This window comes from Luteimonas sp. FCS-9 (assembly GCF_001014645.1).
Lineage (GTDB): Bacteria > Pseudomonadota > Gammaproteobacteria > Xanthomonadales > Xanthomonadaceae > Luteimonas.
This window is the reverse complement of sequence record NZ_LASZ01000002.1, coordinates 1-115,343: the sequence shown is the minus strand read 5'-3', so window position 1 is coordinate 115,343 and position 115,343 is coordinate 1. Positions and strand designations below refer to the sequence as shown.

The 115,343-nt window shown below is 70.0% G+C and carries 99 protein-coding genes, 2 other RNA genes and 1 riboswitch; of the genes, 65 read left to right on the top strand and 36 right to left on the bottom strand.

The features are described from left to right. The first annotated feature begins 287 nt into the window (after positions 1–287). From WQ56_RS02160 to WQ56_RS02140, 5 genes are all read left to right on the top strand, one after another. Entirely contained in the window at positions 288–3,287 is a 3,000-nt protein-coding gene (locus WQ56_RS02160) for a TonB-dependent receptor (protein ID WP_047135432.1), read from the top strand. Positions 3,288–3,362: 75 nt separating this feature from the next. Next, positions 3,363–5,396, top strand: a complete 2,034-nt coding sequence (locus tag WQ56_RS02155; protein ID WP_052772776.1) for an amidohydrolase family protein — start codon at positions 3,363–3,365, stop codon at positions 5,394–5,396. After that, a complete protein-coding gene (locus WQ56_RS02150; protein ID WP_047135431.1) occupies positions 5,396–6,622 on the top strand; it encodes an amidohydrolase family protein in 1,227 nt (408 codons plus the stop codon). The genes WQ56_RS02155 and WQ56_RS02150 overlap by 1 nt, the downstream gene beginning before the upstream one ends. Then, positions 6,619–7,905 carry an amidohydrolase family protein gene (locus WQ56_RS02145; protein WP_047135430.1) on the top strand — a complete coding sequence of 429 codons (1,287 nt, stop codon included), beginning with the start codon at positions 6,619–6,621 and terminating at the stop codon, positions 7,903–7,905. The genes WQ56_RS02150 and WQ56_RS02145 overlap by 4 nt, the downstream gene beginning before the upstream one ends. Continuing rightward, complete coding sequence (locus tag WQ56_RS02140; protein WP_047135429.1) at positions 7,902–9,386, top strand: hypothetical protein; 1,485 nt, start codon at positions 7,902–7,904, stop codon at positions 9,384–9,386. The genes WQ56_RS02145 and WQ56_RS02140 overlap by 4 nt, the downstream gene beginning before the upstream one ends. 20 nt (positions 9,387–9,406) lie before the next feature. On the opposite strand, the gene WQ56_RS02135 is transcribed toward WQ56_RS02140, so the two are convergent. Then, complete coding sequence (locus WQ56_RS02135) at positions 9,407–9,895, bottom strand: Lrp/AsnC family transcriptional regulator (protein WP_047135428.1); 489 nt, start codon at positions 9,893–9,895, stop codon at positions 9,407–9,409. Between the two features lie 146 nt (positions 9,896–10,041). On the opposite strand from WQ56_RS02135, the gene WQ56_RS02130 reads away from it, so the two are divergent. From WQ56_RS02130 to pncB, 7 genes are all read left to right on the top strand, one after another. Continuing rightward, positions 10,042–11,094, top strand: coding sequence for a pyridoxal phosphate-dependent aminotransferase (locus tag WQ56_RS02130; protein WP_197076406.1), 1,053 nt, complete (start codon positions 10,042–10,044; stop codon positions 11,092–11,094). Further along, a complete protein-coding gene (locus WQ56_RS02125; RefSeq protein ID WP_047135426.1) occupies positions 11,091–12,467 on the top strand; it encodes a glycoside-pentoside-hexuronide (GPH):cation symporter in 1,377 nt (458 codons plus the stop codon). The genes WQ56_RS02130 and WQ56_RS02125 overlap by 4 nt, the downstream gene beginning before the upstream one ends. After that, the gene (locus tag WQ56_RS02120; protein WP_052772774.1) at positions 12,464–13,921 is read left to right on the top strand and encodes a hypothetical protein; all 1,458 of its coding nucleotides are present in this window, start codon (positions 12,464–12,466) and stop codon (positions 13,919–13,921) included. The genes WQ56_RS02125 and WQ56_RS02120 overlap by 4 nt, the downstream gene beginning before the upstream one ends. After that, the gene (locus tag WQ56_RS02115; RefSeq protein WP_052772773.1) at positions 13,921–15,507 is read left to right on the top strand and encodes a hypothetical protein; all 1,587 of its coding nucleotides are present in this window, start codon (positions 13,921–13,923) and stop codon (positions 15,505–15,507) included. Before WQ56_RS02120 ends, WQ56_RS02115 begins: the two co-directional genes overlap by 1 nt. A gap of 24 nt (positions 15,508–15,531) precedes the next feature. After that, positions 15,532–16,026 (top strand): RidA family protein, encoded by a 495-nt coding sequence (locus WQ56_RS02110; RefSeq protein ID WP_047135425.1) that lies wholly within the window; start codon positions 15,532–15,534, stop codon positions 16,024–16,026. After that, positions 16,023–17,840, top strand: a complete 1,818-nt coding sequence (locus WQ56_RS02105) for a hypothetical protein (RefSeq protein WP_052772772.1) — start codon at positions 16,023–16,025, stop codon at positions 17,838–17,840. Before WQ56_RS02110 ends, WQ56_RS02105 begins: the two co-directional genes overlap by 4 nt. 73 nt (positions 17,841–17,913) lie before the next feature. Beyond that, complete coding sequence (gene pncB, locus WQ56_RS02100) at positions 17,914–19,101, top strand: nicotinate phosphoribosyltransferase (protein ID WP_047135424.1); 1,188 nt, start codon at positions 17,914–17,916, stop codon at positions 19,099–19,101. 41 nt (positions 19,102–19,142) lie between these two features. Here pncB and pyrF read toward each other — a convergent pair whose 3' ends face one another. The 3 genes from pyrF to ettA all read right to left on the bottom strand — a co-directional run bounded on the left by pyrF (position 19,143) and on the right by ettA (position 22,485). Further along, entirely contained in the window at positions 19,143–19,973 is an 831-nt protein-coding gene (gene pyrF, locus WQ56_RS02095; protein ID WP_047135423.1) for an orotidine-5'-phosphate decarboxylase, read from the bottom strand. 8 nt (positions 19,974–19,981) lie between these two features. After that, the gene (gene map / locus WQ56_RS02090; RefSeq protein ID WP_047135422.1) at positions 19,982–20,719 is read right to left on the bottom strand and encodes a type I methionyl aminopeptidase; all 738 of its coding nucleotides are present in this window, start codon (positions 20,717–20,719) and stop codon (positions 19,982–19,984) included. A 101-nt stretch (positions 20,720–20,820) separates the two neighbouring features. Further along, entirely contained in the window at positions 20,821–22,485 is a 1,665-nt protein-coding gene (gene ettA / locus WQ56_RS02085; RefSeq protein WP_047135421.1) for an energy-dependent translational throttle protein EttA, read from the bottom strand. Between the two features lie 293 nt (positions 22,486–22,778). On the opposite strand from ettA, the gene glyA reads away from it, so the two are divergent. From glyA to thiL, 8 genes are all read left to right on the top strand, one after another. Then, on the top strand, positions 22,779–24,047 hold the full coding sequence (gene glyA / locus WQ56_RS02080; RefSeq protein WP_047135420.1) for a serine hydroxymethyltransferase: 1,269 nt from the start codon (positions 22,779–22,781) through the stop codon (positions 24,045–24,047). A gap of 105 nt (positions 24,048–24,152) precedes the next feature. Further along, positions 24,153–24,677: a transcriptional regulator NrdR gene (nrdR, locus tag WQ56_RS02075; protein WP_047135419.1), complete on the top strand. Its 525-nt coding sequence runs from the start codon at positions 24,153–24,155 to the stop codon at positions 24,675–24,677. A gap of 274 nt (positions 24,678–24,951) precedes the next feature. After that, positions 24,952–26,046, top strand: coding sequence for a bifunctional diaminohydroxyphosphoribosylaminopyrimidine deaminase/5-amino-6-(5-phosphoribosylamino)uracil reductase RibD (gene ribD / locus WQ56_RS02070; RefSeq protein ID WP_047135626.1), 1,095 nt, complete (start codon positions 24,952–24,954; stop codon positions 26,044–26,046). A gap of 249 nt (positions 26,047–26,295) precedes the next feature. Then, a riboswitch (FMN riboswitch) is annotated at positions 26,296–26,464 on the top strand. A 95-nt stretch (positions 26,465–26,559) separates the two neighbouring features. Beyond that, entirely contained in the window at positions 26,560–27,177 is a 618-nt protein-coding gene (locus WQ56_RS02065; protein ID WP_047135418.1) for a riboflavin synthase, read from the top strand. Continuing rightward, positions 27,174–28,274 (top strand): 3,4-dihydroxy-2-butanone-4-phosphate synthase, encoded by a 1,101-nt coding sequence (gene ribB, locus WQ56_RS02060; RefSeq protein ID WP_047135417.1) that lies wholly within the window; start codon positions 27,174–27,176, stop codon positions 28,272–28,274. The genes WQ56_RS02065 and ribB overlap by 4 nt, the downstream gene beginning before the upstream one ends. Positions 28,275–28,314: 40 nt before the next feature. Next, on the top strand, positions 28,315–28,782 hold the full coding sequence (gene ribH, locus WQ56_RS02055) for a 6,7-dimethyl-8-ribityllumazine synthase (protein WP_047135416.1): 468 nt from the start codon (positions 28,315–28,317) through the stop codon (positions 28,780–28,782). Continuing rightward, positions 28,779–29,243 carry a transcription antitermination factor NusB gene (gene nusB, locus WQ56_RS02050; RefSeq protein ID WP_047135415.1) on the top strand — a complete coding sequence of 155 codons (465 nt, stop codon included), beginning with the start codon at positions 28,779–28,781 and terminating at the stop codon, positions 29,241–29,243. Before ribH ends, nusB begins: the two co-directional genes overlap by 4 nt. Before the next feature lie 14 nt (positions 29,244–29,257). After that, positions 29,258–30,214: a thiamine-phosphate kinase gene (thiL, locus tag WQ56_RS02045; protein ID WP_047135414.1), complete on the top strand. Its 957-nt coding sequence runs from the start codon at positions 29,258–29,260 to the stop codon at positions 30,212–30,214. A 1-nt stretch (position 30,215) separates the two neighbouring features. Here the strand turns inward: thiL and WQ56_RS02040 are convergent, their stop codons facing one another. The 3 genes from WQ56_RS02040 to WQ56_RS02030 form a co-directional block, all read right to left on the bottom strand. Continuing rightward, complete coding sequence (locus tag WQ56_RS02040) at positions 30,216–30,773, bottom strand: TlpA disulfide reductase family protein (protein ID WP_052772771.1); 558 nt, start codon at positions 30,771–30,773, stop codon at positions 30,216–30,218. A gap of 215 nt (positions 30,774–30,988) precedes the next feature. Continuing rightward, entirely contained in the window at positions 30,989–31,369 is a 381-nt protein-coding gene (locus tag WQ56_RS02035) for a YraN family protein (RefSeq protein ID WP_047135624.1), read from the bottom strand. Next, complete coding sequence (locus WQ56_RS02030) at positions 31,366–32,598, bottom strand: penicillin-binding protein activator (protein ID WP_052772770.1); 1,233 nt, start codon at positions 32,596–32,598, stop codon at positions 31,366–31,368. The genes WQ56_RS02035 and WQ56_RS02030 overlap by 4 nt, the downstream gene beginning before the upstream one ends. 55 nt (positions 32,599–32,653) lie before the next feature. Between WQ56_RS02030 and rsmI the strand changes: the two genes are divergently transcribed. The 17 genes from rsmI (at position 32,654) to lpxC (ending at position 51,924) form a co-directional block, all read left to right on the top strand. Beyond that, positions 32,654–33,511 carry a 16S rRNA (cytidine(1402)-2'-O)-methyltransferase gene (gene rsmI, locus WQ56_RS02025; protein ID WP_047135413.1) on the top strand — a complete coding sequence of 286 codons (858 nt, stop codon included), beginning with the start codon at positions 32,654–32,656 and terminating at the stop codon, positions 33,509–33,511. A 38-nt stretch (positions 33,512–33,549) separates the two neighbouring features. Then, on the top strand, positions 33,550–34,419 hold the full coding sequence (locus WQ56_RS02020; protein WP_156170204.1) for an alpha/beta hydrolase: 870 nt from the start codon (positions 33,550–33,552) through the stop codon (positions 34,417–34,419). A gap of 119 nt (positions 34,420–34,538) precedes the next feature. Then, an RNA gene (gene rnpB, locus WQ56_RS17565) (RNase P RNA component class A) lies at positions 34,539–34,917 on the top strand. 802 nt (positions 34,918–35,719) lie between these two features. Further along, a complete protein-coding gene (locus WQ56_RS02015) occupies positions 35,720–36,169 on the top strand; it encodes a division/cell wall cluster transcriptional repressor MraZ (protein ID WP_047135412.1) in 450 nt (149 codons plus the stop codon). Next, complete coding sequence (rsmH, locus tag WQ56_RS02010; RefSeq protein WP_047135411.1) at positions 36,166–37,143, top strand: 16S rRNA (cytosine(1402)-N(4))-methyltransferase RsmH; 978 nt, start codon at positions 36,166–36,168, stop codon at positions 37,141–37,143. Before WQ56_RS02015 ends, rsmH begins: the two co-directional genes overlap by 4 nt. 2 nt (positions 37,144–37,145) lie before the next feature. Beyond that, complete coding sequence (gene ftsL / locus WQ56_RS02005; protein WP_156170270.1) at positions 37,146–37,409, top strand: cell division protein FtsL; 264 nt, start codon at positions 37,146–37,148, stop codon at positions 37,407–37,409. Then, on the top strand, positions 37,406–39,247 hold the full coding sequence (locus WQ56_RS02000; protein ID WP_052772768.1) for a penicillin-binding protein 2: 1,842 nt from the start codon (positions 37,406–37,408) through the stop codon (positions 39,245–39,247). Before ftsL ends, WQ56_RS02000 begins: the two co-directional genes overlap by 4 nt. After that, positions 39,244–40,758, top strand: coding sequence for a UDP-N-acetylmuramoyl-L-alanyl-D-glutamate--2,6-diaminopimelate ligase (locus tag WQ56_RS01995; RefSeq protein WP_047135409.1), 1,515 nt, complete (start codon positions 39,244–39,246; stop codon positions 40,756–40,758). The genes WQ56_RS02000 and WQ56_RS01995 overlap by 4 nt, the downstream gene beginning before the upstream one ends. After that, the gene (gene murF / locus WQ56_RS01990; RefSeq protein WP_047135408.1) at positions 40,755–42,164 is read left to right on the top strand and encodes a UDP-N-acetylmuramoyl-tripeptide--D-alanyl-D-alanine ligase; all 1,410 of its coding nucleotides are present in this window, start codon (positions 40,755–40,757) and stop codon (positions 42,162–42,164) included. Before WQ56_RS01995 ends, murF begins: the two co-directional genes overlap by 4 nt. Continuing rightward, entirely contained in the window at positions 42,154–43,239 is a 1,086-nt protein-coding gene (gene mraY, locus WQ56_RS01985; protein ID WP_047135407.1) for a phospho-N-acetylmuramoyl-pentapeptide-transferase, read from the top strand. Before murF ends, mraY begins: the two co-directional genes overlap by 11 nt. Next, the gene (gene ftsW, locus WQ56_RS01980) at positions 43,239–44,585 is read left to right on the top strand and encodes a putative lipid II flippase FtsW (protein WP_047135406.1); all 1,347 of its coding nucleotides are present in this window, start codon (positions 43,239–43,241) and stop codon (positions 44,583–44,585) included. The genes mraY and ftsW overlap by 1 nt, the downstream gene beginning before the upstream one ends. Further along, positions 44,582–46,030: a UDP-N-acetylmuramate--L-alanine ligase gene (gene murC, locus WQ56_RS01975; protein WP_047135405.1), complete on the top strand. Its 1,449-nt coding sequence runs from the start codon at positions 44,582–44,584 to the stop codon at positions 46,028–46,030. The genes ftsW and murC overlap by 4 nt, the downstream gene beginning before the upstream one ends. After that, positions 46,027–46,986, top strand: a complete 960-nt coding sequence (locus WQ56_RS01970) for a D-alanine--D-alanine ligase (RefSeq protein ID WP_047135404.1) — start codon at positions 46,027–46,029, stop codon at positions 46,984–46,986. Before murC ends, WQ56_RS01970 begins: the two co-directional genes overlap by 4 nt. Further along, a complete protein-coding gene (locus tag WQ56_RS01965) occupies positions 46,983–47,798 on the top strand; it encodes a cell division protein FtsQ/DivIB (protein WP_047135403.1) in 816 nt (271 codons plus the stop codon). The genes WQ56_RS01970 and WQ56_RS01965 overlap by 4 nt, the downstream gene beginning before the upstream one ends. Then, complete coding sequence (gene ftsA, locus WQ56_RS01960; RefSeq protein ID WP_047135402.1) at positions 47,795–49,030, top strand: cell division protein FtsA; 1,236 nt, start codon at positions 47,795–47,797, stop codon at positions 49,028–49,030. The genes WQ56_RS01965 and ftsA overlap by 4 nt, the downstream gene beginning before the upstream one ends. Before the next feature lie 194 nt (positions 49,031–49,224). Then, positions 49,225–50,511: a cell division protein FtsZ gene (gene ftsZ / locus WQ56_RS01955; RefSeq protein ID WP_047135401.1), complete on the top strand. Its 1,287-nt coding sequence runs from the start codon at positions 49,225–49,227 to the stop codon at positions 50,509–50,511. 504 nt (positions 50,512–51,015) lie between these two features. Further along, on the top strand, positions 51,016–51,924 hold the full coding sequence (lpxC, locus tag WQ56_RS01950) for a UDP-3-O-acyl-N-acetylglucosamine deacetylase (protein ID WP_047135400.1): 909 nt from the start codon (positions 51,016–51,018) through the stop codon (positions 51,922–51,924). A 316-nt stretch (positions 51,925–52,240) separates the two neighbouring features. On the opposite strand, the gene WQ56_RS01945 is transcribed toward lpxC, so the two are convergent. Further along, positions 52,241–52,825 carry a DUF721 domain-containing protein gene (locus WQ56_RS01945; protein ID WP_231583322.1) on the bottom strand — a complete coding sequence of 195 codons (585 nt, stop codon included), beginning with the start codon at positions 52,823–52,825 and terminating at the stop codon, positions 52,241–52,243. Here WQ56_RS01945 and WQ56_RS01940 point away from each other — a divergent pair. From WQ56_RS01940 to WQ56_RS01930, 3 genes are all read left to right on the top strand, one after another. Beyond that, the gene (locus WQ56_RS01940; RefSeq protein ID WP_231583321.1) at positions 52,797–53,615 is read left to right on the top strand and encodes a M23 family metallopeptidase; all 819 of its coding nucleotides are present in this window, start codon (positions 52,797–52,799) and stop codon (positions 53,613–53,615) included. The two genes, WQ56_RS01945 and WQ56_RS01940, sit on opposite strands and share 29 nt — an antisense overlap. A gap of 258 nt (positions 53,616–53,873) precedes the next feature. Continuing rightward, a complete protein-coding gene (secA, locus tag WQ56_RS01935) occupies positions 53,874–56,630 on the top strand; it encodes a preprotein translocase subunit SecA (RefSeq protein ID WP_047135397.1) in 2,757 nt (918 codons plus the stop codon). A 188-nt stretch (positions 56,631–56,818) separates the two neighbouring features. Then, positions 56,819–57,769 (top strand): Nudix family hydrolase, encoded by a 951-nt coding sequence (locus WQ56_RS01930; protein ID WP_047135396.1) that lies wholly within the window; start codon positions 56,819–56,821, stop codon positions 57,767–57,769. A gap of 126 nt (positions 57,770–57,895) precedes the next feature. Here the strand turns inward: WQ56_RS01930 and coaE are convergent, their stop codons facing one another. From coaE to WQ56_RS01870, 15 genes are all read right to left on the bottom strand, one after another. Beyond that, positions 57,896–58,528, bottom strand: coding sequence for a dephospho-CoA kinase (coaE, locus tag WQ56_RS01925; RefSeq protein ID WP_047135395.1), 633 nt, complete (start codon positions 58,526–58,528; stop codon positions 57,896–57,898). A 13-nt stretch (positions 58,529–58,541) separates the two neighbouring features. Next, entirely contained in the window at positions 58,542–59,405 is an 864-nt protein-coding gene (locus WQ56_RS01920) for an A24 family peptidase (RefSeq protein ID WP_047135394.1), read from the bottom strand. 26 nt (positions 59,406–59,431) lie between these two features. After that, positions 59,432–60,586, bottom strand: a complete 1,155-nt coding sequence (locus WQ56_RS01915; protein WP_231583337.1) for a type II secretion system F family protein — start codon at positions 60,584–60,586, stop codon at positions 59,432–59,434. A gap of 216 nt (positions 60,587–60,802) precedes the next feature. Continuing rightward, positions 60,803–62,527, bottom strand: coding sequence for a type IV-A pilus assembly ATPase PilB (gene pilB / locus WQ56_RS01910; RefSeq protein WP_047135392.1), 1,725 nt, complete (start codon positions 62,525–62,527; stop codon positions 60,803–60,805). A 118-nt stretch (positions 62,528–62,645) separates the two neighbouring features. Next, positions 62,646–63,080, bottom strand: a complete 435-nt coding sequence (locus tag WQ56_RS01905) for a hypothetical protein (protein WP_047135620.1) — start codon at positions 63,078–63,080, stop codon at positions 62,646–62,648. A 73-nt stretch (positions 63,081–63,153) separates the two neighbouring features. Continuing rightward, positions 63,154–63,531 carry a hypothetical protein gene (locus WQ56_RS01900; protein WP_052772766.1) on the bottom strand — a complete coding sequence of 126 codons (378 nt, stop codon included), beginning with the start codon at positions 63,529–63,531 and terminating at the stop codon, positions 63,154–63,156. 325 nt (positions 63,532–63,856) lie between these two features. Then, positions 63,857–64,237: a SymE family type I addiction module toxin gene (locus tag WQ56_RS01895; RefSeq protein ID WP_052772765.1), complete on the bottom strand. Its 381-nt coding sequence runs from the start codon at positions 64,235–64,237 to the stop codon at positions 63,857–63,859. 122 nt (positions 64,238–64,359) lie between these two features. Continuing rightward, positions 64,360–65,082, bottom strand: a complete 723-nt coding sequence (locus tag WQ56_RS18395) for a hypothetical protein (RefSeq protein ID WP_156170202.1) — start codon at positions 65,080–65,082, stop codon at positions 64,360–64,362. A gap of 501 nt (positions 65,083–65,583) precedes the next feature. After that, a complete protein-coding gene (locus tag WQ56_RS18390) occupies positions 65,584–65,805 on the bottom strand; it encodes a hypothetical protein (RefSeq protein WP_156170200.1) in 222 nt (73 codons plus the stop codon). Between the two features lie 183 nt (positions 65,806–65,988). Next, a complete protein-coding gene (locus tag WQ56_RS01885; RefSeq protein WP_231583320.1) occupies positions 65,989–67,164 on the bottom strand; it encodes an HNH endonuclease family protein in 1,176 nt (391 codons plus the stop codon). Positions 67,165–67,453: 289 nt separating this feature from the next. Then, positions 67,454–67,687 (bottom strand): DUF262 domain-containing protein, encoded by a 234-nt coding sequence (locus tag WQ56_RS19195; RefSeq protein ID WP_231583319.1) that lies wholly within the window; start codon positions 67,685–67,687, stop codon positions 67,454–67,456. Positions 67,688–67,835: 148 nt separating this feature from the next. After that, entirely contained in the window at positions 67,836–68,306 is a 471-nt protein-coding gene (locus tag WQ56_RS01880; protein ID WP_047135391.1) for a pilin, read from the bottom strand. A gap of 133 nt (positions 68,307–68,439) precedes the next feature. Next, complete coding sequence (locus WQ56_RS18385; protein WP_156170198.1) at positions 68,440–68,661, bottom strand: hypothetical protein; 222 nt, start codon at positions 68,659–68,661, stop codon at positions 68,440–68,442. A gap of 32 nt (positions 68,662–68,693) precedes the next feature. Continuing rightward, positions 68,694–69,716, bottom strand: coding sequence for a hypothetical protein (locus tag WQ56_RS01875; RefSeq protein WP_156170196.1), 1,023 nt, complete (start codon positions 69,714–69,716; stop codon positions 68,694–68,696). Positions 69,717–69,971: 255 nt separating this feature from the next. Continuing rightward, positions 69,972–71,330: an ATP-binding protein gene (locus WQ56_RS01870; protein ID WP_047135389.1), complete on the bottom strand. Its 1,359-nt coding sequence runs from the start codon at positions 71,328–71,330 to the stop codon at positions 69,972–69,974. A 227-nt stretch (positions 71,331–71,557) separates the two neighbouring features. On the opposite strand from WQ56_RS01870, the gene WQ56_RS17515 reads away from it, so the two are divergent. Continuing rightward, a complete protein-coding gene (locus WQ56_RS17515) occupies positions 71,558–73,441 on the top strand; it encodes a GGDEF domain-containing protein (RefSeq protein ID WP_231583336.1) in 1,884 nt (627 codons plus the stop codon). Between the two features lie 155 nt (positions 73,442–73,596). On the opposite strand, the gene WQ56_RS01860 is transcribed toward WQ56_RS17515, so the two are convergent. Continuing rightward, positions 73,597–74,994: a sigma-54 dependent transcriptional regulator gene (locus WQ56_RS01860; protein WP_047135388.1), complete on the bottom strand. Its 1,398-nt coding sequence runs from the start codon at positions 74,992–74,994 to the stop codon at positions 73,597–73,599. 175 nt (positions 74,995–75,169) lie between these two features. Further along, the gene (locus tag WQ56_RS01855) at positions 75,170–76,750 is read right to left on the bottom strand and encodes an ATP-binding protein (protein WP_047135387.1); all 1,581 of its coding nucleotides are present in this window, start codon (positions 76,748–76,750) and stop codon (positions 75,170–75,172) included. 194 nt (positions 76,751–76,944) lie between these two features. On the opposite strand from WQ56_RS01855, the gene sucC reads away from it, so the two are divergent. The 8 genes from sucC to WQ56_RS01815 all read left to right on the top strand — a co-directional run bounded on the left by sucC (position 76,945) and on the right by WQ56_RS01815 (position 84,849). Further along, on the top strand, positions 76,945–78,108 hold the full coding sequence (sucC, locus tag WQ56_RS01850; protein WP_047135386.1) for an ADP-forming succinate--CoA ligase subunit beta: 1,164 nt from the start codon (positions 76,945–76,947) through the stop codon (positions 78,106–78,108). 119 nt (positions 78,109–78,227) lie between these two features. Further along, positions 78,228–79,100 (top strand): succinate--CoA ligase subunit alpha, encoded by an 873-nt coding sequence (sucD, locus tag WQ56_RS01845; RefSeq protein WP_047135385.1) that lies wholly within the window; start codon positions 78,228–78,230, stop codon positions 79,098–79,100. Positions 79,101–79,354: 254 nt separating this feature from the next. Continuing rightward, complete coding sequence (locus tag WQ56_RS01840) at positions 79,355–79,633, top strand: type II toxin-antitoxin system CcdA family antitoxin (RefSeq protein WP_047135384.1); 279 nt, start codon at positions 79,355–79,357, stop codon at positions 79,631–79,633. Next, positions 79,630–79,944, top strand: a complete 315-nt coding sequence (locus WQ56_RS01835; RefSeq protein ID WP_047135383.1) for a CcdB family protein — start codon at positions 79,630–79,632, stop codon at positions 79,942–79,944. The genes WQ56_RS01840 and WQ56_RS01835 overlap by 4 nt, the downstream gene beginning before the upstream one ends. Beyond that, a complete protein-coding gene (locus tag WQ56_RS01830) occupies positions 79,934–81,583 on the top strand; it encodes an NAD+ synthase (protein WP_047135382.1) in 1,650 nt (549 codons plus the stop codon). Before WQ56_RS01835 ends, WQ56_RS01830 begins: the two co-directional genes overlap by 11 nt. Positions 81,584–81,758: 175 nt before the next feature. Further along, complete coding sequence (gene dtd, locus WQ56_RS01825) at positions 81,759–82,196, top strand: D-aminoacyl-tRNA deacylase (RefSeq protein ID WP_047135615.1); 438 nt, start codon at positions 81,759–81,761, stop codon at positions 82,194–82,196. A gap of 54 nt (positions 82,197–82,250) precedes the next feature. After that, positions 82,251–84,137 carry an RNA polymerase sigma factor RpoD gene (rpoD, locus tag WQ56_RS01820; protein WP_047135381.1) on the top strand — a complete coding sequence of 629 codons (1,887 nt, stop codon included), beginning with the start codon at positions 82,251–82,253 and terminating at the stop codon, positions 84,135–84,137. Between the two features lie 244 nt (positions 84,138–84,381). Then, on the top strand, positions 84,382–84,849 hold the full coding sequence (locus WQ56_RS01815) for a hypothetical protein (RefSeq protein ID WP_047135380.1): 468 nt from the start codon (positions 84,382–84,384) through the stop codon (positions 84,847–84,849). A 65-nt stretch (positions 84,850–84,914) separates the two neighbouring features. Here the strand turns inward: WQ56_RS01815 and rpiA are convergent, their stop codons facing one another. The 7 genes from rpiA to WQ56_RS01785 all read right to left on the bottom strand — a co-directional run bounded on the left by rpiA (position 84,915) and on the right by WQ56_RS01785 (position 89,775). Then, a complete protein-coding gene (gene rpiA / locus WQ56_RS01810; RefSeq protein ID WP_047135379.1) occupies positions 84,915–85,565 on the bottom strand; it encodes a ribose-5-phosphate isomerase RpiA in 651 nt (216 codons plus the stop codon). Continuing rightward, positions 85,562–86,041 carry an EVE domain-containing protein gene (locus tag WQ56_RS01805; RefSeq protein ID WP_047135378.1) on the bottom strand — a complete coding sequence of 160 codons (480 nt, stop codon included), beginning with the start codon at positions 86,039–86,041 and terminating at the stop codon, positions 85,562–85,564. Before WQ56_RS01805 ends, rpiA begins: the two co-directional genes overlap by 4 nt. Next, positions 86,038–86,619, bottom strand: coding sequence for a 5-formyltetrahydrofolate cyclo-ligase (locus tag WQ56_RS01800; protein WP_047135377.1), 582 nt, complete (start codon positions 86,617–86,619; stop codon positions 86,038–86,040). Before WQ56_RS01800 ends, WQ56_RS01805 begins: the two co-directional genes overlap by 4 nt. A 54-nt stretch (positions 86,620–86,673) precedes the next feature. Beyond that, a non-coding RNA gene (ssrS, locus tag WQ56_RS17840) (6S RNA) lies at positions 86,674–86,858 on the bottom strand. 154 nt (positions 86,859–87,012) lie between these two features. After that, positions 87,013–87,315: a cell division protein ZapA gene (locus WQ56_RS01795; protein ID WP_047135376.1), complete on the bottom strand. Its 303-nt coding sequence runs from the start codon at positions 87,313–87,315 to the stop codon at positions 87,013–87,015. Continuing rightward, on the bottom strand, positions 87,312–87,533 hold the full coding sequence (locus WQ56_RS01790) for a TIGR02449 family protein (RefSeq protein WP_047135375.1): 222 nt from the start codon (positions 87,531–87,533) through the stop codon (positions 87,312–87,314). Before WQ56_RS01790 ends, WQ56_RS01795 begins: the two co-directional genes overlap by 4 nt. 31 nt (positions 87,534–87,564) lie before the next feature. Beyond that, positions 87,565–89,775 (bottom strand): GGDEF domain-containing phosphodiesterase, encoded by a 2,211-nt coding sequence (locus tag WQ56_RS01785; RefSeq protein ID WP_197076404.1) that lies wholly within the window; start codon positions 89,773–89,775, stop codon positions 87,565–87,567. A gap of 139 nt (positions 89,776–89,914) precedes the next feature. Between WQ56_RS01785 and WQ56_RS01780 the strand changes: the two genes are divergently transcribed. Together WQ56_RS01780 and WQ56_RS01775 are read left to right on the top strand one after the other, a co-directional pair. After that, positions 89,915–90,454 (top strand): UPF0149 family protein, encoded by a 540-nt coding sequence (locus WQ56_RS01780; protein ID WP_156170263.1) that lies wholly within the window; start codon positions 89,915–89,917, stop codon positions 90,452–90,454. A gap of 1 nt (position 90,455) precedes the next feature. Then, positions 90,456–91,772 (top strand): aminopeptidase P N-terminal domain-containing protein, encoded by a 1,317-nt coding sequence (locus tag WQ56_RS01775; RefSeq protein WP_047135372.1) that lies wholly within the window; start codon positions 90,456–90,458, stop codon positions 91,770–91,772. Between the two features lie 273 nt (positions 91,773–92,045). Here WQ56_RS01775 and pepQ read toward each other — a convergent pair whose 3' ends face one another. The 4 genes from pepQ to rph all read right to left on the bottom strand — a co-directional run bounded on the left by pepQ (position 92,046) and on the right by rph (position 96,041). Next, a complete protein-coding gene (pepQ, locus tag WQ56_RS01770; RefSeq protein WP_047135371.1) occupies positions 92,046–93,398 on the bottom strand; it encodes a Xaa-Pro dipeptidase in 1,353 nt (450 codons plus the stop codon). Positions 93,399–93,468: 70 nt separating this feature from the next. Then, entirely contained in the window at positions 93,469–94,638 is a 1,170-nt protein-coding gene (hemW, locus tag WQ56_RS01765; RefSeq protein WP_047135370.1) for a radical SAM family heme chaperone HemW, read from the bottom strand. A gap of 58 nt (positions 94,639–94,696) precedes the next feature. After that, positions 94,697–95,311 (bottom strand): RdgB/HAM1 family non-canonical purine NTP pyrophosphatase, encoded by a 615-nt coding sequence (gene rdgB / locus WQ56_RS01760; protein WP_255350555.1) that lies wholly within the window; start codon positions 95,309–95,311, stop codon positions 94,697–94,699. A 1-nt stretch (position 95,312) separates the two neighbouring features. Next, a complete protein-coding gene (gene rph, locus WQ56_RS01755) occupies positions 95,313–96,041 on the bottom strand; it encodes a ribonuclease PH (protein WP_047135369.1) in 729 nt (242 codons plus the stop codon). A 129-nt stretch (positions 96,042–96,170) separates the two neighbouring features. Here rph and WQ56_RS01750 point away from each other — a divergent pair, with 129 nt between their 5' ends. The 14 genes from WQ56_RS01750 to WQ56_RS01685 all read left to right on the top strand — a co-directional run. Next, positions 96,171–97,031 (top strand): YicC/YloC family endoribonuclease, encoded by an 861-nt coding sequence (locus WQ56_RS01750; protein WP_047135368.1) that lies wholly within the window; start codon positions 96,171–96,173, stop codon positions 97,029–97,031. A 271-nt stretch (positions 97,032–97,302) separates the two neighbouring features. Beyond that, positions 97,303–98,514, top strand: coding sequence for a zinc metallochaperone GTPase ZigA (gene zigA, locus WQ56_RS01745; RefSeq protein ID WP_047135367.1), 1,212 nt, complete (start codon positions 97,303–97,305; stop codon positions 98,512–98,514). A 73-nt stretch (positions 98,515–98,587) separates the two neighbouring features. Next, a complete protein-coding gene (folE2, locus tag WQ56_RS01740; protein WP_047135366.1) occupies positions 98,588–99,499 on the top strand; it encodes a GTP cyclohydrolase FolE2 in 912 nt (303 codons plus the stop codon). Further along, positions 99,496–100,593: a GTP-binding protein gene (locus WQ56_RS01735; RefSeq protein ID WP_047135365.1), complete on the top strand. Its 1,098-nt coding sequence runs from the start codon at positions 99,496–99,498 to the stop codon at positions 100,591–100,593. The genes folE2 and WQ56_RS01735 overlap by 4 nt, the downstream gene beginning before the upstream one ends. Then, positions 100,590–100,799 (top strand): hypothetical protein, encoded by a 210-nt coding sequence (locus WQ56_RS01730; RefSeq protein WP_156170194.1) that lies wholly within the window; start codon positions 100,590–100,592, stop codon positions 100,797–100,799. Before WQ56_RS01735 ends, WQ56_RS01730 begins: the two co-directional genes overlap by 4 nt. A gap of 108 nt (positions 100,800–100,907) precedes the next feature. After that, positions 100,908–103,034: a M3 family metallopeptidase gene (locus WQ56_RS01725; RefSeq protein WP_082132124.1), complete on the top strand. Its 2,127-nt coding sequence runs from the start codon at positions 100,908–100,910 to the stop codon at positions 103,032–103,034. Positions 103,035–103,377: 343 nt separating this feature from the next. After that, complete coding sequence (locus WQ56_RS01720; protein WP_156170192.1) at positions 103,378–105,468, top strand: S9 family peptidase; 2,091 nt, start codon at positions 103,378–103,380, stop codon at positions 105,466–105,468. Positions 105,469–105,907: 439 nt separating this feature from the next. Beyond that, on the top strand, positions 105,908–108,370 hold the full coding sequence (locus WQ56_RS01715; protein WP_197076403.1) for a DUF305 domain-containing protein: 2,463 nt from the start codon (positions 105,908–105,910) through the stop codon (positions 108,368–108,370). Positions 108,371–108,569: 199 nt separating this feature from the next. Then, a complete protein-coding gene (gene gmk / locus WQ56_RS01710; protein ID WP_047135362.1) occupies positions 108,570–109,187 on the top strand; it encodes a guanylate kinase in 618 nt (205 codons plus the stop codon). A gap of 132 nt (positions 109,188–109,319) precedes the next feature. Next, on the top strand, positions 109,320–109,622 hold the full coding sequence (gene rpoZ, locus WQ56_RS01705; protein WP_047135361.1) for a DNA-directed RNA polymerase subunit omega: 303 nt from the start codon (positions 109,320–109,322) through the stop codon (positions 109,620–109,622). A 164-nt stretch (positions 109,623–109,786) separates the two neighbouring features. Next, the gene (locus WQ56_RS01700; protein ID WP_047135360.1) at positions 109,787–111,958 is read left to right on the top strand and encodes a bifunctional (p)ppGpp synthetase/guanosine-3',5'-bis(diphosphate) 3'-pyrophosphohydrolase; all 2,172 of its coding nucleotides are present in this window, start codon (positions 109,787–109,789) and stop codon (positions 111,956–111,958) included. A gap of 84 nt (positions 111,959–112,042) precedes the next feature. After that, positions 112,043–112,426: a RidA family protein gene (locus WQ56_RS01695; RefSeq protein ID WP_047135359.1), complete on the top strand. Its 384-nt coding sequence runs from the start codon at positions 112,043–112,045 to the stop codon at positions 112,424–112,426. Between the two features lie 19 nt (positions 112,427–112,445). Continuing rightward, on the top strand, positions 112,446–114,539 hold the full coding sequence (gene recG, locus WQ56_RS01690) for an ATP-dependent DNA helicase RecG (protein WP_047135358.1): 2,094 nt from the start codon (positions 112,446–112,448) through the stop codon (positions 114,537–114,539). 182 nt (positions 114,540–114,721) lie between these two features. Further along, a partial coding sequence (locus WQ56_RS01685; RefSeq protein ID WP_047135357.1) for a response regulator occupies positions 114,722–115,343 on the top strand: 622 nt, incomplete at its 3' end.

Genomic DNA, 115,343 nt, shown 5'->3' with positions numbered 1-115,343 from the left:
GCGCGAGCGGCGCTGCCGCGTCCACCAACCACGTTACGCCGGCGGAAAAACGCCGCGCTTGGCGCATCCGCGCCGGGCCCTGTGCTTCGGATCGTGTGCCGCCGGGCCAAGTCTGCAACCGTGCTGGATGCGGGCGTTCGTGAAAAATTCATCCGCATGACAGGGGGATGCAAAAAAACCGGCATCTGAAGGGCCAAGGTGATCGTTTTTTGCAACCAATTGCTTCGATCCGCTCAATACCATGCATGGGTAGCCCGCTTGCCGTATCCAGCAAGGAGTTCGCCCCAATGCCTGCGTCCGCCACGCCCGTCCCGTGCCGCACCGCCGACCGGCTGTCCCGCTCGATCTGCGCCGCTCTTGCACTCGGCACCGTGCCTTGGGTCCCGGCCCTGGCGCAGGCGCCCACCACCGCCGCCGCGCCCCATACGCTCGATTCGGTACAGGTCACCGGCTCGCGCATCCAGCGTCAGAGCAACAACACCGACACCGCGCAGCCGATCGGCGTGATCTCGGGCGAGGTGTTCGTCGAACGCGGTTTCACCAATGCCGCCGAGGCGGTGAACCAGTTGCCCGAGGTGATCGGCTCGCTCAGCGATGCCGGCGACCAGGAGGGCGGGCAGACCGGCAAGCAGTTCGTCAACCTGTTCAACCTCGGCTCGGAGCGGACGCTGACGCTGGTCAACGGGCGTCGCTTCGTCGGCTCGAACGCCGCCGGTGGCGGGCAGGGCGGCAACCAGGTCGATCTCAATAACATCCCGGCCAGCCTGATCGACCGGATCGAGGTGGTGCAGGCCACCGGCTCGGCGGTCTATGGCTCGGACGCGGTCGCCGGCGTGGTCAACATCATCCTCAAGAGCAAGTTCGAGGGCGCCGAGCTCGACGCCCAGACCGGCCTGTCGGACCGCGGCGACTACGAGCGTCACGCCTTCAGCCTGACCGGCGGCACCGGCTTCGCCGACGGCCGCGGCAGCGTCGTCGTCAACCTCGACTGGTCCAAGTCGGGTGCACTGGTCGCCGCCGATCGGCGCTGGACCTCGCGCGGCTTCACGTTCGCGCCCAATCCGGCGAACACCTCCGACAGCGACGGCATTCCGGCCTCGGTCGGTCGCGAGGATCACCGCATGTCCGAGCATCCGCTGGGCGGCACGCTCTACACCGCGCCGGCCCCGCTGGCGCAGTTCCGGCTCAACGTCGGCGGCGGCCCGGTCCGCTTCGACCATACCGGCAGTCTGGTGCCCTACGACGTCGGCGACTACGTGCAACCGGCCTATGCGTTCGGTGGCGACGGACTGAAGATCTCCGAGTTCACGTCGGTGCGCACGCCGGTCGAGCGCCACGTGCTGACCGCGCTGGGGCACTTCGACCTGACCGATCGCGTGCGCCTGAGCGCCGAGGTGATGGGCGCGGAGATGAGCGCCTACGAGCCGATCAACCAGGGGGCGTACAACTCGGCGCTGCTGACCACCCAGCCCAACGGCGCGCTGCGCTTCGGCACCGACAATCCGTTTCTGAGCGACCAGGCACGCGACCTGCTGACCGCGAACGGCGTTGGCAGCTTCTGGCTGTCGCGCTTCCACACCGACATCCTGCCCGCCTCGGGCGTCAGCAGCCGCAGCCGGACCCAGCGCGGCGTGCTGGCCCTGGACGGCAACTTCGAGGCGGCGGGGCGCTACTTCCACTGGAATGCCTCGGCCAACTTCGGTCGCAACGAAGGTGGCTTCAGCAGCTACGGGATCCTGCAGCAGAACTGGCTCCAGGCGATCGACGCGGTGCGCGATGGCAGCGGCAACATCGTGTGCCGCGTGGCGCTGACCGACCCGGGCAGCGCGTGCGCGCCGCTGAACCTGTTCGGTATCGGCCAGTCCAGCCAGGCGGCGCGCGACTACGTCACCGGCGTGTTCGGCGCGCAGTACGAGACCCGGCAGAACAATTACCAGGTCAACTTCGGCGGCGAGCTGGCCGAGCTGCCGGCCGGCTCATTGAACTTCGTCACCGGCTGGGAGTATCGCAAGGAGTTCTCCGACTACCGGCCCTTCGAAACCTCGGCACTGGGCCTGGGCCGCAGCGCACCGGTCGCCGCGATGCGCGGCGAGTACGACACCAATGAGCTCTACGCCGAACTGCTGGTGCCGGTGCTGGGCAACGGCGTCGCGCTGGGCCCGGTCACCGGGCTGGAGTTCGACGGCGCCTACCGCACGGTCGACAACTCGCTGGCCGGCGACAACGAGGCGGTATCGGCGGGCATGCGCCTGACGCTGTTCGAGGACCTGACCCTGCGCGGCACCTGGAACAAGACCTTCCGCGCGCCGAGCCTGTACGAACTGTTCCTGCCGCGTTCGATGATGACCGGCACCGGCGTCGACCCCTGCGATGCGCGTTACATCGACACAGGGGCGAACGCTTCGCTGCGCGGGTCCAACTGCCGCGCCGAGCTTGCCGCGCTGGGCGTCGATCCGAACGCGCCGCTGAATTCGCTGATCACCAACGTGCCGACCGAGATGTACACCGGCGGCAACGCCGCGCTGAAGAACGAGCTGGCCGAATCGTGGACCGCCGGCATCGTCTACGCGCCGCGCCAGATGCCGGGCCTGTCGCTGGTGGTCGACCACGTCGAGATGAAGATCAAGGACGCGATCTCCTACTTCGACGCGGCCTCGACGATGCAGGCCTGCTACGACCAGCCGATGCCCAACCCGTACTGCGGGAACTTCGAGCGCGGTCCGGACGGCCAGATCGTGCAGGGCTCGATGCAGGTCGGCTACACCAACGCCGGCTACGTCGACTTCGGCGCGACCAGCTTCGCGGCCAACTACCGGCTGCCGATCGGCGATCGTTTCGGCAGCCTGGACCTGGGGCTGAACGTGATGAAGATGCGCAAGCTGCTGGTGTCGGTGTCCGGCCTGGGCTTCGACGAGTACGACGCCGTCGGCACCGGCCTGCTGTCGAGTTCGCTGCTCGGGCCGACGCCCGAGTACCAGGCGCGCTTCAACGCGCGCTGGGAGAACGGCCCGGTGACGGTCAACTGGAACACGCAGTGGTACGACGCGGTGGTCTACGACCACAGCTACACGATCGAGACCCGCGACATCCTCGGCGTGCCGAGCACGATCAAGCACGATGCGTCGGTGCAATACGCGCTGACCGACCGGCTGTCGCTGCGGTTCATCGTCAACAACGTGTTCGACCGCGAGCCGCCGGTCAACATCGCGGTCGGCGCGGGCGCCTACAACGACCTGTCGGACGTGATCGGCCGCTACTACTTCGCCGGCGTGAACTACCGCTTCTGATCCGTGCGCCTTCGTGCCTCACGCCCGGGTAGGCGCACCGCCGCCCGGGCCGCCCCGACCGTCCTGGAGACATCGATGCGCCTGTTCGCCACCGCCGGCCGGCTGGCCGGCCTCGGCCTGATGTTGACGCTGTTCGCCGCGTCCGCGACCGCGCACGCCGCCGCAGTCGACCCCGCGCGCTACACGATGGTCGCCAACGGCGAGACGGTCGGCCATCTGCGCGGCGAGGCCGACGGCGACACGCTGCGGATCGACTTCCACGTCGACAACAACGGCCGCGGTCCGAAGCACCGCGAGACGCTGACCCTGTCGGAGAACGGCGTCCCGCTGGTCTGGCGGATCGAAGGGACCTCGCTGATGGGCGGGCCGGTGGAGGAGCAGTACGGCTTTGCTGACGGCGTCGCGCGCTGGCGCAGCCAGGCCGACAGCGGCGAGACCCCGGCGCCGGCCGCGCCGCTGTACGTCGTCAACGACGCCAGTCCCTGGGCGCTGATCGTCTACGAACGCCTGCTACGCGCGCAGCCCGACCAGCGCATCGACGTGGTGCCCGGCGGCCGGCTGCGGCGCGAGACGGTGACCGCGCTGCCGGACATCGGCGGCGGACTGTCGCTGGTGCGCATCGTCGGGCTCGACCTGGCCCCCGAATACCTTGCGCTCGACCGCGACGGCGAGGTCTTCGCGTTGCTCGGCAGTGCCGGCACCGCGATCCGCGAAGGCGAGGAAGCCGCCGCCCAGGCTCTGGCCGCCGCGGTGGCCGAGGCCGAGACCGCGCGCAACGTGGACCTGCAGCATCGCCTGGCCGGCGTCCACGCCGAAGGTTTCGCGGTGCGCGACGTACGCGTGTTCGATCCGGTCGCCGCGGCGATGTCCGCGCCGTCCACGGTCGTGGTGCGCGATGGCCGCATCGACCGCGTGGTCGCGGTCGACGCGCCGCTCGACGCAGCGCTCGCTGTATACGACGGCGGTGGCGGCGTGCTGCTGCCGGGCCTGCACGACATGCACGCACACACCTCGATCGAGACCGGCTGGTGGTACCTGGCCGCGGGCGTCACGACGATCCGCGACATGGGCAACGACAACCAGCGGCTGGCGGACCTGATGCGGCGTATCGAGGCCGGCGAACTGGCCGGACCGCGGATCGTGCGCAACGGCTTCCTCGAAGGCCGCAGTCCCTACTCGGCGCGCAACGGCGTCGTCGCCGACACGCTCGAGGAGGCGTTGCAGGCGGTGCGCGACTACGCGCGCGACGGCTTCTGGCAGATCAAGCTCTACAACTCCATGCCTCCCGACTGGGTGCCGGCCATTGCCGCCGAAGCGCACCGGCTGGGGCTGGGCGTGACCGGTCACGTGCCGGCGTTCACGACGCCCGATGCGATGATCGAGGCCGGGTACGACGAGATCGCCCATTTCAACCAGCTCGCTTTGGGCTGGGTGCTGGAAGAGGGCGAGGACACGCGCACGCCGCTGCGCCTGACCGCGATGGCCCGCCTGGCCGGTCTCGACCTGCAGGCCTCGCCGCGGGTGGCGCGTTCGCTGGCGCTGATGCGCGAACGTGGCACCGCGCTCGACACCACGGCGGTGATCCTGGAACGGTTGATGCTCAGCCGCGCCGGCGGCATCTCGCCGGGCGGCGAGCACTTCCTGGACCACATGCCGGTCAGCTATCGCCGGTTCCGCTATCGCACCTACGTGCCGGACCTCACGCCCGAACTCGACCGCGACTACCACGTCGGGGTCGAGAAGATGCTCGAGGCGATGAAGCTGCTGCACGACAACGGCGTGCCGCTGCTGCCGGGCACCGACGACGGCACCGGCTTCACCGTGCATCGCGAGATCGAGCTGTACGCCCGCGCGCTGGGCAATGCCGACGCGCTGCGTGCCGGCACCGTCGGCGCGGCGACCTACCTGGGGCTGGCCGACAACTACGGCACGCTGGCGCCGGGGCAGGCTGCGGACTTCTTCCTGGTGCCGGGCGATCCGCTGCAGGACATCGACGCGATCCGCAAGGTGCGCCTGGTGTCGCGTGCCGGGCACGTGTACCAGCCGGCGGCGATCTACGAGGCGCTTGGCGTGCGGCCGTTCGTCGACGCGGCGGAGCGGGTGCGGTGATGCGCGCAGGATGGGCGGTGGCGGTCCTGTGCCTGGCCGCCGGCATCGCGCCGGTCGGGGCGCAGGACCTGGTGGTCCGCGACGCGACCGTCATGACCGCGTCCGATGCCGGCACGCTCAATGGCGCGGATGTCTGGGTGCGCGACGGCCGCATCGCGGCGGTCGGGCCCGATCTCGCGGTGCCGGCCGGCACGCCGGAGGTGGACGGCCGCGGCCTGCACCTGACGCCGGGCATCGTCGATCCGCATTCGCATCTGGCGACCGGCGGCCACAACAACGAAACGAGCGCGCCGTTCACGCCCGAAGTGCGGATCGTCGATGTCATCGATCCGCGCGACCGCGAGTTCACGCTCGCGATCGCCGGCGGTACGACCACGCAGCTGATCCTGCCCGGCTCGGCCAACCTGATCGGCGGGCAGGGCGTGGTGGTCAAGAACCGCATCGGCGAACCGCTGGAGCGCATGGTCGTGGCCGACGCGCCGATGGCGGTCAAGTTCGCGATCGGCGAGAACCCGATCCGCACCTACGGCGCGAAGGGGCGCTCGCCCGCCTCGCGCATGGGCTCGGCTGCGGCCCTGCGCGAGCGCTTCGCCGCGGTGCGTGCGTCCGGTGCGCGCACCGCGGCGGCGGGCAAGGACGGCGACGCGGCGGGCAAGGAATCGGACCGCATCCTGCGTGAGCTGATCGCCGGTCGTGCGTATGCGCACATCCACGCCTACCGCGCCGGCGAGATGGAGACGCTGATCGCGATCGCGCGCGAGGCCGGTTTCACGATCCGCGCCTTCCACCATGCGACCGAGGCCTACAAGATCGGCCCGCAACTGGCGCAGGCCGGCATCGCGGCGGTGGTGTGGAGCGACTGGTTCGGAGTCAAGGCCGAAGCCTGGGACGCGATCCCGTGGAACGGCCCGATGCTGCTGGAGCAGGGCGTGCACGTGGCGCTGCACAGCGATTCGGTCGACATCACCCGGCGCATGCACCAGGAGGCGGCGAAGGTCGTGCGCTACGGCGCGACCCGCGAGCAGGCACTGCGCATGATCACGCGCGATGCCGCGTGGGTGCTCGGGCTCGAGGACCGGATCGGCTCGATCGAGGCCGGCAAGGATGCGGACCTGGTGCTGTGGGATGCCGACCCGTTCAGCGCCGCGGCGCGGGTGCAGCAGGTCTACATCGACGGACGGCGCTACTTCGACCGGGCGACCGCCGATGCGGAGGTGCCGCGATGAGCCGCCCGGGCACGGCGCTGTCGTGGCTGGTGCTCGCGGCCGCCGCGACGGTGGCGGGCGCCGTCGCCGCGGCACCGACCGCGATCGTCGGCGCGCGACTCCTGCCGGTCGCCTCGGTGCCGATCGACGTGGGCACGCTGGTGATCGACGACGACGGCCGCATCGCCGCGCTCGGCCCGGTCGATGCGGTCGCCGTGCCCGCGGGGGCGCGGACGATCGACGCGCACGGCATGACCGTCTATCCGGGCCTGATCGATTCGGAGACCAGCCTCGGCCTGGCCGAGCGCGACATGGAGTTCGCCGCGCACGACGTCCTCGAAGCGTCTGCGCCGATGTTCCCGCAGGGGCGCGTCGCCGACGCGTTCAATCCCGATTCCGCGCATCTGGAAGTCGTGCGCGCCAATGGCATCACCCATGCCGTCGTCGCGCCCGGCGACAGCCTGCCGGCGACGGGACAGGGCGCGCTGGTGCAGCTGGCCGCCGGGCCCGGTGGCCATGTCGTGCGCTCGCCGCTGGCGCTGTATCTCAACGTCGGCGAGCGCGTCGGCGGCGACGGCGCGCCGGAGACGCGCATGGGCGTGGCCGCGCAGCTGCGGCAACTGCTGGCCGATGCCCGCGCACGGCTCGCCGATGCGTCCGCGCGCACCAAATCTGATCCGCGGCTCGATGCGCTGGCGCCGGCGTTGCGCCGCGAGCAGCCGGTGGTGATCTCGGCGACCTCGTCGCAGGACGTGCGGCTGGCACTGGCGCTGGCGCGTGAGTTCGACCTGGACCTCATCCTGTCGGATGTCATTGACGCGCAGGACCAGTTCGATGCGATCGCCGCGGCGGACGTGCCGGTGATCCTGGGCCCGATCCAGTTGCTCCCGCGCGATACGCAGCGCTACGACGCCCATTACCGCGTGCCGGCGCAATTGGCCGCACGCGGCATCCGCTTCGCGTTCTCGTCCGGGGGCGTGGCGCAGATCCGGCGCTTCGGCTATCCGCGCATGGCGCAGATGCGCAACCTGCCGTACCTGGCCGGCTTGGCCACCGGCTACGGGCTCGATGCGGACGTCGCGCTCGAAGCGCTGACCCTTGCGCCCGCGCGCATCTGGGGCGTCGACGACGCGCTCGGCAGCCTGGCGGTGGGCCGGCGCGCGAACGTCGTCGTCGCGACGGGCAGTCCGCTTGAACCGACGAGCGACGTGCGCCATGTGTTCATCGATGGCGACGAGGTGTCGCTCGACAGCTACCAGAGCCGGCTCCGCGATCGTTACCGCGCCCCGGGGAGCGGTCGTTGAGCGTCGGCAGGCCGGCGCGTCGCTTCACAGCTGCCTGGCGCGCGATCGCGTGGCTGGCACTGGCGGCCGCGTGCGTGCCGGCCGGTGCGCGTGCCGATGCCGGGAGGGCCGCGGCCGCCTGGACGCAGTGGACGTGGCCAGGCAGCACGCGCGCGGCGCCGCGCGAGGTCGCCGTCGTCGCCGAGGCGCTGCCGCTGCCGGGTGCCGACGGCGGGATCGACGCGACCGTGTTCTCGACCGGCTATCTCGCCGGAACGCCTGGCGACGCATTGCGGCCGGTGGTGTTCTTCTGGAACGGCGGGCCGGGCAGCGCCGCGGTCGGCCTGCACGCGACGTTCGCGCCACGCACGCCCGGCGCGGCGCCCGCCGACGCCGGCGCACGCGGCAGCCGCGACAATCCCGACAGCCCGATCGACATCGCCGACCTGGTGTTCGTCGATCCGGTCGGCACCGGCTACAGCCGCGTGCTGCGCGAGGGCGCCGGCGCTCAGCACTGGGGCGTCGCGCAGGATGCCGACTCGGCCGCCCGCTTCGTCGCCGCTTGGCTGCGGCGGCACGGCCGCGAGGACGCACCGGTGGTGCTGGTCGGACAGAGCTACGCCGGCATCCGCGTGCCGTTGGCGGCGCAGGCGCTGCTCGACGCGATGCCGGGGCTGGACCTGCGCGGGTTGCTGCTGGTGTCGCCGTCGACCGGCGGGCCGCGCGGCGATGCGGCCGATCCTGACGCGCAGGCGCGGCGCGCACGCACGCGCTGCCACGGCCAGCTCGCGGTCTACGTCCAGACCGCGGCATTCCACGGGATCGGTGCGCAGGCCGGGCGCGCGCCCGCCGACATCGCTGCCGACGTGGAGGCCTTCCTGCACGCGCGCGATGTGTTCGCCGCCGACGACCACGCGCGCATCGCTGCGGACATCGGTCTGCCCCGGTCCGAGGTCGCCGCCGCGGACGGCTGCGTGGCACCGCTGGCGTTCCAGACCGGCCTGCTGGCCGCGCGCGGCGACCGCATCGGCACCGCCGACACCCGGCTGCATGCACCACTGGCGCTGACCCGCACGCGCCAACCGCCGTACGACGATCCGTCCACGTCGCCCTACACGCTCGACTACGACCTCGATGCCGCGTGGCGGCATTACCTGCGGCACGAGATCGGCTATCGCAGCGAAGAGGACTACGTCCGGCTGTCGCTGGCCGCGCACGGCGCCTGGGACTGGACGTGGCCGGCGCACGCTGGCGCGTCCACCACGACGGTGCTCGCCGGGCTGCTGGCGCGCGTGCCGGCGCTGCGCGTGCTGGTCGCGGTCGGGTACTACGACCTGTCGGTCCCGTACCTGGAGCCGGTGCGCGCATTCGAGGCGGCCGGGCTGCCCGGCCCGCGCTTCTCCATCGAACGCTACCGCGCCGGCCATGCCGTGCACGGCGATCGGGACGGGCGCGCGCGTGCGTTTGCCGACCTGCGTGCGCTGATCGGAGGCGCGCGATGAGCGCGCCGGTCCCCGGCGGCTCAGCCGGCGCGATAGGCCGACAGCGGCAGCGCGGTGCTGGCCTTCAGGTCCTCGACGACGATCGAGCTGCGCATGTCGGAGACCTCGCCGCAGCCGGCCACCCGGCCCAGGATCTCGCGGAAATGGTCGAGATCGCGGGTGACGGTCTTGATCAGGAAATCGCCATCCCCGGTGACCATCGCGCAGTCGAGGATCTCCGGGCACTCCTCCACCAGTTCGCGGAAGGCCGACGCCGGATCCGCGTTGTGACGCAGACGGACATGCACGTAGCACTTCAATCCAAGACCGAGCCGCACCGGCTCGAGCAGCGCGGCGTAGCCGCGGATCAGGCCCGCGGCGCGCAGCGTCTTGATGCGGCGCGAGCATTGCGAGTGCGACAGATGCACCACCTCGGCCAGTTCCATCATCGTGATGTCGCCCTGGCGCTGCAGGGTGTCGAGGATGCGCAGGTCGTGCTGGTCGAGACGGACGTCGGCGGACGGGGACATCGCGGCGTGGCTCCTGGCTGCGTCGACGGAATGGTCCGATCATACGAGAGCGGAGTGCGCGCATGACCATGCCATCGGTCGCTTCGTACGCCGCATGGGTCCGGGATATGGTGGCGGCCTGCCACGCGCGTTCCGGAAGCAACCAGTTGTTCGACAGCGCCATCGAGGAACCCACCGCGCTGCTGGCGCACCTGACCGCCTCGCTGGACTTCTCCGCGTCCGGCCACTACCGCAGCACGTTCCCCAGCGGCAATCCGCTGATGCTGGACGCGCTGTCCAGGCGCTACGGCGCGGAGGCTGACCGCATCCTCGCCACCGCGGGCGCGTCGGCGGGCGTGCAGATCGTCTGCGCCGCGCTGCTCGGGCCGGGTGCGCGGGTGCTGGTCGAGCGTCCGTACTTCGAGATGCTGGTCGACCTCGCGCGCAGCGTGGGCGCGGAGGTGGACCATCTCGACCGAGATCCGTCGACCGGCGCGATCACGCCCGACGCCCTCGATGCCGCGATCGGCCCCGAAACCCGGTTGGTGCTGCTGACCAACCCGAACAACCCGACCGGCTTCGTGCTCGACCGCGAGGCACGCCGCGCGCTGGCGGCGGTGGCGCAGGCACGTCGCGTGCCGGTGCTCTTCGATGAGGTGTATGCCGGGTTCACCGAGGCCGCGCCGCCGCACACGCTCGCCGCGCACGACTCGCCGTGGTTCGTCAGCGTCGGCAGCCTGAGCAAGCTGTACGGACTGCACGCGCTCAAGTGCGGCTGGATCGTTGCCGGGACCGCGGTGCACGACCGCGTCGCACAGGCCTACCGGCGGCTGGAGAACGGCGCCTCGCGGCTGACCCATGCGATCGGCGCGCGCGTGCTCGAAGCGCCCGAGCCGTTCGACGCCCACTGGCGCGGCGTGCTGGCGACCTCGCGGCCGCTGGTCGAGACCCGGCTCGCGGCGCTCGAGGACGCGGGCCTGATCCGCGCGCAGCTGCCGGCAAGTGGCTGCATCGCGTTCCCGCGGCTGCCCGACGGCTGGTGCGATGCGGCCTTCAGCGCGTTCGTCTGGTCGACGCAGGCGCTGGCGGCCGCACCCGGTAACCTGTTCGGCCGGCCGGGCCACCTGCGGATCGGGTTCGGACGCGAGGCCGCGGACGTGGCCGAGGGCCTCGACCGGCTCGAGGCGGGGTTGCGGGCCTTCGGGACACAGCCGCGATGAGCGGCGCCTCCTCGCTCGGCGCGGTGCCGAAGTTCGGCTGGGCGTTCGGCCAGTTCGCGCTGGCCTCGCACATGGCCATCATCAGCATCTACCTGATGTACTACCTGACCGAGGGCCACGGCATCTCGGCTGGGATGGCCGGCATGGTCCTGCTGCTGCCGCGGATCTGGAACGTGGTCACCGACCCGCTGATGGGCGCGGTGTCGGACCGCACGCGATCGCGCTGGGGGCGTCGCCGGCCGTACCTGGTCGCCGGCGCGCTGGTCTGGGGCGCCGGGTTTGCGGCGATGTTCGCGCTGCCCTCGCATGCCGATCCTGCCGTCACCGCGCTGTGGTTCGTCGCGGTCTACCTGGTGGTCAACACCGGCGTCACGCTGTACCACGTGCCGTACTCGGCGATGGCGCCCGAGATGACGCGCGACTACGACGAGCGGCTGAAGCTGATCGGCTACAAGGAGATGGCCGCCCGCATCGCCGTGCTGCTGGCGATCGCCGGCGCGCCGCTGCTGCTGGAAGCCGCGGCGACGCCGGCGCAGGGCTACCGCTGGATCGGCCTGGCGTTCGGCGGGCTGATCGTGGTGTCCGGGCTGGTCGCGTTCTTCACCACGGCCAGTGCACCGGCGGTGGAGTTCCAGCCGCAGACGATGTCGCTGCGCGCGCAGTGGCACACGCTCAGGCGGAACCGGCCGCTGGGCATCCTGTCGCTGGCCTACCTGTTCGGCAACATCGCCAGCGTCGCCTTCAGCGCGCTGTTGATCTACTTCATCACCGTCGTCCACGGGCAGTCGCCGGCGTTGATGGGCGTGCTGTATCCGGTCGGGGCGCTGACCAGCGTGCTCCTGACGCCGGTCTGGGCGCGCATCGGTGCGCGCATCGGCAAGCGCGAGGCCTGCCGGATCGCCTACCTCGGCCTGATCGTGTGCTGGCTGTGCCCGGGCCTGGTGCCGCAGGGGGCGGTCTGGGCGTTGTACCTGCTGATGTTCGTGCACGGCGCCTTCAACGCCGCGGCCGAACTGCTGCCCAATGCGATGGTGCCCGATACCGTCGAGTACGACGAGCTCAACAGCGGCAGCCGCCGCGAAGGCACGATCTACGGCGCGTGGATCTTCGTGCAGCAGACGGGCATGGCGCTGGGCGGTTTCGCCGCCAGCGTGGCGCTGGTGTTGCTGGGCTACCAGGCCGGTGTGGAGCAACACCCGGGGTCGGTCGTCGCCGGCCTGCGCTGGGGCTTCGCCGTGGTGCCGGCGGCTGCGCTGGCGGTGGCCTGGTGGCTGGTCGGCCGCTACGACCTCGACGCCTGGCGTTTCGCCGAGATCCAGCACGCACTGGCGGCGCGCCGCGCCGCCGCGAACACGGAGACCGCTGCCCGATGAAGACGTTCGCCTCGACCTGCCTGCTGATCCTGTCGACATGGTGGCCGGGCGCTGCGCTGCAGGCCTCGCCCGTCGCCGACGCGCGGCTCGAACACGTCGGCACCTTCGGCGGGACACAGGTGCGCTACACCTCGCAGATCGAGACGTTCCGCGTCCGCGACGGCGAGGGGGCCGCCGACATCGTCGTGATGAGCCACGTCGCCGCCAACGGGGACGCCGCGCGTCCGGTGCTGTTCGCGTTCAACGGCGGGCCGATCTCGGCCTCGTTCTACCTGCATGCCGGTGCGCTCGGTCCGCTGCGGGTGGCGTTCCCCGATGCGCTCGACGCCGATCCGGCGATGTTCCAGACCGTGCCTAACGCGTACGCGATCCTCGATGTCGCCGACATCGTGCTGTTCGACCCGGCGGGGACCGGTTTCAGCCGTGTCGTCGACGGCACGCCTGCGGGGCACTTCCACTCGGTGGAGGCCGACGCACGCCAGCTGGTGGCGATGATCGAGGCGTGGTCGCAGCGTCATGGGCGTCTCGATTCGCCCAAGTACCTGCTGGGCGAGAGCTACGGCACCCTGCGCGCCGCGGCCGCCGCGCACCAGATGCAGTTCCGCGACACGCCGATGCGCATCGACGGCGTGTTCCTGCTGGGGCAGGCGCTGAACATCATCGAGTACGCGCAGCGCGAGCAGAACATCGTCAGCTACGTGGTGTCGTTGCCGACCGTCGCGGCGACCGCCTGGCACCATGGGCGCGTGGCGCGCGACGGACGCGCGTTCGAGGACTGGCTCGACGAGGTGCGGCTGTGGGCGCGCACCGAGTACCTGACCGCGTTGTTCCAGGGCCAGTTCCTGCCCGAACCCGAACGGCTGCGGATTGCGCGTCAGCTGCAGGCCTATACCGGCGTCGATGCGCAGGTGCTGCTGCGCGAGGACCTCAAGCTGACCAAGGACGAGCACCGGGTCGAACTGCTGCGGGACCAGGGTCAGGTGCTGGGCGTCTACGACACGCGCTACGCCGGCCCGCCGGATCCGGCGCGGGCCTCGCCCGCGGCGACCGATCCTTCCGGGATCACCGGGCCGGCCTTCCGGCGCGGCCTGGAAGACCTGTTGCGCGTGCAGTTCGGCATCGAGGACGCCGCCGGGTATCGCAGCTCGGCCGATATCGGCGGCATCGACGCCTGGACCTGGGGGCGCAGCACCTCGCCGTTCGGCGACTGGCCGTACATGGAATGGATCCGCGAGGTCATGGCGGCCAATCCTGATTTCCGCGTGGTGATGGGCCACGGCCACCACGACACGGCGACGACCACCGGCGCGTCCGACTACGCAGTCGCACATTCGGGCTGGCCGCTCGACAGGGTGCGTTCGGTCTACTACGTGGGCGGGCACATGCCCTACACGATCGAGAGCAGCCTGGCGCAGTTCGCCGACGACCTGCGCACGTTCGTGGGCGGTCGGTGATGCGCGCGCGCCGCCGCGGCGACGGCATGCGTGGCGCGGTCGCGCTGATCGTGCTGGTCCTCGTGGGCACCGGGACGGTGGCGGCCGCGCCCACCGATGCCCCGGCCGCTGCGTCGCCTGTCCCGGCCGACGCGGTGGTCGTCCCCGTCGACACTCCGCTGCTGCCGCGCGTCGAGCGCCATCATCGCGGCCGCTTCAATGGCCGCGCGCTGCGCTACCGCAGCGTTGTGGAGGAATGGCCGCTGCGCGACGCGGACGGTACGACGATCGCGTCGATCGTCTCGACCAGCTATCTCGCCGAGGGTGCCGATACGGCGCGTCCGGTGATCTTCGCGTTCAACGGCGGGCCCGGTTCGGCGTCGATCTGGCTGCACATGGGGTTCCTTGGGCCGAAGCGTCCCGATTACGGGACACGGGCAGGCGACGACGAGACCGGGCCGCCGACCGCACCGCCGTTCGCAGTGGTCGACAACTCCGAATCACCGCTCGACGTGGCCGACATCGTGCTGATCGACCCGCCCGGCACGGGTTTCTCGCGCGTGTTCGGCGAGACGAATGCCGACCGCGTATTCGGCGTGCGCGAGGACGCCGAGGCGGTCGCCCGCTTCCTCGGCGACTGGCTGCGCCTTCACCGCCGCGAAGGCAGTCCGCGCTATCTGATGGGCGAGAGCTACGGCACGGTGCGCGCGGCCGAGGTGGCCCGCCTGCTGGCCGGCGGACCGACCGGCAGCGGTCGCATGGACGGCATCACGCTCAACGGCGTGATGCTGCTGGGCCAGTCGATGGACGGCAGCCGCCGCACGCCGGAACTCGCGTCGGCGACCGGGCTGCCGAGCTACGCAGCCACCGCGTGGTACCACCGCGCGGTGCCGCGCGACGCCACGCTCGAGGGGCACGTCGCCCGCGCCCGCGCGTTCGCCGAAGGCCCGTACCTGCAGGCGCTGTTCGCCGGCTCGCGGCTGCCTGCCGAGGCGCGGGCGGCCGTCGCCGCCGAACTGGCCGCGCTGACCGGCATCGCCGCCGCGCGCTGGACCGCAGTCGAGCTGCGCATGGACGCGGCGACGTTCGGCCGCGAGGTGCTGCGCGACATCGGGCGCCAGGTCGGGGCCTACGACAGCCGGTTCACCTTGCCGCTGGCGGCATCGGGCGGCGATCCGGTGGCCGACGATCCGGCGATGGGGCAGTACGTGCCCCTGTACGTGGCGACGCTGCAGGCGCACCTGCGCGAGGCCCTGGGCGTACGGACCGACCGCGCGTACAACGCGATCGAGTTCCGCCGCATCAACGCGCGCTTCTGGAAGGGCCAGCCCCCGCTGCAGGACGACCATGCGCGGTCGCTGGCGGTCGCGATGCGCCGCAATCCCGCGCTGCGCGTGCTGGTGGCGACCGGCCACTACGACCTGGTAACCACTGTCGGCGCGGCCGACCAGGCGGTCGCACTGTCCGGCATGGATCCGGCGCGCGTGACGATGCGCACCTACGCCTCCGGCCACATGCCCTACATCGGCGCGGGCAGCCGCGCACAACTCGCGGCCGACGTCCGCGCATTCGTCACTGGAGGATCGTCCAATGGCACCACGCCCTGAACGCACGTCCCCGAGGCCGGGCCGATGAGCCGGGTCCTCGCGCGCCTGGCCGAACTGGACCTGCAGTTGCCGCCGCCGCTGGTCGCGCCGCCGGGCGTCGTGCTGCCGTTCGCGTTCGCGCAATGTGTCGGCCGGCGCGTGCTGATCGCCGGCCACGGTCCGCAGGGGCCGGACGGCCGGCTGTCCGGTCCGTTCGGCAAGGTCGGCGCCGAAGTCGACGTGGCAGCCGCCCGGCACGCCGCGATGCTGACCGGGCTGTCGATGCTCGCGAGCGTGCAGGCCTGCATCGGGGACCTGGACCGTGTCAGCGGCTGGGGGCGGGTGTTCGGCATGGTCGCCTCCGCGCCCGGGTTCCAGGACCAGCCGGCGGTGATCAACGGGTTTTCCGACCTGGTCCTGGCGGTGTTCGGGCCGACCGTCGGGCGCCATGTGCGCAGCGCGGTCGGCATGGCGGAGTTGCCGTGGAACATCCCGGTGGAGATCGAAGGCGAACTGGAGATCGACGGGGGCGTCGCATGAGCCGCGCGCTCGCGACGGGCCGCGCCGGGATCGCATGCCGGGGTGCGCGCGCGATGGCGAGGATCCATCGCGTCGTCGCTGCGCTCGCACTGTCGCTGGTCGCATGGCCGGTCGCGGCGCAGTCGCCGGCGCTGGAGTACGTGCTCACGCCCGTCCCGTCGGCCGACGGGACGCGCATCGAGGCGGTCGACGTCCGGCTGACGATTTACGGCGTGCGGCCCGAGGCGGGCGCGCCGCTGCTGCAGATGCCGTTGGTGTCGAGCAACGTGCCGACCGTCGCGGCGGGCCTGTCGGCGCTCGGGGCACACGATGCCCGGGGGCCGCTGGCGCTGCGGGTCGAGGATGTCGGCGAGGATCCGTCGGTGCAGCGCCGCTGGTTCGCCACGCGCGCGCCCGAGGGCGCGATCGAACTGCGCTACCAGGCGCCGACGGTCGAGGCGCTGGCCGCGCGCGGCGCCGCCCCGCCGATCGAGCTGCGTGGCGAAAGCGGGGCGGTGTCGGGCGGCGGCGCGGCCTTCCTGGTGCGCCCGCCGGAGGGCGAATTCCGCCTACGCGCGGACTGGCGCCTGGACGCGCTGCCGTCGGGCGCGGTCGGCCTGAGCAGCCTCGACACATTGGCCGATGGCGAAACCGCGCCGGCCAGCCTGGTCGACAGCGCGTACTTCATGGCCGGCACGATCCAGCGCTATCCCACGACCGGCGCGACCGATCGGTTCTTCTCGGCCTGGCAGGGCGAGACGCCGTTCGATGCGCGTGCGCTCATGACCTGGGGCGAGACGCTGTACGCGCACTACCTGCGCCTGTTCGATGCGCCGCCGACACCCTACGGCGTGTTCCTGCGCCGCAACCAGGTGAACCCGGGGGGTGGCATCGGCATGCACCGCTCGTTCGTGCTGACCTACGACACCGATCGCGGCAGCGATCCCGAATCGCTGCGCTTCACCCTCGCGCATGAGATGTTCCATACCTTCCAGCCGCTGATGGCGCGCGGCCGCGGCATGGACGAGAGCCTGGGCGCGGCGTGGTTCAACGAGGGCCTGGCGGTGTTCTACCAGGGCGCGCTGCCGTTCCGTTTCGGCATGGTGTCGCCCGACGCGTATCTGCGCGATCTCAACTTCACGATGGCGCGCTTGTACACCAACCTGTTCGCCGAAACGCCCAACCGCGAGGTCGCCGCGCGCTTCTGGGAGGACACGCGCATCCGCACGCTGCCCTACGACCGCGGCTACGTGTACTTCGTCAACGTCGACGCCGCGATCCGCAAGGCGTCGAATGGCGCGCGATCGCTCGACGACCTGATGCTGGCGCTGCAGCGGCGCCGGGCCCAGGGCCTGTCGGTCGAGCAGGGCGACTGGGAGGCGCTGGTCGAGGCCGAACTCGGGCAGCCAGGCGTGGATGCGTTCCACGCGATGCTCGAAGGCCGGGTGCAGGTCCCGGACGCCGACGTGTTCGGCCCGTGCTTCACGCGCGTGCAGCAGCCGTTGCGGCGCTATGAGCTGGGCTTCGAGCCCAAGGTGCTGGTCGAGCCCACACGGGTCGTGCGCGGGCTGGTGGCCGGGTCGGCCGCCGCGGCCGCCGGCGTGCGCGACGGCGACGAGATCCTCCAGCCGGTGGGCCAGGACGCGATCCAGGGCGACCAGGACGGCGTGCTCGAACTCCGGGTCCGGCGCGACGGACACGACCGGACGATCCGCTACCGCCCGCGCGGCGAGGTGGTCCCGACCTGGCAGTGGGTACGGGCGCCGGCGGTCTCCGACGCCGCGTGCCATGGGCACGCGAGCGGCGCGCGGGAGACGAACGACGGCGTGCGGTGACGTCAGGCGCCTACGCACGGCGCGCATGCGTCCGACGCGTTAGCCTATGGCCCCCTCATGGACGGCGTCCCCCATGCCGATCATCCAGTCCCTGCTCGACACCGACCTGTACAAGTTCACGATGATGCAGGCGGTGCTGCACCAGCACCCCGGTGCGCACGTCGAGTACCGGTTCAAGTGCAGGACGCCGAGCATCGACCTGGCGCGCTATCTCGACCAGATCGACGAAGAAATCGACGCCTTGTGCGCGCTGCGCTTCACCGACGACGAACTGGCGTACGTCCGCGGCCTGCGCTTCATCAAGCCCGACTTCGCCGATTTCCTCGGCCTGTTCCGGCTCGATCGCAAGTACATCGAGCTGCGGCCGTCGGCCTCGGTCCCGGGCGAGATCGAGCTCGATATCCGCGGTCCGTGGCTGCACACGATCCTGTTCGAGGTGCCGCTGCTGGCGATCGTCAACGAGGTCTGGTTCCGCAACACCTCGGCGCCGGATTTCGCCGAGGGCGAGCGCCGGCTGCAGGCCAAGGCCGCGTTGCTGCGCGACACGCCGGACTTCGGCGACTGCAAGGTCGCCGACTACGGCACCCGGCGCCGCTATTCGCGCCAGTGGCACGGGCACATGCTGCCGCTGCTGCGCGAGGCGCTGGGCGTGCAGTTCGTGGGCACCAGCAACGTGGCGTTCGCCCGGCGCTACGGCATGACGCCGCTGGGCACGATGGCGCACGAGTACCTGCAGGCGTTCCAGGCGCTGGGTCCGCGGCTGCGCGATTCGCAGGTCGCGGCGCTGGAGGCCTGGGCGCACGAGTACCGCGGCGATCTGGGCATCGCGCTGTCGGATGTGGTCGGCCTGGACGCGTTCCTGCGCGACTTCGACATGTACTTCTGCAAGCTGTTCGACGGCGTGCGCCACGATTCGGGCGACCCGTTCGTCTGGGGCGACCGGATGCTCGCGCACTTCCAGCACAACCGCGTTGATCCGACGAGCAAGACACTGGTGTTCAGCGACGGCCTGGACTTCGCCAAGGTCATGCGGCTCCACGACCATTTCCGCGGCCGCTGCCAGGTCGCGTTCGGGGTCGGCACGCACCTGACCAACGATCTCGGTCCGACGCCGCTCAACATCGTCATCAAGATGGTCCGCTGCAACGGCCAGCCGGTGGCCAAGCTCAGCGATTCGCCCGGCAAGAGCATGTGCGACGACCCGGGCTACCTGGCCTATCTGCGCCAGGTGTTCGGCGTTCCGCCGGAACAGGCTGCGTGACGGGGCGCCGCGCCGGATGCGGGCGCGCCCCCCGTCCGGTGTCAGCGGTGGCGGTTGATCGCGTCGCGCAATTCGCGCGCGGCGCGCGCTGCGGCCTCGGCATGGTCGTCGCCGCGCGAGGCGTAGAGGATCGCGCGCGAAGAACTGACCATCAGCCCGGTGCCATCGGCAGTCCGGGCGTGGGTCACGACCGCCTCGACGTCGCCGCCCTGCGCGCCGACGCCGGGCACCAGCAACGGCAGGTCGCCGACGATCGCGCGGACCTCGCGCAACTGCGCCGGCCAGGTCGCGCCGACGACCAGGGCGCAGTTGCCGTACGCGTTCCAGTCCCGCGCGACGGTCTCGGCGACGTGCTGGTACAGCGGACGCGTCGCGCCGCCGTGCGCGACCGGCAGGTCCTGCAGGTCCGCGGCGCCGGGGTTGGACGTGCGGCACAGGATCACCACGCCCTTGTCGCCGCAGTCGAGGAACGGCTGCACCGAATCGCGGCCGAGATACGGGTTCACCGTGACCGCGTCGGCGGCGTAGCGCCCGAAGGCCTCGCCCACGTACTGCTGCGCGGTGCTGCCGATGTCGCCGCGCTTGGCATCGAGGATCACGGGCACGTCGGGATGCTCGGCGTGCAGGTGCGCGATCAGCCGCTGCAGCGCGTCCTCGGCACCGAGTGCGGCGAAGTGGGCGATCTGCGGCTTGAACGCGCAGGCGTATTCGGCGGTCGCGTCGGCGATGTCGCGGCAGAAGGCGTACACCGCGTCCGGGTCGCCGGAAAACTGCGCGGGAAACTTCGCGGGCTCCGGATCGAGCCCGACGCAGACCAGCGTGTCGGCGGCCTGCCAGCGCGTACGCAGCGCCTGGATGAAGGAGCGGGACATGGCGGTCCTCAGGTGACGATGATCGGGGCGTCGCGCGTGACCACGACGGTGTGCTCGAACTGCGCGCCGACGCCCTTGGGGCAGACCAGCGACCAGCCGTCGTCGAGCGCGTCGGTGCGCGTGCTGTGCGTCGCCAGGAACGGTTCGACCGTGATCACCATGCCCTCGTGCAGCCGGCGGGTGTCGCGCCGGTCGTAGTAGCCCGGAATCGAGCCCGGTTCCTCGTGCAGTGCGCGTCCGACGCCATGGCTCTGCAGGTCGCGGATCACCCGGAAGCCGCGGCGCGCGGCGACCGTCTCGATGGTCCGGCCGATGCTGTTGATCAGCGCGCCGGCGCGCAACTGGGCGATCGCCGCATCGCGCGCTTCGCGGGTCGCATCGAGCAGGCGCTGCTGCGCCGCGCTGGCGGTGCCGACGACGAAGCTCGCCCCGGTATCGGCGAAGAAATCGTCGAGCTCGGCCGAGACATCGATGTTGACCAGGTCGCCCTCGCACAGCGGCGTCTCGTTCGGGATGCCATGTGCGACCACCCGATTGACGCTGATACAGGTCGCAGCCGGAAAGCCGTAGGTCAGCACCGGCGCCGACTGCGCACCGGCCTCGCGCAGCATCTCGGCGCCGATCGCATCGAGCTCACGCGGCGTGACGCCCGCAATCGCCCGGGCCCGCATCGTAGACAGGATGCCGGCCACCAGCGCACCTGCGCGCCGAAGGCCTTCGAGCTCATCAGGCGTCTGGATCGTCATCGATACACCGGGGTCAGCGTGGGATTTTGGTCGCGGCGCGCGTCCCGTGGCGGGGTCAGAGATATTCGACTCTGACCCCGGTTTCGGAGCGTGGCGGTCGGTTACTTCAGGGCCTTGAACCGCAGACGCTTGGGACCGGCGTCGTCGCCGAGGCGGCGCTTCTTGTCCTCCTCGTACTCGCGGTAGTTGCCCTGGAAGAACTCGACGTGGCTGTCGCCCTCGAACGCGAGGATGTGCGTGGCGATGCGGTCGAGGAACCAGCGGTCGTGCGAGATCACGAACGTGTTACCCGGGAACTCCAGCAGAGCGTCTTCCAGCGCGCGCAGCGTTTCGATGTCCAGGTCGTTCGACGGTTCGTCGAGCAGCAGCACGTTGCCGCCCTGCAGCAGCGTCTTGGCCATGTGCAGGCGACCGCGCTCACCGCCCGACAGCGAGCCCACCAGCTTCTGCTGGTCCTGGCCCTTGAAGTTGAAGCGGCCGATGTAGGCGCGCGACTGGATCTCGATGCCGTTGATGTTGAGGATGTCCAGGCCGCCGGCGATCTCCTGGAAGACGTTGTGGTTGCCTTCGAGCTTGTCGCGGCTCTGGTCGACGTACGACAGCTGCACGGTCGGCCCGACGACGATCTCGCCCGAGTCCGGCTTCTCCTGTCCGGTGATCATCTTGAAAAGCGTGGACTTGCCGGCGCCGTTGGGGCCAATGATCCCGACGATCGCGCCCGGCGGCACGATCATCGACAGGTTGTCGATCAGCAGGCGGTCGCCGAACTTCTTGCTGACGTTCTTGAACTCCATCACCGAGTTGCCCAGACGCTCGCCCGGCGGGATGAAGATCTCGTTGGTCTCGTTGCGCTTCTGGTAGTCCTGCGACTGCAGTTCTTCCAGGCGGGCCAGACGCGCCTTGCCCTTGGAGCGGCCGCCCTTGGCGTTCTGCCGCGACCACTCGAGCTCCTTCTGGATCGCCTTCTGGCGCGCCTTCTCTTGGTTCTCTTCCTGCTTCAGGCGCTCGTCCTTCTGCGTCAGCCACTCGGTGTAGTTGCCCTTCCACGGAATGCCGCGGCCGCGGTCGAGCTCGAGGATCCACTCGGCGGCGTTGTCGAGGAAGTAGCGGTCGTGGGTGACGGCCACGACGGTGCCGGTGTAGCGGGCGAGGAACTGCTCCAGCCACTCGACCGACTCGGCGTCGAGGTGGTTGGTCGGTTCGTCGAGCAGCAGCATGTCCGGCTTCTGCAGCAGCAGGCGGCACAGCGCGACGCGGCGCTTCTCGCCACCCGAGAGATTGCCGATCTTCGCGTCCCACGGCGGCAGGCGCAGCGCGTCGGCTGCGACGTCGAGCTGGTTCTCCAGCGTGTGCGCGTCGCCGGCGGCCAGGATCGCCTCCAGGCGCTCCTGCTCCTTGGCGAGCGCGTCGAAGTCGGCGCCTTCCTCGGCGTAGGCGGCGTAGACCGCCTCGAGCGCGGCCTGGGCCTGCAGCACCTCGCCCACGCCTTCCTCGACCGCCTCGCGCACGGTCTGCTCGGGGTTCAGGCGCGGCTCCTGCTCCAGGTAGCCGACCTTGATGCCCGGCTGCGGGCGGGCCTCGCCCTCGAAGTCCTGATCGACGCCTGCCATGATCTTGAGCACCGTCGACTTGCCGGCGCCGTTGAGGCCCAGCAGGCCGATCTTGGCGCCGGGATAGAACGACAGCGAGATGTCCTTGATGATCTGCCGCTTCGGCGGGACCACCTTGGACACGCGGTTCATGGTGTAGATGTATTGCGAGGACATGGGGGCTCCGGTTGCGCCTGCCCGCGCCGGGGCCCGGTCGGGCGGCGTCAGGCGGGAGAAGAATGCCCGCGATTATAGCCCGCATCCCAAGACGCGCGTCCGAGGCGGCGTGCGCCCGGACCGCGCTCGTGCCGGTGCGGGGAACGCCTCCGAGCTGAGGCGGCGGCGCGCGTCCAGCGCCGCCGCGCGCAGCCGGCGACGGCGCGCTGGACCGCCCCAGGCCGGGCGTCCGGCACGGCTGCGGCCCGCGGGCGGCTACAATGGCCGGCCACGCCCGATCCCTGGAGTCCTCGATGTTCCCGCGCGACGCCCGTCTCGACAGCTTCGACCCCGAACTCGCCCAGGCCATTGCCGCGGAGGTCCGCCGCCAGGAGGACCACGTCGAGCTGATCGCGTCGGAGAACTACTGCAGCGCGCTGGTCATGGCCGCGCAGGGCAGCCAGCTGACCAACAAGTACGCCGAGGGCTATCCGGGCAAGCGCTACTACGGCGGCTGCGAGCACGTCGACGTCGCCGAGCAGCTGGCGATCGACCGGCTCAAGCAGCTGTTCGATGCCGACTACGCCAACGTGCAGCCGCATTCGGGCTCGCAGGCCAACCAGGCGGTCTACTTCGCCCTGCTGCAGGCCGGGGACAAGATCCTCGGCATGAGCCTGGCGCACGGTGGCCACTTGACCCACGGTGCCAAGGTCAACGCCTCGGGCAAGCTGTTCGACGCCGTGCAGTACGGTGTGGACGATGCCGGGTTGATCGACTACGACGAGGTCGAGCGGCTGGCGCTCGAGCACAAGCCGAAGATGATCGTCGCCGGCTTCTCGGCGTATTCGCAGAAGATCGACTGGGCGCGTTTCCGCGCGATTGCCGACAAGGTCGGCGCGCTGCTGTTCGTCGACATGGCCCATGTCGCGGGCCTGGTCGCGGCCGGCGTCTACCCGAGCCCGCTGCCGCACGCGCACGTCGTGACCTCGACCACGCACAAGACCCTGCGCGGCCCGCGCGGCGGCATCATCGTCGCCAGCCGCGAAGGCGCGGGCGAGGCGTTCGACGACATGACCAAGAAGCTGCAGTCGATCGTGTTCCCCGGCATCCAGGGCGGCCCGCTGATGCACGTGATCGCCGCCAAGGCGGTCGCGTTCAAGGAGGCGCTGGACCCGGCGTTCACGGCCTACCAGCAGCAGGTGGTGAAGAACGCGCAGGCGATGGCGAAGGTGATCGTCGAGCGCGGCTACAAGATCGTCTCCGGCGGCACCGAGAACCACCTGATGCTCGTCGACCTGATCGGCAAGGACGTCAGCGGCAAGGAGGCCGAGGAGGCCCTGGGCCGCGCCCACATCACCGTCAACAAGAACGCCGTGCCCAACGACCCGCGCAAGCCCTTCGTGACCTCGGGCCTGCGCCTGGGGACGCCCGCGGTGACGACGCGTGGCTACACCGAGGCCGACTGCACCGAACTGGCCCACTGGATCTGCGACGTGCTCGACGCGCCGGCCGACGACGCCGTCGTCGCCGCCGTGCGCGAGAAGGTCGCCCAGCAGTGCGCCAAGTACCCGGTGTATGGTTGACGCGCCGGGATTGGGGGCTGGGGATTCGGGATTCGGAGTGCCTCCGTTTGCCGGCCCTGCCGCTTTTCCCAGTCCCGAATCCCCCATCCCGAATCCCCTCGCCTGATGCACTGCCCCTTCTGCCAGCACATCGATACCCGGGTGATCGATTCGCGCGCGTCCGAGGACGGCGCGACGATCCGGCGTCGTCGTGAGTGCGAGGCCTGCGGCGAGCGATTCAGCACGCTGGAGACGATCGAGCTCAAGCTGCCGGCGATCATCAAGGGCGACGGCCGGCGCGAGCCTTTCGATGCGCGCAAGCTGCGCCTGAGCATGGACCGCGCGCTGCACAAGCGGCCCGTGTCGGAGGAGCAGATCGAGGCGACGGTGCGTGCGGTGGTGCACCAGTTGCGCATGACCGCCGAGCGCGAGGTGTCGTCGCGCCGGGTCGGGGAGTTCGTCATCGCCGAGCTGCGCAAGCTCGACCATGTCGGCTTCGTGCGCTTCGCCTCGGTCTACCGGGCGTTCGAGGACGTCGCCGACTTCCGCGAGGAGCTTGACCGGCTCGAACGCGACCTGCCCGGCGACGGCCAACTGCCGCTGCTGGAAGGCGAGGCCGCGCGGGCAGGCAAGGGCCCGCGTCGGCGCTGAACGCGCGACCGGCCATGGAGATCGTGGCCGATCGATGTGGATCGAAAGCTGACGCGATCTGCGCTCGCAGCCGTAGGAGCGCGCTTGCGCGCGAAGGGGCCCGTGTCGGCCATGGGCCAGCGCCAACCGACAACGCCTTTCCGAGCCGGGTCAGACGCGACGGTCCGCGGCCAAACCGATACAACCCGTCGCGCGCGAGCGCGCTCCTACGAGAGCGTGATTCCGTGTGTCGCGGGGCGATGCATGGCAACAATACGTCTTCGAGGTACTGCGCATGACCGACTTCACCGCCGACGACCACGCCCACATGGCGCAGGCGCTGCGCCTGGCCGAACGTGGCGCATGGACCACGCGCCCCAATCCGATGGTCGGCTGCGTGCTGGTGTCGGCGGGCGAGGTCGTCGGCGAAGGCTTCCACGTGCAGCAGGGCGGCCCGCACGCCGAGATCGTCGCGCTGCAGGCCGCCGGCGAGCGGGCGCGGGGCGCGACCGCCTACGTCACCCTCGAGCCCTGCGCGCATGTCGGCCGCACCGGGCCCTGTGCCGACGCACTGGTCGCCGCCGGGGTCGCGCGGGTGGTGGCGGCGATGCGCGATCCGTTCCCGCAGGTCGACGGCGCGGGCTTCGACCGGCTGCGTGCGGCGGGCGTCGCGGTCGCGTCCGGGCTGATGGAGACGCAGGCCCGGGCGCTGAACGCGGGCTTCCTGTCGCGGGTCGAGCGCGGCCGCCCGTGGGTCCGGGTCAAGCTCGCCTGCAGCCTCGACGGCCGCACCGCGATGGCCGACGGCGAGTCGAAATGGATCAGCGGCCCGCAGTCGCGGGCCGACGTCATGCGCTGGCGTGCGCGCAGTGCGGCGATCCTGACCGGCAGCGGCACCGTGCTCGCCGACGACCCGGCGCTGACCGTGCGGCTCGAGGACCCGGCGCCGTTCGTGCCGCCCCTGCGCGTGGTGCTCGACGCCGGGCTCGTCTCGCTGTCGCGCCGGCAGGTCCGCGACGGGGCCGCGCCCACGCTCTATCTGCACGCAGACGACGTCTCGGTGCCGGCCGAGATCGGCTGCGAGCACGCCGCGTTGCCGCGTCGCGATGGTCGGCTGGACCTGGAGGCGGCGCTGGCGCTGCTGGCCGGGCGCGGGATCAACGAGGTCCAGGTCGAGGCCGGCGCCATGCTGTCGGGCGCGCTGCTGCGGGCGGGCCTTGTCGACGATCTGCTGCTCTACGTCGCGCCGGTGCTGCTTGGGGAGCGCGCCCGGCCGCTGTTCGCCGGGCTCGGCATCGACGCGATGGCGCAGCGGTTGCACCTGGACACGGTCGAGGTCAGCCGGATCGGGGACGACCTGCGGTGGCGGCTGCGGCCGAAGGCGCTCTGATTCGGGTGGCGTGGGGGGGCGGGAGCCGGGTCGAGCGGTGCGTCTGCTTCCTTTTTCGCCGGGAGGCGGGTGGTCGGGAAAGCGCGATCGCGCGCGAGCGCGCTCCTACAGGGGGTGTCGCGCGCGAGCGCGGAAGGGCGTGGCCTTGGGACGTTCGCCGTGGCCGCAATGAAGCGTCCCGCCGCCGGGGCCGAAGGCATGGGGGCGGCGCTGCTAGAATGCCCGTGCCGGCCCGTCCGGCAACCAATCGAATGTCTTCAGGGCGGGGTGGAAGTCCCCACCGGCGGTAGGCGCGGCGACGCGCGAGCCCGCGAGCGCTGCCGGCGGCGTGCGAGATCCTCGCATCGGCCCTGGCAGGTCAGCAGACCCGGTCGAAGTCCGGGGCCGACGGTCACAGTCCGGATGCGAGAAGACGACGCCATGCGCGGCCTTGTGGCCGTGCACGCTGTCGCGTCCCGGACCGTTCCCATTCGGCACACCGTGCGGGCGATCCGCGCGGACGGAGGCAGCGACATGTTCACCGGATTGATCGAGGGCGTCGGACGCCTGGTTTCCAACGAGGCGCGCGGTGGCGACGCGCGGCTGCGCATCGCGGTCGGTACGCTGCCGTTCGCCGATGTCGTGCAGGGCGAGAGCATCGCGGTCAACGGCGTCTGCCTGACCGTGGTGGCGTTCGACGACGCGCATTTCGAAGCCGACGCCTCCACCGAAACCCTGGCGTTGACCACGCTCGGCGCGCTGGCCACGGACCGCCCGCTGAACCTCGAACGCGCGATGCGCCCGACCGACCGGCTCGGCGGGCACCTGGTCAGCGGCCACGTCGACGGCGTCGGCCGGGTGGCCTCGGTGCACGACGACGCCCGTGCGCAGCGCTGGCGCTTCGAGGCGCCGGCGGCGCTGCTGCGCTACATCGCGCACAAGGGCTCGATCTGCGTCGACGGCGTCAGCTTGACGGTCAACGCGGTCGATGCCGACGGCTTCGAGGTCGCGCTGGTGCCGCACACCGTCGCGCACACCGCGTTCGGCGCGACCGCGGTCGGCGATGCGGTCAATCTCGAGGTGGACCTGGTCGCGCGCTACGTCGAGCGCCTGCTCGCCAGCGGCGTTGTGCCGGCGGGGGTGCGCGCATGAACTTCGCCCCGATTCCCGAACTGCTGGAGGAGATCCGCGCCGGGCGGATGGTCGTGGTCGTCGACGACGAGGACCGCGAGAACGAGGGCGACCTGATCATGGCGGCCGAGCTGGTCCGGCCGGCCGACATCAACTTCATGGTCACCCACGGCCGCGGCTTGGTCTGCCTGCCGCTGACCGCCGACCGCGCCGCCCAGCTGGGCCTGGCGCCGATGGTGCGGGCCAATACCGCGCAGTTCCAGACCAACTTCACGGTCAGCATCGAAGCGGCCGAAGGCGTGACCACCGGCATCTCCGCACACGACCGCGCCCACACGATCCGCACCGCGGTGCGGCCCGACGCCCGGCCCGACGACCTGCACCAGCCCGGCCACATCTTTCCGCTGATCGCCCAGCCCGGCGGCGTGCTGACCCGCGCCGGCCACACCGAGGCCGGCGTGGACCTGGCGATGCTGGCCGGACTGGCGCCGGCCGGCGTGCTGGTCGAGATCCTCAACCCCGACGGCAGCATGGCGCGCCGCCCCGAACTGGAGGCGTTCGCGCGCGAGCACGGGCTGAAGATGGGCTCGATCGCCGACCTGATCGCGTACCGCCTCAGCACCGAGCGCACCGTCGAGCGCATCGACGAGCGCGACATCGAGACCGAGTTCGGTCCGTTCCGGCTGGTGACCTACCGCGACCGGATCGCGCACGAACTGCACTTCGCGCTGGTGTGCGGCACGCCCGACGCGGCGACCCCGACGCTGGTCCGCGTGCAGGTCGAGAACCCGCTGGCCGACCTGCTGCACTGGCGCCGCGACGATTTCGGCGTCGCCGCGACCGACGCACTCCGCGCGATCGCGGCCGAGGGGCAGGGCGTGATGGTGGTGCTGTCGGCGCCGCGCGATGCCGACGGCCTGCTGGCGCGGCTGCGGCAGGAGCCGGTCGTGCGCCCGCCGGGCAAGGACAAGGACGTCGGGCAATGGCGGCGCAACGGCGCCGGCGCGCAGATCCTCGCCGATCTCGGCCTGGGCCGGCTGCGCGTGCTGGGCACGCCGCGCCGCCAGATCGGCCTGGCCGGCTACGGGCTGGAAGTCGTGGAGTCCGTTCCGGCATGACGCGCGGTAAACTGGCCGGCCTGAGCGAGGCCCCATGCCCATGAGCCACATCGAAGGCGACCTGCGCGCCCCCGCCGGCGCGCGCTACGCGATCGTCGCCAGCCGCTGGAACCCCAGGATCACCGATGCGCTGGTCGCCGGCGCGCGCAAGGCGTTCGCCGACCACGGCGTCGCCGAGGACGCGGTCGACGTCGTGCGCGTGCCCGGTGCCTGGGAGATCCCGCTGGCGTGCGCGCGCATCGCCGCGGCCGGCGGCCATGCCGCGCTGCTGGCGCTGGGCTGCGTGGTGCGCGGCGACACCCGGCACTACGAGCAGGTCGCCGACGGCTGCAGCGATGCGCTGATGCGCGTCGCGCTCGATGCCGGCGTGCCCGTGGCCAACGGCGTGCTCGCGGTCGAGGATTACGGCGACGCCGAGAAGCGGGCCGGCGGCAGCCACGGCAACAAGGGCGAGGAGGCGGCGCTGGTCGCCATCGAGATGAGCAACCTGCTGGACAAGATCGGATGACCCAGACCCGCAAACCCCAAGGCGTCGACCCGGTGCTGCGCTCGCGCGCGCGCCGCCGCGCGCTGCAGGCCGTCTACGCGATGCAGATGTCGGGCGCGCAGGCACGCGAGATCGTCGCGCAGTTCGCGCACGAGCAGGCCAAGGAGGTCGCCGACCTGGCGTACTTCGAGGACCTGGTGCACGGCGTGGGCAGTCGTTACCGCGAGCTCGACGCCGCGCTGGCGCCGTTCCTGGACCGCGAGATCGACGAGGTCGACCCGATCGAGCGCGCGATGCTGCGCATCGCCGCCTACGAGCTGCAGCATCGCGTCGACGTGCCCTACCGCGTGGTGATCGACGAGGCGCTGCGCACCGTCAAGCGCTTCGGCTCCGAGCACGGCCACACCTACGTCAACGGCGTGCTCGACCGGGCCGCCGCGCAGTGGCGCGCGCCCGAGGTCGGGGCGCTGCGCGGCCGCTGACCGCACCTGTCGCGGTGGCCGGCGAGTTCGCGCTGATCGACCGCATCCGCGCCCGCGTGGTGCGGCGCGACGACGTGGTGCTGGGCATCGGCGACGATGCCGCGTTGCTGCAGCCCGCAGCGGGCGAGCAGCTCGTCGTGGCGATGGACACGCTCAACGTCGACGTGCACTTTCCCGGCGATACCGCGCCTGCCGACATCGGCTGGAAGGCACTGGCGGTCAATCTGTCGGATCTGGCGGCGATGGGCGCCAGGCCCGCGTGGTGCACGTTGTCGCTGTCGCTGCCGGCCCCCGACGCCGGCTGGGTCGACGCCTTTCTCGACGGCTTCGACGCGCTGGCGCGCCCGCATGCGGTCGCGCTGGTCGGCGGCGACACCACGCGCGGGCCGTTGTCGGTCTGCGTCGCGGTGCACGGCTTCGTCGCGCCCGGGCGTGCGTTGCGGCGCGACCGCGCGCAGGTCGGCGACGATGTCTGGGTCAGCGGCACGCTGGGCGATGCGGCCGCAGCGCTCGCGCAATGGACCGCGGGGGGCGCACGCGACGCCGCGTTGCGACGCCGCCTCGATCGCCCCGAGCCCCGACTCGCGCTCGGCCAGGCACTGGCGGCGCACGCGCATGCCGCGATCGACGTTTCCGACGGCCTGCTGGCCGACCTCGGCCATGTCTGCCGGGCGAGTGGCGTGGGCGCGCAGATCGATGTCGATGCGCTGCCGGCCTCCGAGGCGCTGCGCCGCGCGGCCGCCGACGCTGGACAGCGTCGAGTGCTGCAGGCCGCGGGCGGCGACGACTACGAACTGTGCTTCACCGCGCCCCAGCATGCGCGCGCCGCGATCGACGAGATCGCGCGGGCCAGCGGCACCCCGGCAATCCGGATCGGGCGGATCGTGGCCGGCGACGGCGTCGTCGCGACCACCGGCGATGGCACCGCCTGGACGCCGGCGCGGGCCGGCTGGGACCACTTTGCCGGCTGAGTCAGCGCGACGCGTTATTCGATGCCGGACGCGTTCGTACGTCCTCGGGCAGCAGGCTGAGCACTTCGTCGATGATGCCGGGCAGGGACTGTTCGCTGTAGCCGCGATGCGTGAAGGCCACGCGTCCGTCGCGGTCGAGCATGAACATGTGCGGCAACGTGCGCACGCCGTAGAGATCGCTGATGTCGCCGCGCGCATCGTGCACCCAGGTCAGGTCGATATCGCGGTTCCTGCGAACCACGTCGGTGAACTCGCGGCGGGGCTCCTTGTAGTTGATCGCGACGACCTCGAGCGCGTCGCGACCGACCACGCGCTGGAACTGGCCCAGCACCGGCAGCTCCTTGCGGCAGGGCGGGCACCAGGAGGCCCAGAAGGTCACGATCACGACTTTTCCGCGCAGCGCGGCGAGGTCGACCTCGCGGCCCGCGCGGTCCTTGCCGAGCAGTGGCGGCGGCAGGCTGCCTACCGCGGGCGGTGTCGCGTCCTGCGCGGACGCGGTGCCCATCGATGCAGTGAGCAGCAGGCAGGCCAGCACGCAGCTGGCGATCGATCGCGTCATCCCTGAATCCCCTGTGGTTCCCCGCGCCAATCTTCGCATGCACCCGCCTGGCGCGCATCGACAGCAGACGCAGTAGCAAACCGCAGCCGTAGGAGTGCGCTCGCGCGCGAAGGGCTTTCTCGGTAAAGCGCTTTCGCGCGCGAGCGCGCTCCTACGGATCTGGGCTTGTGTGCTCGCGCGCCTGTGGATGGCATCCGCGTGCCGCGGGCAGATGCTCAGTCGTCGGCGCGGAATGCGTCCTCGATCCAGCGCAGCGTCGGCGCCGCCGCGTCGCCGCTGGTCTCGACCACGTCGAAGCGGCAGGGCAGGTCGCGCAGTCGCGGCTGGCGGGACAGGAACAGCTGCGCCGCCAGCACGATCCGGCGCCGCTTGCCGGCATCGACCGAGGCCGCGCCGCCGCCGAAGCGCTGGCTGCGCCGATGACGCACCTCGACGAACACGATCGTGGGCGCAGGCCCGCGCGCGTCGCGCATGACCAGGTCGAGTTCGCCGCCGCGGTAGCCGACGTTGGCGGCCAGCAGCGTCAGGCCTGCCGCCTGCAGGTGGGCCAGCGCCGCGCGCTCGGCGGCCTGGCCGTCGCTGCGGCGATCGCTCAACCGCCGGCGTCCGCCTGCGCGACGATCCGGCCGCCGCGCCAGGTCGCCCACGCCGGCTGGCGCACGACCTGGCCGCCGGGGCCGATGCGCAACATGCCGGTCGCACCGCCGACGGCGGCCTCGGCGTTGCGGCTCAGGTGCTCGAGATAGCCGCTCAGCAGCCAGGCGTCGAAGCCGAACGCGAACAGCCGCGCGGCGCCGCCGCGGGCGGTCGGCAGGTCGCGGGCGATCGTCGCCTGCGGCGGCAGCGAACGCGCGCTGGCGCCGGTGGACCAGCCTTCGGTCGGGAACACGATGCCGTCGAGGATCTGGTCCTCCTCCGGCTTGCCGGTCCCGGCGGTCAGCTGCGAGGTGCCCAGGCGCGGCCGACTGCCGAGCCCGGCGACCGACAGCTGCGGGGCGATCGCGCGCGCCTGGTTGCCGCGGATCGCGAGGAACACCGCGTCCACGCCGGCCTCGGCGGTCACCGCGTTTCGCAGCGCTGGGGTCTGGTCGACCGGCGTGTCGCCGACCACGGCGATCGTGCCGACGATGCTGCCGCCGGCCTGGGTCAGCCGCGCGCGCAGCGCGTCGACGCTGCGCCGCGCATTGTCGTCGCCGCTGCTGAGCACCAGCACGTTGCGCGCGTTGCGCGCCAGAAGGTACTGCGCGGCCGCGTCGCCTTCGTCCTCGGGCGCCAGCGAGAACGCCGCCGAGTTCTCGGGCGGCGTCGCCACGCCGCGGTTCAGGGCCAGCAGCGGCACCGCCGGCGCGGCCTGCAGGACCGCGTCGACCTCGTCGCGGCCCAGCGGCCCGACGATCTGGTCGGCGCCCTCGGCGATCGCCCGCGCGTACGCGCCCGCGGCGCCGGCCGGCGTGCCGGCGGTGTCGTAGAACGCCAGCTCGGGCCGCGTGCGGCGCTCGCCGTAGTAGCCGGCCAGCAGGCCGTCGCGGACCGGCGCGGCAGCGGTTGCCAGCGCGCCGCTCATCGGCAGCAGCACCGCCAGCTTGCGTGGCGGGCGGTAGCCGTCGGACTCGGCGGCCGGGCGGGCGTCGTCGAACTGCCAGCGCTCGGGCTCGGCCGGTGCGACGTCGCCGGGGCCCGGGCCGGTCGTGCCGGTCGTCCGCACGGTCGCGCAGCCGGCGACCAGCGCCGCCAGGGCGACGGCCAGCATCGGGCGCGTCGCGCTGCCGGGACGGGAGGCGCGCTGGCCCGTGCGCGCGGTCGAGGCCTGTGCCGTTGCTGTCATGTCGCGGTTCCGCTGCGGGATAATGGCCGCATTCTAGCGTTCCGCCGTGGAGACGATGACTGCATCCGCCCGCCCCACGCCCGCGCCGGGCATCCTGCACGTCGTCGCCACGCCGATCGGCAACCTGGGCGACCTGTCGCCGCGCGCGCAGCAGGTCCTGCGCACGGTCGACGCGATCTGCGCCGAGGACACGCGGCACACCCGCCAGCTGCTCGGTCATTTCGGCATCGAGCGGCCGCTGGTCGCGCTGCACGAGCACAACGAGGACGGGCTCGCTGCGCGCCTGGTCGAGCGCCTGCGCAGCGGCGAGACGCTGGCGCTGGTCAGCGACGCCGGCACGCCGCTGGTCAGCGATCCGGGGTTCCGGCTGGTGGCGGCCGCGCGCGCGGCCGGCCTGCGCGTCTCGCCGGTGCCCGGCGCCAGTGCGCTGATCGCCGCGTTGAGCGTCGCCGGGCTGCCCAGCGACCGGTTCGTGTTCGAGGGCTTCCTGCCGGCGAAGGCCAGCGCGCGGCGCGACCGGCTGCAGGCGCTCGCCGCCGAGCCGCGGACGCTGCTGTTCTACGAGTCCTCGCACCGGATCGACGCGATGCTCGCCGATGCGGTCGACGCGTTCGGCCCCGCGCGGCGGGCGGTCGTCGCGCGAGAACTGACCAAGCTGTTCGAGACCGTGCTCGACGGCGACCTGGCAACCTTGCACGCGCGCGTCGTCGCCGACGCCGACCAGCGCAAGGGCGAGTTCGTCGTGCTCGTCGAAGGTGCGCCGGCGTCCGAGGATGCGGCGCTGGCGGAAGGGCGGCGGCTCTACGCCGCGCTCGCGCCGCACCTGCCACCGTCGACCGCGGCCAAGGTCGCGGCCGAGCTCAGCGGTGCGCCGCGCAAGGCGCTCTACGGCCAGGGAACTCCCGGCGCCTGACCGGGTCGAAGGGCATCCAGTGCAAGGATGCTGTTTGCATGTCCCGACCCCTACGCCGTCTGGCGGCCGTCATGTGCTGTCTCGTGCTGGCCGGTTGCGCCTTCCGCGTGCAGGAATCGCATCTCGTCCGGCCGATGCCGGCGCCGCCCACCGACCTGGCCGCGCTGCGCGCTGCGACCCCTGCGTATACCGCCACCGAGGCGCGGATCCCGACGCCCGACGGCGCCTCGCTGTACCAGTTGCGGCTGCAGCGCCCCGATGCCCGGGCGACGGTGCTGTACTTCGGCGGCAATGGCTATCGCATCGGATTGCATGCCGGGCATTCGCTTCGCGCCTATGACGCATTGCCGGTGGATCTGGTGCTGGTCGACCACCGCGGTTACGGCGGCAGCACCGGCACGCCGACGATCGCCGCGCTGCAGGCCGATGCCCTGCAGGTCTACGACGCGTTGCGCGCGGAGACCGCGGCGGCCGGCCGAGCGCTGATCGTGCACGGCCAGTCGCTGGGCAGCTTCCTCGCCGGCCATGTCGCCGATGCGCGCACGCTCGATGGGCTGGTGCTCGAGAGTTCGATGACCACGACCGAGGACTGGGCTGCCGCGATGCGCGCGCGCTCGGGCTTCTGGACGCGGCTGGCGGTGCGCCGCTTCGACATCGCACCGGCATTGCAGCAGGCCGGCAATCTCGAGATCGCCCGGCGGCTGGACGAGCCGGTGCTGTTCGTCGTCGGCGAACGCGACGTCGTCACCGCGCCGCGGTTCACGCAAGCGCTCTACGACGCGGCGCCGCTGCCGGCGTCCGACAGGCGCCTGCTCGTGGTGCCCGGCCGCGGTCACAACGACGCGTCGGTCTCGCCGCAGTTCCACGAGGCGCTGCTCGCGTTGCTGGATCGCATCGAGCGAGGTTGAGGCGACCGGTCACCCGATGGCGCGTGTGGCCTCGTCGCGCAGGGACCGCATGGCCTCGGCGATCGTCGACGGGGCCGATGCTGCCACGCCCGGGTCGGCGTGCGACAATGCGCGCCGGCGGAGTCGGCCGGACAGTCGCGTCGTCGGCCTCCATTTCGGTGGAGACCGGCGCCGAGGAAAGTCCGGGCTCCACAGGGCACGGTGCCAGGTAACGCCTGGGCGGCGCGAGTCGACGGAAAGTGCAACAGAAAGATACCGCCAGCGGCCCGGTCGTCTCCGGACGGCCGGGTGCGGGCAAGGGTGAAATGGTGCGGTAAGAGCGCACCGCGAGCCTGGTAACAGGCCGGCACGGCAAACCCCACCGGGAGCAAGACCAAATAGGGACCTCATGACGCGGCCCGCGTCGGGTCCGGGTAGGTTGCTCGAGCGTATCGGTGACGATGCGCCTAGAGGAATGACTGTCCACGACAGAACCCGGCTTACAGGCCGGCTCCGCCACCAAAACACCAGCGGCATCCGAAGTACTGTTCTCGATGTACCGATTGGCTCCCGCAGCCGGTCCCCAATGGCGCGATCGCCCGTCCCCGCGCTGTGGAGCCTTGCGCCTTTCATGGATGGAAGGAAACGGCATAGGGGCGACGACGCGGCAATCCCGCGACCGTCTGCCCCATCCCGGCCCTCCCTGCGCGCGCGGGGGAGGGAGCTCACGACGAGCGAGGCAATCAAGCCCGCGCGCCGGCCCTCCTTCGCGCGCGGGGACGTTGTCAGGGGACGGGGCGTCTCTCGGTGCAAGCAAGCGGACGACCTCCCCCGCGGCGGCGGGCGCCGGCGCGCGCGGCGCACCGGGTGGGGCGAGCCGCCGGTGGTTCAACGCGCGCTGCACGTCGAAAGAAGTGGATAGCGGAGCCGCCGCGCCCGCCGCGTCGATCCCGCAACTGTCCACCCGCTCGGTGTCGGCGGTTGCGAAGCGCCGCGCGTCAACCCGTCGCAGCCAGCCATCTGCGGTCGTCATGCTGCATCGCAACATGACGATACCGTAAAGGCCGCGTGACGGTGACGTTCAGGTCCAAAAGTGACGCATTCTCAAAATTTGAGACGAAACAGACGCTTGTGGATAAAGCTTGAACAAGTCTCTGAAGAGTGCCGCAAGTCATTGAGCAGACAGGCGAAAACGACCCGACAAAGCTGTTGACAACCCGTGGGCGCGCTCCTAAGGTGGCGGCACGTGGGAAAACCGGGAGTTTGGTGGTTTTCCAGCGCACAAGCCCGCCGCAGACGGGCGCCACCGGGTAGGACGGACGTGTTCCAGGGCGAAACCGCCATCACCATCGACGACAAGGGCCGACTGGCGATTCCGACCGCCTATCGGGACGTCGTCGCGCGTGAGTGCGACAACCGCCTGGTGCTGACCTACAACCCGTTCGACGCCGGCAGCCTCTATCTCTACCCGTACGCGGTGTGGGAAGGCGTCCGCGACAAGATCAACGCGTTGCCGCGCACCCGGTCCACCAACCGCACGCTCCAGCTCAAGCTGGTCGGCGCGGCCATGGTCGTCGAGCCGGACGGCAACGGTCGCATCGGCATCCCCGCCAGCCAGCGCAACACCGTGGGCATCGAGCGCAAGGCGGTGCTGGTGGGCATGGGGGACAAGTTCGAACTCTGGAGCGAGCAGGCGCACCAGGCCCAGATCCGGCAGACGCTCAGCGACGCGGACATGGACGGTGACGACCTGGTCGGACTGCAGTTGTGACGGGCGGTGGTGCGGATGCCCCGTCCGGCCACCTCCCGGTGTTGTATGCGCAAGTCCTCGAGGGCCTGCGCGTACGTGAAGACGGGCGGTACCTGGACGGCACGTTCGGACGCGGCGGTCATGCCGGCGGCGTCCTCGAACGCCTTGGCCCCGGAGGTCGACTGCTGCTGATGGACAAGGATCCCGACGCGATCGCAGTGGCCCAGGCGCGCTTCGGCGCCGACGTGCGCGTGTCGATCCGGCGCGGCAGCTTCGCTGCGCTGTCCGACTGGGACGCCGTGACGCAGGCCCCGCTCGACGGCGTGCTGTTCGACCTGGGCGTGTCGTCGCCGCAACTCGACGTCGCCGACCGCGGCTTCAGCTTCGGCAAGGACGGCCCGCTGGACATGCGCATGGACCCGGACGCGGACGAGAGCGCCGCGCAGTGGCTCGCGCATGCCGCCGAGGCGGAGATCGCCGACGTGCTGTGGACCTACGGCGAGGAGCGCATGAGCCGGCGGATCGCGCGGGCGATCGTCGCCCGTCGCGCGCAGGCGCCGTTCGAGCGCACCGCCGACCTGGCGGCCGTCATCGCCGCGAACGTGCCGCGCGGCAAGCCGCAGCGCGGCCAGCGCGAGACCCACCCGGCGACGCGGTCGTTCCAGGCGATCCGGATCCACGTCAACCGCGAACTGGCCGATCTCGAGGCGGGCCTGGACGCCGCCCTCGATGCGCTCGCGCCGGGCGGGCGCCTGGCGGTGATCAGCTTCCACTCGCTCGAGGACCGCATCGTCAAGCGCTTCATCGCGCGCCACGCCAAGGCGCCGGCCGGCAACCGCCGCCTGCCCGAGGCGCAGGCCTTCGTGCCGGCGCTGCGCATCGTCGCCGATGCGACCAAGGCCGACGAGGCCGAGTTGCGGGACAACCCGCGCGCGCGCAGCGCGGTGCTGCGCGTGGCCGAGAAACTGCCGGCCGCGCACGGGGAGGCCGCATGAAGCTGCGCCATCTCTTCGTCGCGATCCTGCTGGCCGCCAACGTGATCACCGCGATCGGCGTGGTGCACGCGCGCCACGACTACCGCCAGCTCTACATCCAGCTGACCCGGCTCGAGCGCGCGCGCGACGAGCTCAACGTCGACTTCGGCCGCCTGCAGCTCGAGCAGGCGACGTGGGCGATGAGCAACCGCGTCGACCAGGTCGCGCGCGAGCGCCTGGGCATGCGCTTCCCCGAGACCGCCGAGATCGTGGTGGTGCGGCCATGAAGCTCGGCAGGTTCATCAAGGCCGGCGACGGCCACGCCAAGAAGCCGCGCAAGCGCGCGCAGTTCGACCTGCGCCTGCGCCTGATGCTGGTCGGCGGCGCGCTGGGCCTGGGCGCGGTGGCGCTGGTCGGCCGGGCGGTCGACCTGCAGCTGATCGACAACGCGTTCTACCAGCAGAAGGCCGACGCGCGCTTCCGCCGCGAGGTGCCGATCCCGGCCTCGCGCGGCATGATCACCGACCGCAACGGCGAGCCGCTGGCGATCTCCTCGCCGGTCGAATCGCTGTGGGCGAACCCGCAGGAGTTGAGCAAGCACCCCGACCGGCTGCCCGAGCTGGCGCAGGCGACCGGGCTGTCGCTCGACGAGCTCGCGCGTGCGGTCTCGCAACGCGCCGACAAGGAGTTCATGTACATCCCGCGCCACCGCCGGATCAGCCCGGTCGTGGCCAAGCGCGTGCTCGACCTCGGCGTGCCGGGGGTGTTCTCGCAGCGCGAGTACCGCCGCTTCTACCCGCAGGGCGAGGCGGTCTCGCACGTGCTGGGCTTCACCAACATCGACGACCGCGGGCAGGAAGGCATCGAGCTGGCGTTCGACGACTGGCTGGCCGGCAAGCCGGGCGCGCAGAACGTGATCCGCGACCGGCACGGCCGCATTGTCGAGCACGTGAACCTGGTCCGTGCCGCCGAGCCGGGCAAGGACCTGGTGCTGAGCATCGACCGCCGCATCCAGTTCCTCGCGCATCGCGAGCTGCGTCGCGCGATCGAGGAGACCGGCGCCGCCGCCGGGTCGATCGTGGTGCTGGAGGTGGCGACCGGCGAGGTGCTGGCGATGGCCAACCTGCCGACCTACAACAACAACCGCGTGACCGGCGAGAACCGCGATGCGCACCGCAACCGTGCGGTGACCGACCTGCTCGAGCCGGGCTCGACGATGAAGCCGATCACCGTGGCGGCCGCGCTGGAGAAGGGCGTGATCACGCCGACCACCACGTTCAACACCAGCCCGGGCTGGATCGCGAACGGGCGGTTCAAGACCAGCGATTTCCGCAACTACGGCGTGCTCGACACCACCGGCATCATCACCAAGAGCTCGAACGTGGGCTCGTCGATGATCGTGCACAAGCTCGACGACCGCTACTTCTACGACTTCATCCGCAACATGGGCTACGGCCGCAGCACCGGCAGCGGCTTCCCCGGCGAAGCGGCGGGCCTGCTGCCCGATCCGTCACGGTGGTCGGGCACCGACAAGCAGGTGATGTCCTACGGCTACGGCATGTCGGTCACGCCGATGCAGATCGCGCACGCCTACGCCACGCTCGGCAACCACGGTCGCGCGCTGCCGCCGACGTTCGTCAAGGGCAACACCGGCGAGCCGCGCCAGGTGCTGTCGGCGAAGGTCGCCGACGAGGTCGTGCGGATGATGCAGACCGTGACCGAACCCGGCGGCACCGGCACGCGCGCGGCGATCCTGGGCTACCACGTCGCCGGCAAGTCGGGCACCGCCCGCAAGGCCAGCGGTGGCGGCTACGCGCGCCGCTACTTCGCGTTCTTCGCCGGGCTGGTGCCGGTGAACGATCCGCGCTTCGCGATGGCCGTGGTCATCGACGATCCGGACACGTCCAAGGGCGGGTCCACCTATGGCGGCGGCTACGTGTCCGCGCCGGTGTTCCAGCGGGTCATGGACGGCGCACTGCGCCTGATGGACGTGCCGCCCGACGACATCGAGACCTGGCTGGCCGCGCAGGCGGCCAACGAGGCCAAGCTCGCCCGCCAGCAGGGTCGTGCGCCGGCGGCGCCGGGCGCGGCGAGCGTGCCGGCCGCCACGGGAGCGCCGCGATGAGCCGCGCGATGGCCCTGTCCGAGCTGCTGCCCGACGTCGCCGCGGTGCCGGCCGATACCGTGATCACCGGCCTGGTGCAGGACAGCCGCGCGCTGCGCCCGGGCGATGCGTTCGTCGCGATCGGCGGTTTCGGCACGCACGGCCTGCATTTCGCCGCCCGGGCCAAGGCCGCCGGTGCCAGCGCGGTGCTGTTCGAGCCGCCGGTCCCGGCCGAGATCGAAACGCTGCCCGCCGACGCGATCGCGGTGGCGGGCCTGCGCGATCGCATGGGCGCGATGGCCGACGCCTTCCACGGCGCGCCCTCGCGTGCGATGACGATGGTCGGCGTCACCGGCACCAGCGGCAAGACCTCGACTGTGCAGTTGCTGGCGCAGGCGCTGGAGGCCTCGGGCACGCGCGCCGGCACGATCGGCACGCTCGGCGCCGGCCTGCACGGTGCGGTCGAGCCGACCGGCTTCACGACACCGCTGGTGCTGCAGACCCACGCGCTGCTCGCGCAGCTGCGCGACGATGGCGCGCGCGCGGTGGCGATGGAGGTCAGCTCGCACGCGCTCGACCAGGGCCGCGTCGACGCGGTGCACTTCGACGTCGCGGTGTTCACCAACCTCACCCGCGACCACCTCGACTACCACGGCGACATGGCCGGCTACGGCGCGGCCAAGGCGAAGCTGTTCGCGCGCCCCGGCCTGCAGGCCGCGGTGATCAACGTCGACGACGCGTTCGGCGCCACGCTGCCCGCGCGCCTCGAGGCCGGGGTGCGCGCGATCCGCGTCAGCGCCGCAGCTGCCGCCGAGGCCGACATCGCCGCGCACGACGTCGCGCTCGATGCCGACGGCATCGCGTTCTCTCTGCACATCGGCGGCGAACGGCTGCCGGTGCGCTCGCCGCTGCTGGGCCGCTTCAACGTCGACAACCTGCTCGTCGTGGCCGGCGTGCTCGCCGCGCTCGGCCAAGCGCCGGCGCAGATCGTGCGCACGCTCGGCGCATTGCAGCCGATCGCCGGCCGCATGAACCGCTTCGGCGGCGGGCAGGCGCAGCCGCTGGTCGTCGTCGACTACTCGCACAAGCCCGACCCGCTGCAGCAGGCGCTGCAGTCGCTGCGGGGCCACCTGCGCGGCCGGCTGACCTGCGTGTTCGGCTGCGGCGGCGAGCGCGACACCGGCAAGCGCGCGCAGATGGCGGCGATTGCCGAGGCGCACGCCGACCGGGTGATCGTCACCGACGACAATCCGCGCCGCGAGAACGGCGATGCGATCGTCGCCGACATCGTCGCCGGCTTCGCGCAGCCTGACGCCGTCCGCGTGGAGCGTGACCGCGGCCGCGCCATCGCGCAGGCGATCGCCGAAGCCGCGCCGGGCGACATCGTGCTGGTCGCCGGCAAGGGCCACGAGCCCTACCAGGAGATCGACGGCGTGCAGCATCCGTTCGACGACCGGCTGGTCGCGCAGGCGGCGCTGGCCGCGCGCGGGCCGCACGGCGACGCCCCGGCCGGCGCGGAGGACGCCCGATGACGCCGCTGTCGCTCGCCCGCATCGCCGGCTTCGTCAATGGCCGCCTGCACGGCGCCGACGGCGCGCCGCTTATCGAGGCCGTCGTGACCGACACCCGCCGGATCGACGCCGAAGACCCGCGCGCGCAGCTGTTCGTCGCGCTGCGCGGCGACAATTTCGACGGCCATGCGCACGTTGCGCGCGCCGCCGAGCTGGGCGTGCGCGCCGCGCTCGTCGCCCGGCCCCTGGACGTGGCGCTGCCGCAGGTCGTCGTCGCCGATCCGCAGGCCGCGCTGGGCGCCCTGGCCGGGGCGGTCCAGCGCGCGCGCCCCGCGCAGGTGGTCGCGATCACCGGCAGCAACGGCAAGACCAGCGTCAAGCAGCTGGCCGCGGCGATCCTCGCCCGGCATGCCGCGACCTGCTTCAACCCCGGCAACCTCAACAACGAGATCGGCCTGCCGTTGTCGATCCTCGACGCGCCCGAGGACGCGGCGTTCGCCGTCTACGAGATGGGGGCCGGCAAGCCGGGCGACATCGCCTATCTGACCGCGATCGCGCGTCCGCGCATCGCGCTGGTCAACAACGTCGCGCCGGCGCACATGGAGCGCATGGGCAGCCTACTGGGCATCGCCGACACCAAGGCCGCGGTCTACGACGCGCTGCCGGCCGACGGCACCGCGGTGATCAACGCCGACGACGCGTTCGCGCCGTATTTCGCGCAGCGCGCGCACGGCCGCCGCCTGCTGCGTTTCGGCATCGACGCCACCGCCGACGTGGCCGCCCGCGACCTTCGCCCGGACGAAACGGGCACGCGCTTCGTGCTGGCGACCCCGGCCGGCGAGGTCGAGCTCGCGCTGCCGCTGGCCGGCCGCCACAACGTGCGCAACGCGCTGGCCGCCGCGTCGATCGCGCTGGCCGCCGGCGTGCCGCTGGCGACGATCGCCGACGCGCTGGCGGCCGCCGAGGCGGTCCAGGGCCGGCTGGCCCGCCACCGCCTGGCCGGCGGGGCGACGCTGGTGGACGACAGCTACAACGCCAACCCCGGCTCGCTGCACGCCGCGATCGACACGCTGGCGGTCGCGAAGGGCGAGCGCTGGCTGGTGCTCGGCGACATGCGCGAGCTCGGCGCCGACGGCGCGGCGATGCACGCCCAGGCCGGCGCGCGCGCCAGGGCGGCCGGCATCGCCCGGCTCTATGCGCTGGGCCCGCTGAGCGCGGAGGCGGTGGCCGCCTTCGGCGACGGCGCCCGCCACTTCGAATCCCACGCCGCCCTCGCGGCGGCCCTCGTCCGCGACATGGAGGCGGCGGACCCGCGCACCAATCCCCAACCCCCCGTCACGGTCCTGGTCAAGGGATCGCGGGGCAGCGCGATGGACCGGACGGTCGCCGCGCTGCTCGACGCGCAAGGAACCCACGATGCTGCTTGAACTCGCCCGCTGGCTGCAGGGGTTCGAGGACTTCTTCGGTCTGTTCGAATACCTCACCTTCCGCGGCATCCTGGCGGCGCTGACCTCGCTGTCGCTGTCGCTGTGGCTGGGCCCGGCGGTGATCCGCAAGCTGGCGCAGTACAAGGGTGGCCAGCCGATCCGCCAGGACGGTCCGCAGACGCATTTCTCCAAGGCCGGCACGCCGACGATGGGCGGGGCGCTGATCCTGATCACCGTGCTGGCGGCGGTGCTGCTGTGGGGCGACCTGCGCAACAAGTACGTGTGGCTGGTGATGGGGGTGATGGTCGCCTTCGGCGCGATCGGCTGGTACGACGACTGGATCAAGATCGTGCACCGCGATCCCAACGGCCTCAAATCCCGCTGGAAGTACCTGCTGCAGTCGGTGTTCGGCCTGGCGGCCGGCCTGTACCTGTATCTGTACGCGGACGTGCCGGCCGCGACCACGTTCTACCTGCCGCTGTTCAAGTCGATCGCGTTGCCGCTGGCGGGCATCAGCTTCGTGGCGATCGCGTACTTCTGGATCGTCGGCTTCTCCAACGCGGTCAACCTCACCGACGGCCTCGACGGACTGGCGATCATGCCGACCGTGCTGGTGGCCTGCGGCCTGGGCGTGTTCGCCTACGCCTCGGGCAACGCGGTGTTCTCCAACTACCTGCAGATCCCCCAGGTGCCCGGCGCGGGCGAGTTGGTGATCATCTGCGCGGCCATCGCCGGCGCGGGCCTGGGCTTCCTGTGGTTCAACACCTACCCGGCCATGGTGTTCATGGGCGATATCGGCGCGCTCGCGCTCGGCGCGGTGCTCGGCACGATGGCGGTCATCGTGCGCCAGGAGCTGGTGCTGGTGATCATGGGCGGCATCTTCGTCATCGAGACGCTGTCGGTGATGATCCAGGTGGCGAGCTTCAAGCTCACCGGCAAGCGCGTGTTCCGCATGGCGCCGATCCACCACCACTTCGAGCTCAAGGGCTGGCCCGAGCCGCGCGTGATCGTGCGCTTCTGGATCATCTCGGTGATCCTGGTCCTCGTCGGCCTCGCCACGTTGAAGGTGCGCTGATGGCCCGCGCCCACGACACCGCGACCCACGATGGCGCCGGCGCCCGCCAGGCGACCCGGCTCGACGAGATCCACGGCCGCTTCGACCCGTGGCTGGTGGGGATCATGGTCGCGATCGCGACGCTGGGCGTGATCATGGTCGCGTCGAGCTCGATCGCCGTGGGCGAGGACCTCGGGGTCGGCCGCTACTACTTCCTCAGCCGCCACTTCATGTTCATCGCGCTGGGCCTGGGACTGGCCACCGCGGTGCTGCGCAGCGAACTGAGGACGATCGAGAAGTACGACCGCTTCGTGCTGCTGGGCTGCGTGGGACTGCTGCTGCTGGTGTTCGTGCCGGGCCTGGGGCGTTCGGTCAACGGCGCGCACCGCTGGATCTGGCTGGGCATCTCCAACTTCCAGGTCGTCGAGGCGGTCAAGGTCATCTACATCGTCTGGCTGGCCAGCTACCTGGTGCGCTTCCGCGACGAGGTCAACGCCACGTGGGGCGCGATGCTCAAGCCGATCGGCGTGGCCGTGGTGCTGGTGGTGCTGCTGCTGCTGCAGCCCGACTTCGGCTCGTCGATGCTGCTGCTCGGCGTGACCGCCGGCATGCTGGTGCTCGGCGGCGGCCACCTCAAGCGCATGATGCTGCCGGTGCTGCTGCTGCTGCCGGCCGTGGTCGCGGTCGCGGTCATGGAGCCCTATCGGCTGCGCCGCATCACCTCGTTCATGAACCCCTGGGAAGACCAGCTCGGCGCCGGCTACCAGCTCAGCAACGCGTTGATGGCGGTCGGCCGCGGCGAATTCTCGGGCGTCGGCCTGGGCGCATCGGTGCAGAAACTGTCCTACCTGCCCGAGGCGCACACCGACTTCATCTTCTCGGTGCTGGCCGAGGAGCTGGGATTCCTGGGCGTGTGCCTGGTGGTCGGCCTGTTCGTCGCGCTGGTCGGGCGCGCGCTGTGGATCGGCCTGAAATGCGTGGAGATGCGCCGCCACTTCGCCGGCTACTGCGCGTTCGGCGTGGCGCTGATGGTCGGGCTGCAGAGCCTGGTCTCGATCGGCGTGAACCTCGGCCTGCTGCCGACCAAGGGCCTGACGCTGCCGCTGGTGTCCTCGGGCGGTTCCAGCGTGATGATGACCTGCGTGGCGTTCGGCCTGCTGCTGCGCGTGTCCTACGAACTCGACCGCGCCCAGCGCCAGGTCGCCCGGCTGCGCGGCGATGCCGTCGCGCCTGCGCCGGCACCGGCCGGCCCGATGCCGCCCACCACCCAACCGCCGCTGCCCGTGCCGCCGGCGACCGCGACGCGCGGCACCAGCCGCCTGCGCCAGCGCGTCGAGCCGAGCTTCGGCGGCAGGAGCCACGCATGATCCGTCGCCTGCACCAGACCCGCGGCCTGTCGAAGGAGGACTTCGCGAAGGTCTTCTCGCGCGTCCACTTCGTCGGCATCGGCGGCACCGGCATGAGCGGCATCGCAGAGGTGCTGGTGACGCTGGGCTACAAGGTCTCGGGCTCGGATACCGCCGACAGCGCGGCCACCCGGCGGCTCGCCCGCCTGGGCGCGACCGTGCACCGCGGGCACGCGGCGGCCAACGTGCTGGGCACCGACTGCATCGTGGTCTCGAGCGCGATCCGCGCCGACAACCCCGAGCTGATGGAGGCACGCGCGCAGCGCATCCCGATCGTGCCGCGCGCCGAGATGCTCGCCGAACTGATGCGCTTCCGCCGCGGCATCGCAGTCGCCGGCACCCACGGCAAGACCACGACGACGTCGCTGACCGCCAGCGTGCTCGCCGAGGGCGGCCTGGACCCGACGTTCGTCGTCGGCGGGCAGTTGCTCGCCGCGGGCGCCAACGCCCGCCTGGGCAGCGGCGACTGGCTGGTCGCCGAGGCCGACGAGAGCGACGGCAGCTTCCTGCGGCTCAATCCGCTGGTCGCGATCGTCACCAACATCGACGCCGACCACCTGGAGAACTACGGCGGCGACTTCGCGCGTGTCCAGGACGCGTTCACCGAGTTCCTGCACCGGCTGCCGTTCTACGGGCTGTCGGTGCTGTGCATCGACGATCCGGAAGTCGCCAAGCTCGCGCAGAGCGTGCCGCGGCACATGATGACCTACGGCCTGTCGGACGAGGCGGACGTACGCGCCGAGAACGTCCGCCAGGACGGCGCGTCGATGCAGTTCACGCTGTGCCTGCCCGAGAACGTGCGCGTCGAGGCCCGGCTGGCGCTGCCCGGCCGCCACAACGTGCTCAATGCGCTGGCCGCGGCCGCGGTGGGCTGGCAGCTCGGCGTCGCACCCGAGGCGATCGTCGCCGCGCTCGGCCGCTTCGAGGGCATCGGCCGCCGGTTCAACCTGCTCGGCGAGCTGGTCACGCCGACCGGCGCCCGGGTGCAGCTGGTCGACGACTACGGCCACCACCCGCGCGAGCTGGCCGCGGTGTTCGCCGCCGCGCGCGGCGGCTGGGAAGACCGGCGGCTCGTGGTCGCGTTCCAGCCCCATCGCTACAGCCGGACCCGCGCGCTGTTCGACGATTTCGCCGGCGTGCTGTCGGATGTCGACGCACTGGTGCTGACCGAGGTCTATCCGGCCGGCGAGACGCCGATCGCCGGGGCGGACGCCAAGACGCTGGCGCGCGCGATCCGCGCGCGCGGCCGCATCGAGCCGGTCGTCGTCAACGCCGCCGATGACCTGGTCGACGTGCTGCCGGACGTGCTGCGCGACGGCGACCTGCTGCTGATGATGGGCGCCGGCGACATCGGCGCGACCGTGCAGCGGCTGGTGCAGGACGGATTCGAGGCGGTGGCCGCATGAGCGCGTCCCTGTCGCCGCCGCGTTTCACCGATCCGGCCGTGTTCGGCCGCGTCGCCGTGCTGCTCGGCGGCCCGGGCTCGGAGCGCGAGGTCTCGCTGCAGTCGGGGCAGGGCGTGCTCGACGCGCTGCGCTCGCGCGGCGTCGACGCCCACCCGGTCGACGGCGTGCCGGCGCTCGCGCAGGCGATCGTGGCCGGCCGCTTCGACCGCGTGTTCAACATCCTGCACGGCGGCGACGGCGAGAACGGTGTCGTACAGGGCCTGCTCGACGCGTTCGGCGTGCCCTACACCGGCTCGGGCGTGCTCGGCTCGGCGCTGACGATGGACAAGATCCGCACCAAGCAGGTGTGGGCGAGTGCAGGATTGCCGACGCCGCGCTTCGTCCGGCTGCCGCCGGGCGCCGACCTCCATGCCGCGGCCGACACGCTGGGCTACCCGGTGTTCGTCAAGCCGGCCTGCGAAGGTTCCAGCGTCGGCGTGTTCCGCGTACTGGGCGAGGCCGACCTCGCGCCCGCAATCGCGTTCGCCGCCCGCTACGACGGCGAACTGCTCATGGAACAGATGGTGCGCGGCGACGAGCTGACCGTCGGTATCCTTGGCGACATCGCACTGCCGTCGATCCGGATCGTGCCGGCCGGCGAATGGTACGACTACCACGCCAAGTACATCGCCGACGACACCCAGTACCTGTGCCCCGGCCTGTCGCCGGACGAGGAAGCGCAGATCGGCGCGCTGTCGCTGGCCGCGTTCCGTGCCGCGGGCTGTGGCGGCTGGGGACGCGTGGATCTGATGCGCGACGTCGAACGCGGCTTCCAGCTGATCGAGGTCAACACCGCACCGGGCATGACCAGCCATTCGCTGGTGCCCAAGGCCGCCGCGCAACTGGGCATGGACTACGCCGCGCTGTGCTGGCGCGTGCTCGAGTCGACGCTCACCCCGGAGGCGGTCGCGCGATGAACCAGGCGTTCGCCACCACGGCGCGGATCCTGGCCTGGCTGCTGGCGCTGGCGCTGGTGGCGCTGCCGGTCGTCGCGGTGATGAAGGGCTGGATCGGTGCCGAGCGCTGGCCGCTGCGCGTGCTGCGCATCAACGACGGCCTGGAGCAGGTCGACGTGGCGCGCGTGCGCGAGACGGTGCTGCCGCACGCGCAGCGCGGCTTCTTCGCCGTGGATCTGGTGCAGGCGCAGCGTGATGTCTCACGGCTGCCGTGGGTGGCCGGCGTCGAAGTACGCAAGCGCTGGCCCGACGTGCTGGAAGTGCGCATCGGCGAGCACGTGCCGTTCGCGCGCTGGGGCGAGGGCCGCCTGCTGTCGACGCGCGGCCGGCTGTTCTCGGCCGAGGGCGTCGAAGTGCCCGGCGCGATGCCGCGCTTCGACGGTCCGGACGCCCGCGCCAACGAGGTCGTCGCGCTCTACAACGAGGCGCGCGAGCTGTTCCGCCCGTCCGGGTTCGAGATCGCAGGCGTCGTGCTCGATGCGCGCGGCAGCTGGCTGATCCGTCTGTCCAGCGGCACCGAGGTGCTGGTCGGTAGCCAGGAAGCCAAGCTGCGCCTCGCCCGCTTCGCGCGGATGCTGCCGCGGCTGGTCGCCAACCGCACCGAGCCGCTCGCCCGCGCCGACCTGCGCTACACGAATGGTTTCGCCCTGGTATGGGCGAAACCGGGATTGGGAATTGGGGATTCGGGATTGGAAACAGCCCTCCACTTGAGTCCGCCGCAGACCTTCCCCAATCCCCAATCCCCCATCCCGAATCCCGGCTCCAATACATGAACCGCAAAGGCGACAAGACGCTCATCGTCGGACTCGACATCGGCACCTCCAAGGTGGTGGCGCTGGTCGGCGAGTATTCGCCCGGCAATCCGATCGAGGTGATCGGCATCGGCAGCCACGAATCGCGCGGCCTCAAGCGCGGCGTGGTCGTGGACATCGAATCGACCGTGCAGTCGATCCAGCGCGCGGTCGAGGAGGCCGAGCTGATGGCCGGCTGCGAGATCCGCTCGGTCTACGCGTCGATCTCGGGTAACCACGTGCAGTGCCGCAACTCGCCGGGCATCGTGCCGATCCGCGACAACGAGGTGACCTGGGCGGACCTGGACCGCGTGCTCGACGCCGCCAAGGCGGTCGCGATCCCGGCCGACCAGAAGATCCTGCACGCGATCCCGCGCGAGTACGTGCTCGACGACTCGCAGGAAGGCATCCGCAACCCCGTCGGCATGACCGGCGTGCGCCTGGAGGTGCATGCGCACCTGGTGGTGTGCGCGCAGTCGGCCGCGGCCAACATCAGCAAGTGCGTGCAGCGCTGCGGCCTGCAGATCGACGACCTGATCCTCTCGTCGCTGGCCTCCAGCACCGCGGTGTTGACCTCCGATGAGCGCGAACTGGGCGTGGTGCTGGTGGACATGGGCGCGGGCACGACCGACCTTGCGGTGTTCGTGCAGGGCGCGATCTGCCACACCGCGTCGCTGCCGATCGCCGGCGACAAGGTCACCGAGGACATCGCGCACATGCTGCGCACGCCGACCCCGGAGGCCGAACAGATCAAGGTCCGCTACGCCTGCGCGCTGGCGCAGCTGGCGACCAGCGAGGAATCGATCCAGGTCCCCAGCGTCGGCGACCGGCCGCCGCGGCGGCTGCCGCGCCAGTCGCTGGCGCAGGCGGTGCAGGCGCGCTACGAGGAGATCTTCGAGATGGTGCAGGCCGAACTGCGCCGCTCGGGCTTCGAGCAGCACGTGCGCGCCGGCATGGTGCTCACCGGCGGCGCCGCGAAGATGGAAGGCGTCGTCGAGCTGGCCGAGGAAATGCTGCAGATGCCGGTGCGCGTGGGCATCCCGCAGCACGTCACCGGCCTGGGCGAGGTCGTCGGCAACCCGGTCCACGCCAGCGGCGTGGGCCTGCTGCTGATGGGCAGCCAGATCGAGCATCCGCGTCGTCCGGTGATCTCCGCCGGGCGCGCGGGCGGGCTGCTGAAGAAGCTCAAGACGTGGTTCAACGGCGAATTCTGATGAGGCCGGGATTGGGGATTCGGGATTCGGGATTGGGAAAAGCAAGGGCGAGAGCGGCAGGTGGGCAGGTACTTCGTAAGTAGCGCGATCAACTAACAACTAAATCGGGAACAGGACGCGGGCGCGGGACGGCTTTTGACTTGCCGAATCCCCAAGCCCGAATCCCGAATCCCGGCACTCAGAGGACTACGGACATGGCACATTTCGAACTGGTCGAGAAGATGGCTCCCAACGCGGTGATCAAGGTCATCGGCGTCGGCGGCGGCGGCGGCAACGCGGTCGCCCACATGGTCAACAACAGCGTCGACGGGGTGGAGTTCATCACCGCCAACACCGACGCGCAGGCGATCAAGAACTGCGGCGCCAAGCTGCAGCTGCAGCTCGGCAGCAGCGTCACCAAGGGCCTGGGCGCGGGCGCGAACCCCGAAGTCGGCCGCCAGGCCGCGCTCGAGGACCGCGAGATCATCATGGACGCGCTGCAGGGCGCCGACATGGTGTTCATCACCGCCGGCATGGGCGGCGGCACCGGCACCGGCGCCGCGCCCGTCGTGGCCCAGCTGGCCAAGGAGATGGGCATCCTGACGGTGGCCGTGGTCACCAAGCCGTTCCCGTTCGAGGGCCGCCGGCGCATGCAGGTCGCGCTCAAGGGCATCGAGGAGATGTCGGCGCACTGCGACTCGCTGATCACCATCCCCAACGAGAAGCTGATCACCGTGCTCGGCCGCAACGCCACGATGATCCAGGCTTTCCGCGCCGCCAACGACGTCCTGCTGGGCGCCGTGCAGGGCATCGCCGACCTGATCGTCCGCCCGGGCCTGATCAACGTCGACTTCGCCGACGTGCGCACCGTGATGAGCGAGATGGGCCTGGCGATGATGGGCACCGGCCACGCCCGCGGCGACGATCGCGCGCAGGCCGCGGCCGAGGCCGCGATCCAGAATCCGCTGCTCGACGACGTCAACCTGGCCGGCGCCAACGGCATCCTGGTCAACATCACCGCCGGCGCGGACTTCACGATGAGCGAGTTCGACGAGGTCGGCCGCACGGTCGAGAACTTCGCCAGCGAGGACGCGACGATCGTCATCGGCACCGTGCTCGACCCCGACATGCAGGACGAAGTCCGCGTGACCGTGGTCGCCACCGGCCTGAACCGTGCGCCCGCGCGCGGCACCGGCTTCAACGGCGAGGGCGCCGCGCGTGGCAAGCCGCAGGTGCAGCTGATCAGCAACAACCAGCGTGGCGTCCGCGACGGCACCACCGGCCTGCTGATCGACGACGGCGATGCCGTGGCCCCGTACAGCCCGGGCCACAGCATCGCGGCCTCGCTGCGCGGCAACGCAGGCACGGCGGCCCCGACGGCACGGCCGGCAACCCAGGGTGCGGCACGCGGCGACGCGGGCGATGCACCGAAGGTCGCCGATTTCGGCAGCGACAGCAGCTACCTGGACATCCCGGCGTTCCTGCGCCGCCAGGCCGACTGATGCCGTCCCTGGCGCGCGTCCTCGGCTTCGGCAGGTCCGGCCCGGCTTTGCCGGCCCCGCGAAGCACGCGGGGCGTTCTCTCGTCGCGCGAGGCGGTGCCTCGCGAGCGCGACGGTCGAACCCCTGGCCGGGCGCGCGACGAAGCGCGAGGCAGTGCCTCGCAAGCGCTTCGTCTCGCCCTGCGCCGCCAGGCCGACTGACGCGTCGCCTGGCCGGCGTCCTCCGATCCGCGTGCCGTCACCGGCGCGCGGCGGAACGTCGGCCGCCGTGGTCCTCGCAAGCTCCGGCGTCCTGTCGTCCGCAGGTCGCCGTTTTTGGCCCGCCGGGTGTGTCCCCGGCGGGCCGGTTTGCCCGCCGTCGCCATCGTTGGCGGGCCATGTCGCCCGGATCGCGATCCCTGGCCATCGCCCGGGCCCGCTCCGTTCAGGTTCAGCAGGCCGCGTGATAATCTCGCCCCGCTGCCTCCGCGCCCATGATCGGCGCGCTTCTCCCCCCGGACTGCCGATGCCCTGCCAACGCACCATCAAGAACGTGATCCGCGCGACGGGCGTCGGCCTGCACAGCGGCGAGAAAGTGTTCCTGACCCTGCGTCCGGCCGCACCGGACACCGGCATCGTCTTCCGGCGCGTCGATCTCGACCCGGTCGTCGAGATCCCTGCCCAGGGCGGACTCGTCACCGAGACCACGCTGTGCACCGGGCTGAGCCTGGGCGCGGCCAACGTGCAGACCGTCGAACACCTGATGTCGGCGCTCGCCGGGCTCGGCGTCGACAATCTGTACGTCGAGCTGTCGGCCGCCGAGGTTCCGATCATGGACGGCTCCTCGGGCCCGTTCGTGTTCCTGCTGCAGTCGGCGGGCGTGGTCGAGCAGGCCGCACCCAAGCGCTTCATCCGCATCCTCTCGCCGATCGAGGTGCGCGAGGGCGACAAGATCGCGCGGTTCGAGCCCTACGACGGGTTCCGCCTCGACTTCACCATCGCCTTCGACCACCCGGCGATCCCGCTGGCGCAGTCGCGCGCCGAGGTCGAGTTCTCGACCGAGGCCTACATCCGCGAGGTCAGCCGCGCCCGCACCTTCGGCTTCATGCGCGACCTGGAGTACATGCGCGAGCGCAACCTCGGCCTGGGCGGTTCGATGGACAACGCGATCGTGCTCGACGAGTTCCGCGTGCTCAACGACGACGGGCTGCGCTACGCCAACGAGTTCGTGCGCCACAAGATCCTCGACGCGGTCGGGGACCTGTACCTGGCCGGCCATCCGATCCTCGGCCTGTTCCAGGGCTACAAGTCCGGACACGCGTTGAACAACAAGCTCGTCCGCGCCCTGCTCGAGACGCGCTCGGCCTGGGAGCTCGTCAGCTTCGCCGAGCACGACAACGCCCCCGTGGCCTACGGCGCCCCCGTCGCCGCCTGAGCCCCGCGCGCCCCGTCCGCCTGCGATGGGCGTCCCTTTTCGCTGCGCGCTCCCCTGGCCTGACGGCGCTCGGGCGCATGCGCCGGTCGCGCTGACCGAAGGCGCTCCGCCGCGCCAAGTCCGCGAACGCGACGTGAACTCCGGCATCTGTACGCCGGCTGCGTTCATCGCGGATGCGTTGAATAACAGAAATTTAACTTCTAATTTCTGAAAAGTTATCTTTCGGTTAACGCCCCGCCAGCGGATGCCCGGTACGATGCCCCGTCCCCTTCACCCGGTCTTGATTCCGATGAAGGGGTTCGGCAGGACCACCGCTCTACGACCCGTCGCGCTTCTCGCCTTCCGGCGGCCGGAGCGAGGCCAGGACCGACCGCAGCGTGTCGCGCGCGACCGCCGAGGGCGGGGCGCCCAGGGCGCCGCGGGCTTCTGGCGGCGCAGGCCGCAGGGGTTGGGTCGACGTCCTGACGACGATGTCGTCGACATCCAGTCCGATGGAGCGGGCGGCGTCGAGCAGCGTATCGGCCGACAGGCGCAGCCTGGCGTGCCAGATGGGCGAATCGACGAGGAACACCAGCCTGCGCCGATCGACATTGGCCAGCCGCGCATGCGGCGCCAGTGCCGGAGGCAGCAGGGGAACGAGGCGGCGGTCCAATGCGTCGAGCCAGATGGCCCGGCGGATCGGATCGGCCGACGCGCCATCCAGCGCCGCGTCCAGCGCGGCGGTCGGAGCCCCGATACGGGATGGCTTGGATCTGGACCGGAAATCAGACATTGGCACCATGACCGTCAAAACCTTGTTGAATGATATGCGCGGCGTCGCCGCGCAGGTGGCCCGCAGGGCTCGCATCCTGGCCCGTCGCCGGCCCGTGTCGATGGCGATCGTGATCGCCGCCGCCGGCATGTGCGGTGCCGGCGCGATGAACTCGGCCGAGATCGCGCGCCTGCACGGCGTCGCCGCGGCGCACGAGCGCAACCTGGACGAGACCCGCCGCGAGGCCCAGCGCGAGGTCAACGCCCTGGCCGCCCGGCTGGGCGAGCTGCAGGCCCAGGCCAACCGGCTCAACGCGCTCGGCGACCGGCTCGCCCGCGGCGCGGGACTGGAGGACGGCGAGTTCGACTTCGACCGCACGGTCGGCGTCGGTGGCCCGGAACCGGCGCAGGACATGCCGGCCGGCAAGCTGCTCGGCGGTCTCGACGCGCTCGAAGGCGACCTGACGCACTCCGGCCAGCAGCTCTCGGTGCTCGAGGCGCTGCTGCTCGACCGCAAGCTCCAGCGCGACGCGCTGCCCTCGCGTTCCCCGGTCACCAGCAGCTTCGTGACCTCGTCCTACGGCTACCGGGCCGATCCGTTCGGCCGCGGCGGCCAGTTCCACAAGGGCATCGACTTCGACGCGCGCACCGGCGACCCGGTGATGACCGTCGCCGACGGCGTGGTCAGCTACTCGGGCGTGCGCAGCGGCTACGGCAACGTGGTCGAGGTCGACCACGGCAATGGCTACGTGACCCGCTATGCGCACAATTCGCGCAACGTGGTGAAGGTCGGCGACCTGGTCCGCGTCGGTGACGAGATCGCCAAGGCCGGCTCGACCGGCCGCTCGACCGGTGCCCACGTGCACTTCGAGGTCTGGGAGAACGGGCGGGTGCAGAACCCGCGCAAGTTCCTCGGCGACATGGGCGTGCGCCGCCAGTAGGCGGAGCAGGCTTCGCTCCACGAGCAGGCGGGTCTGTAGGAGCGCGCTTGCGCGCGAACAGGACTTGCCGGGAAGGCGCCATCGCGCGCGAGCGCGCTCCTACCCCGGGGCGCCGGCAGGGTCGCCTTGAAAACGCCGGGCCGCTCCCCAAGCTACAATGCGCGTTGCCATCAAAGGGCGCCTGGCGCCCTTTTCTGTTTGCGGCTTCTGGGGAATCCGCCTCGGTCCCGCGCTCCGATTCCAGACTTCGGTATTCCAATGCTCAATCGCTTGCTCACCAGTGTCTTCGGCAGTCGCAACGACCGCTTCGTCAAACAGCTCGAGAAGATCGTCGTCAGGATCAACGCGCTCGAGCCGCAGATGGAGGCGCTGTCCGACGCCGACCTGCAGGCCAAGACGCCGGAGTTCAAGCAGCGCATCGCCAACGGCGAGACCCTCGACAAGCTGCTGCCCGAGGCATTTGCGGTCTGCCGTGAGGCGAGCAAGCGCGTGCTCGGCATGCGTCCCTACGACGTGCAGCTGATCGGCGGCATGGTGCTGCACATGGGCAAGATCGCCGAGATGCGCACCGGCGAGGGCAAGACCCTGGTCGGCACGCTGCCGACCTACCTCAACGCGCTCGAAGGCAAGGGCGTCCACGTCGTCACCGTCAACGACTACCTGGCCCGCCGCGACGCGGCGCAGATGGGCAAGCTCTACAACTGGCTGGGCCTGTCGGTCGGCGTCATCTGGCCGGGCATGCCGCACGGCGAGGCCAAGCGCGAGGCCTACCGCGCCGACATCACCTACGGCACCAACAACGAGTTCGGCTTCGACTACCTGCGCGACAACATGGCGCTGTCGAAGGCCGACCGTTACCAGCGCGCGCTCAACTACACGATCATCGACGAGGTCGACTCGATCCTGATCGACGAGGCGCGCACGCCGCTGATCATCTCGGGCCCGGCCGACGATTCGCCGGAGCTCTACATCAAGGTCAACCGCGTGGTCCCGTCGCTGGTGCGCCAGGAGACCGAGGACGGCGACGGCGACTTCTGGGTCGACGAGAAGGCCAAGCAGGTCCACCTGTCGGAGGAAGGCCAGGAGCACGCCGAGGCGCTGCTGCGCGGCGCCGGCATCCTCGGCGAGGACGACAGCCTGTACGCGCCGCAGAACATCCACGTCGTGCATCATCTCAACGCGGGCCTGCGCGCGCACGCGATCTACCAGCGCGACGACCACTACATCGTCCGCGACGGCGAGGTCATCATCGTCGACGAGTTCACCGGCCGCACGCTGCCGGGCCGTCGCTGGTCCGACGGCCTGCACCAGGCGGTCGAGGCCAAGGAGGGCGTGCCTGTCCAGCGCGAGAACCAGACGCTGGCGAGCATCACCTTCCAGAACCTGTTCCGCATGTACGGCAAGCTCTCGGGCATGACCGGCACGGCCGACACCGAAGCCTTCGAGTTCGAGAGCATCTACGGCCTGGAGGTCGTGGTGATCCCGACCCACCGGCCGATGATCCGCAAGGACGCGCCGGACGCGGTGTTCCTCAACCGTGCCGGCAAGTACCGCGCGGTCGCACGCGAGATCCAGTCCGCGCACGAGCGCGGGCAGCCGGTGCTGGTCGGCACGACGTCGATCGAGGTCTCCGAACTGCTCAGCGAGCACCTGCGCAAGGAAGGCATCGCGCACGAGGTGCTCAACGCCAAGCAGCACGAGCGCGAGGCGCAGATCGTCGCCCAGGCCGGTCGCCCCGGCGCGGTGACCATCGCCACCAACATGGCCGGCCGCGGTACCGACATCGTGCTCGGCGGCTCGCTCGAGACCGAGCTCGCGACGCTCGAGGCCGAGTCCGGCGTACCTGTCGACGAGGCGACGAAGACGCGCCTGCGCGCCGAGTGGCAGCAGCGCCACGACGCGGTCGTCGCCGCCGGCGGCCTGCACATCATCGGCACCGAGCGCCACGAGTCGCGGCGCATCGACAACCAGTTGCGCGGCCGCTCCGGCCGCCAGGGCGACCCGGGGTCCTCGCGCTTCTACCTGTCGCTCGAAGACAACCTGATGCGCATCTTCGCCGCCGACTGGGTGCAGAAGGTCATGGCGCGGATGGGCCTGCAGGAAGACGACATCATCGAAAGCCCGCTGGTCACCCGCCAGATCGCGAATGCGCAGCGCAAGGTCGAGGCACACAACTTCGACATCCGCAAGAACCTGCTCGACTTCGACGACGTCAACAACGACCAGCGCAAGGTCATCTACGGCCAGCGCGACGAACTGCTGGACGCCGAGAGCGTCAAGGAGAACGTCGACGGCATCCGCGCCGACGTCGTCGCCGGCATCGTCGGCCGCTACGTGCCGCCGCAGTCGATCGACGAGCAGTGGGACCTGCCGGCGCTGGAGGCGGAGATCGAGCGCGAGTTCGGCCTGCGGCTGGAGCTGGTGTCGATGGCGAAGTCGCGCGAGGAACTCGATGCCGAGCAGATCGCCGAGCACGTGCAGCAGTCGGTCGACGCGCTGTTCGCCGACAAGGAGGCGCAGCTCGGCGACGAGACGATGCGCATGCTCGAAAAGCACATCATGCTCAACGTGCTCGACCAGGGCTGGAAGGAGCACCTGGCGCGCATGGACTACCTGCGGCAGGGCATCCACCTGCGCGGCTACGCGCAGAAGCAGCCCAAGCAGGAGTACAAGCGCGAGGCCTTCGAGCTGTTCTCCGAGATGCTCGACAAGGTCAAGCACGAGGTCGTGACGATGCTCGCCCGCGTGCGTGTGCGCAGCGAGGACGAGATCGCCGCGCTCGAGGCCGAGGAGCGTCGCCAGATCGAGGCCAAGCTCAACCAGGCCCAGTTCCAGCATGCCGACGCCGGCGGCTACGGTGCCGACGAGGAGGCCGACGACGTGCGCGCGGCGCAGGCCTCGGCCGCCGCCCCGCAGGCGCAGATCGTCCGCGACGGCGCCAAGGTGGGCCGCAACGATCCCTGCCCCTGCGGCAGCGGCAAGAAGTACAAGCACTGCCACGGCCAGCTGAGCTGAGCTGACGGATCGGCGCGGTCACCGCGCCACGTCCGGGTCGCGGCTGCGCGGCCCGATGCCAGGCGCCGCATGATCCGTAGGAGCGCGCCCGCGCGCGATCACGTTCAGCTGACGCCGCGCCCCCGGCCGTCATTGGCAAACCCGCGCGCCGCCCCTAACCTGAGCCCCACTCCGGATTCCAGGGCAGCATGAGCGAGCGCGTCGTCGAGGTCGTGGCAGGGGTCATCACCGACAAGCGCGGGCGCATCCTGTTGTCGCGGCGAACGCCCAACCGGGACATGCCCGGCCTGTGGGAGTTCCCCGGCGGCAAGCGCGAGCCGGGCGAGACGCCCGAGGCCGCGCTGGCGCGCGAGCTCGATGAGGAACTCGGCATCGAGGTCGTGGTCGGCGCGCCGCTGATGGTGGTGCCGCAACGCTATCCCACCAAGCGGTTGCGGCTCGATGTCCGCCACGTGGCGCAGTGGCACGGCGTGCCCAAGGGGCGCGAAGGCCAGGCCCTGGCCTGGGTCGCGCCCGACAAGCTCGGCCGCTACTCGATGCCGCCGGCCGACCTGCCGGTGGTGGCCGCGCTGCGGGCGCCGGACCGGTACCTGGTCACGCCGCCGCCCGGCGCCGACGATGCCGCCTGGCTGCGCGCGCTCGACGACGCGCTACGCAGCGGCATCCGGCGCGTGCAACTGCGCCTGCCCGGCATCGATCCGGACCGGCAAGGCCGCCTGCTCACCGAGGCGGCCCTGCGGTGCCGCCGGCGCGGCGCCGACCTGCTGTTCAACGGTGCGCCCGAGTTGGCGCAGGCGGCGGGCGTCGGCCTGCACCTGAAGGCTGCGGCGCTGCGCGAGCACGTCGTACGCCCGGTCGCCCCCGGGCTGCTGCTGGCCGCCTCCTGTCACGACGCCGACGATCTCGCGCAGGCCGCCCGCCTGGGCTGCGATTTCGTCGTGCTCGGCGCCGTCGCCGAGACCGCCAGCCATCCCGGCCAGTCCGGAATCGGCTGGGCCGGGTTCGCCGGCCTGCGCGAGCACAGCGCGCTGCCGATCTACGTGATCGGCGGCATGACGCCCGACGACATCGACGACGCCCGCCGCCACGGCGCCCAGGGCATCGCCGCAATCCGCGGGCTCTGGCCGGGCGCGACGTAGCCGGCCGAGTCCTTCCGCTGCAGGCTCGTCGCGTTGTCGCCACCTCCCCCGGCTGCGGGGGAGGTCGGCGCCGCAGGCGCCGGGTGGGGGCACGGGCCTTCCCCAGCAAGGTAAGACGCCGCGCGCCTACCGACCGCCAGCCGCTTCGTCACGCGCCGCCGCCAACGCACGATAGCGGGCATCCAGCGCGCCGATCCGCGCGTCCAGCGCTTCAAGGCTGTCGTCGTTGACGAAGACGTCGTCGGCGATTCCCAGGCGGGCCTCGCGCGAGGCCTGCGCGCCGATCATCTTCGTCGCCAGCGCCTCGTCGATCCCGTCGCGACGCAGCAGCCGCGCCAGCTGCACGTCGACGGGCACGTCGATCACCAGCACGCGGTGCAGCCAGGGGTAGCGGTCCCGGCCGCCCTCGGCGAGCAGCGGAATCGCCGCGACGGCATACGGACCGGACGCGGCCTCGCACGCGGTCTGCAGCACGAGGCGGATGCGCGGATGCAGGATGGCTTCCAGGCGTGCACGCGCGTCGGGATCGGCGAAGATCCGGCGCCGCATCGCCGCGCGGTCCAGCGTGCCGTCGGCGGCCAGCGCCTCGGGCCCGAATGCGGCGACGACCTCGGCCAGGCCCTCGCTGCCGCGCGCGACCGCCGCATGCGCGGCGAGATCCGCATCGGCGACGACGATGCCGCGTCGCTCGAAGGCCGCCGTGGCCGCGGACTTGCCCGAGGCGATGCCCCCGGTGAGGCCAATGACCAGCGCGACCATCGTGGCGGCTGCGCTACTGCAGGCCGGACACGCGCAGGTACAGCGCGGTCAGGTCCTCGCCCCACATGAAGGTGACCCAGCCGGCGACCGCGAGGTACGGGCCGAACGGGATCGGCGTGGCGCGGTCGCGCCCCTGCACCGCCAGCAGGATCGAGCCGACGATCGCGCCGGCCACCGCCGACAGCAGGATGATCGGCAGCAGCCCCGACAGGCCGCACCAGGCGCCGAGCGCGGCCAGCAGCTTGAAGTCGCCATGGCCCATGCCTTCCTTGCCGGTCGCCTGCTTGAACAGCCACCACACCGACCACAGGCTCGCATAGCCCACCACGGCGCCCAGCAGCGCCGGCTTGGCCGGCATGTAGAGGTTGTCGAGGCTGGCGATCAGCCCCAGCCACATCAACGGCAACGTCAGCGAATCGGGCAGCAGCTGCGTGCGCGCGTCGATGCCCGACAGCGCGACCAGGAAGCCGGTCAGCACCAGCGCGCCGAAGCCCTGCCAGCCGAAGCCGAACCGCCAGACGCAGGCCGCGAACAGCAGCATCGTCAGCAGTTCGATCGCCGGGTACTGGACCGAGATCGGCGCCTTGCAGCTGCGGCAGCGTCCGCGCAGCGCCAGCCAGCTGATGACGGGGATGTTCTCGTACCACGACAGCTGGTGCCCGCAGTGCGGACAGTGCGAGCGCTCGACGACGATGCCCGGGGGCGGGGGGTCGTAGAGGTCCGGCTCGCCGAGGATCTCCCGGCTGTCGCGCTTCCACTGCCATTCCAGGCGCCGGGGCAGGCGCAGGATCACGACGTTGAGGAAACTGCCCACCAGCAGGCCGAGGCCGGCGGCGAGGGGATAGCCCAGGGCCGGGTTTTGATCGAGGAATGCCATCTATGCTGTCACCGAGCGCCGGACCGTCAGACCACGGCCGCGAGCTTGAAGATCGGCAGGTACATGCCGATGACCATGCCGCCGACGACGATGCCGATGAAGACCATGATCAGCGGCTCGATCAGGCTGGCGAGCGCGTCGACCGCGTTGTTGACCTCTTCCTCGTAGAACTCGGCCACCTTGAAGAGCATCGTGTCGAGCGCGCCGGCCTCCTCGCCGATCGCGGCCATCTGCACCACCATGTGCGGAAACAGGCCGACCTGCTTCATCGCCAGGTTGACCTGATATCCCACCGAGACGTCGTCGCGCATGCGGTGCACGGCCTGCGCGTAGACCGCATTGCCGGTGGCGCCCGACACCGAGTCGAGCGCTTCGACCAGCGGCACGCCCGCCTTGAAGGTCGTCGCCAGCGTGCGCGCGAAGCGGGCGACCGCAGCGTTGTGCATGATCTGCCCGACCACCGGAATCCGGAGAACCGCCCGGTCGACGAGATGCTGGAAGGCGACCGAGCGCTTGAACGCGAAGATCGCGCCGGCGACCCCGATCACCAGCACCGCGAGGATCGCCAGCCACCATTTCACCAGGAAGCGCGAGGCATTGACGATGAGCTGGGTGAAGGCCGGCAGGTCGGCGCCGAACGACTGGAATACCGACTCGAACTGCGGCACCACGTAGATCAGCAGGATCGCGCTGACGATCAGCGCCACGGCGATCGTCATCAGCGGATAGAACAGCGCCTTCTTGATCTTGCCCTTCAGCTTCTCGGTGTTTTCCTTGTACGTGGCGATCGTGTCGAGCACGGTTTCCAGTACACCGGCCGATTCGCCGGCCCGCACCAGGTTGCGGTAGAGCTCGTCGAACTGCACCGGATGCCGGGCCAGCGCCTCGTTGATCGACGAGCCGCCCTCGATGTCCAGGCGCAACGCATTGACCAGATCGGCCATGCGCGGATTCTTGTTGCCCGAGCCGATGATCTCCAGCGCCTGCACCACCGGCACGCCGGACTTGATCATCGTGGCGAGCTGCCGGCTGAAGACGGCGATGTCCTTGGGCGTCACCCGACGCCCGGCGGCACCGAAAAGCGGCTTGGGCCGGGCCTTGACCACGCTGGGCTGGATGCCCTGGCGACGCAGTTCGGCGCGCAGCAGGTTGGCGCTCTTGGCCTGCTGCTCGCCCTTCATCTTGACGCCGCGCCGGTCGGTGCCTTCCCAGACGAAGGTCGCCAGCGTCACGCCAGCCCGGGCGGGCTCTGTCGGCTTGCGGGCGGCTTTCCTTGCGGCGGTACGTGAGATCGACATGTGGGCTTCCCCTGGGACCGGCCCCCCAGCCGGGCGGATCGCCGCATGGTAGCAAAAGCACCCGTGCGCCCGGCCTTCGAGGGTCGAGGTGGGGCCGGCTCAGTCCTTGGTCACGCGGTTGATCTCGGCCAGGGTGGTCAGGCCCTGGCGGACCTTCTCCAGCGCCGACTGGCGCAGGTCCTTCACACCGGCCCGCTGCGCCGCTTCGGCGATCTGCAACGCATTGCCGCCCTGCAGGATGATCGCCTGGATCTCGTCGCTCATCGGCATCACCTGGTACACGCCGAGCCGTCCCCGATAGCCGCTCGTGCATTCGTCGCAGCCGACGGCCTCGTACACCTCCACGCCGGCCCGGACCTGTTCCTCCGAGAAGCCTTCGGCCAGCAGCGCATGGTCGGGCAGCGTGGTCCGCTTGCGGCACTTGCTGCACAGCCGTCGCGCCAGGCGCTGTGCGATCACCAGCGTCACCGAACTGACGATGTTGTACGGCGCGATGCCCATGTTCATCAGGCGCGCGATCGTCTGCGGTGCGTCGTTCGTGTGCAGCGTCGACAGCACCATGTGGCCGGTCTGGGCCGCCTTGATCGCGATCTCCGCGGTTTCCAAGTCGCGGATCTCGCCGACCATGATGATGTCCGGGTCCTGGCGCAGGAACGAGCGCAGTGCCGCGGCGAACGTCATGCCACGCTTTTCGTTCTGCTGGACCTGGTTGACGCCCGGCAGGCGGATCTCGACCGGATCCTCGACGGTCGAGATGTTGCGTGTCTCGTCGTTGAGGATGCCCAGCGCCGTGTACAGCGAGACCGTCTTACCCGACCCGGTCGGGCCGGTGACCAGCACCATGCCGTAGGGTTTGTGGATCGCGTCGAGAAACAGCGCCTGCTGGTCGGGCTCGTAACCCAGCTTGTCGATGCCCAGCTTCGCCGCGCTGGCATCGAGGATGCGCAGCACGACCTTCTCGCCGAACAGCGTCGGCAGCGTGCTGACGCGGAAATCGATCTGCCGGGTCTTGGACAGGTTGAGCTTGATGCGCCCGTCCTGCGGGACGCGCTTTTCGGCGATGTCGAGCTGCGCCATGACCTTGAGGCGTGCGGTGATCCGGCCGTTGAGCTTGACCGGCATCTTGGCCACCTGGCGCAGCATGCCGTCGATGCGCAGGCGGACACGATAGTCCGTCTCGTAAGGCTCGAAGTGGATGTCCGAGGCGCCGCGCTTGATCGCATCGACGAGAATCTTGTTGACGAAGCGCACGATCGGCGTGTCGTCCTTGCCGTCGACCACGTTCTCGATCCGGCTCGCCTCCTCGTCGCTGCCGACATCGAGCGTCTCCAGCCCTTCCGCATCTTCGAGCGCATCGGCGAAGCCGTCGGAGGTCGACAGCCACAACTCGAGCATGCGACGGATGCTGTCCTCGTCGACGAGGATCGGCTCGACCGACAGGTTGGTCTGGAACTGGATCTCGTCCAGGGCCCGCGTGTTCGTAGGGTCGGCGACGCCGACGAACAGGCGCGACCCGCGCTTGAACAGCGGCAGCACGCAATGGCGGTTGAGCAGTTCCTCGCTGACCAGCCGGACGGCGCTTGCCTGCGCGTCCATCGCCGAGGCGTCGAACAGCGGCATCCCGAACTCGACCGAGTTGGCGGCCGCCATCTGCGCCGCAGTCACCAGCTTGTGCTCGCGCAGGTAGCCGGCCACGTTTCGCCGCGCCGCCGTCGCCTTGTCGAGCGCCTCCCGGGCCGCGGCCTCGCCCAGCGCGCCATCCATGACCAGCCGGCGGGCGATGCCGGTGATGCCGACGAGATTGGGGGCCGAGTTGGGGCTCATCTGATCGCTCCGCGGTGTTCGGCGGGCACTCTACTGCAATGCGCGTGGGGGCGGCGCCTCGGAGAGGGGCGGGGAAGATGGGGGCATGGCGGCGCCTGCTGGTGCGCCCTTCCGGAGGTCACTCGATCGGTTGCCAGCGCCACCACCTGTAATGATATTCCTCGTCCTCCACCTGGTAGCGCATTCCGCAGCTCGTGCAGGCGCAGATGAGCCGCTCGCCCCAGCCGCCCGGTCGCGGTGCCGTTTCGAGGATGCGCACCCAGCCCGCCTCGGCCTCGCGGGCGGGGTCGTAGAAGTCGTCCGCGGGGTACAGCGTGCACAGGCAGCCCGCGCCGTCGCGTACGAAGGCCAGCTTGCGCAGCGCGAACCTGAGATGGCTGGCGTTGGGGCGCAGCGCGCCGCCCAGATCGATATCGCGCGTTCTCGCGCGGATCGTCGCGATGTGGTCCGCGAGGTGCGTCAGCGCAGCCATGTCGCGCAGGTGGCGGATCCTGCCTGCGGCGGACCAGATCCGATGCGCGTCGCCGGAGGTCAGGTCGTCGAGAAGGTCCATCGAGCGGTTCTCGCGGTCGGATGCGGTTGTGCCATGGCGAGCGATCGCCGAATTCCGAGCGCCGACGCGCAGGTCAGCGTCGGCCTGGTGCCGGACCGCCGCGCCGCGCCGCATGCCGCCGTCGAAGCTGCGACGCCAACCAAGACAGCAGCATCGCGGGGATCGCGAGCAGCGCCGCGTACAGAACCCCCGCCGCCAGCAGCGGCCCAATGCCAGATACCACGACCGTCACCGGCACCAGCATGAGCACGACGAGCGCACCCCAGCGCCACGCGCCCACCGGGAAGACCAGGCCGAGCACCGCGGACAGCCCGAGCGCGACTGGGTAGGCCATCGTCCAGAAGCTGGCAATGTCCCAGGGTTCGACGCCGCCGGCCGCTGCGGATGCGAGTGCCCACAGGGCCGCACCGGCGACGGAGGCGGCCAGGGGTGGAACCCAGGCGCGCGTCATGACGGGTCGTTCCGACGAAAGGCGAATGCGCGGGGCGGACGCCCGGAGACGCTTGCCCCAGCTGACCACTCCGTCTGCGGGCCAATTGGCCTGAACGCATCTGTAGCCGATATGCCTGTCGCGCCTATTCCGTGGCGCTTGGCACGGTACGAAACCACGGGATAGAGGACTGCGCGCATCTGCAACTCCGGCCGGTCGACTGCAATCCATAGAGGATATCGAACAGCATGCGAACGACGGCCGTCACACACCTCACTCAACCTCGAAACATATGGGCGCGCTCACGTTTCCCTGAGGCGCGCCTTAGGGCTGACCGCGATGTCTGTCATTCCGCCTGCGTCACCGTCAGCGTCACGACGCCGGCCTCGGCCGTGATCCGCACCCGGCTGCCGACCGCGAAGCCCAGTGCCTCCAGCCACAGGCCGCTCAGCCGCAGATACGGCACCTCGTCGTCGCCCCGGTGGGCCTCGCGCGCGGGGTAATGCTGATAGCCGACGGTGCAGCGCCTGGGTTGGCGCGGGCGGCGAGGCCGCGTGCGGCGGAACTCGTCGATGTCTTGTGGGGTGCCCGCTATCAGCAGCGGCGTGAACTTGGACATGGGTATCTCCTGGCAGGTCCAGCGCCGCACGGCGCGTTCGGCTTCGGGCGGCAAGGGCTTGGGGCGGCGCACGAACGGCGCGTAACGCGGAGGCAGGTCTTCGCTCATGGCCGCGTCCCGTGGGCGACGGAGGCGGATCGGACGTCAGACGACGGATGCGGGTGCATGGAACTTCTCCTAGAAGGGCGGGGCACGCCGCTCGACGCAGCGCGCCCCGACCGATCAGCCGATCAGTTCAGAGACACGCCCAAAGGACGTTGCGATACGGCGCCAGGCAGAGCGCCATACGTGGGCCGAGGCTCGCGCACGCCGCCTCGTTTGGTGGGCGGCACGATCATCTGGTCTTCCACGGTGTCCAGCAGCGACCGGATCCTGTCCGTCGCCTCCGTGATCGCCTGGCCCAGTACCGGCAGCGTGGCATCGGCCAGGTCGTCGTTGTCGGACGCAATAACGTCGCCATGGGCCGCGATGGCCTGGATGAGCTGGCCGAGCGCATCCGCCTGGTCGACGCTCATGCCGAAGACCAGTCGGTCGCCATCGGGATCGGTCAGCGAAATCTCTGCGACAGGCTCACTCGCCGGACCATCGCCATCGCCATCGCCTCGCTCCGTCGTACGCGCGGAAGCGCCGGGATGCGCTCCCTCCCCCGCATGCGGGGGAGGGCCGGGGTGGGGGCCCTCGGCATCGGCGAACGCAGCATCCGCCGGCCTTCGTTCCCCATCCGAAACCGCATCCAGCACCAGCCCAGACTGTTCCGCCAGAAAAGCCAGATAGGTCGCCAGCTGTTCCAGGCGTACTTCCGGCGTGCCGTCCCGTTCCTCCTCCAGCGTGCGCGGCTGCGCCAGCCGGGCCAGAAACACGATGTGCTCGTGCAGTTGCTTGAGCCGCAGTTGGCCGGGTTCGGTCAGGACATAGCCCGGCAGGGCGCGGTCGTTCGCTTCGCAGTTCGACATCTCAACCTCCTCATTCCATCGAAGGGCCCGCCCACCGCGCAGGGCGGACGGGAAGTCGGGAGGTTAGAAACCGCTTAGAGTCGGCGGGCGTATTTCCCCGAAGGGTGTTGTATTAGCCGCCCTCCCGACGCAGGCATCGCGTCGGTTGCACCCGCAAGTGCACGGGCACAAAAAACCCACCAGTTTGACGGAGGTGGGGACCGCTCTAAGAGGAGTTTCTACGCTCCTTGGCGCCGAGTGTGCGGTGCCAAGGCGGCGAGTGTCAAGGTAGGAAGTGTCAGGGAATCCCGCATTGGGGCGTAGGGGAATTCTGATCTTGGTCGCAATGCAAGCTAGCAGGGTCGGCATGCGCTTAGCACAATAAAGCCGGCATGTTGGCGCGCGAGTAAAAAGAACCCCGCGCGGCGGGGTTCTCATCGAACTGCAAGGAGCTGCTTCAATCAATATCTGCGAGCTCGCCGATGTCACGGAGTCTCACGGTCCGTACTTTCGGTCGTTGCATCAAGACTTCTTCTTCGAAACTGGTTTGTGGTCACCTTTGTCGCCTTGACCTTTGTCTGGCACTGTCGTCGACTTTCGGGCCTTGTCCGCAGGCTGGGCCCGAGACACCTTGTCACCATCAGCCAGCGTTCCGTCGTCGTTGCGACGCTGGTAGCGGGAGTCCCCCTCGTTCGGGGTAATGAGCTCTCGCGGATTGGATGAAGATTTCTTGGAGGTCATCATTGATAGCTCCTGCGCCGCGGTCCGCGGCGACATGAGCGTAGGGGATGCCGGCTGGGTCGGCAACTGGATGGCGCTGTTCGCTGGATGCGCGGTCAGGCTGGTTTGCTGAACGCCCAGTTGAGTCGGGATATAACCGCTGTTCGAGCAATTCACGGCGCCGCTTAAGGACCACCGGCTCGGCGGTCATGCCTGCTCCAGCTCCCAATGCCCCGTCAGTACACCGACGAGCCGCTCCTGGCGGGCCGCGAGAACCTCAATCGTCCAAACCTTCTCCGATCGCACTTCCTGTGTCAGGACGAATGGAGATGCAATGCCTTTCCCCTTGAAGTAGACATCTTTCTTTAAGGTGAATTCGTAGTTCCTGGCAGAGGGGTTTTTGCGAATATGCAGGGGGACGAGGTTGGCCAGGCGATGCGTCCAGGAATCTCGCTCATCTTCGTCGGGGAACTCTTTAAGCCACTGGGAGTTGATGGCGGGCGTCTGAGGGAGCACATGCTCCAGCGATATATGTTTGAACGTCTGCTGCTTGCTCCCGTCGCTGGATAGGGCTTCAAGACGCAGGATCAGCGCTCTTCGAGCTTTCGGCAGCCTGCGATAGATGTCGCCATCCAATGCGGACATGAAGTCCCGTTTCTGGTTGTCCGACAGGTTCAATGTCATCAGCTTGGCCGGATCGCCCGCGAATGCCGATGCCTCGGTCTCTCTGGTGAGAGTCGCATAGGTCTCGATGCGTTCGTTCACGCCCGCCTTGGTGACGAGCAGAAAGTAGGTCAGCCGTTCGAGCGCCTTAAAGAATGCTGCGACCAGCTCGGGTCGTTGGCGGAAGCGCTTGAAGTACACGAGCGCCGGAGGCACCCAGCCGTTGAAATCCACCTCGTTGAGCCACGACAGATACTCGTTGATCGTCTCTGCATGTGTGGACGCCTCGAAATCGGCATTCCTGATGAAATTCCACACCTCGGCGTATGGCTTGATGACCTCGTCAATCAGGATGGTGGGCGTCGCGTATTCGGTGACGCTGTCCTTGAATTCCTTGACCAGCGTTGCCCGCTGCTTCTGCTTGGCATAGAACGTGCGGATGTGCCCGAACAGATCGCTGAATCCGGCGCGGCCCAGCATCCGCTCGATGCGGCTCCATTGCTGGGCATACGCACCGCTTGTCGCGGCGTCCGTCAGCTTGCGGATGTCGCCGAGGATGGCCGCCTTCAGGATGTCGACGGGTGCCAGCTCGAGGTCCCGATCGTTGAGGACCGAAAAGATGCGATATGCCGCTTCGAAATTTGGTGTCGAGATGACCCCCAGCGAGCAGCTCGTAGCCAGGAACTTAAACAGCGCCGCGCGCTCCACCGTAGGCAGCAATTTGGCCCGCTCCGACAGAAGCGTCGCATTCTCGCGGTATCTAAGCTGGCTGTCCTTTAATACATTGGAGCCAGCAAGCAGACGCTCGATCCCGTCTGGTTCCTGGATGTAAAAAGAACTCAGCGTCGTCCTCGCGCGCGATCAGGCGGTACTCGTTCGTCTCGCCGAGGATGGTCATTCCTTTCTTGTAGAGGAAATCGGTGATGTCGTCGGCCGCTTCGGGCAACGCCCAACGCAGTACGGAAAATAGAATCGTCAAGGTACTCAGGCGCTGCTGACCATCGACTATTCAGGATCTTGGCGACTGGTCTTCCTTGATGAGGGCAATACTGCCGAGAAAGTACTGGCTGGCGGTTGCTGGCGTACGGGCATCCTGCATGGCGGCCAGCAAGTCGTCCAGCAATTCTCCCGCTTGCTCGGTCGTCCATGCGTATGGCCGCTGGTAGTCCGGAATCTCGAAGCGATAGTTGCCCTCGAAGATCTCGCGGATCAAATTGTCGTGTGCTTCCAGTGTCTTTGTCACCTTCTTCTTCCTTGATGGTAAATTCTAGATTATGAGTTGTGATTGGGGCGCGCGCTCGAACCTCGTGGATAAAAAAAACCCCGCCGGGGCGGGGGTTTTTTTGAGCTAAAGCAGGTTTACGTCGGCGATTCCGTCAGTATCCTTACGGTTACTCCCCGGAAACGGTGCGGCAGTTGGCCGGGAAGTACTTGTTCAACGTGGCAGCAGAAGGAGCGCAAGCCCAGGTAATCGGGCCTGCGTAGCCAGCAGCAACGGTAGTGTTGGTGTCGCCCTGCTTAGGGGTGAACGTCACGCTGCCACTATCAAGAGCCGACACGCCGGTCCCCTGAATCGCGACAGTGATCACGCCACTGGCAACGGTCACGGATTCGACAAACTTGGACTCAATATTTGCAGCGGCGTCAAGTCCGGCTGCGCTGTTGTCGGCCGGAAGTGCGCCACTGGCTTGGAAAGATTCTGCTACTGCGGTCTTAGCAGCAGCGGCAAAGCCGATAACCTCGGCCATCTTTGCACGGTTGGTGTAATCCTGATAAGCCGGCAACGCAATCGCCGCCAGAATGGCGATGATCGCCACGACGATCATCAGTTCGATCAGGGTAAAGCCCTGCTGCTTCTTCATGGTGGAGCTCCCGAGGGGTGATGACTTCACGTGCCTGAGGTGCGGCGGGTGCCGATCCGTGGGCAGCCGTGCGACATGCACGTGCATCGGGACTGTCGCATGTGTCGTGCCAAATCCCTGTTTGCCTCGCTATTCACGTAAAATGGCTTGAAACCAGCAGTGCTCCTGCCGGTTTCTCCGCTTTCGGTCGACATAGAGCGTCGCTTTTGGACGCAATTTGGCACATGCGTGAGGTCGTGCCGACCAGATGGGGTTGGGGTACCGTGTCGTAGCTGTAGCGTGTGTCGCCTTCCGCCAGCATCGGCAGCAGGGGCGACAGCTTGAGTGCAATTGATCCGCCATGGATCTTGGACACATCGAGAGGTCTTCGACGCGCCGTCCTGACCCCTAGTCGTGGCAGCCGATGCCGTACAAGGAAGCGATGTTGGCGCGTGGCACGAAGTACGTCGGTCGGGGCTCGCCAGGTTTGCGGACCAAAAGTATGTCGCCGGCCGGCGCTACCACGAACAGTCGGGTGCCGAGGTCCGGCGGTGCGCGTCCGGGAGCCCAGGTCACTTCGGCGCAAGCCGCACCGCCGGTCAACGGCGCCCGTAGCACTGCGCCCACAAGTGTTGCGGATGCGGACGGTATGAGTACGAGCAGTGTCAGCCCGACTGCCACGTACTGTCCGATGACCGTCAACGGGCGTGAATGGCTCCCAATACGTCTTGCGATCATCGCTGCGCCAATCTGTACGACGCCAAGCGTGGCCGTTGTGGCGACGATAAGTGCGACCGCCAACGGAACGGAATCCTGACGCTCCGCGAACCGAAGGCACGCAAGGATTACGGTGATGAGTGCGAACAACTGCGCTAGCGATGCAAATGCGGCGTTCAGCCATAGATCGAATGGAATCTCACGGGCATGTCGTCCGGTGCTGCGGACAAAAATGAGCGTGGTGAGCGCGAGGATGGCGGCGACGAGGGTGAGGAGATTCGTGCTGGACGGATTTGTGTCCGGAATGGTCGCCAGAAGCAGCGCCATGGTCGGTGCGATGATCGACAACGACCAATGCCAGACGATACTTCTTCGCCGCGCACCTGCGGCGCCGATTTCATTGGCCAGGCTTGCGCTACCGGTGCCGCCGCGAATGAGCAGGAACCAAGCTGGCATGAGCAGGAGAATGACGAGCGCGAACACCAAGATCAGGATCAACGTGAGAATTACAGGGATTGCAGTGATCGTTGATGACGAAGTCAGATCCAGCGGCACCTGGTGCTGATGCGCGTAATGCAATAGGCAGAGGACGGTGACAATTAGGCCAGCGATTGAGAGTGGCCAAGCGCGATCGTGCAGCCATTTGAGTCCAGCATCGATTTCCTCAGTGAGGGTAGAGGGCGGCGTGGGGAGGGTGTCATGTGGGGTGGACATTCCTGGTTTCCGATGGTTTGGCTCAAAGCCCCATCGGGCTGTATGCGCGTTTCCTTGAGGCCGTTTCGACCTCAAAAGTGCGAAGCGTGACCGATGCCCTGCTTTGGTGTGCCGACCATCCCTTCCCCGCGGGCATCTGGTCGAAGGTCTCGGCACACTGGCATGAGTCATCGCACTTATCGTGTCCCCACAATCAGTACGCGGATTTCCCTCTGCCTGGAGAATGGGCTCGTCAGGACCTATGAGGTTGCATGGCTAATTTGCTGTGCCGGCTCCTGGCTGTCGCTGCGCGTCCTCCCCCGAAGCGCGTGTCCTGCGAGTGCGTCGAGACACGTTGTTCTCGCGCGATAGGGCCTGCAACGGCAGCACGATGCGGAAGGTGCTGCCTTCGCCCGGCGCACTGTCGATCTCGATGTCGCCGCCGGCTGTGCGCACGAGGTCGGCCGCCACGGCCAAACCGAGTCCGGCGCCCTGGCCGGCAGGCCGTGTCGTGAAGAACGGTTCGAGGCACCGTGCCCGGGTGGCGGCGTCCATGCCGCGGCCGGTGTCGCGGGCGACGATCTCCACGCGGTCCGGCGCGCGCAGGGCGACGGAGAGTGTGAAGCGGCCGCCGTCGGGCATGGCCTGCTGGGCGTTCGTGGCCAGGCCGAGCAGGACGAGTTCCAGTTGGGCGCGGTCGAAGCGGATCGCCAGGCCGGTGCCGGCGTCGAGATCGAGCGCGACGTCGACGGTCGACGGGAAGGTCTGGCGCAGCATGGGCGCGAGTTCGGCGATCGCCTCGACGGCGTCGAAGGTCTCGGGCCAGGCGTCGTCGTGGCGGCTGAAGTCGACCAGGCGATGGCTGACCGCGCCAGCGCGGCGTGCGGCGGCCTCGGCGCTGCGCAGGGCGGCCTTCATTTCGTCCGGGTCGTCGGTGGCCAGCCCGCGTCCGGCATGGCCCATGACCAGGGCGAGCAGGTGGTTGAAGTCATGGGCGATGCTCGAGGCCAGCCGGCCGACGGCCTCCATCTTCTGCGCATGCAGCAGCTGCGCCTGCTGACGCTCGCGCTGTTCCATTTCCAGCAGCAGCCGGTCGCGCACTTGCGCCAGGTCGCTGCCGCGGCGGCGGGCGAGGGCGAGGCTTTCGTGGAGGGCGACGAGGGCCTGGTCGACGACGAAGGCGACCAGCCCCAATCCCAGCACAGCGGACAGAGCCGCCAACGCCACGCCCACGACGTGTCCGGGCGCGAACAGCAGCGGCTGCGCATCCTGCCAGGCGCCGATCGCGACCAGCGCGGCCATCCATGCGGCTGCGGTCCACAGCACCCGACGCCCCAGCAGCACCGCTCCGATGAGGACGGGCAGCAGTTGCAGCCAGTGCTGCGGGCCCTGCAGGGCGAGGCCCCAGCGCGGATAGGCGACCGACAACACGAGCAGACTGCCGAGCACGAAGGCGACGGCGGCGAGGCGTGTTGCGCCCCGCCGCGCCGCGACGAAGCAGCTCCACAGCAGTGTGGTGTGGACGGCCGTCAGCCAGAGCGAGACGGAATCGAGCAGGCCATCGAAACGCCACCAGGCGATGGCGGTCGACAGCGGTTGGTAGACGCCACAGAACACGAGCACCCATTGCAGCATGGATGCGTTACGGTGGTCGGCGGCGTCGACGGGGGTGACGGCACTGGGCTCGCCTGGTGACGCCGCGCCGGGCCGCGCCCTGTTTGCTGAATCTGTCCGCATGCGGTCCATCCCCCTGCCGGCGATTATATTGGCGTCGCAGCCGCCCCCGCCATGGCGTTACACGACGCCGCTGCATCCGAGGCCACCCCATGCGCTTATGCCGTTCCCGACGCCGTGCCGGCGTGATGCTGTTCCTATTGCTTGGGTCGTCGGGGGGCGCCGCGGCGCAGGGCGTCCCTCATCTTGCAGACATCCAGCGCTGCGAGCGCCTTGCGTTGGTACGTCCGGCCGAGTCGATCCAGATTGCGAAGCCCCTGCTGGCCAGGCAGGACCTGTCCAATGAAGCGAGGGTCATGGTGACGGCCTGTCTCGGCCTTGCACGGCTTGGAGAAGGGCGGGCCGAGATGGCGGGCGCGGTGGCGCAGGAGTTGCTGTCGTTGCTGGACGATCCACAGCTTTCGGATCGTGTGCGCTGGCAGAGCCAGTTGCGTGCTGCCCTGCTGTTCAATCGTAGCGGGAAGATCCAGGACGCGATGGACTTGCTGGCGCAGGTGCAAGCGGAAGCGGTGAAAAGTGGCGACCCCAAGCGCCAGATCGCAGTGCTCGTTGCCATCGGGCATTTGCGTTCGCAGGATTTCGACGATCCCGAGGGCGCATTGGCCTACTTTCGGCAAGCCTATGGGCTCGACCGTCGTCTGGGACAGCCTTCCGGCGTGCCGAGCATCGCGCTCGGCCACGATCTCGCGTACACGTTGTTCTTGTTGAAGCGGTACGACGAGGCTGATCCGCTGCTGGCGGAAGCAGATGCTCTGGCTGCTGGATTTCCCGAGTTGGTCTCCATGCGCCATCGCATCGCCAGTCATCGTGCCGAGATTCGTCGCGTCGGCGGCGAGCCGCGCGAGGCGGAGGCCAGCCTGCGGACGCTGCTCGGCAAGTTCAGGGAAACCGGGGACGTGCCGGGCGAAATCGTGGCCTCGCAGCGACTCGCGCGCTCGTTGCTCGACCAGCAGCGCGCGCAAGAAGCGCGTCCCATCGCGGAACAGGCGCTGGCAGGCGCCGAACGCGCCGGCATGCCGATGGAGCAACGCGACGGCCTGTACCTGCTCGCCGACATCGCGATCGCACTCGGCGATGCCGGGGCCGCCGCCGACTACGCGGGTCGCGCGCGTGCGCTCGACCGTGCCGACGGTCGCGAGAAGACCGCGCAGCAGCTGGCGCGGCTGCAGGCCCAGGCCGCGCGCGAACTGCAGCCCGAGCAGATCCTCGCGCGGCAGGACGCGGCGCGGACGCGGCTGCTGCGCGACATCGGGCTGGGCGTGCTGGCCGTGGTCGCGCTGGTTGCGCTGGTGCTGCTCGTGCGTACGCGGCGTCAGAAGCACCGCCTGGCCGAGCTGAGCACGACCGATCCGTTGACCGGCCTGGCGAACCGCCGCGCGGCCGACGGGGCGCTGCGGGCGCTGACCGCCGACGGCCGGCGCGCGGCGCTGCTGTTGCTGGACGTGGATGCGTTCAAGACGATCAACGACCGCTTCGGGCACGACATCGGCGACGGGGCGCTGGTCGAGGTCGCGCGCTGCCTGCGCGCGGCCTGCGACGCCGGGGACGTGGTCGCGCGCTGGGGCGGCGAGGAGTTCCTTGTGGCGCGGGGCGATACGTCGCAGGCGGCGGCCTTCGCGCTGGCCGAGCACCTGCGCCGGCAGGTCGAGCGCCTGCGGGTGGACGACGGCCGCGGCGGCACGCTGCCGTTGACGATCTCGATCGGCGTGGCGGCGTTGCCTGTGTTCCCGCACGGGGCGCCGCGCTGGCAGGAGGCGATCCGGGTGGCCGACCGCGCGCTGTACGTCGCCAAGCGCGCAGGGCGCAATGCCTGGGCCGGCCTGTGGGGCTTGGAGGCGGGCGACGGCGTGGACGTCTACAGCGTGCTCGACCACCCCGGCCATGCGCTGGAGCAGGGCTGGATCGAGATCGGCGGCAACCGCCCGATGGATTGGTCGCTGGCGCGTTCCCGGGCGGTGGGCAGCGTGCCGGTGGGCGAAGCCGTGAACAAGGGAAGCGTCAGACGCACTTGAGTCGCGTGATCGCGTGTCCGGCTCCTGCGTTCACAAGGCTGCAGCCCGATCGACATTTCTTTCTCCCGGGCGCAGGAACTGCACAGGCGGGAGGACGCGTCTTTTCTTTACGGGCTCGCGGGGGCGATCGGATCACTCGGGCCGCGTGCCCGCCGTCAGTCGATGCCGAGCTTCTTGAGCTTGTAGCGCAGCGCGCGGAAGGTGATGCCGAGCACGGCCGCGGTCTTGGTCTTGTTGTAGCGGTTTTCCTGCAGCGCCTGCTGGATCGCGGCGCGCTCGATGTCCTCGATGTACGAGGGCAGCGCGGTGCCGGCGGTTTCGTAGGGGCTGAGCGTGCGCGGGTCGGGCGGCAGCCGCGCGCCGGCCGCGGCGGGCGCCGCGCCGCCGCCGGCCATGCCGGGCTGGGACGTCGGCAGATGCAGATCGGCGGCGGTGATGCGGTCGCCGTCGGCCATGGCCAGCGCGCGCTCGAGGATGTTCTCCAGCTCGCGGATGTTGCCGGGGAACGCATGCGCCTCGAGTGCGGTCACCGCGTCGGGCGCCAGTGTCGGTGCCGGGCGGCGCATCGCCTGCGCGAGCCGGCGCAGGATCGCGTCCGACAGCAGCGGCAGGTCGCCGGCGCGCTCGCGCAGTGGCGGCACGGTGAGGCCGATGACGTTGATGCGGTAGTACAGGTCGTGGCGGAAACGGCCGTCGTCGACCAGCGCGGCCAGGTCCTTGTGCGTGGCCGAAAGGATGCGCACGTCCACCGGCACCTCGGCCGAGGCGCCGACCGGACGCACCGACTTCTCCTGGATCGCACGCAGCAGCTTGACCTGCATCGGCAGCGGCAGTTCGGCGACCTCGTCAAGGAACAGCGTGCCGCCCTCGGCGGCCTGGAACAGCCCGGGCTTGTCGCTGTGCGCGCCGGTGAAGCTGCCCTTGCGATGGCCGAAGAACTCGCTTTCCATCAGCTCGGTCGGGATCGCGCCGCAGTTGACCGGCACGAACGGGCCGCCGGCGCGCGCGCTCTGCGCGTGCAGCATGCGGGCGACGAGCTCCTTGCCCGTGCCCGATTCGCCGTTGATGCATACCGGCGCCTGGCTGCGGGCGACCTTGGCCAGCGTGTTGCGCAGCGTCACCATGGCCTCGGACGTGCCGAGCAGGCGCCCGCCGTACTCGTCGTTGCCGTGGCGGGCGCGCTCGCCCAGCTCGAGCGCCTGGCGCACGAGCCCGCGCAGCACGTTGATGTCGACCGGCTTGCTGACGAAGTCGAACGCGCCGGCCTTGAGCGCGTCGACCGCGGCCTCGACGTTGCCGTAGGCGGTGATTACAGCGACCGGGGTGCCAGGGAAGCGCGTGTTGATCTCGCCGACCAGTTCCAGGCCCGAGCCGTCGGGCAGGCGCATGTCAGTCAGGCACAGATCGTAGTGGCCGGCGGCCAGCAGTTCGCGTGCGGCGGCGAGATTCGGGGCGGTGTCGGTACGCAGGCCCATCCGGCCCAGCGTGAGGACCAGCAGTTCGCGGATGTCGTGTTCGTCGTCGACGATCAGGGCGCTGCGGTGCTCGCTCATCGAAACCTGGCTTGGCGCTTGCTTTCGGGTACGTCCAATAGTGACAGCTTTTGCCAATAGTGACGAGGGTCACACCGGTGACGCGGGTCACACCGGGCGCGTCCGGCAGGCGCGTTTTCGTGAGGTTTCGTGCGTTTCGCGGCCGGCGCGCCGGACGGCGCGCTGCGCGCGTGGCCTAGCTGCGCAGCGCGGCCCGTCGCGCGGACAGCGTGATCCGGAAGCAGGCGCCACCGCCGGGCGAGGCCACGTACTCGAGCCGCGCCTCGTTGGCGCGGCACAGTTCGTGGGCGATGTAGAGCCCCAGCCCGGTGCCGCTTTCGGAGGTGGTGAAGAACGGCCGGAACAGCTGGGCGGCGACCGCGGGCGGGATGCCCGGCCCGCGATCGAGCACGCTGACCGTCGGGCGTTCGCCGTCCTCGACGCGCAGCGCGATGCGTGCGGGCTCGCCGGGCAGGCGCCCATAGCGCACGGCGTTGTTGACCAGCGCGGTCAGCATCTGCTGCAGATGGCGCGGGTCGATCATCGCGCGCACCTGGGCGCGGTCGCAGGCGACCTTCAGTTCCGCGTTGTCGTCGGCGACGATCAGCCGGTAGTCCTGCACGAACGCATGTGCGGCCGCGACGAGATCGACGGGTTCGGGCCGGGCGCGCTCGCGGCGCGCCAGGCCGAGCACACTCTCGACGATGCCGTTGGTGCGCACGCACTGCTGGTGGACGATCTGCAGCAGGCGGCGGTCGCCGTCCTGGATGGCCTCCGATTCCTCGAGCAGCTGAGTGGCGTAGCTGATCGCCGCGAGCGGGTTGCGGATCTCGTGCGCGAGGCTGGCGGAGAACCGGCCCATCGTGGCGAGCGTCAGCGACTCGGCGCGGCGGGTGACCAGCGAGGTGTCGTCGAGGAACACCAGCGTGTTGTCGCCGTCGGCGAGCAGGCGCACGAAGCGCGGCATCACGTCGACGTGCTCGCGCAGGGCCAGCGGGGCGTCGTCGCTGCTGCCGCTGCGCAGCCAGCTGGCCAGCCGCAACGCCAGCGGCGGCGACAGGCGCGAGAGCGGGCGGCCGTGCAGGTCGCCCTCGCCGTCGCTGTCGAGCAGGGCCAGCGCGGCCTCGTTGGCCAGGCGCACGTGGCCTGCGCCATCGACGAGCAGCACGCCGGTCTGCATGCGCCGGATGATCAGCTCGTTGATCTCCGCCAGGTTCTGCGCCTCGGCCTCGTGACGGTCGGCCAGCGCCTGGCTCTCGCGGATCTGCCTGCCGAGCAGGCGGGTCAGCGACGCGGCGGCGAAGAGGCCAAGCGCGAACATCAGCGTCTCGGCCATCGGCCGGGTCGCGGGTTCGCCGGTCAGCAGATCGGATGCCGGTTCGGCGAACAGCGCTGCGGCGGCGGCCATGGACAGCAGCAGGCTGGTGCGCAGCGTGACGAACAGCGCGGCCGCGCCGACGTTGAACAGCAGCAGCATCGCAACGCCCGGCGTGGCGTCGGGAATCGCGTGGCAGGCCAGCGCGGCGACCAGGATGTCGACGGCGACGCCGACCACGGCATGCGCGGTGTAGTCGGGATCGGGCGCGCGGGCGTGGATCAGCAGGCCGACCGAGGCGACCAGGTAGCCCAGGGTCACCGGCACCGCGACGGTCGGGTCCTGCACGCCACCCAGCGCCTCGCCCCAGGGGCTGAACACCACCAGCGCCAGCAGCGCCGCCTCGAGCACCCGGTAGAGCGAGAACAGGGCCAGTTCGCGCTGCATCAGCGACCGGGGCATCGCGGGGGCGGCCAGGCGCACGGGGGCTCCAGGGGGCAGGGTCGGCGCCAGTATAGGCAGGCCCCGGCGGGCGCGGCCGACCCCCGGTTTTGCCCGGCGGGCGCGCATGCGCGAGAATAGCGGACCCCGTCGGCCCGCCACGCCTCGTGCGCCTGCCGGCGGCCGGCGACATTTCCTTCCCGTACGGACCCCACATGAACTTCCACGAATACCAGGCGAAGCAGTTGTTTGCCGATTACGGCATCCCCGTGCCGGCCGGGCGCGTCGCGTCCACCGCCGACGAAGCAGTCGAAGCAGCCAAGTCCCTGGGCGACGGCCCCTGGATGGTCAAGGCCCAGATCCATGCGGGCGGCCGCGGCAAGGCCGGCGGCGTGAAGTTCTGCAAGACCCACGACGACGTGAAGGCCGCCGCCGAGAAGATGCTCGGCACGAACATGGCGACCTACCAGTCGGCGGGCGTGGCGCTGCCGGTGAACCTGGTGCTGGTGACCGAGGCCGGCGAGATCGCCAAGGAGCTCTACCTGTCGGTGCTGGTCGACCGCGGGACGCAGTCGATCACCTACATCGTCTCGAGCGAGGGCGGCGTGGACATCGAGCAGGTGGCCGCCGAGACCCCCGAGAAGATCGAGACCCTCAACGTCGGCTTCGTCGAGGGCTTCCAGGCCTACCAGGGCCGCGACATCGGCTTCAAGATCGGCCTGAACGCCAAGCAGGCCAACCAGCTGGCCAAGATCATGGGCGGCCTGTACACGCTGTTCAACGAGAAGGACCTGGCGCTGGTCGAGCTCAACCCGCTGGCGATCCTCGACAGCGGCGACCTGTACGCGCTCGACGGCAAGGTCAACAGCGACGACAACGCGACCTTCCGCCACAAGGATCTGGCCGCGATGCGCGACAAGACCCAGGAAGACGAGGCCGAGGTGCGTGCCAGCGAGTACGACCTGAACTACGTGACGATGGACGGCAACATCGGCTGCATGGTCAACGGCGCGGGCCTGGCGATGGCGACGATGGACGTGATCGCGCTCAACGGCGGTTCGCCGGCGAACTTCCTCGACGTGGGCGGCGGCGCGACCAAGGAGCGCGTGACCGAGGCATTCAAGCTGATCCTGTCCTCGGACAAGGTCAAGGCGATCTTCGTCAACATCTTCGGCGGCATCGTGCGCTGCGACATGATCGCCGAGGGCATCATCGCCGCGGTCAAGGAAGTGGACGTCAAGGTCCCGGTCGTCGTCCGCCTGGAAGGCACCAACGTCGAGGCGGGCAAGAAGCTGCTGGCCGAGTCGGGCCTGGCCATCACCCCGGCCGACGACATCAACGACGGCGCCAAGAAGGCCGTCGCGGCCGTCGCCGCCTAAGCCCACACATCACCTGTAGGAGCGCGCTTGCGCGCGATTGCCTTCCGTTCCGCATTCCGGAACTCCCAGGCAAGAAGTATCGCGGCCAAGGCCGCTCCTGCGACAGCACAGGATTTCCAATGAGCGTCCTCATCAACAAGAACACCAAGGTGATCGTGCAGGGCTTCACCGGCCAGCAGGGCACCTTCCACGCGACCCAGATGGTCGAGTACGGCACCCAGGTCGTCGGCGGCGTGACCCCCGGCAAGGGCGGCACCACCCATATCAACCTGCCGGTGTTCAACACCGTGCGTGAGGCGGTGGAGGCCACCGGCGCCGATGCGTCGGTGATCTACGTGCCGCCGCCGTTCGCGGCCGACGCGATCCTCGAGGCCGCGGCTGCCGGCATCAAGGTCATCGTGTGCATCACCGAGGGCATTCCGGTGCTCGACATGCTGCGCGTCAAGAACGTGCTCAAGTCGCACCCGGGCGTCACCCTGGTCGGTCCCAACTGCCCCGGCGTGATCACCCCGGGCGAGTGCAAGATCGGCATCATGCCGGGCCACATCCACCAGCCGGGCAAGATCGGCATCGTCTCGCGTTCGGGCACGCTGACCTACGAGGCGGTCAAGCAGACCACCGCGGCGGGCCTCGGCCAGTCGACGGTCATCGGCATCGGCGGCGACCCGATCAACGGCCTGAACTTCGTCGACTGCCTGAAGCTGTTCAACGAGGACCCGCAGACCGAGGGCATCATCATGGTCGGCGAGATCGGTGGCGATGCCGAGGAAGCGGGCGCCGAGTACATCAAGGCGCACGTCAAGAAGCCGGTCGTGGGCTTCATCGCCGGCGCCTCGGCCCCTCCGGGCAAGCGCATGGGCCACGCCGGCGCGATCGCGTCGGGCGGCTCGGGCACGGCCGAAGGCAAGTTCAAGGCGATGGAAGCGGCCGGCGTGAAGACGGTCCGTTCGCCGGGTGACCTGGGCGCGGCGATCGCCGAGCTGGTCAAGTAAGCGATCCGGGCGACCGGAGATCCACGAAAAGGCCGCCCTCGGGCGGCCTTTTTCTTGGCCCCCGTCCGTGCCGCATGCCGTCACTGTCGCGCGGCCGCCCGGACCCATGTAGGAGCGCGCCCGCGCGCGATGGCGCTTTGCCAGGAAGGCTTCATCGCGCGCGAGCGCGCTCCTACGGGCCCTTCAGCCAACCGGTCGATTGACATGTCGCCGTCCACTGCGCATGCTCGATGCGCATCGAAGAGGGCTAGGCCATGCGCATCCGCGAAGACTATGCCGGCTACGGCAAGCGCGCGACCAATGTCAGCGTCAATCAGGGATTGCTCGAGGAGGCGCGCGCGCTCGACATCAACCTGTCGGCCACGCTGGAAAAGGCGCTGGAAGCCGAGGTGCGCGCGCGCCGGCGCGCGCAGTGGCGGGAGGACAACCGAGAGGCGATGGCCGCGTACAACGCGCGCATCGCCCGCGACGGGCTCGCCGGCGACCGTGTCCGCGCCTTCAAGGCGTCGCTGAAGGACGCCGAAGGCGCATGAGCCAGTTCTGCGTCTATGCCAACGCCGACCCGGCCTCGCGTCGCGCCGTGCCCTGCTGGCTGAACGTGCAGAGCGATCTGATCGACACCGTGGAGTCGCGCGTCGTCGTGCCGCTGCTTCCGCCCGAGCAGGCCGGCCCGCTGCTCACCCGCCTGATGCCGGCGCTGCCGGTCGCCGGCGAAACGATGGTGATGGACACCGCGCAGATCACCAGCGTGCCCATGCAGATGCTCGGTCCGCAGGTCGCGAACCTGTCGAGCGAACGACTGCTCATCATCGAAGCCCTGGATTTCCTGACGCATGGCATCTGACCCGTCCCGCTCCCTGCGCATCGCCCTGGCCCAGTTCGACTTCCCGGTCGGCGACGTGGGGCGCAACGCCGAACGCATCGCGGCGATGATCGAGGAGGCGAAGACCGAGTTCGGCGCCGACATCGTCGTATTCCCGGAACTGGCGATCAGCGGCTACCCGCCCGAGGACCTGCTGATGCGGCCGGGCTTCCTGATCGACTGCGAGGCCGCGCTGATGCAGGTTGCCAAGGACGTGCGCGGCATCGTCGCCGTCGTCGGCTGGCCCGAATCGGCCGGCAGCGTGCTCTACAACTCGGCCAGCGTGCTGCGCGACGGCAAGGTCGAGCGCACCTACCGCAAGCGCGAACTGCCCAACTACAACGTCTTCGACGAGCGCCGTTACTTCCACGTCGATCCCGACGGCGGTTCGTGCGTGGTCGAGGTGCGCGGCGTGCCGGTCGGCGTGCTCGTCTGCGAGGATCTGTGGTTCCCCGAGCCGCTCGACGACACCGTACGCGCCGGCGCCGAACTGGTGGTGGTGCCCAACGCCTCGCCCTACGAGCGCGGCAAGCACCGCCAGCGCGACGCGCTGCTGGCCGAGCGCACGCGCGAGGCGGGTGTAGCGCTGGCCTACGTCAACGTGGTCGGCGGCCAGGATGCGCTGGTGTTCGACGGCGCCTCGGTCGTCGCCGATGCCGACGGCACCGTCCATCCCGCGGCGGTGGCGTTCGACGACCAGTGGCTGGTGGTCGACTACGACCGCGAACGCCGCGGCTTCACGCCGGTCGTCTGGGTCGACGACGGCGACGAGAGCATCGACGCGCTGGCCTGGCGGGCGGTGGTGCGCGGCCTGCGCGACTACTGCGGCAAGAACGGGTTCTCCAAGGTCTGGCTGGGGCTGTCGGGCGGCATCGACTCGTCGGTGGTGCTGGCGATGGCGGTCGATGCGCTCGGGGCCGACAACGTGACCGCGGTGCGGCTGCCGTCGCGCTACACCGCCGGACTGAGCAACGACCTGGCGGCCGAGCAGTGCGCGCGGCTGGGCGTGCGCATGCTCACGATCCCGATCGAGCCGCCGTTCCAGGGGTTCCTCGACACGCTGGCCGAGGCCTTCGACGGCGCCGCGCCCGACGTGACCGAGGAGAACCTGCAGTCGCGCACGCGTGGCGCAGTGCTGATGGCGCTGTCCAACAAGCATGGCGGGCTGCTGCTGACCACAGGCAACAAGAGCGAGTACGCGGTCGGCTACGCGACGATCTACGGCGACATGTGCGGCGGCTACGCGCCGCTCAAGGATCTCTACAAGACCGAGGTGTTCGGGCTGGCGAAGTGGCGCAACACCGTCGGCGGCAGCCCGGTGATCCCGCCGGCGGTCATCGATCGGCCGCCGTCGGCGGAACTGCGCGCCGACCAGCTCGACCAGGATTCGCTGCCGCCCTACGACGTGCTCGACGCGATCCTGCGCCGTTTCGTCGACCAGGAGGAATCCCGCGACGAGATCGTCGCGGCCGGCTTCGACGCGGCGACCGTCGACCGGATGCTGCGGCTGGTCCGCACCAGCGAATGGAAGCGGCACCAGGCTGCGCCGGGGCCGAAGATCTCGCGCCGCGCCTTCGGCCGCGAGCGGCGCTATCCGATCAGCAACCGGTACTCGGGGTGATGCGCGATTTGGCGCGCGGCCTTCCTCGTCGGTCATGCCCGCGACGGCGGGGCCTGCGCGCGCCCGTGAACTCCGGTACCCCTTCCCCCCGTAGGAGCGCGCTAGCGCGCGACGGGCTTGCCGTGGAAAGCCCCTTCGCTCGCAAGCGCGCTCCTACAGGTGGTGGGTGGCGCGCGTGCTGTCGCTGATCCAGCGCGTCAGCGAGGCCGCGGTGCGGGTCGACGGCGCGGACGTCGGCCGGATCGGGCCGGGGCTGCTGGCGCTGGTCGGGATCGAGCCGGGCGACGGCGAGGCGCAGGTCGCGCGGATGGCCGAGCGGCTGCTGGCCTACCGGGTGTTCGCCGACGAGACGGGGCGCATGAACCGCTCGCTGGCACAGGCCGGCGGCGGGCTGCTGCTGGTCAGCCAGTTCACGCTGGCGGCCGATACGCGCTCGGGCAACCGGCCGGGCTTCAGCACGGCTGCGCCGCCCGACGAGGCTGAACGGACCTTCGACCGCCTGGTCGCGGCCTGCCGTGCCCGGCACCGGGGGGTGGAAACGGGGCGCTTCGGCGCCCATATGGAGGTCAGCCTGGTCAACGACGGCCCGGTGACCTTCCTGCTGCGGGCATGACCCCGGCCCCGCAGGTGGTATAATTACGGGTTCACTTTGACAACGGTGCGCCACATGGCGAATGAACGTCCCGCCCAGCAGTCCGACATCAAGCTCCTGATCAGCAAGGGGCTGGAGCAGGGCTATCTGACCTACGCCGAGGTCAACGACCACCTGCCCGACGACATGGTCGATCCGGAGCAGATCGAAGACATCATCGGCATGATCAACGGCATGGGCATCGATGTCCATGAGGTCGCGCCCGATGCCGAGACGCTGCTGCTGGCCGGCGAGTCGAGCGGCAACCGCGAGGTCGACGAGACCGCGGCCGAGGAGGCCGCCGCCGCGCTGACCTCGCTCGACACCGAAGGCGGTCGCACCACCGACCCGGTGCGCATGTACATGCGCGAGATGGGCACGGTCGAGCTGCTGACCCGCGAGGGCGAGATCGCGATCGCCAAGCGCATCGAGGAAGGCCTGAACCAGATGATGGCCTCGGTGGCCAGCTTCCCGTGGTCGGTCCAGCTGCTGCTGGAGGAATACGAGCTGCACAAGGCTGGCAAGAAGCGCCTGGCCGAGGTCGTGGTCGGCTTCAACGACCAGCTGCTCGAAGAGCTGGCGGCCGAGGAAGAGGCCGCCGCCGGCAACGCGCCCGCGCCCGTGGCCGCCGATTCGGACGACGACGGCGACGACGACGACGATTCGGACGACGACAGCGGCGACGAGGAGGAGAGCACCGGTCCCAGCGGTCCGGATCCGGCCGAGGTCGCGCGCCGCATGGACGTGCTGGCCGACCTGTTCAACAAGTTCCAGAAGGCCTACGCCAAGAACGGCGCGTCCGCCAAGCCGGTGGTCAAGCTGCGCGGCGAGATGGCCGACCAGTTCATGACCTTCAAGCTGCCGCTGCCGCTGAGCGACCTGCTGGTGCGCAAGCTGCGCGACGTGGTCGGCGAACTCAAGGACCATGAGCGTCGCATCCTCGACCTGTCCACGCGCGTGGCCAAGATGCCGCGCAAGGACTTCATCCGCGCCTGGGACGGCAACCAGACCAATACCGGTTGGGCGGACGAGATGATCAAGCGCAAGCAGAAGTGGTCGTCGGGCCTGAAGGATGTGCGTGACCAGATCGTCGCCGAGCAGGAAGCCACGCTCGCGATCGAGAAGGCGATGGGCGTGACCCTGGGCGATCTCAAGGAGATCAACCGGGCGATGGCCTACGGCGAGGCCAAGGCCCGCAAGGCCAAGAAGGAGATGGTCGAGGCCAACCTGCGTCTGGTGATCTCGATCGCCAAGAAGTACACCAACCGCGGCCTGCAGTTCCTGGACCTGATCCAGGAGGGCAACATCGGCCTGATGAAGGCGGTCGACAAGTTCGAGCACCGCCGCGGCTTCAAGTTCTCGACCTACGCCACGTGGTGGATCCGCCAGGCGATCACGCGCTCGATCGCCGATCAGGCGCGCACGATCCGCATCCCGGTGCACATGATCGAGACGATCAACAAGCTCAACCGCATCTCCCGCCAGATGCTCCAGCAGTACGGCCGCGAGGCCACGCCGGAAGAACTGGCCAAGGAGATGGACATGCCCGAGGACAAGATCCGCAAGGTCATGAAGATCGCCAAGGAGCCGATCTCGATGGAGACCCCGATCGGCGACGACGAGGACTCGCATCTGGGCGACTTCATCGAGGACACCAACGTGGAGTCCCCGATCGACGCGACCACCAACACCAACCTGATGGAGACGGTCCGCGACGTGCTCGCCGGTCTGACCCCGCGGGAGGCGAAGGTGCTTCGCATGCGTTTCGGCATCGACATGAACACCGATCACACGCTGGAAGAGGTCGGCAAGCAGTTCGACGTGACGCGCGAGCGGATCCGCCAGATCGAGGCCAAGGCGCTGCGCAAGCTGCGTCATCCCTCGCGCTCGGAGCAGTTGCGCAGCTTCCTCGACGTCGAGTGAGTCGACGGCGTCGGAGCCACGAAAAGCCCGCCGGAAGGCGGGTTTTTCGTATCCTGCATCCGTAGGAGCGCGCCCGCGCGCGATGAGGCTCCTGCGGTGAAGCCCTTCGCGCGCCAGCGCGCTGCTACGGAAGGTTGACATCGTCGGGGAAGGACGTCGCATGCAAGCGTGCGCCTGTACGGGTTAGGCTTGTCGGAAGGCGCCATCGCGCGCCTGCCTGGAATCGTCGCCACCGAGGATGCCCATGGACGAGCAGACCCACACCGCGTCCGACCCCTACGCGCCGCCGGTCGCCCCGGTCGCCGAACCGCAGGACGCGGCCGGGTTGCCGTTGTTCAAGATCGCCGGCATCGGCATCGCGACCTTCTTCGGGTCGGTGCTGGCCGGTGGCCTGCTGATGGCGATGAACTTCCACCGCATGGGCCGGCCCGACCGCGTCTGGCCGACGCTCGGCCTGGCGCTGCTGGGGCTGGTGGCGACCGGCGCGCTCGGCGCGGTGCTGCCCGAGCAGTTCCCCGGCATGCTGATCACCGTGCCCACGCTGGTCGCGGTGACGATGCTGGCCGGCAGGACGCAGGGCGAGGCCATCGCCCGCCGCGAGCGCGCGGGCCTGCCGATGCGCTCGAACTGGCTGGCGTTCGGCATCTCGCTGCTGGTGCTGCTGCCGATCGTCGCGCTCGGCGTCGGGCTGCTGCTGCTCGCCAGCGGCTGAGGGGAGCGGGAGCGCGGGCGGCGGGCGTGCATGACGCCCGCGTCCGGCCTCGCAGGGTTCGCCTGTCAGTCGAGCACGGTCGGCGTCGGCGTGCCGACGATCACGACATCCGCCTTGCGGCGGGCAAACAGGCCGACGCTGACCACGCCCGGGATCTGGTTGAGCGTGGCCTCCAGCGCCACCGGGTCCGTGATCGACAGGCCGTGGACGTCGAGCACCCAGTTGCCGTTGTCGGTGGTCACCTGCTCGCGCCACACCGGCTGGCCGCCGGTGGCGGCGAGGATCTCGCGCGCGACCAGGCTGCGCGCCATCGGGATCACCTCGACCGGCAGCGGGAAGCGGCCGAGCACCGGCACCTGCTTGGCCGGATCGACGATGCACACGAAGGTCGCGCTGGCCTCGGCGATGATCTTCTCGCGCGTCAGCGCCGCGCCGCCGCCCTTGATCAGGTGGCGCTGCGGGTCGCATTCGTCGGCACCGTCGACGTACAGCGGCAGCGGACCGGTCGCGTTGAGGTCGAGGACCTCGATGCCGTGGGCGCGCAGTCGCTGCGTGCTCTGCTCCGAACTCGAGACCGCGCCGTCGATGCGGTGCTTGATCCTGGCGAGCGCGTCGATGAAGTAGGCCACCGTCGAGCCGGTGCCGACGCCGACGATCATGCCGTCCTCGACGTAGTCGATGGCCTTCTCGCCGGCCAGTCGCTTGCTCTCGCTCATCGTGCGTTCTCCAGGGACAGCAACAGTTTCCACTGCGCGGACGTGACGGGCAGCACCGACAGCCGGGCGCCCTTGCGGATCAGTGCGAACTCCTCGCCCAGCTCGGCGCTGTGCGCGCGGATGCGCGACAGCGGGATCGGCGCGTCCAGCTTGCGCACGAAGGCGACATCGACCAGGAACCAGCGCGGGGTCTCCTGGGTGGCCTTGGCGTCGAAGTACTTCGAGCGCGCCTGGAACTGCGTGGGGTCGGGGTAGGCGGTGCTGGCGACCCGGGCGATGCCGTAGATGCCCGGCACGTCGGCGTTGGAGTGGTAGAACAGCACCTCGTCGTCGACCCGCATGCCGTCGCGCATGAAGTTGCGCGCCTGGTAGTTGCGCACGCCGGTCCAGGGTTCGGTGCCGACGCGGGCCAGGTCGTCGATCGAGAAATCCTCCGGTTCGGACTTCATCAGCCAGTAGCGCTTGCGTGGACTCATTGCGGCTCGGTCGCGAGGAAGGTGCGGGTGTCGGTGCAGACCGCGTCGAGCGGGACGTCCCAGTCGGCGGCCTCGAGCGCGTCGACCTGCTGCAGTGCGAACGCCGCGCCCACCAGCGCGGGCGGGGCGGCTCGCGTGCGGCGGAACGCGAAGCTGCGGTCGTACCAGCCGCCGCCCATGCCCAGCCGGCGGCCCTGCGCGTCGAAGCCGACGAGCGGCGCGACGACCAGCGCCATCTCGTGCGCCTCGAGTGCGGAGGCCGGCGCGACGTCGGGCTCGGGGATGCCGTAGCGGTTGGTCACCAGCGGGTCGCCGGCGCGCCAGGGCGCGAAGCGCAGCGTGTCGCCGTGCAGCAGCGGCAGGCAGTACACCAGGCCGGGCGGCAGGCGCAGCTGGAAGACGTGCAGGCCGATCTCGCCGTCGCTGGCCCAGTAGCCGGCGACGTAGCCGCTGGCGGGCAGCATGGGCAGGGCGAGCAGTTGCGCGGCCAGGCCTTCGGAGGCGGCGATGCGCGCCGCGGCCGGCAACGCGCGGCGCAGGTCGCGCAGGCGGCGGCGAAGGGCGGGGCGGTCGGTCATGCGGCCGGACTCGTCGTCGGAAAGCGCCGGCGACGCGGCAGGCGGAAAAGAAATACGTTCTCCGCACATGTCGATGCACGCGAAACGACCTTGAACCCGAGGTTCAAGTGGGAACGCCGGAATTCCTTCGGGCTTTCCGCTCGAGGGCGGATATGCACTCCCGGTTTTCCTGCATCCCCGGTGTCGTTCTTAAGGGACAAGGCGAATGTTTTGCACGCTGTCGGACACAGCAGAGAACGCAGGCGCAGTATAGCGCCGCAACGCCGGAAGGCGCAGCCGTTCGTCGGCGCGCCACGCGACTCGATGGAGGAAATTCAGTTGCGTCGAGCCCCCGCGAAGGCCTGCCGCGACGCGGGGCCAGAGTAGCAACCGGGGCCGTCGTGCGCCCGGGCCTCAGGGTTCGGCTTCGAACGCGTCGAGCCGACGGTGCAGCGCGGCCACCGCATCGGCGACGGCCGCGCCGCCATCGCCACGGCCCTGCTCGCGCAGCTGCAGCAGCTCGTGCGCGAAGTTCAGCGCGGCCAGCACCGCGATCCGGTCGACGGCCGCCATGCGATTGGCGCCGCGGATCTCGCGCATCTGCGCGTCGAGCAGCCGCGCGGCCGCGGTCAGGCCGTCGCGCTCGCCCGGCGCGACGCCCACGGTGTACTCGCGATCGAGCACGCGGACATTGACCGCCTCGCTCGCACCGCTCACGTGTGCTGCTCCAGCGACTTGAGGCGCGCGATCATCGCCTCCACGCGCGAGCGCGCCTGCTCGTTCTTCGACAGCAGCTGCGCGCGCTCGACGACGATCGTCTCCTGCTGCTGGCGCAGGCTGCGGTTCTCGTCGCTGAGCAGGCGGACGCGCTCGATCAGCGTCTCCACGCGCGTCGTCAGGCGGGCCAGCTGGGCGATGACGTCGGGCGTGTCCATGCCGGCACGATAGGCAGGGCCCCGGTGCCGGTCAAGGCGGCGCGACCGGGCCGGTGCCCGCAGCCGCCGGGCCGTGGGCGGGGCGTTCGCGGACGAAGGCCAGGCACTGGGCCGGGGGCAGCGGGCGCGAGATCCAATAGCCCTGCAGTTCGTCGCAGCCGCGCTCGGCCAGGAAGCGCAGCTGGGCCTCGGTCTCCACACCCTCTGCGACGACCGTCCGGCCCAGCGCGTGCGCCATCGTGATGACGGTGGTCGTGATCGCCGCGTCCTCGGGGTCGTCCGGCAGCCCGGCGACGAACGCCTTGTCGATCTTGATCGTCGTGATCGGCAGCCGCTTGAGGTAGGCCAGCGACGAGTAGCCGGTGCCGAAGTCGTCGATCGCCAGCGACACGCCCATGGTACGCAGCGCCTGCAGGCGGGCGGCGGCATGCTCGGCGTCGGCCATCAGCACGCTCTCGGTCAGCTCCAGCTCCAGGCGCTCGGGCGGGAAGCCGACCTCGTCCAGCACCCGGCGCACGACGCCGGGGAAGTCGCCGCGCAGCAGCTGCAGCAGCGAGACGTTGACCGACACCGAGATGTCGGCCAGGCCCTGGCGGCGCCAGTCGAGGATGGTCCGGCAGGCCTCGCGCAGCACCCATTCGCCGATCTCGTGGATCAGCCCGCTCTCCTCGGCGATCGGGATGAACTCGCTGGGCGGGATCTCGCCCAGCGTCGGGCTGTGCCAGCGCAGCAGGGCCTCGACGCTGGCGATCCCGTCCAGCGCCATGGAATGGCGTGGCTGCAGCGCCAGGCGCAGTTCGCCGCGGTCGAGCACCTCGCGCAGGGCGCCGGTCAGCGTGGTCCGCCGGCGCGCGGCGATGTCCATCGCGTCGTCGTAGCGCATGAAGGTCCGCCGGCCGGCGGCCTTGGCCTGGTACATCGCGATGTCGGCCTGCTTGAGCAGCTCGGTCGGCCCGCGCGCGTGGTCGGGATAGACGCTGATGCCCAGCGACGGCGAGATCGTGATCTGGCGGCGCTCGTCGATGCGCAGCGGCGCCTCGAAGGCATGGATGATCTCGCGCGCGATGCGGTCGGCGGCCTGCGCCTCGTCGAGATTCTCGATCACGATCGTGAACTCGTCGCCGCCCAGCCGCGCGACCGTGTGGTGCATGCCGACGGTCTGCTGCACGCGCGTGGCGGCCGCGCGCAGGATGCGGTCGCCGGCGGCATGGCCGAGCGAATCGTTGATGTCCTTGAACCGGTCGAGGTCGAGGAACAGCACCGCGATGCGGCGGCCGGTGTCCTGGGCCCGCGCGATCGCCCGCGACAGGCGCTCGGACAGCAGCGAGCGGTTGGGCAGGCTGGTGAGCGTGTCGAAATTGGCGAGATAGCGCAGTTCCTGCTCGGCGCGCTTCTGGTGGGTGATGTCGTTGAGCACGAACACGTGCAGCGGCGTGCCCAGGTCGGCGTCGTGGACGGTGCGGCATTCGACGGTCGCCAGGAACTGCTCGCCGTCCTTGCGCCGCTGCCGCAGTTCGCCGCTCCAGTGGCCGTGACGGGTCGCCTGCTCGCGCAGGTGGCGCGAGACGTCCTCGCTGTCGGAGTTGTCGTCGAGCAGCCGGGCGTCCTGGCCCAGCACTTCGCTCTCGGTGTAGCCGGTCATGCGCAGGAAGGCGGGATTGACGGACACGTAGCGGAACTGTGCGTCGATGACCGCGACCGCCTCGCGCATGCTGCGCAGCACCTCGGCGGCGATGCGGTGTTCGCGCTCGGCCGCGCGCGTGGCGGTGATGTCGAGCGCGGTGCCGGCGATGCGCAGCACCGCGCCGTCGCGGTCGCGCGCGACTGCACGGCCGCGGGCCCGGACCCAGCGCCAGTCGTCGCCGTCGATCGCGACGCGCAACTGGACCTGCAATCGCCCGCTGCCGTCGCCCTGCAGATAGCGTGCCAGCGCCTCGCGCGCGATCGGTCGGTCCTCGGGGTGCAGCAGGGTCTCGATCGGCGCGGTGCGCTCGACGACCTCGCTGCCGTCGGGCGCGACCATGGCGCAGGTCGTGTGCCGGAGCTGCCCGGACGCCACGTCGTAGTCCCAGTAGCGTTCGCCGGTGGCCCACAGCGCAAGCGTCAGGCGCTCGACCCGTTCGTCGGGCGCACCGGCGCGTGCGCGCCGCGCGCGGCCGCGCAGCGCCAGCATCACGCACAACGCCAGCAATGCGACCAGCAACGCGGCGACCGGAACGTGCAGCTGGCTGGGGACGATCACACGGACTCCGCGCCGGATGGGCGCGTCGAGTTTAGGCATCGCGCGGTCGGGACAACAAGCGTGATCGTACGGTCGCGGGCGAACCGGTTGCTACACTGCACCATCCGTTGCCGCCCGTGTGAGTGCCGTGTCAGAACGCCTGCCCAGTTCCGCCGAGATCGACGCCGAGGTCCGGCGCCTGCAGCTGGCCATCGGTGCCAGCGAACTGCACGGCAGCCTGTGCGGCTGGCTGGCCGGCGGTGGCGCGTCCAGGCCCGACTGGCTGGCGCCGGTGCTCGCCGACGACACCTTGCCGTCGCCCGAACCCGGCAGCGCGCTCGACCGCCTGCGCGCGGTCAGCGCGGCGCAGCTCGAGGATCGCAGCTTCGGCTTCGCGCTGCTGCTGCCCGACGACGACGCGACGCTCTCGGCGCGCAGCACGGCGCTGTTCGACTGGTGCCGCGGCTTCCTCGGCGGCTTCGGCCTGGCCGCGGGTGCCGCGCCCGGGCTGTCGGAGGAGGGCACCGAGGCGCTGGCCGACCTTGCGCGACTGGCTGCGGCCGATGCGCAGACCGATGCCGAGGACGATGACGCCGAGGAGGACGCGTTCGCCGAGATCGAGGAGTTCGTCCGCGTCGCGGTCCTGCTGCTGCACGGCGACGCGGCGCTCGGCCGGCGCCATCGCAACCGGTTGAACTGACATGGCCGGCGCGCCCTCGGCCACCGCCTACCAGAAGCGGCGGCGCCAGCTGATGCGGATGGCCGGCGACGATGCGATCCTGGTGCTGCCCGCCGCGCCCGAGCGCATCCGCAGCCGCGACACCCACCATCCCTACCGGCAGGATTCCGACCTGTGGTACCGGACCGGGTTCGCGGAACCCGAGGCGGTCCTGGTGCTGGTGCCCGGACGCCAACACGGCGAGACGCTGCTGTTCTGCCGCGAGCGCGATCCCGAGCGCGAGGCCTGGGACGGGCCGCGGGTCGGGCCCGAAGGCGCGGTCGACGCGCTGGGCATGGACGATGCGTACCCGATCGACGACCTCGACGAGATCCTGCCGGGCCTGCTCGAGGGCAGGACCCGCGTCTACTACCACTTCGGTCGCGACACCGAGTTCGACCTGCAGCTGATCGGCTGGCTCAACCGCGTGCGCGCGCAGGTGCGGCTGGGCGCGCAGCCGCCGCACGAGTTCCTCGAGCTGGGCCACCTGCTCGACGAGATGCGGCTGATCAAGACCGCCGACGAGCTCAAGCTGATGCGTCGCGCGGCGAGGATCAGCGTCGAGGCGCACGCCGCGGCGATGCGCGCGGCGCGGCCGGGCGTGCGCGAGTACGAGCTGCAGGCCGAACTCGAGTACGTGTTCCGCCGCCACGACGCGGCGCCGGCCTACGAGAGCATCGTCGGCGCGGGCGCCAACGCCTGCGTGCTGCACTACCGGGCCAACGCCGCGCAGGCGCGCGACGGCGACCTGGTGTTGATCGACGCGGGCGCGGAATACCGCGGCTACGCCGCCGACATCACGCGCACCTTCCCGGTCAACGGCCGCTTCACCGCCGAACAGCGTGCGCTGCATGCAGTGGTCGAATCGGCGCAGCAGGCCGCGCTGGCGCAGGCCCGTCCCGGCGTGCCCTACGAGGCCGGGCACAGCGCCGCGGTGGAGGCGCTGACGGACGGGCTGCTGCGGCTGGGCCTGCTCAAGGGCCGCCTGGAGAAGCGCATCGCCGACGGCAGCTACAAGCGCTACTACCCGCACAAGACCGGCCACTGGCTGGGCCTGGACGTGCACGACGTCGGCGACTACCGCATCGAGGGGGAGTCGCGGCTGCTCGAGCCGGGCATGGTCTACACGATCGAGCCGGGACTCTACGTGCCGGCCGACGACACCTCGGTCGACGCGAAGTGGCGCGGGATCGGCATCCGCACCGAGGACGACGTGCTGGTCACCCGCACCGGGCACGAGGTGCTGACCGCGGGGCTGGCGCGCACGGCCGACGAGATCGAGGCGTTCATGGCGCGCTGAGGGTCACTGCCTCTCGCGCGAAAACGCGTTGCCTTGTAGGAGCGGCGCTTGTGCTTGCATCCCCTTTTCGGGGACGCGCGATGGGCTTTATCGCAACGCCCCATCGCGCGCGAGCGCGCTCCTACGAAGATCGGGGCAGGCGCTGGCGCTCTTGCGCGAATCGGGAGCCGGCCGTCGGGCTGCGCCCTCACCCCACCATCGGCATCCGCCGATGGTCCCCCCTCTCCCGCACGGCGGGAGAGGGACGGTCGTCGGGCCTGCGGCCCGGCGTTCTCATTGGGTCGCGGGTTCCGCCCACGCGTCGCGCGTGAGGTTGACCGGGGCGTCGTCGGTGCACACGACGTTGTCCTCGATCCGGATGCCGCCATAGGGACGGAACGCCTCGACGCGGTCCCAGTCGACCGCATCGCCCTTGCCGGCAGCCTTCAGGTCCTCGAGCAGCATGTCGACGAAGTACACGCCCGGCTCGATCGTGACGACCATGCCGGGCGCGAGCGTGCGCGTCAGCCGCAGGTAGGGATGGCCGTCGGGCTTGGCGATCGTGCCGCCGGTCTCCGACGCCGCGAAGCCGGCGACGTCGTGCACCTGCAGGCCGATACCGTGGCCGATGCCGTGCGGGAAGAACGCGGCGCTGACGCCGGTCTCCAGCGCCTCTTCGGGCGAGATGCGCAGCACGCCGAAGTCGCGCAGCACGCCCGACAGCGCCAGGTGCGCGTCCAGGTGCAGCCGCTTGTAGTCGACGCCGCTGCGGACCTGATCGCACATGGCCTGCTGCGCGCGGTCGACCGCGTCGATCATCGCCTGGAACTCGCTGCCGGTCTCGCGCGCGTAGCTGCGGGTGATGTCGGCCGCGTAGCCGGCGTGGCTGGCGCCGGCGTCGATCAGGAAGCTGTGCACCGGCTCGGGCGCGAGTCGGCCCAGTTCGGTGTAGTGCAGCACCGCGGCGTGCTCGTTGAGCGCGACGATGTTGTGGTACGGCAGTTCGTTGGCGTCCTGGCCGGCCGCCTGGCAGTAGGCCAGGTGGATGCCGAACTCGCTGGCCCCGGCGCGGAACGCGCGCTCGGCCGCCTGGTGGGCGCCGACCGCGATGCGCGTGGCCTCGCGCAGCATCGCCAGCTCGTAGGGTGTCTTGAACGCACGGTGGTAGTCGAGGTGGTCGATCACCGCCTGCGGGTTGTTCGGCCGATAGGCGCCGTAGTGGCCGGGCGCGCTCTGCGGCTCGCCGAGGATCGCGCAGCGGGCGGCGTTCTTGGGCAGGTGCTGCTGCGCCTCCTCCGGCTTGCGGATGACGACGATATCGAAGTGCTCCACCCAATAGCCCGAGGGCGCTTCGGGCACGACGTGCCAGTAGTCGCGCGGCTGCAGGTAGACCAGCTTCGGCTTCGCGCCCGGCGTCACCACCAGCCAACTGCCGGGGTTGCGGGTCAGCGGCACCCAGGCCTTGAACTGCGGGTTCACGGCGTAGGGATAGTCGCGGTCGTCGAAGACCTGGTAGTGCAGCGTGCCGCTGGGGATCACCAGGTGGTCGAGGCCGGCGCGCTCGAGCGCGGTCTGCGCGCGCTGGGTCAGCGTCGCAAGGTGGTCTGCGTAGAGGGCGGCGGCGGACGGCGCGGAAGTGTTGGACATCTCGATCCTGCGGGAAAGCGTGAACGCCTATTCTGCCGCAAGCGGCCCGGGGCCTGGGTCCGGCGGGGCGTCAGTCGTCCAGGAACAGCGACACCACGTCGTTGGCGAAGCGGTGGCCGAGCGCGGTCGGCACGATGCGCGCGCCGTCGTCGTGCAGCCAGCCGGCGTCGAACGCGGCCTGCAGCGGCGCGGCGATCGCCGACGGCGGCAGGCCGGTGCGGGCCTGGAAATCGCGCAGCGTGAAGCCCTCGACCAGCCGCAGCGCGTTGAGCATGTACTCGAACGGCCGTCGCGCGTCGGCGATGCGCTCGTCGCCGCCGATCGAGGCGGGCGTGCCGGCCGTGGCCAGCCAGGTCGTGGGGTGCTTGTGCTTCCAGCGGCGCGCGATCGCCTGCTCGCTGCCCAGCGTGAGCTTGCCGTGCGCGCCGGCGCCGATGCCCAGGTAGTCGCCGAAGCGCCAGTAGTTGAGGTTGTGGGCGCATTGGCGGCCGGGCTGCGCGTACGCCGAGATCTCGTACTGCGCGTAGCCGGCCTCGGCGAGTCGCGTCTGGCAGCGCTCCTGCATGTCCCAGGCGAGGTCCTCGTCGGGCAGGCCCTGCGGCGGGCGGGCGGCGTAGACGGTGTTGGGCTCGAGTGTGAGCTGGTAGTGCGAAATGTGCGCCGGCGCCAGCGCAATCGCGCGCGCCACGTCGTCCTCGGCCATCGCCAGCGTCTGCCCGGGCAGCGCGTACATCAGATCGAGGTTGAGGTTGTCGAAGCCCGCCTCGCGCGCCAGCGCGATCGCCGCCAGCGCCTGAGCGCCGTCGTGGATGCGGCCCAGGCGGTGCAGGCAGCCGTCGTCGAAGCTCTGGATGCCGAAGCTGATCCGGTTCACGCCGGCTCGGCGGTAGTCCTCGAACCGGCCGTGCTCGGCGGTGCCGGGGTTGGTCTCGAGCGTGATCTCGGCGCCCGGCGCGAAGCGCAGCCGCGCCGAGGCGCCCTGCAGCAGCCGGTCGATCGCGTCGGCCGGGAACAGGCTCGGCGTGCCGCCGCCGAAGAACACGCTGTGCACCGTGCGGCCCCAGGCCAGCGGCAGGTCCTGATCGAGGTCGGCCAGCAACGCGTCGACGTAGGCGTCGAACGGCAGCGCAGCCGCGCCGTCCGTGGACCGGAACTCGTGCGAGTTGAAGTCGCAGTACGGGCACTTGCGCACGCACCAGGGCAGGTGCACGTACAGCGACAGGGGCGGGGGGATCAGCATCGGCCGGGAGCGGACTCGTGGCGTGCCGGTCGGGCGCGGCGGCACGCCGGGCGGGGCGTCAGGATGCCAGGCCGGTCAGGCGCTGGCGCAGCGCCAGCAGCGCGCGTGCGCGGTGGCTGAGGCGGTTCTTCAGCTCGGGCGGCATCTCCGCCGCGGTCAGGCCGTGCGCGGGATCGAGGAACACCGGGTTGTAACCGAAGCCATGGTGGCCGCGCGGGGCGTCGAGGATGCGGCCTTCCCAGGCGCCCTCGGCGATCAGCGGCTGCGGGTCGTCGGCCTGGCGCAGCACCACGATCACCGCGTAGAAGCGCGCCGTGCGCCGGTCTTCGGGCACGTCGCGCAGCGACTCGAGCAGCTTGGCGTTGTTGGCCGCATCGTCGGTCGGCGTGCCGGCGTAGCGCGCGCTGTAGAGGCCGGGCGCGCCGCCGAGCGCGTCGACGATCAGGCCCGAGTCGTCGGCCAGCGCGGGCAGGCCGGTCGCGGCGCTGGCGTGCCGGGCCTTGATCAATGCGTTCTCGACGAACGTGGTGCCGGTCTCGGCGACGTCGCCGACGTCCAGCGCGCGTTGCGGCACGATCTCCAGCGGCAGGTCGGCGAGCATCGCCTGCAGCTCGGCGGGCTTGCCGGCGTTGCCGCTGGCCAGGACCAGGCGCGTGCGCGCGGTCGCCTCCACGTCAGCCCGCCAGCGCCGCGCGCTGCAGCGCGACCAGTTCGGCGATGCCGGTTTCGGCCAGGCCCAGCATCGCGTCCATCTCGGCGCGCCGGAACGCATGGCCCTCGGCCGTGCCCTGGATCTCGATGAAACCGCCGCCGTCGTTCATCACCACGTTCATGTCGGTGTCGCAGTCGCTGTCCTCGGCGTAGTCGAGGTCGAGCACCGGCACGCCGCGGTAGACGCCCACCGAGACCGCGGCGATCGCGCCGTGGACCGGGTCGCGCACCAGCTCGCGGCGCGCCTGCAGCGCGCGGATCGCATCGACCAATGCGACGTAGGCGCCGGTGATCGCGGCGGTGCGGGTGCCGCCGTCGGCCTGCAGCACGTCGCAGTCGAGCGTGATCGTGCGCTCGCCCAGCGCGCGGCGGTCGACGCAGGCGCGCAGGCTGCGGCCGATCAGCCGCTGGATCTCCAGCGTCCGGCCGCCCTGCTTGCCGCGTGCGGCTTCGCGGTCGTTGCGGGTGTTGGTGGCGCGCGGGAGCATGCCGTACTCGGCGGTGACCCAGCCCTCGCCCTTGCCGCGCAGGAACGCGGGCACGCGGCTCTCGACGCTGGCGTTGCACAGCACGCGCGTGTCGCCGAAGCTCACCAGCACCGAACCCTCGGCATGGCGCGTGAACCCGCGCTCGAAGCGCACGTTGCGCAGTTGGCCGGGCGCGCGGCCGCTCGGTCGGGAGGAATCGGACATGGCGGGTCGCTGCAGGAAACGGGGGGCGATTCTAGCAGCCGCCCGGCCGGGCCCGGGCCGCGCCGGCTCGGCGTCGGCGGCCTTCGGGTATCCTGCCCGGCTCCATACGAGCCTCGTCCGGGACCGCCCATGATCCGCAGCATGACCGCCTTCGCCTCGGGCGAACGCACCACGCCCTGGGGCACGCTGAGCTGCGAACTGCGGGCGGTCAACCACCGGTTCCTGGAACTGGGCGTGCGCATGCCCGAAGAGCTGCGGGCGTTCGAGCCGGTGCTGCGCGAGCGCATCGCCGCGCGTGTCTCCCGCGGCAAGCTGGATCTGGGGCTGCGGTTGCGCCCGGCCGAGGGCGGCGGCGAGCTGCAGCTCAACCGCGCGCTGCTCGACCAGCTCGGCCAGCTGGCGCAGGACCTGCGTGCCGGCTTTCCCGAGCTGCGCGCCAGTCTGACCGAGCTGCTGCAGTTCCCCGGCGTGCTGCAGTCGCGCGGCGTGGACCCGGCGGCGCTGCAGGTCGAGGTCGTCGCGCTGCTCGACGAGGTGCTCGACGGCTTCGTCGCCGCGCGCGAGCGCGAGGGCGCCAAGCTCGTGGCCGCGACGCTGGAGCGGGTCGACGGCATCGCCGCGATCGCCGCCCAGGTACGCACGCTGATGCCGGCGATCCGGGAGGGCCAGCGCGCGAAGCTGCAGGCGCGCCTGGACGACCTGGCCCAGCCGGTCGACCCGGGCCGCATGGAGCAGGAACTGGTGCTGTGGCTGCAGAAGCTCGACGTCGACGAGGAGCTCGACCGGCTCGACAGCCACGTCGACGAGATCCGCCGCGTGTTCGCCCAGCGCGAACCCGTCGGCCGGCGGTTGGACTTCCTGCTGCAGGAGTTCAACCGCGAGGCCAACACGCTCGGCTCCAAGTCGGTCGACAAGCGCAGCTCGCAGGCGGCGATCGAGCTGAAGGTGCTGATCGACCAGATCCGCGAGCAGGTGCAGAACATCGAGTAGGGCGGCCGGGGGGCGGTGCGGCAGCTGCGTAAGTGATGCCGCGATAGGAGGCGCCGCGGGGGCGCGCGGGTTTCGTTACGCAGGATGGCGCAATAAGTCCCTTTGTGAAGGGGAGCGGTCGCACAGTCAGCTTGCTGTGATATGTTACGTTATAACATAACTAAAAGACGCGGCGCGATGTAGGCACTGACAGGGCGAGCCCATGGCGCTATCGAGCAATTAACCGAGAAATTCTCGCTCCATTCCCGCCATGAAAGTCCACAGCCGAACCATGAAAGCAGACGCCAACCCACAGCAAAGAATGCTTCCTGTCACCGTCCTGTCAGGTTTCCTCGGTGCAGGCAAGACGACCTTGCTCAACCACATTCTCAACAACCGCGAAGGCCGGCGCGTGGCGGTCATCGTCAACGACATGTCGGAGGTCAATATCGACGCCGCGCTGGTGCGCGAAGGCGGTGCAGAACTGTCGCGCACCGATGAGAAGCTGGTCGAGATGAGCAACGGGTGCATCTGCTGCACGTTGCGGGAGGATCTGCTGGTCGAAGTCGACCGGCTGGCGAAGGAAGGACGCTTCGACCAGCTCGTCATCGAGTCCACCGGGATCTCCGAGCCCCTCCCGGTGGCAGAAACCTTCACGTTCGCAGGCGAAGACGGGCGCAGCCTCAACGAGGTGGCGCACTTGGACACGATGGTCACCGTGGTCGATGCCTTCAACTTCCTGCGTGACTACGGTTCACGGGACAGCTTGCAATCACGTGGTGAATCGCTGGGCCCCCAGGACCCGCGCACGGTTGTCGACCTGTTGATCGACCAGGTCGAATTCTGCGACGTGATCGTACTCAACAAGGTCGATCTGATCAGCGACGACGAGCGCGAGCAGCTGATGGGGATCCTGCGACGCCTCAATCCGCGCGCGAGGATCGAGGTCGCCGAGTTCGGGCGGGTGCCACTGGACCGAGTGCTCGAAACGCGCCTGTTCGATTTCGAGGAAGCGTCGAGAGCGCCCGGCTGGCTCAAGGCGTTACGCGGTGAGCACACGCCGGAAACCGAGGAGTACGGCATCCGCAGTTTCGTCTACCGCGCGAGAAGGCCGTTCCATCCCCAGAGATTCGCGGCGCTCGCCAACAGCCGCTGGCCGGGCGTGGTGCGATCCAAGGGGCACTTCTGGTTGGCGAGTCATCCGACGCTGGTCGGATCCTGGTCGCAGGCGGGCGCGATCTCCCGTCACAACCCGGTGGGTTACTGGTGGGTGGCCGTGCCGATCGAGCGCTGGCCGCGCGATCCCGAATCGGTCGAGCTGGTTCGCAAGCACTGGCTCGACGGTGTCGGCGACGCACGCCAGGAGATCGTGCTGATCGGGATGGACATGGATGAAGCCGCCCTGCGCGCGGATCTCGACGCCTGCCTGCTCACCGACGACGAGATGGCCCTTGGCCCGACGGTATGGGCGAGTTGGCCCAACCCCTTCCCCGAATGGCCCTGAGCGCCAGGTATCCCTCTGCTCCCGCTGCGAGCGGGGGCGTTGTTCCTTCTTCTCTCCGATCCCGAGCGCGTCCATGAATCTGCCTCTCCCCGATGTCTCGTTGACCGAAGCCGCATCCGGCGCGAGTCCGCTGGAGTGGGTGGGCATGCAGGGCATCGACCTGCCCGTCCTGCTGGCAGAGCCAGGCTATCGGCGCGTGCTGCATGCGCGAGCCGATGCGCAGGTCGATCTGCCGGCGACACACGTCAAGGGCATCCACATGTCGAGGCTGTACCGCCTGTTGGACGATGGACTGGGCGAGGATGCCGCGCTGTCTCCGGAGGGCCTGCGGCAGCTGCTGCAGGCCATGATCGCGAGCCATGGAGACTGCAACAGCCGAAACGCCCGGCTGCGGCTCTCGTTCGATCTGCTCGTGCGTCGTCCAGCCCTCGTGTCCGAAGGACTGGCGGGCTGGAAAGCCTATCCGGTCACGATCCATGCCGCGCTGATTGGCGAGGTATTGACGCTGCGAGCGTTGGTCACGGTCGGCTACTCCTCGACCTGTCCATGCTCGGCCGCCCTGTCCCGGCAGCTCGTGGAGCGGGGATTCCTGTCCGCGTTCCCCGGGCCGGGCTCCGTGGAGCCCGCCGCGGTGGCGGCATGGCTGCGCCGCCACGCGACGTTGGCCACGCCGCACAGTCAGCGCAGCCAGGCGCAGGTCGGGATAGACGTTGCGCCGGACGTCTCGACTCTGGGATTGCTCGACTTGATCGGCCGCGTCGAGCAGGCCGTGGGAACACCGGTCCAGACCGCGGTCAAGCGCGCCGACGAGCAGGCATTTGCGGCCCTCAATGGCCAGAACCTGATGTTCGTCGAGGATGCGGCCAGGCGTATCCACGAGGCGTTGCACGAGACCTCGGCGAATCTGCGCGTCCATGTCCGCCATCTGGAGAGCCTGCATCCGCACGATGCGGTCGCCTGGGCCGGCGGGGGAGGCCTCGGATGAGCGCCGGCTCCTCCGAGGAGCGGATTCCCGTCACGCTGTTGACCGGATTTCTGGGCAGCGGCAAGACCACCCTGCTCAACCATCTGGTGCGCCAGCCGGCGTTGGCCGACGCGCTGGTCATCATCAACGAGTTCGGCGAAATGGCGCTGGACCACTTGCTGGTCGCGCACAGTACCGAGCAGCTCGTCGTGGAAATGGGGAGCGGCTGCGTCTGCTGCACGGTGCGCGGGGATCTGGTCAAGACGCTGCGTGAGGTCATCTGGCGCTTCGCGCGCGACGGTCGGCGGCAGTTCCGCCGGGTGCTGATCGAGACCACGGGTCTGGCGGACCCGGTGCCGATCGTGCATACGCTGATGACCCATCCGCAGGTTGCGCCGCATTACCGGCTCGATGGCATCGTGGCGACGCTCGACCTGACGACGGGACAGTCGAGTCTGGCCAGGCACGGTGAGGCGGCGAAGCAGGCGGCCATGGCCGATGTGCTGTTGCTGACCAAAGCGGATCTGGCGACCGATGCGCAGCGTGACGCGTTGTCGCGTCGGCTGGCGGCCGTCAATCCCGCGGCGCCGCGCTGGGAGGTGACCCATGGAGAAATCGCGGCGGAGAAGCTGCTCGACCTGGGACTGTTCTCGATCGAGGACAAAGCGCCGGATGTGGCGCGGTGGCTGCAGGAGGAAGCCTATCTCCAGCCGCCGGTCCTGTTCCAGCTGGGGATGACGCCCTTGACCGAGTCCGTCCAACCACATGGCGACGTCAACCGCCACGATGAACACATCCGCGCGTTCTGCTTCGCGATCGACGACCCTATCCCGGAGGCGCTTCTGACCCTCTGGCTGGAAGTGCTGATGGGCCTGGCCGGTCGCGACATCCTGCGGGTCAAAGGCATCCTGAACGTCGAAGGCCACGAGCGGCCGCTGGTCGTCCACGGCGTCCAGCACGTGTTCCATCCGCCCCTGCGACTGCCGGCCTGGCCCGACGGGGATCGCCGCTCGCGTCTGGTGTTCATCACCCACGAGGTGGATCGACGCACGATCGAGGGGGCGTTTCACATCCTGCGCCATGCCCTGCCACAGCCGCGGGAGAACCTGACGTGAGCTTGCAGATCCATCTGCACAACACGATGTCGCGACGCAAGGAGCCGCTGTACACCGGACGGCCGGACCGGGCGACGCTCGATGTCTGCGGCGGCCCAAAGGTCTACAACGACGCGCACAGCGGCGACGCCCGGCCGGCCACGATCTTCGATGTGCTGGCGCACCCAACTCTTGTCCTTTCGCTCCAGCGGTCGCGAAACGCATGACCATCGACATGGGTTCACACGGGCTTTGCGTTATACAGTAACGTTTCCTCGGCCGGTCCACGGTTCCAAGACCGATTCCAGCCACGCCCCCAGTTCCGGAGCAACACCATGGTTCTTCGTACGTGTCTTCTGTCCACCGCGATCGCGGCGGCGTTCCTGGCAGGCAGCCAGCCGATCGCAGCGCAGCCCGTCGAGGCACGGGTCGAACAGACCGCCAATCCGCTACTGGCCGCCTGGGAGACGCCCGAGGGCGTGCCGCCATACGATCGCATCCGGCCCGAGCACTACGAGCCGGCGTTCGACCGGGCGATCGCGGAAGCCCGGGCACAGAGCGTCCAGATCGCCAACGATCCGTCCGAGCCGACATTCGAGAACACCATCGAAGCCATGGAGCGTTCGGGTCGGCAGCTGGCCAGGGTGTCGAGCACATTCTTCACCGTGGCCTCTGCGGACGCGACTCCGGCCAACCAGGCGATCCAGAAGAACGTTGCGCCGAAACTGGCGCGGCTGTCCAACGAAACACTGCTCGATCAAGCGCTGTTCCGGCGCGTCGATACGCTGTACAGGAAGCGCGCGGAGCTCGGGCTGAACCCCGAACAGACCCGCCTGTTGGAGGAGACCCGCAAGCGGTTCGTACGCGCGGGCGCGGCGCTCTCTCCTGCTGCGCGCGAGCGCGTCGCGGCGATCAACGAAGAACTCGCCAACCTTGGCGTCGAGTTCGGTCAAAAGTTGCTGGCCGACCAGAAGGCCAACGACGTGCTGTTGACCGCGGCCGAAGTCGACGGGCTCCCAGGCGACCAGGCCGGCGCTGCGGCGGCTGCGGCAGAGGCCGCGGGCCAGCCTGGGCATTACCTGTTCCCTGCGACGCGCTCGGCTGCAGAGCCGTTCCTGACCTCGGCGCCTGATCGGGGGGCCAGGGAGAAAATCTGGCGGGCCTTCACGCTCCGTGGCGACAACGACAACGCCAACAACACCAGTGCGGTCATCGCCAGGCTCGTCGAGCTGCGCGCCGAACGCGCGAAGCTGATGGGCGCCAGGAGTCACGCGGACTTCGTCCTGGAAGACTCGATGGCAAAGACCACCGACGCCGCCATGGAACTGTTGATGGCGGTCTACCAGCCCGCGCTGGCGCGTTCGAAGGAGGAGCTGCGGGACATCGAGGCGCTCGCCGCGAAGGACGGCATCACGGACGTCGAGCCCTGGGATTGGCGCTACTACGCCGAGCAGGTCCGCCGCGAGCGCTTCTCGCTCGACGAAGCCGAGGTCAAGCAGTACATGCCGCTGGAGGGCATGGTCGATGCGCTGTTCGAGACCACGCAGAAATTGTTCGGACTCACCGCGCACGAGCGCAAGGACATCCCGGTCTACGCCGACGGCGTGCGCGTGTTCGAGATTCGCGAGGCAGACGGCAGCAAGCTCGGCTTGTTCTATGCCGACTGGTTCGCGCGCCCCACCAAGCGTCCCGGTGCATGGATGAACAGTATCCGCGTTCCCAACGGCCTGCTCGGCGACAGCCCGATCGTGGTCAACAACCAGAACATTCCGCCGCCGGCGGAAGGGCAGCCTGCGCTGATCTCGATCGACGAGGCGCGGACCCTGTTCCACGAGTTCGGGCACGGGCTGCACGGGCTGCTGTCCAAGGCGCATTACCCGAGCCTGTCGGGCACCGCAGTCCCGCGCGACTTCGTTGAATTCCCCTCGCAGGTCTACGAACACTGGATCACCGAGCCCTCGATCCTGCGTGCGCACGCACGCAATGCCGCTGGCGAGCCAATGCCCGAACCGATGCTGCAGGCGCTGCTCGACGCGCAAACGTTCAACCAGGGCTTCCTCACCGTCCAGCAGCTCTCGTCCGCGATCCTCGACATGCGCCTGCACACGTTGACCGAACTGCCGGCAGGCTTCAATGCGCGGGATTGGGAAGCGGCGCAACTGCGCGAGCTTGGCGTCCCGGACGAAATCGGCATGCGCCATCGTCTGCCGCACTTCAGCCACATCTTCGATGGTGGCTATTCGGCCAGTTACTACGCCTACACGTGGGCCGAAGCGATGGACGCCGATGGCTTCGATGCGTTCAAGGAAGCGGGCGACGTGTTCGACCCGGAGCTGGCAGGCAAGCTGCGCCGCGAAGTGTACGAGCGCGGCAATACGCGCGACCCGTCCGAGAGCTACATCGGCTTTCGCGGACGTCTGCCCAATGCCGATGCGCTGCTGCGCAACCGTGGCCTCAAATGACGCCCCTGGCATCACGATGATGTGCGGGTCGATCCGGGGCCGCCAGATCGTCCAGTGCCTGCCGCCACTGCTTCAAAGATGTGCTCAGCGACGGACGTCACAGGGCAAGTGCGATCAAGGCGCCTGCCGGCTGCCGCGAATTGCCAACTCCAACGACGATCCAATGTGGACCTCGCCGCCGGGTTGGTGATAGCGGCGCGATCCGCACCCGGAAGGGGACTGAGATGGCGCGAGTGCGGGCGCGCTTGCCTACTGGGCGGGGCGGGGATGCGGCGACAAGCACGGCCTAGCACGCGACCGACGCGGCGATGCCAAGATAAAACTCAACGGGAGGGGGAAGACGATGGCCAAAGGGGTGAGTCGCCTGCTGGTGGTGGTGGTGTCGTGGTTGCCGCTGGTGTGCGCGGCGACGGGGTTGCACGAGGATCCGCGCTACCTGCAGCCGCGCGATCTGTTCGACCTGGAATGGGCCGACGCCCCGGCCTTGTCGCCGGACGGTCGGCAGGTCATCTACCAGCGACAGGGCTACGACATCCTGAGGGACCGCCGGCTCAGCCGGCTGTGGCTGCTGGATGTGGACAGCGGCCGGCAGGTGCCGCTGGGTGAGGACGCGGCGGGCAGCAATGCCACATGGTCGCCGGACGGAAGCCGGGTGGCGTGGATCGCACGAAACGGTGAGCGCGCACAGATCATGGTGCGCTGGAAGGATGGCGGTCGCCAGGTGGCGCTGGGCTGGTTGCCCCAACCGCCGTCCGATCTGTCCTGGTCCCCGGATGGCCGCCGCATCGCGTTCACCATGGCGGTGGAAGCGGACACCGAGCCCCAGATCAAACTGCCGTCGAAGCCGGAAGGCGCGGAGTGGGCGCCGCAGGCCAAGTACATCGATCGTGTCGGCTACCGGGCCGATGGCGCCGGCTACACCCGTCCAGGCTATCGCCACGTCTTCGTGATTCCGGCCGACGGCGGCACGCCGCGCCAGGTCAGCCGCGGCGACTTCAGCCACCGTTCGCCCGTGTGGGATCGGGACGGGCGCTCGCTGTACGTGGTATCCAACCAGTCACCGGAGTGGGAGTACCAGCCGCGCGAGAGCGAGATCTATCGGCTGGATCTGGCCAGCGGCGCCGTCGCCGCGTTGACCGACAGGCGCGGTCCGGACGAACAGCCCGTGCTTTCTCCGGACGGGCGGCAGTTGGCCTATGTCGGCTATGACGACGAACGCAAGGGGCACCAGGTGACCCACCTGTACTTGCTCGACCTGCAGAGCGGGCGTTCCCGCGCGCTGACCGCGGATTTCGATTACCCGGTAGCCGATCCGCAGTGGGACCGCAATGGCCGGGGGCTGTACTTCAGCTACGAGCGCGAGGGGCGCGGCCACATCGCCTGGATCGATGCAGGCGGCGGCCGGATGCAGACGTTGACCGACGACTTCGGCGGCACGTCGATCGGCCGTCCCTACACCGGGGGCGCGTTGTCGGTGGCCGGCGACCGCGTCGTCTATACCCGCAGTTCGGTCGACCGACCGGCCGATCTGGCGGTGGTGCAGCGTGGCGGCAGGCCGCGCGTGCTGACCGACCTCAACGGCGACGTCCTCGACTACAAGCAACTCGGACAGGTCGAGGACTTCTGGTTCAAGTCCTCCGCCGATGGTCTCGACGTGCAGGCCTGGCTGGTGAAGCCGCCGCAGTACCGCGAGGGCCAGCGCTATCCCCTGCTGCTTGAGATCCACGGCGGGCCGTTCGCCGCCTACGGTCCGAGCTTCGCTGCCGAGACCCAGCTCTACGCCAGCGCCGGCTACGCGGTGTTGTACGTCAATCCGCGGGGCAGCACCGGCTACGGCCAGGCCTTCGCCGACCACATCCACCACAACTATCCCGGCCGGGACTATGACGACCTGATGAGCGCGGTGGACACGGCGATCGCCCAAGGCGTCGCCGATCCGGACCAGCTCTACGTTACCGGTGGCTCCGGTGGCGGCACGCTGACCGCGTGGATCGTCGGCCACACCGACCGCTTCAAGGCCGCGGTCGTGGCCAAGCCGGTGATCGACTGGACCAGCTTCGTGCTGACTGCCGACATGTACCCGTACTTCACCCAGTACTGGTTCCCGGGGCCGCCGTGGGAGGCGTTCGATCACTACTGGAAGCGGTCGCCGCTGGCTTACGTCGGCAACGTGACGACACCGACGATGCTGATCACCGGTGAGGACGATCTGCGTACGCCCATTCCGCAAACCGAACAGTTCTACCAGGCACTGAAGCTGCGCCGGGTGGACACCGCGATGTTGCGCATTCCGGGCGCCTCGCATGGCATCGGTGCACGTCCGACCGAGACGCTCAACCAGGTGCTTGGCACGCTTGGCTGGATGGAACGCTATCGCAGTCAGCCAAGGGGAGCCACGCCGGCCTCGGGCGGTAATGAGGCGGCTACGCCTTGATGGTCGGAGCGGCGCGCCGCTGGCGCCCCGTAGTCCTCCTCGCGAAGTAAGCCGGTGTCGGGCGACATCGGCTTCTTGCTCCGGCGGGACAGGGAAAGACCCCGGACATCGGGGCGCGCAGGTGTCCAGCGCGCCTCCACCGTGAGCAAATGTGTTACAAGGTAACAATTGTGGTTCAAGGGTTCCGGCCCACCTCGAGTACAAGTCGCCTCGTCGTGCGGTCGGCGAACCGGTCGAGCAACAATCTGCTCATACTCGAGAATGAACCCACTCGGTGAGGACAGCGGTACGTTGGACCGCGCAACGCGCTGTCTAGCGCGGGGGAAGCTTCAAATAGAGGATCGGGTCGCCGGTCTGCTCGTTTGCTGAGCTACGGCGTCGCCGTCTGTCGAATGAGCGGGCATCACGCTCGGCTAGGAATCGAATATCGGGGGCGCTCTTGTCAACCAACACCGCAAGCTCATCCGTTTGCCTGATCCTCGGCGGCGCCATCCTCGGCATGACCGTGGCCGCCGGGGGCGCGATGGCCCAGGACGCGCCCATCCTCCAGCCCGGGGCTCCAGGTCAGGCGACCCGTCCGCTCACGGCGGAGGAGGCGGCGAAAATCGCTGACAACCGTTACTCGCCGGACGACGTGCGGTTCATGCAACACATGATCCTGCACCATCACCAGGCCGTGCAGATGGTCGCCTTGGTGCGGGACCGCACCAACCGCAAGACGCTGATCGACGTGGCCGGGCGGATCGATGCGTCGCAGGCCGACGAGATCGCTTTCATGCAGACCTGGTTGCGCGAACGCGGCCAGACGGCGCCTGATCCGGCCGCCGACACGCACGCCATGCACCACGGCCACGACTCCAGCACGATGGCGGGGATGGCGACGCCCGAGCAGATGGCCGAACTGGCGGCCGCCAGCGGCCCGGACTTCGATCGGCTGTTCCTGGAGCGGATGATCGCCCATCACGAAGGCGCCTTGAAGATGGTCGAGGAGCTGCTGAAGAGGCCCGGCTCGGTCCACGACCCGGTGCTGTTCGAGTTCGTCACCGACGTAACCAACGAGCAGAAGGGCGAAATCCGCCGCATGGCCGCGGCATCGCGTGAATTGTCGGAGGACCCGCGTTCGAAACTCGCCGCGGGCTTCAGGGATGGCGGGGAGGCGGTCCGCAATCTGCGCTTGGTCGCCAGCCTGCCCAGGCCGTCCGGTTTCTACGATCCCGGCAACCCGGCGGACCTGCCGCCGCCCGTGCCGGAGAAGGACGGGCAAAACAAGGCGGGCGACGAGGAGGGCAAGGACGACGAGAAACCGGACGACGAGAAGTCCCGGCGTTCGCCGTTCCGCAACTTCTCCAATACCGACATGGCGTTTTCCGGCGATCTGCTGGCCGCCGGCAACTACCACGGGTTCAACCTCTATCGCCTGGGCGAGAACGGCGTACCGCGACCGATCGCGTCGGTGGTGTGCCCGGGCGGGCAGGGCGATGTGTCCATCGTCGGCGATCTGCTGCTCATGTCGGTGGAGCAGACCACCGCGCGGGTGGACTGCGGCCGCCAGGGCGTCGCCGAGGACGTCAGCGCCGACCGGTTCCGTGGTCTGCGCATCTTCGACATCAGCAATCCCCTGAGTCCGGTGCAGGTGGGCCAGGTCCAGACCTGTCGTGGCTCGCACACCCATTCGGTGGTGTCGGCCGACGACGAGAAGATCATCGTCTACAACTCCGGCACCGCTGCAATCCGGGACGAGCGCGAGCTGGCGGGCTGCATCGGCCCGGTGTCGGGCGACGACCGCACCGCCCTGTTCCGCGTCGACGTCATCGAAATCCCGCTCGCCAACCCGTCCGGCTCGCGCATCGTCGACAGCCCGACGGTCTTTGCCGACCCCCAGATCGGGCAGATCGCCGGCCTGTGGCAGGGCGGCGACCACGGCGAGGGCACCCAGATCACCAGCCGTACCGACCATTGTCACGACATCACCGTGTTCCCGTCGCGGAATCTGGCCGCCGGCGCCTGCTCGGGCAACGGCCTCATTTTCGACATCGGCGATCCGCTTGCCCCCAGGCGCGTCGATGCCGTTGGCGACCCGGGCTTCGCCTACTGGCACTCGGCCACCTTCAACAACGACGGGACCAAGGTGCTGTTCACCGACGAATGGGGCGGCGGCGGGCGTCCGCGTTGCCGCGTGCAGGATCCGCTGACGTGGGGTGCGAACGCGATCTACGACATCGTCGACGGCAGAAAGCTGGAGTTTCGTAGCTACTTCAAGCTGCCGGCGGCCCAGAACGAGCGGGAGAACTGCGTCGCCCACAATGGCTCGATCATCCCCGTGCCCGGCCGCGACATCTTCGTCCAGGCTTGGTACCAGGGCGGCATTTCGGTAATCGACTTCACCGACTCGGCCAATCCCCTCGAGATCGCCTATTTCGATCGTGGACCGATTGACGACAAGCACCTAATCGTGGGCGGCTACTGGTCGGCCTACTGGTATGGCGGGCGCATCTACGGGACCGAGATCGTGCGTGGCCTGGACGTGCTTGCGCTCGAAGCCAGCGAGTACCTGACCGAGGCCGAGATTGCGGCCGCTGCGCTCGCCGACCAGGGCAGTACGTTCAACCCGCAGCAGCAGTTCCCGGTGTCCTGGCCCGCTCATCCGGTCGTGGCGCGCGCGTACGTGGATCAATTGCAGCGCACCCAGGTCCTGTCCCCCAGTGCGGTGACCGCATTGGTCGAGGCCTTGGACAAGGCCCACGCCAGCGTCGAGGCCAGCGCGAAAGACCCGCGCTTGGCCTCCGAGCTCGACGCCTTGGCCGCCGGGTTGAATCCGAACGTCCAGAAGGATGCCCAAGCTTCGCGGCGGTTGACTGCGGTGCAGGACACGCTGAAGGGAGTCGCGGCATTGCTGCGGTAGTCAGCTGGAGACCGTCGTGTCCGCCTTCGACGCTGCATCGAATAGGAGGGGCTGGGCCGCAGGCGCGAGCGGGCATCCGCATGCGCGAGCGCAGGAACGCGACGGGCCTGCGCGTAAAGCGGTACGATGCGCGGCTTTCCGGGCGCCGGAGCCAGGTGTGACGCATCGCGAAGCCGCATCCAACACCGCCGCCGCCCCGATGCGCGGCACGCTGTTCATCGTCGCCGCGCCGTCGGGCGCGGGCAAGTCGAGCATCGTCAACGCCTGCCTGTCGCGCGACCCCGACATCGCCCTGTCGATCTCGTTCACTTCGCGCGCGCCGCGCCCGGGCGAACGCCACGCCGAGCATTACCACTTCGTCGGCAAGGACACGTTCCAGCGCATGATCGAGGCCGGCGAGTTCTTCGAGCACGCGCTGGTGCACGGCGACTGGAAGGGCACCGCTCGCCAGTCGGTCGAGCCGCAGCTGGCCGCGGGCAAGGACGTGCTGCTGGAGATCGACTGGCAGGGCGCGCGGCAGGTCCGCGCGTTGGTGCCCGAGGCGGTCAGCGTGTTCATCCTGCCGCCCTCGCGCGAGGCGCTTGACCAGCGCATGCGCAAGCGCGGCCAGGACAGCGAGGCCGTCATGGCGCAGCGCCTGGCCGCCGCGCAGGAGGAGATGTCGCACTACGACGAGTTCGACTACGTCGTCGTCAACGAGGACTTCGAGACCGCGGTCGCGGAGATGTGCGCGATTTTCCGCGCCAGCCGGCTGCGCCGCGACCGCCAGGCCGAACGCCACGCCGGACTGATCGCGCGGCTGCTGTCGGGACGCTGAGCGGCGCCGGCCGGTCGGCCGGCAAGTGATTGATTCTTCGAGGGGCGGCTTGCGCGGACGCCCTTGCGGCCGTACCATGGCCGGCCCTTTTTCCTGAATTCGCGCGACCGCAGCCGGTCGCCGGGAGCCCGCATGGCCCGCATCACCGTAGAAGATTGCCTGGAAGTCGTCGACAACCGCTTCGAGCTGGTCATGATGGCCGCCAAGCGTGCGCGCCAGCTCGCCAATGGCGTCGAGGCGCAGCTCGACAACAGCGAGAACGACGACAAGCCGACCGTCCTGGCGCTGCGCGAGATCGCCGCGCGCCGGATCGACCAGCCGTTCATCGACGCGGTCGACAAGTCCGAGCGCGAGCGCAAGGAGCGCGAGGCGCTGGAGTGGGCCGCGGCCGAGGTCGTCGCCGACGAGGACATGGCCAAGGGCGACGATCTCTGACGTTCCCGGCGCGCCGCATCGGCGCTGCCCGCGTCTTCCGACGGCCCCGCCTTTCGTGCGGGGCCGTCGCGTTTCCGGGCCTGCCGTTTTCGCGCCCGCCCGGGCCCGGCGCGCCGGCCGGCGGCGCGGTTCCCAAACGCCGACCTTGCCCGTAGGCTTCCGGGATGACGCCCGCTCCTCCTGCCAGCCTCGCCACGCCCGACGTTCCCGGCGACGACGCGTTGCCCGACTACGTCCGCGACCTCGAGCGCGCGACGCTTTACCTGCCGGCCGACCAGCGCGCGCTGCTGCGCCGGGCCTGGGCCGTCGGCGCTGCGGCGCACGCGGGGCAGACGCGCAAGTCGGGCGAGGCCTACATCACCCATCCGGTCGCGGTGGCCGGGGTGCTGGCCGAGCAGAAGGTCGACGTCGAGACCCTGGTCGCGGCGATCCTGCACGACACGATCGAGGACACGCCGCTCACGCGCGACGAGCTGGCCGAGCAGTTCGGCGAGCCGGTCGCCGAACTCGTCGATGGCGTGACCAAGCTCGACAAGCTCAACTTCAGCAGCCGCCAGGAAGCCGACGCCGAGAGCTTCCGCAAGATGATGCTGGCGATGGCGCGCGACCTGCGCGTGATCCTGATCAAGCTCGCCGACCGCCTGCACAACATGCGCACGCTCGGCGCGCAGCCGGGCCCGGCGCGCGAGCGCATCGCGCGCGAGACGCTCGAGGTCTACGCGCCGATCGCCCAGCGGCTGGGCATGAACCGGATCAAGGCCGAACTGCAGGACCTGGGCTTCCACGCGCTGCATCCGATCCGGCACATGGTGCTCGAGAAGCGCATCCGCAACCAGCCGCTGGTGCGGCGCGAGGCATTGGCGAGCATCGAGGCGCAACTGGCGCAGCGGCTGACCAGCGCCGGGCTGCAGTACCGGCTCGTGGGGCGGGTGAAATCGCCTTGGAGCATCTACAACAAGATGCAGGGCGAGGGAAAGACCTTCACCCAGGTCATGGACGTCTTCGGCTACCGGATCATCGTCGGCAACGCCGCCGACTGCTATCACGCGCTGGGTATCGCGCACGCGGTGTTCAAGCCGCTCGACGGCCGCTTCCGCGACTTCATCGCGATCCCCAAGGCCAACGGCTACCAGTCGCTGCACACGGTGCTGTTCGGTCCCTATGGCGCGCCGATCGAGGTGCAGATCCGCACCGAGGAGATGGACCTGATCGCCGAGCGCGGCATCGCCGCGCACTGGGCCTACAAGCACGGCGGCGACGGTCCCAACAGCGCGCAGTCGCGCGCGCACTCGTGGATCGCCGGGCTGCTGGAGTCGCAGCGCACGACCGGTTCGTCGCTGGAGTTCCTGGAGAACGTCAAGGTCGACCTGTTCCCCGACGAGGTCTACCTGTTCACGCCCAAGGGCGACATCATGGCGCTGCCGCGCAACTCGACCGCGCTCGACTTCGCGTACTCGGTGCACACCGACATCGGCAACCAGGCGGTGGCCGCGCGCGTCGACGGCAAGCTGGTGCCGCTGCGCACGCAGCTGGCCAGCGGCCAGCGCGTGGAGATCGTCACCGCCAAGTCCTCGATCCCGCGGCCGCAGTGGCTGGAGTTCGTCGCCACCGGCAAGGCCCGGACCGCGATCCGCGCCCAGCTCAAGCAATTGCAGCACGAGGACGCGGTGCAGCTCGGCCACCGCATGCTCGACCGCGCGCTGGAGGGCCTGGGCACCTCGCTCGACCGCCTGCCGCAGGCGCGGCTCGACGCCTACCTCGCCGAGGCGCGCTACCCGCGGCTCGAGGAACTGATGGCCGACATCGCGCTGGGCAACTGGATGCCGGCGCAGGTGGCGCTGGCGCTGGCCCAGCACGACGCCGGCGCGCAGGACGGAGGCCAGGCGGCGCGCCCGGGCGAGACGATCCGCATCCGCGGCGACGAGCGCGGCGTGATCGCGTTCGCCAACTGCTGCCTGCCGATCCCCGGCGACGACATCATGGGCTACCACACCACCGGGCGCGGCATCGTGGTGCACCGGCTGGACTGTCCGAACGTCGCCGAGTTCCGCAAGTCGCCCGAGCGCTGGGTCGCGATCGACTGGGACCGCGAGGTCGTGGGCGACTACAACGTCGCGCTGCGCATCGAGGTCGAGAACCATCCGGGCGTGCTCGCGCAGGTCGCCGCAGCGATCGCGCGCGCGCACTCCAACATCGACGGCGTGGAATATCTCGAGCGCGACAGCACGGTCGCCGCGATCCGGTTCTCGATCGAGGTCAAGCACCGCAAGCACCTGGCCGACGTCATCCGCCGCACCCGGCGCCTGCCGGTCGTGCACGGCGTGCAGCGGATGTAGCGCGGCTGACCGCTGCGCGACGGGGCAGCGCCGCAGGCGCCGCTCTACAATGGCCGGATCGTCCGCCATTACCGGAGTTCATGCATGCCCCGCATCCCCGTCAGCACCCAGGACGCGCCCGCCGCGATCGGCCCGTACTCGCAGGCCGTCCGCGCCGGCGACACCGTCTATTTCTCCGGGCAGATCCCGCTCGACCCGGCGACCGGCGAGATCGTCGCCGGCGACATCACCGCGCAGGCGCGTCGCGCGTTCGACAACCTCAAGGCGGTGGCCGACGCGGCCGGCGGCAGCCTGTCCGACATCGTGCGCGTGGGCCTGTACGTGACCGACCTGGGCGAGTTCGCGCAGGTCAATGCGGTCATGGCCGAATACTTCGATGCGCCGTATCCCGCGCGCTCGACGATCGAGGTGCCGGCCCTGCCCAAGGGCGCGCGCTTCGAGGTCGACGCGGTGATGGTGCTCGCCTGACCGCGCGCGGGCGGGGCACATGAGCAGGCCCGCGCTCGCCGCTGCCGGCGCGGCGTCGATCTCGACGCTGCCCGGCGTGGGCCCCAAGGTCGCCGAGAAGCTGGCCGCGCGCGGGCTGGCCACCGTCGGCGACCTGTGGCTGCACCTGCCCCGGCAGTACGAGGACCGCACGCGGATCGTGCCGATCCGGTCGCTGCGCGGCGGTGTCCCTGCCCAGGTGCAGGGCGAGGTCGAGGCGGTGGACCGGGCGTTCCGCCGGCGGCCGATGCTGCGCGTCGCGATCGGCGACGGCTCGAGCGCGTCGCTGGTGCTGCGGTTCTTCCATTTCCGCGCCGCGCAGGTCGCGCAGTTCGCGGTGGGCACCCGGCTGTGCGTGTACGGCACGCCGCGTCCCGGGCAGCACGGGCTGGAGATCGTGCACCCCAGCTACCGGGTGGTCGGCGACGCCGCCGATCCGGCGCTCGAGGATGCGCTCGATCCGGTCTACCCGGCGATCGAGGGCATCGGCCCGGCCACGTTGCGCCGCATGATCGGCCACGCGCTCGACCGGTTGCCCGACGGCGATGCGTTGGAGCTGGTGCCGGCCGCGCTGCTCGACGGCCTGGCGCTGCCGCCGCTGCGCGAGGCGCTGCTCGCCGTGCACCGCCCGCCGCCGGACGTGGACCTGGGCGCGCTGCTCGCCGGGCGCCATCCGGCGCAGCGACGGCTCGCGCTCGAGGAGATGCTGGCCCACCATCTGAGCCTGCGCCGGCAGCGCATCGCGCTGCAGGCGCACCGTGCGCCGGTGCTGAAACCCGGGCCGCTGGCCGCCGCGCTCGAAGGTAGCCTGCCGTTCGCGCTCACCGGCGCGCAGCGCCGCGTGTACGCCGAGATCGTGCGCGATCTCGCCCGGCCGCGGCCCATGCTGCGCCTGGTACAGGGCGACGTGGGCAGCGGCAAGACCGTCGTCGCCGCGCTCGCCGCGCTGGCGGCGATCGACTCGGGCCGCCAGGCCGCGCTGATGGCGCCCACCGAACTGCTGGCCGAGCAGCACTTCCGCAACCTGTCGGCCTGGCTCGAGCCGCTGGGCGTGCGGGTGGCCTGGCTCGCCGGCAAAGTCACCGGCCGTGCGCGCGCGGCGGCGGCCGCCGACATCGGCGCCGGCGTCGCGCAACTTGCCGTGGGCACCCACGCGCTGATGCAGCAGTCGGTCGCGTTCCACGACCTGGCACTGGCGATCGTCGACGAGCAGCATCGCTTCGGCGTTCACCAGCGCCTGGCGCTGCGCGACAAGGGCGCGCAGGCAGGCAGCGTGCCGCACCAACTGGTGATGACCGCGACGCCGATCCCGCGGACGCTGGCGATGGCGGCCTATGCCGACCTCGACGTCTCGGCGATCGACGAACTGCCGCCCGGGCGTACGCCGGTGCAGACGGTCGTGCTCGGCGCGGGGCGCCGCGCCGAACTGGTCGAGCGCATCCGCGCCGCGTGCGCGCAGGGGCGGCAGGCGTACTGGGTCTGCACGTTGATCGACGAGTCCGACGAGGTCGTCGCGCAGGCCGCGCAGACGACGTTCGAGCAACTGTCGGCGGCGCTGCCCGAGCTGCGGATCGGCTTCGTGCACGGGCGCCTGCGACCGGCGGAGAAGCAGGCCGCGATGCGCGCGTTCAAGGACGGCCACAGTGACCTGCTCGTCGCGACCACGGTCATCGAGGTCGGCGTCGACGTGCCCAATGCCTCGCTGATGGTGATCGAGAACGCCGAGCGCCTGGGCCTGGCGCAGTTGCACCAGTTGCGCGGCCGGGTCGGGCGAGGCAGCGCCGCGTCGAGCTGCGTGCTGCTCTACCAGCCGCCGCTGTCGCGCACCGCGCGCGAGCGCCTCGACACGATGCGCGCGACCGGCGACGGCTTCGTCATCGCCGAAAAGGATCTCGAGCTCCGCGGGCCGGGCGAACTGCTGGGCACGCGGCAGACGGGCCTGGCCGAGTTCCGGCTGGCCGACCTGGCGCGCGATGCCGATCTGCTGCCGACCGTGCATCGTCTCGGCGAGGCGCTGCTGCGGACCGATCCGCAATGCGCCGACCGGCTCGTCGCGCGCTGGATCGGCGGCGCCGCCCGCTACGCCGCCGCCTGATTTTCGAGACGTCCTGAAGGGCCGATTCGCGACCGAAGCATCGGGTTGTCGATCATCGGTCGGCGTTTGCACGGAGTCAGCTGGATGAATGCGTCGGCCTTCATGCGCCGAAGACTGCGGGGCCCGATACGGTCGCCATGCAGCGCGGGGTATGGCGCTGCGCATGGGCAGGGGGCTAGGGAATGGCGCTGTCGACAGGAACGATCCGGGTCTACACCGCGGACGAACGCCCGATCGTGCTGGCCGGGATGCGGGCGGTGCTGCAGGTGCCCGACTCGGGCATCCACGTGACCGGCGAGGCGACGAACGTACACGCCCTGCTGTGGATGCTGCAGACGCGGATCGATTGCCAGGTGGTAGTCACCGACTTCACGATGCAGGGCGCCGACGAACGCGCCGGCGACGGCCTGCGCATGCTCGCGCAGCTGCGCTCGCGGTTTCCGGGCGTCGGTGTCGTCGTCTTCACCGAGGTGCGCAACCCGCCGTTGCTGCGCGCGATGCTGGAGCTGGGCGTGCACGCGATCGTCGACCAGTCGGGCGCCGTGGCCGAACTGCCCGCGGCGATCCGCTGCGCCTCCGGGGGCAGACGCTACGTGAGCCGTGCGGTCCAGCGCGTGCTCGACGCGGCGACCGGCATCGGTCGGACCGCGCGCCTGTCACGGCAGGAGGCGGAGGTCGTGCGGCTGTTCGCGAACGGCAAGACGGTCAGCGAGATCGCGCTGTCGTTCTCGCGCAGCGTCAAGACCGTCAGCAGGCAGAAGAGCGATGCGATGCGCAAGCTCGGCCTCGACAACCACAGCCAGC

Coding starts and splice junctions, on each gene's coding strand:
- WQ56_RS01695 (WP_047135359.1), top strand. CDS start 112,043: ATGCCCCGCATCCCCGTCAGCACCCAGGACGCGCCCGCCGCGATCGGC.
- rpoZ (WP_047135361.1), top strand. CDS start 109,320: ATGGCCCGCATCACCGTAGAAGATTGCCTGGAAGTCGTCGACAACCGC.
- rsmI (WP_047135413.1), top strand. CDS start 32,654: ATGACTGCATCCGCCCGCCCCACGCCCGCGCCGGGCATCCTGCACGTC.
- recG (WP_047135358.1), top strand. CDS start 112,446: ATGAGCAGGCCCGCGCTCGCCGCTGCCGGCGCGGCGTCGATCTCGACG.
- sucC (WP_047135386.1), top strand. CDS start 76,945: ATGAACTTCCACGAATACCAGGCGAAGCAGTTGTTTGCCGATTACGGC.
- pncB (WP_047135424.1), top strand. CDS start 17,914: ATGCCGATCATCCAGTCCCTGCTCGACACCGACCTGTACAAGTTCACG.
- WQ56_RS01920 (WP_047135394.1), bottom strand. CDS start 59,405: ATGGCATTCCTCGATCAAAACCCGGCCCTGGGCTATCCCCTCGCCGCC.
- gmk (WP_047135362.1), top strand. CDS start 108,570: ATGCGCGGCACGCTGTTCATCGTCGCCGCGCCGTCGGGCGCGGGCAAG.
- ftsZ (WP_047135401.1), top strand. CDS start 49,225: ATGGCACATTTCGAACTGGTCGAGAAGATGGCTCCCAACGCGGTGATC.
- WQ56_RS01700 (WP_047135360.1), top strand. CDS start 109,787: ATGACGCCCGCTCCTCCTGCCAGCCTCGCCACGCCCGACGTTCCCGGC.
- ettA (WP_047135421.1), bottom strand. CDS start 22,485: ATGTCCTCGCAATACATCTACACCATGAACCGCGTGTCCAAGGTGGTC.
- WQ56_RS01725 (WP_082132124.1), top strand. CDS start 100,908: ATGGTTCTTCGTACGTGTCTTCTGTCCACCGCGATCGCGGCGGCGTTC.
- WQ56_RS02040 (WP_052772771.1), bottom strand. CDS start 30,773: ATGACGCGATCGATCGCCAGCTGCGTGCTGGCCTGCCTGCTGCTCACT.
- WQ56_RS02030 (WP_052772770.1), bottom strand. CDS start 32,598: ATGACAGCAACGGCACAGGCCTCGACCGCGCGCACGGGCCAGCGCGCC.
- nrdR (WP_047135419.1), top strand. CDS start 24,153: ATGCACTGCCCCTTCTGCCAGCACATCGATACCCGGGTGATCGATTCG.
- zigA (WP_047135367.1), top strand. CDS start 97,303: ATGAAAGCAGACGCCAACCCACAGCAAAGAATGCTTCCTGTCACCGTC.
- lpxC (WP_047135400.1), top strand. CDS start 51,016: ATGCCCTGCCAACGCACCATCAAGAACGTGATCCGCGCGACGGGCGTC.
- WQ56_RS01835 (WP_047135383.1), top strand. CDS start 79,630: ATGAGCCAGTTCTGCGTCTATGCCAACGCCGACCCGGCCTCGCGTCGC.
- WQ56_RS01855 (WP_047135387.1), bottom strand. CDS start 76,750: ATGCCCCGGTCGCTGATGCAGCGCGAACTGGCCCTGTTCTCGCTCTAC.
- pilB (WP_047135392.1), bottom strand. CDS start 62,527: ATGAGCCCCAACTCGGCCCCCAATCTCGTCGGCATCACCGGCATCGCC.
- WQ56_RS01790 (WP_047135375.1), bottom strand. CDS start 87,533: ATGGACACGCCCGACGTCATCGCCCAGCTGGCCCGCCTGACGACGCGC.
- pepQ (WP_047135371.1), bottom strand. CDS start 93,398: ATGTCCAACACTTCCGCGCCGTCCGCCGCCGCCCTCTACGCAGACCAC.
- murF (WP_047135408.1), top strand. CDS start 40,755: ATGACGCCGCTGTCGCTCGCCCGCATCGCCGGCTTCGTCAATGGCCGC.
- sucD (WP_047135385.1), top strand. CDS start 78,228: ATGAGCGTCCTCATCAACAAGAACACCAAGGTGATCGTGCAGGGCTTC.
- WQ56_RS02160 (WP_047135432.1), top strand. CDS start 288: ATGCCTGCGTCCGCCACGCCCGTCCCGTGCCGCACCGCCGACCGGCTG.
- WQ56_RS17515 (WP_231583336.1), top strand. CDS start 71,558: ATGCTGTTCCTATTGCTTGGGTCGTCGGGGGGCGCCGCGGCGCAGGGC.
- murC (WP_047135405.1), top strand. CDS start 44,582: ATGATCCGTCGCCTGCACCAGACCCGCGGCCTGTCGAAGGAGGACTTC.
- WQ56_RS01720 (WP_156170192.1), top strand. CDS start 103,378: ATGGCCAAAGGGGTGAGTCGCCTGCTGGTGGTGGTGGTGTCGTGGTTG.
- WQ56_RS02135 (WP_047135428.1), bottom strand. CDS start 9,895: ATGTCCCCGTCCGCCGACGTCCGTCTCGACCAGCACGACCTGCGCATC.
- WQ56_RS01805 (WP_047135378.1), bottom strand. CDS start 86,041: ATGAGTCCACGCAAGCGCTACTGGCTGATGAAGTCCGAACCGGAGGAT.
- WQ56_RS01945 (WP_231583322.1), bottom strand. CDS start 52,825: ATGCCGGCGGCGGCGATCACGATCGCCATCGACACGGGCCGGCGACGG.
- rpiA (WP_047135379.1), bottom strand. CDS start 85,565: ATGAGCGAGAGCAAGCGACTGGCCGGCGAGAAGGCCATCGACTACGTC.
- WQ56_RS01940 (WP_231583321.1), top strand. CDS start 52,797: ATGGCGATCGTGATCGCCGCCGCCGGCATGTGCGGTGCCGGCGCGATG.
- WQ56_RS02150 (WP_047135431.1), top strand. CDS start 5,396: ATGCGCGCAGGATGGGCGGTGGCGGTCCTGTGCCTGGCCGCCGGCATC.
- folE2 (WP_047135366.1), top strand. CDS start 98,588: ATGAATCTGCCTCTCCCCGATGTCTCGTTGACCGAAGCCGCATCCGGC.
- WQ56_RS18390 (WP_156170200.1), bottom strand. CDS start 65,805: ATGATGACCTCCAAGAAATCTTCATCCAATCCGCGAGAGCTCATTACC.
- WQ56_RS02000 (WP_052772768.1), top strand. CDS start 37,406: ATGAAGCTCGGCAGGTTCATCAAGGCCGGCGACGGCCACGCCAAGAAG.
- WQ56_RS01995 (WP_047135409.1), top strand. CDS start 39,244: ATGAGCCGCGCGATGGCCCTGTCCGAGCTGCTGCCCGACGTCGCCGCG.
- WQ56_RS02065 (WP_047135418.1), top strand. CDS start 26,560: ATGTTCACCGGATTGATCGAGGGCGTCGGACGCCTGGTTTCCAACGAG.
- WQ56_RS01815 (WP_047135380.1), top strand. CDS start 84,382: ATGGACGAGCAGACCCACACCGCGTCCGACCCCTACGCGCCGCCGGTC.
- map (WP_047135422.1), bottom strand. CDS start 20,719: ATGACGATCCAGACGCCTGATGAGCTCGAAGGCCTTCGGCGCGCAGGT.
- WQ56_RS02115 (WP_052772773.1), top strand. CDS start 13,921: ATGCGCGCGCGCCGCCGCGGCGACGGCATGCGTGGCGCGGTCGCGCTG.
- WQ56_RS01895 (WP_052772765.1), bottom strand. CDS start 64,237: ATGAGCGAAGACCTGCCTCCGCGTTACGCGCCGTTCGTGCGCCGCCCC.
- ftsW (WP_047135406.1), top strand. CDS start 43,239: ATGGCCCGCGCCCACGACACCGCGACCCACGATGGCGCCGGCGCCCGC.
- WQ56_RS01965 (WP_047135403.1), top strand. CDS start 46,983: ATGAACCAGGCGTTCGCCACCACGGCGCGGATCCTGGCCTGGCTGCTG.
- rpoD (WP_047135381.1), top strand. CDS start 82,251: ATGGCGAATGAACGTCCCGCCCAGCAGTCCGACATCAAGCTCCTGATC.
- hemW (WP_047135370.1), bottom strand. CDS start 94,638: ATGCTGATCCCCCCGCCCCTGTCGCTGTACGTGCACCTGCCCTGGTGC.
- ribD (WP_047135626.1), top strand. CDS start 24,952: ATGACCGACTTCACCGCCGACGACCACGCCCACATGGCGCAGGCGCTG.
- WQ56_RS01800 (WP_047135377.1), bottom strand. CDS start 86,619: ATGACCGACCGCCCCGCCCTTCGCCGCCGCCTGCGCGACCTGCGCCGC.
- WQ56_RS02145 (WP_047135430.1), top strand. CDS start 6,619: ATGAGCCGCCCGGGCACGGCGCTGTCGTGGCTGGTGCTCGCGGCCGCC.
- WQ56_RS01900 (WP_052772766.1), bottom strand. CDS start 63,531: ATGACGCGCGCCTGGGTTCCACCCCTGGCCGCCTCCGTCGCCGGTGCG.
- WQ56_RS01775 (WP_047135372.1), top strand. CDS start 90,456: ATGGCCGGCGCGCCCTCGGCCACCGCCTACCAGAAGCGGCGGCGCCAG.
- WQ56_RS02105 (WP_052772772.1), top strand. CDS start 16,023: ATGAGCCGCGCGCTCGCGACGGGCCGCGCCGGGATCGCATGCCGGGGT.
- coaE (WP_047135395.1), bottom strand. CDS start 58,528: ATGGTCGCGCTGGTCATTGGCCTCACCGGGGGCATCGCCTCGGGCAAG.
- pyrF (WP_047135423.1), bottom strand. CDS start 19,973: ATGTCCCGCTCCTTCATCCAGGCGCTGCGTACGCGCTGGCAGGCCGCC.
- WQ56_RS01875 (WP_156170196.1), bottom strand. CDS start 69,716: ATGTCCACCCCACATGACACCCTCCCCACGCCGCCCTCTACCCTCACT.
- WQ56_RS02125 (WP_047135426.1), top strand. CDS start 11,091: ATGAGCGGCGCCTCCTCGCTCGGCGCGGTGCCGAAGTTCGGCTGGGCG.
- WQ56_RS02120 (WP_052772774.1), top strand. CDS start 12,464: ATGAAGACGTTCGCCTCGACCTGCCTGCTGATCCTGTCGACATGGTGG.
- WQ56_RS01840 (WP_047135384.1), top strand. CDS start 79,355: ATGCGCATCCGCGAAGACTATGCCGGCTACGGCAAGCGCGCGACCAAT.
- WQ56_RS01930 (WP_047135396.1), top strand. CDS start 56,819: ATGAGCGAGCGCGTCGTCGAGGTCGTGGCAGGGGTCATCACCGACAAG.
- WQ56_RS02155 (WP_052772776.1), top strand. CDS start 3,363: ATGCGCCTGTTCGCCACCGCCGGCCGGCTGGCCGGCCTCGGCCTGATG.
- WQ56_RS01870 (WP_047135389.1), bottom strand. CDS start 71,330: ATGCTGCAATGGGTGCTCGTGTTCTGTGGCGTCTACCAACCGCTGTCG.
- WQ56_RS01880 (WP_047135391.1), bottom strand. CDS start 68,306: ATGAAGAAGCAGCAGGGCTTTACCCTGATCGAACTGATGATCGTCGTG.
- ribB (WP_047135417.1), top strand. CDS start 27,174: ATGAACTTCGCCCCGATTCCCGAACTGCTGGAGGAGATCCGCGCCGGG.
- WQ56_RS01915 (WP_231583337.1), bottom strand. CDS start 60,586: ATGAAGGGCGAGCAGCAGGCCAAGAGCGCCAACCTGCTGCGCGCCGAA.
- ftsA (WP_047135402.1), top strand. CDS start 47,795: ATGAACCGCAAAGGCGACAAGACGCTCATCGTCGGACTCGACATCGGC.
- WQ56_RS01735 (WP_047135365.1), top strand. CDS start 99,496: ATGAGCGCCGGCTCCTCCGAGGAGCGGATTCCCGTCACGCTGTTGACC.
- WQ56_RS01970 (WP_047135404.1), top strand. CDS start 46,027: ATGAGCGCGTCCCTGTCGCCGCCGCGTTTCACCGATCCGGCCGTGTTC.
- WQ56_RS18395 (WP_156170202.1), bottom strand. CDS start 65,082: ATGTCGAACTGCGAAGCGAACGACCGCGCCCTGCCGGGCTATGTCCTG.
- mraY (WP_047135407.1), top strand. CDS start 42,154: ATGCTGCTTGAACTCGCCCGCTGGCTGCAGGGGTTCGAGGACTTCTTC.
- WQ56_RS01830 (WP_047135382.1), top strand. CDS start 79,934: ATGGCATCTGACCCGTCCCGCTCCCTGCGCATCGCCCTGGCCCAGTTC.
- WQ56_RS01905 (WP_047135620.1), bottom strand. CDS start 63,080: ATGGACCTTCTCGACGACCTGACCTCCGGCGACGCGCATCGGATCTGG.
- rph (WP_047135369.1), bottom strand. CDS start 96,041: ATGTCCGATTCCTCCCGACCGAGCGGCCGCGCGCCCGGCCAACTGCGC.
- WQ56_RS02110 (WP_047135425.1), top strand. CDS start 15,532: ATGAGCCGGGTCCTCGCGCGCCTGGCCGAACTGGACCTGCAGTTGCCG.
- nusB (WP_047135415.1), top strand. CDS start 28,779: ATGACCCAGACCCGCAAACCCCAAGGCGTCGACCCGGTGCTGCGCTCG.
- WQ56_RS02020 (WP_156170204.1), top strand. CDS start 33,550: ATGTCCCGACCCCTACGCCGTCTGGCGGCCGTCATGTGCTGTCTCGTG.
- glyA (WP_047135420.1), top strand. CDS start 22,779: ATGTTCCCGCGCGACGCCCGTCTCGACAGCTTCGACCCCGAACTCGCC.
- ribH (WP_047135416.1), top strand. CDS start 28,315: ATGAGCCACATCGAAGGCGACCTGCGCGCCCCCGCCGGCGCGCGCTAC.
- secA (WP_047135397.1), top strand. CDS start 53,874: ATGCTCAATCGCTTGCTCACCAGTGTCTTCGGCAGTCGCAACGACCGC.
- WQ56_RS01860 (WP_047135388.1), bottom strand. CDS start 74,994: ATGAGCGAGCACCGCAGCGCCCTGATCGTCGACGACGAACACGACATC.
- WQ56_RS01750 (WP_047135368.1), top strand. CDS start 96,171: ATGATCCGCAGCATGACCGCCTTCGCCTCGGGCGAACGCACCACGCCC.